Source organism: Azospirillum doebereinerae, from assembly GCF_003989665.1.
GTDB classification, from domain to species: domain Bacteria; phylum Pseudomonadota; class Alphaproteobacteria; order Azospirillales; family Azospirillaceae; genus Azospirillum; species Azospirillum doebereinerae.
Map to the genome: position 1 here is coordinate 1 of NZ_RZIJ01000022.1, position 107,625 is coordinate 107,625.

At 70.0% G+C, this 107,625-nt stretch carries 90 protein-coding genes; 53 read left to right on the plus strand and 37 right to left on the minus strand.

Annotation, left to right across the window (positions count from 1 at the left end):
• The 5 genes from EJ913_RS23210 to EJ913_RS23230 all read left to right on the plus strand — a co-directional run.
• Positions 1 to 566, plus strand: a 566-nt coding sequence (locus EJ913_RS23210; protein ID WP_483398296.1) for a phosphopyruvate hydratase family protein, incomplete at its 5' end; no start/stop codon positions are given.
• Positions 567 to 633: 67 nt separating this feature from the next.
• Positions 634 to 2,202 (plus strand): 2,3-bisphosphoglycerate-independent phosphoglycerate mutase, encoded by a 1,569-nt coding sequence (gpmI, locus tag EJ913_RS23215; protein WP_127002370.1) that lies wholly within the window; start codon positions 634 to 636, stop codon positions 2,200 to 2,202.
• Positions 2,203 to 2,436: 234 nt separating this feature from the next.
• Positions 2,437 to 3,879, plus strand: a complete 1,443-nt coding sequence (locus EJ913_RS23220; RefSeq protein ID WP_127002372.1) for a bifunctional enoyl-CoA hydratase/phosphate acetyltransferase — start codon at positions 2,437 to 2,439, stop codon at positions 3,877 to 3,879.
• Between the two features lie 12 nt (positions 3,880 to 3,891).
• On the plus strand, positions 3,892 to 5,112 hold the full coding sequence (locus EJ913_RS23225) for an acetate/propionate family kinase (protein WP_127002374.1): 1,221 nt from the start codon (positions 3,892 to 3,894) through the stop codon (positions 5,110 to 5,112).
• Between the two features lie 41 nt (positions 5,113 to 5,153).
• Entirely contained in the window at positions 5,154 to 5,729 is a 576-nt protein-coding gene (locus tag EJ913_RS23230) for a hypothetical protein (protein WP_127002376.1), read from the plus strand.
• Positions 5,730 to 5,750: 21 nt separating this feature from the next.
• Here the strand turns inward: EJ913_RS23230 and EJ913_RS23235 are convergent, their stop codons facing one another.
• The 3 genes from EJ913_RS23235 to EJ913_RS23245 form a co-directional block, all read right to left on the minus strand.
• The gene (locus EJ913_RS23235) at positions 5,751 to 6,830 is read right to left on the minus strand and encodes a LacI family DNA-binding transcriptional regulator (protein WP_127002377.1); all 1,080 of its coding nucleotides are present in this window, start codon (positions 6,828 to 6,830) and stop codon (positions 5,751 to 5,753) included.
• Positions 6,831 to 7,073: 243 nt separating this feature from the next.
• Positions 7,074 to 10,640 (minus strand): pyruvate:ferredoxin (flavodoxin) oxidoreductase, encoded by a 3,567-nt coding sequence (nifJ, locus tag EJ913_RS23240; protein ID WP_244939467.1) that lies wholly within the window; start codon positions 10,638 to 10,640, stop codon positions 7,074 to 7,076.
• A 382-nt stretch (positions 10,641 to 11,022) separates the two neighbouring features.
• Positions 11,023 to 11,772, minus strand: a complete 750-nt coding sequence (locus EJ913_RS23245) for a GntR family transcriptional regulator (protein WP_127002379.1) — start codon at positions 11,770 to 11,772, stop codon at positions 11,023 to 11,025.
• A 192-nt stretch (positions 11,773 to 11,964) separates the two neighbouring features.
• On the opposite strand from EJ913_RS23245, the gene EJ913_RS23250 reads away from it, so the two are divergent.
• From EJ913_RS23250 to EJ913_RS23290, 9 genes are all read left to right on the plus strand, one after another.
• Positions 11,965 to 12,399, plus strand: a complete 435-nt coding sequence (locus EJ913_RS23250; protein ID WP_127002381.1) for a methylglyoxal synthase — start codon at positions 11,965 to 11,967, stop codon at positions 12,397 to 12,399.
• Positions 12,400 to 12,561: 162 nt separating this feature from the next.
• Positions 12,562 to 13,965, plus strand: coding sequence for a glucuronate isomerase (gene uxaC, locus EJ913_RS23255; protein WP_127002383.1), 1,404 nt, complete (start codon positions 12,562 to 12,564; stop codon positions 13,963 to 13,965).
• A 76-nt stretch (positions 13,966 to 14,041) separates the two neighbouring features.
• Positions 14,042 to 15,565 carry a UxaA family hydrolase gene (locus tag EJ913_RS23260; RefSeq protein WP_127002385.1) on the plus strand — a complete coding sequence of 508 codons (1,524 nt, stop codon included), beginning with the start codon at positions 14,042 to 14,044 and terminating at the stop codon, positions 15,563 to 15,565.
• A 44-nt stretch (positions 15,566 to 15,609) separates the two neighbouring features.
• Positions 15,610 to 16,581 carry a DMT family transporter gene (locus EJ913_RS23265; RefSeq protein ID WP_127002387.1) on the plus strand — a complete coding sequence of 324 codons (972 nt, stop codon included), beginning with the start codon at positions 15,610 to 15,612 and terminating at the stop codon, positions 16,579 to 16,581.
• A gap of 37 nt (positions 16,582 to 16,618) precedes the next feature.
• Entirely contained in the window at positions 16,619 to 17,386 is a 768-nt protein-coding gene (locus EJ913_RS23270; RefSeq protein ID WP_127002389.1) for a GntR family transcriptional regulator, read from the plus strand.
• Between the two features lie 43 nt (positions 17,387 to 17,429).
• Entirely contained in the window at positions 17,430 to 18,083 is a 654-nt protein-coding gene (gene eda / locus EJ913_RS23275) for a bifunctional 4-hydroxy-2-oxoglutarate aldolase/2-dehydro-3-deoxy-phosphogluconate aldolase (protein WP_127002391.1), read from the plus strand.
• Positions 18,084 to 18,085: 2 nt separating this feature from the next.
• Positions 18,086 to 19,123: a Gfo/Idh/MocA family protein gene (locus EJ913_RS23280; protein WP_127002393.1), complete on the plus strand. Its 1,038-nt coding sequence runs from the start codon at positions 18,086 to 18,088 to the stop codon at positions 19,121 to 19,123.
• Positions 19,120 to 20,628: a tagaturonate reductase gene (locus EJ913_RS23285; protein WP_127002395.1), complete on the plus strand. Its 1,509-nt coding sequence runs from the start codon at positions 19,120 to 19,122 to the stop codon at positions 20,626 to 20,628. Before EJ913_RS23280 ends, EJ913_RS23285 begins: the two co-directional genes overlap by 4 nt.
• Positions 20,629 to 20,786: 158 nt before the next feature.
• Complete coding sequence (locus tag EJ913_RS23290) at positions 20,787 to 21,440, plus strand: DedA family protein (protein ID WP_127002524.1); 654 nt, start codon at positions 20,787 to 20,789, stop codon at positions 21,438 to 21,440.
• Between the two features lie 186 nt (positions 21,441 to 21,626).
• On the opposite strand, the gene EJ913_RS23295 is transcribed toward EJ913_RS23290, so the two are convergent.
• The 4 genes from EJ913_RS23295 to pyk all read right to left on the minus strand — a co-directional run bounded on the left by EJ913_RS23295 (position 21,627) and on the right by pyk (position 25,930).
• Positions 21,627 to 22,574 carry a DMT family transporter gene (locus EJ913_RS23295; RefSeq protein WP_244939468.1) on the minus strand — a complete coding sequence of 316 codons (948 nt, stop codon included), beginning with the start codon at positions 22,572 to 22,574 and terminating at the stop codon, positions 21,627 to 21,629.
• Positions 22,575 to 22,596: 22 nt separating this feature from the next.
• Complete coding sequence (locus EJ913_RS23300; RefSeq protein WP_127002397.1) at positions 22,597 to 23,490, minus strand: formate/nitrite transporter family protein; 894 nt, start codon at positions 23,488 to 23,490, stop codon at positions 22,597 to 22,599.
• A 52-nt stretch (positions 23,491 to 23,542) separates the two neighbouring features.
• Positions 23,543 to 24,322 carry a pyruvate formate-lyase-activating protein gene (gene pflA, locus EJ913_RS23305; protein ID WP_127002399.1) on the minus strand — a complete coding sequence of 260 codons (780 nt, stop codon included), beginning with the start codon at positions 24,320 to 24,322 and terminating at the stop codon, positions 23,543 to 23,545.
• A gap of 87 nt (positions 24,323 to 24,409) precedes the next feature.
• Positions 24,410 to 25,930 carry a pyruvate kinase gene (gene pyk, locus EJ913_RS23310; RefSeq protein ID WP_127002401.1) on the minus strand — a complete coding sequence of 507 codons (1,521 nt, stop codon included), beginning with the start codon at positions 25,928 to 25,930 and terminating at the stop codon, positions 24,410 to 24,412.
• A 494-nt stretch (positions 25,931 to 26,424) separates the two neighbouring features.
• On the opposite strand from pyk, the gene EJ913_RS23315 reads away from it, so the two are divergent.
• From EJ913_RS23315 to EJ913_RS23340, 6 genes are all read left to right on the plus strand, one after another.
• Positions 26,425 to 27,186, plus strand: coding sequence for a GntR family transcriptional regulator (locus EJ913_RS23315; protein WP_127002403.1), 762 nt, complete (start codon positions 26,425 to 26,427; stop codon positions 27,184 to 27,186).
• Between the two features lie 14 nt (positions 27,187 to 27,200).
• Positions 27,201 to 28,037, plus strand: coding sequence for a 5-dehydro-4-deoxy-D-glucuronate isomerase (gene kduI, locus EJ913_RS23320; RefSeq protein WP_127002405.1), 837 nt, complete (start codon positions 27,201 to 27,203; stop codon positions 28,035 to 28,037).
• Between the two features lie 29 nt (positions 28,038 to 28,066).
• Positions 28,067 to 28,831, plus strand: a complete 765-nt coding sequence (gene kduD / locus EJ913_RS23325) for a 2-dehydro-3-deoxy-D-gluconate 5-dehydrogenase KduD (protein WP_127002407.1) — start codon at positions 28,067 to 28,069, stop codon at positions 28,829 to 28,831.
• Positions 28,832 to 28,858: 27 nt separating this feature from the next.
• Positions 28,859 to 29,194: a cupin domain-containing protein gene (locus tag EJ913_RS23330; RefSeq protein WP_127002409.1), complete on the plus strand. Its 336-nt coding sequence runs from the start codon at positions 28,859 to 28,861 to the stop codon at positions 29,192 to 29,194.
• Positions 29,195 to 29,641: 447 nt separating this feature from the next.
• Positions 29,642 to 30,925, plus strand: a complete 1,284-nt coding sequence (locus EJ913_RS23335) for an MFS transporter (protein WP_127002411.1) — start codon at positions 29,642 to 29,644, stop codon at positions 30,923 to 30,925.
• A 318-nt stretch (positions 30,926 to 31,243) separates the two neighbouring features.
• Positions 31,244 to 33,346: a methyl-accepting chemotaxis protein gene (locus EJ913_RS23340; RefSeq protein ID WP_127002413.1), complete on the plus strand. Its 2,103-nt coding sequence runs from the start codon at positions 31,244 to 31,246 to the stop codon at positions 33,344 to 33,346.
• 217 nt (positions 33,347 to 33,563) lie between these two features.
• Here the strand turns inward: EJ913_RS23340 and EJ913_RS23345 are convergent, their stop codons facing one another.
• On the minus strand, positions 33,564 to 34,637 hold the full coding sequence (locus tag EJ913_RS23345) for an aldose epimerase family protein (protein ID WP_127002415.1): 1,074 nt from the start codon (positions 34,635 to 34,637) through the stop codon (positions 33,564 to 33,566).
• A gap of 558 nt (positions 34,638 to 35,195) precedes the next feature.
• Here EJ913_RS23345 and EJ913_RS31825 point away from each other — a divergent pair.
• The gene (locus tag EJ913_RS31825; protein ID WP_185909902.1) at positions 35,196 to 35,360 is read left to right on the plus strand and encodes a hypothetical protein; all 165 of its coding nucleotides are present in this window, start codon (positions 35,196 to 35,198) and stop codon (positions 35,358 to 35,360) included.
• Positions 35,361 to 35,463: 103 nt separating this feature from the next.
• On the opposite strand, the gene EJ913_RS23350 is transcribed toward EJ913_RS31825, so the two are convergent.
• Complete coding sequence (locus EJ913_RS23350) at positions 35,464 to 37,626, minus strand: malate synthase G (protein WP_127002417.1); 2,163 nt, start codon at positions 37,624 to 37,626, stop codon at positions 35,464 to 35,466.
• Positions 37,627 to 37,783: 157 nt separating this feature from the next.
• Positions 37,784 to 38,422, minus strand: a complete 639-nt coding sequence (locus tag EJ913_RS23355; protein ID WP_185909903.1) for an MSMEG_1061 family FMN-dependent PPOX-type flavoprotein — start codon at positions 38,420 to 38,422, stop codon at positions 37,784 to 37,786.
• An 85-nt stretch (positions 38,423 to 38,507) separates the two neighbouring features.
• Between EJ913_RS23355 and EJ913_RS23360 the strand changes: the two genes are divergently transcribed.
• Both EJ913_RS23360 and EJ913_RS23365 read left to right on the plus strand, forming a co-directional pair.
• The gene (locus EJ913_RS23360) at positions 38,508 to 39,173 is read left to right on the plus strand and encodes a TetR/AcrR family transcriptional regulator C-terminal domain-containing protein (RefSeq protein ID WP_127002421.1); all 666 of its coding nucleotides are present in this window, start codon (positions 38,508 to 38,510) and stop codon (positions 39,171 to 39,173) included.
• 31 nt (positions 39,174 to 39,204) lie between these two features.
• Positions 39,205 to 40,383: a glycosyltransferase family 4 protein gene (locus EJ913_RS23365; protein ID WP_185909904.1), complete on the plus strand. Its 1,179-nt coding sequence runs from the start codon at positions 39,205 to 39,207 to the stop codon at positions 40,381 to 40,383.
• A 165-nt stretch (positions 40,384 to 40,548) separates the two neighbouring features.
• Here the strand turns inward: EJ913_RS23365 and polA are convergent, their stop codons facing one another.
• The 3 genes from polA to EJ913_RS23380 all read right to left on the minus strand — a co-directional run bounded on the left by polA (position 40,549) and on the right by EJ913_RS23380 (position 45,241).
• Positions 40,549 to 43,464 (minus strand): DNA polymerase I, encoded by a 2,916-nt coding sequence (gene polA, locus EJ913_RS23370; protein WP_127002425.1) that lies wholly within the window; start codon positions 43,462 to 43,464, stop codon positions 40,549 to 40,551.
• A 118-nt stretch (positions 43,465 to 43,582) separates the two neighbouring features.
• The gene (locus EJ913_RS23375; RefSeq protein ID WP_127002427.1) at positions 43,583 to 44,329 is read right to left on the minus strand and encodes a response regulator transcription factor; all 747 of its coding nucleotides are present in this window, start codon (positions 44,327 to 44,329) and stop codon (positions 43,583 to 43,585) included.
• Positions 44,330 to 44,434: 105 nt separating this feature from the next.
• Positions 44,435 to 45,241: a substrate-binding periplasmic protein gene (locus EJ913_RS23380; protein ID WP_127002429.1), complete on the minus strand. Its 807-nt coding sequence runs from the start codon at positions 45,239 to 45,241 to the stop codon at positions 44,435 to 44,437.
• Between the two features lie 474 nt (positions 45,242 to 45,715).
• On the opposite strand from EJ913_RS23380, the gene EJ913_RS23385 reads away from it, so the two are divergent.
• From EJ913_RS23385 to EJ913_RS23405, 5 genes are read left to right on the plus strand one after another with little or no spacing between them, the layout of a single operon-like run.
• A complete protein-coding gene (locus EJ913_RS23385; RefSeq protein ID WP_127002431.1) occupies positions 45,716 to 47,368 on the plus strand; it encodes a SpoIIE family protein phosphatase in 1,653 nt (550 codons plus the stop codon).
• A 24-nt stretch (positions 47,369 to 47,392) separates the two neighbouring features.
• The gene (locus tag EJ913_RS23390; RefSeq protein ID WP_127002433.1) at positions 47,393 to 47,944 is read left to right on the plus strand and encodes a SiaB family protein kinase; all 552 of its coding nucleotides are present in this window, start codon (positions 47,393 to 47,395) and stop codon (positions 47,942 to 47,944) included.
• A gap of 18 nt (positions 47,945 to 47,962) precedes the next feature.
• Positions 47,963 to 48,337: a biofilm regulation phosphoprotein SiaC gene (siaC, locus tag EJ913_RS23395; protein ID WP_127002434.1), complete on the plus strand. Its 375-nt coding sequence runs from the start codon at positions 47,963 to 47,965 to the stop codon at positions 48,335 to 48,337.
• Positions 48,338 to 48,349: 12 nt separating this feature from the next.
• Positions 48,350 to 49,210, plus strand: a complete 861-nt coding sequence (locus EJ913_RS23400) for a sensor histidine kinase (protein ID WP_127002436.1) — start codon at positions 48,350 to 48,352, stop codon at positions 49,208 to 49,210.
• Positions 49,207 to 49,935, plus strand: coding sequence for a diguanylate cyclase (locus tag EJ913_RS23405; protein ID WP_127002438.1), 729 nt, complete (start codon positions 49,207 to 49,209; stop codon positions 49,933 to 49,935). Before EJ913_RS23400 ends, EJ913_RS23405 begins: the two co-directional genes overlap by 4 nt.
• A gap of 142 nt (positions 49,936 to 50,077) precedes the next feature.
• Here EJ913_RS23405 and EJ913_RS23410 read toward each other — a convergent pair whose 3' ends face one another.
• The 10 genes from EJ913_RS23410 to EJ913_RS23455 form a co-directional block, all read right to left on the minus strand.
• Positions 50,078 to 51,337 carry a DUF1501 domain-containing protein gene (locus EJ913_RS23410; protein ID WP_127002440.1) on the minus strand — a complete coding sequence of 420 codons (1,260 nt, stop codon included), beginning with the start codon at positions 51,335 to 51,337 and terminating at the stop codon, positions 50,078 to 50,080.
• 32 nt (positions 51,338 to 51,369) lie between these two features.
• Complete coding sequence (locus EJ913_RS23415; protein ID WP_244939469.1) at positions 51,370 to 52,941, minus strand: DUF1800 domain-containing protein; 1,572 nt, start codon at positions 52,939 to 52,941, stop codon at positions 51,370 to 51,372.
• Positions 52,942 to 53,003: 62 nt separating this feature from the next.
• On the minus strand, positions 53,004 to 54,584 hold the full coding sequence (locus tag EJ913_RS23420) for an ATP-binding response regulator (protein WP_244939470.1): 1,581 nt from the start codon (positions 54,582 to 54,584) through the stop codon (positions 53,004 to 53,006).
• Positions 54,585 to 54,736: 152 nt separating this feature from the next.
• Entirely contained in the window at positions 54,737 to 55,504 is a 768-nt protein-coding gene (locus EJ913_RS23425; protein ID WP_127002446.1) for a response regulator transcription factor, read from the minus strand.
• Positions 55,501 to 56,595, minus strand: a complete 1,095-nt coding sequence (cheB, locus tag EJ913_RS23430) for a chemotaxis-specific protein-glutamate methyltransferase CheB (RefSeq protein WP_127002448.1) — start codon at positions 56,593 to 56,595, stop codon at positions 55,501 to 55,503. Before cheB ends, EJ913_RS23425 begins: the two co-directional genes overlap by 4 nt.
• Positions 56,592 to 58,871, minus strand: a complete 2,280-nt coding sequence (locus tag EJ913_RS23435) for a hybrid sensor histidine kinase/response regulator (protein WP_127002450.1) — start codon at positions 58,869 to 58,871, stop codon at positions 56,592 to 56,594. The genes cheB and EJ913_RS23435 overlap by 4 nt, the downstream gene beginning before the upstream one ends.
• Positions 58,872 to 59,091: 220 nt before the next feature.
• On the minus strand, positions 59,092 to 60,780 hold the full coding sequence (locus tag EJ913_RS23440; RefSeq protein ID WP_127002452.1) for a methyl-accepting chemotaxis protein: 1,689 nt from the start codon (positions 60,778 to 60,780) through the stop codon (positions 59,092 to 59,094).
• Positions 60,781 to 60,794: 14 nt separating this feature from the next.
• Positions 60,795 to 61,397 (minus strand): chemotaxis protein CheW, encoded by a 603-nt coding sequence (locus EJ913_RS23445; protein ID WP_127002454.1) that lies wholly within the window; start codon positions 61,395 to 61,397, stop codon positions 60,795 to 60,797.
• Entirely contained in the window at positions 61,397 to 62,764 is a 1,368-nt protein-coding gene (locus tag EJ913_RS23450; RefSeq protein WP_244939471.1) for a CheR family methyltransferase, read from the minus strand. The genes EJ913_RS23445 and EJ913_RS23450 overlap by 1 nt, the downstream gene beginning before the upstream one ends.
• The gene (locus EJ913_RS23455) at positions 62,761 to 63,321 is read right to left on the minus strand and encodes a chemotaxis protein CheW (protein ID WP_238521915.1); all 561 of its coding nucleotides are present in this window, start codon (positions 63,319 to 63,321) and stop codon (positions 62,761 to 62,763) included. Before EJ913_RS23455 ends, EJ913_RS23450 begins: the two co-directional genes overlap by 4 nt.
• Before the next feature lie 307 nt (positions 63,322 to 63,628).
• Here EJ913_RS23455 and EJ913_RS31830 point away from each other — a divergent pair, with 307 nt between their 5' ends.
• Positions 63,629 to 63,796, plus strand: coding sequence for a hypothetical protein (locus tag EJ913_RS31830; RefSeq protein WP_185909905.1), 168 nt, complete (start codon positions 63,629 to 63,631; stop codon positions 63,794 to 63,796).
• Between the two features lie 48 nt (positions 63,797 to 63,844).
• A complete protein-coding gene (locus EJ913_RS23460) occupies positions 63,845 to 64,888 on the plus strand; it encodes a methyl-accepting chemotaxis protein (protein WP_127002460.1) in 1,044 nt (347 codons plus the stop codon).
• 39 nt (positions 64,889 to 64,927) lie between these two features.
• Here the strand turns inward: EJ913_RS23460 and EJ913_RS23470 are convergent, their stop codons facing one another.
• The gene (locus EJ913_RS23470; RefSeq protein ID WP_185909906.1) at positions 64,928 to 65,191 is read right to left on the minus strand and encodes a hypothetical protein; all 264 of its coding nucleotides are present in this window, start codon (positions 65,189 to 65,191) and stop codon (positions 64,928 to 64,930) included.
• Positions 65,192 to 65,285: 94 nt separating this feature from the next.
• Positions 65,286 to 65,690: a DUF1636 domain-containing protein gene (locus tag EJ913_RS23475; RefSeq protein WP_127002462.1), complete on the minus strand. Its 405-nt coding sequence runs from the start codon at positions 65,688 to 65,690 to the stop codon at positions 65,286 to 65,288.
• Between the two features lie 373 nt (positions 65,691 to 66,063).
• Here EJ913_RS23475 and EJ913_RS23480 point away from each other — a divergent pair, with 373 nt between their 5' ends.
• A complete protein-coding gene (locus EJ913_RS23480; protein ID WP_127002464.1) occupies positions 66,064 to 69,519 on the plus strand; it encodes a hybrid sensor histidine kinase/response regulator in 3,456 nt (1,151 codons plus the stop codon).
• A gap of 4 nt (positions 69,520 to 69,523) precedes the next feature.
• On the plus strand, positions 69,524 to 70,462 hold the full coding sequence (locus EJ913_RS23485; protein WP_127002466.1) for a response regulator transcription factor: 939 nt from the start codon (positions 69,524 to 69,526) through the stop codon (positions 70,460 to 70,462).
• Between the two features lie 8 nt (positions 70,463 to 70,470).
• On the opposite strand, the gene EJ913_RS23490 is transcribed toward EJ913_RS23485, so the two are convergent.
• The 4 genes from EJ913_RS23490 to EJ913_RS23505 form a co-directional block, all read right to left on the minus strand.
• Positions 70,471 to 70,923, minus strand: coding sequence for a MaoC family dehydratase (locus EJ913_RS23490; protein ID WP_127002468.1), 453 nt, complete (start codon positions 70,921 to 70,923; stop codon positions 70,471 to 70,473).
• Positions 70,924 to 70,952: 29 nt separating this feature from the next.
• A complete protein-coding gene (locus tag EJ913_RS23495; RefSeq protein ID WP_127002470.1) occupies positions 70,953 to 72,254 on the minus strand; it encodes a hemolysin family protein in 1,302 nt (433 codons plus the stop codon).
• Between the two features lie 25 nt (positions 72,255 to 72,279).
• Positions 72,280 to 72,939, minus strand: a complete 660-nt coding sequence (locus tag EJ913_RS23500; RefSeq protein ID WP_127002472.1) for an exopolysaccharide biosynthesis protein — start codon at positions 72,937 to 72,939, stop codon at positions 72,280 to 72,282.
• 222 nt (positions 72,940 to 73,161) lie between these two features.
• Positions 73,162 to 73,596 carry a response regulator gene (locus EJ913_RS23505; RefSeq protein WP_127002474.1) on the minus strand — a complete coding sequence of 145 codons (435 nt, stop codon included), beginning with the start codon at positions 73,594 to 73,596 and terminating at the stop codon, positions 73,162 to 73,164.
• 223 nt (positions 73,597 to 73,819) lie between these two features.
• On the opposite strand from EJ913_RS23505, the gene EJ913_RS23510 reads away from it, so the two are divergent.
• Both EJ913_RS23510 and EJ913_RS23515 read left to right on the plus strand, forming a co-directional pair.
• On the plus strand, positions 73,820 to 75,958 hold the full coding sequence (locus tag EJ913_RS23510) for an ATP-binding protein (RefSeq protein WP_244939472.1): 2,139 nt from the start codon (positions 73,820 to 73,822) through the stop codon (positions 75,956 to 75,958).
• Between the two features lie 58 nt (positions 75,959 to 76,016).
• Positions 76,017 to 76,616 (plus strand): transcriptional regulator, encoded by a 600-nt coding sequence (locus EJ913_RS23515; protein WP_127002476.1) that lies wholly within the window; start codon positions 76,017 to 76,019, stop codon positions 76,614 to 76,616.
• Positions 76,617 to 76,621: 5 nt separating this feature from the next.
• Here EJ913_RS23515 and EJ913_RS23520 read toward each other — a convergent pair whose 3' ends face one another.
• A complete protein-coding gene (locus EJ913_RS23520) occupies positions 76,622 to 77,137 on the minus strand; it encodes a helix-turn-helix domain-containing protein (protein WP_127002478.1) in 516 nt (171 codons plus the stop codon).
• 505 nt (positions 77,138 to 77,642) lie between these two features.
• Between EJ913_RS23520 and fliF the strand changes: the two genes are divergently transcribed.
• The 10 genes from fliF to EJ913_RS23570 are packed head-to-tail and all read left to right on the plus strand — an operon-like array spanning position 77,643 to position 89,335.
• On the plus strand, positions 77,643 to 79,304 hold the full coding sequence (gene fliF, locus EJ913_RS23525; RefSeq protein ID WP_127002480.1) for a flagellar basal-body MS-ring/collar protein FliF: 1,662 nt from the start codon (positions 77,643 to 77,645) through the stop codon (positions 79,302 to 79,304).
• 41 nt (positions 79,305 to 79,345) lie between these two features.
• Positions 79,346 to 80,119 (plus strand): FliH/SctL family protein, encoded by a 774-nt coding sequence (locus EJ913_RS23530; RefSeq protein WP_127002482.1) that lies wholly within the window; start codon positions 79,346 to 79,348, stop codon positions 80,117 to 80,119.
• A 38-nt stretch (positions 80,120 to 80,157) separates the two neighbouring features.
• Positions 80,158 to 80,475, plus strand: coding sequence for a flagellar motor switch protein FliN (fliN, locus tag EJ913_RS23535; protein ID WP_127002484.1), 318 nt, complete (start codon positions 80,158 to 80,160; stop codon positions 80,473 to 80,475).
• The gene (locus tag EJ913_RS23540) at positions 80,475 to 81,380 is read left to right on the plus strand and encodes a motility protein A (protein WP_238521920.1); all 906 of its coding nucleotides are present in this window, start codon (positions 80,475 to 80,477) and stop codon (positions 81,378 to 81,380) included. The genes fliN and EJ913_RS23540 overlap by 1 nt, the downstream gene beginning before the upstream one ends.
• 4 nt (positions 81,381 to 81,384) lie before the next feature.
• Positions 81,385 to 82,917, plus strand: coding sequence for a sigma-54-dependent transcriptional regulator (locus EJ913_RS23545; RefSeq protein WP_127002486.1), 1,533 nt, complete (start codon positions 81,385 to 81,387; stop codon positions 82,915 to 82,917).
• A 41-nt stretch (positions 82,918 to 82,958) separates the two neighbouring features.
• Entirely contained in the window at positions 82,959 to 85,136 is a 2,178-nt protein-coding gene (gene flhA, locus EJ913_RS23550) for a flagellar biosynthesis protein FlhA (RefSeq protein ID WP_127002488.1), read from the plus strand.
• Between the two features lie 52 nt (positions 85,137 to 85,188).
• Positions 85,189 to 86,277: a flagellar biosynthesis protein FlhF gene (locus EJ913_RS23555; RefSeq protein WP_127002490.1), complete on the plus strand. Its 1,089-nt coding sequence runs from the start codon at positions 85,189 to 85,191 to the stop codon at positions 86,275 to 86,277.
• A complete protein-coding gene (locus tag EJ913_RS23560) occupies positions 86,274 to 87,071 on the plus strand; it encodes a MinD/ParA family protein (RefSeq protein WP_127002492.1) in 798 nt (265 codons plus the stop codon). Before EJ913_RS23555 ends, EJ913_RS23560 begins: the two co-directional genes overlap by 4 nt.
• A gap of 15 nt (positions 87,072 to 87,086) precedes the next feature.
• Positions 87,087 to 88,988: a hypothetical protein gene (locus tag EJ913_RS23565; protein ID WP_127002494.1), complete on the plus strand. Its 1,902-nt coding sequence runs from the start codon at positions 87,087 to 87,089 to the stop codon at positions 88,986 to 88,988.
• On the plus strand, positions 88,985 to 89,335 hold the full coding sequence (locus EJ913_RS23570; RefSeq protein ID WP_127002496.1) for a hypothetical protein: 351 nt from the start codon (positions 88,985 to 88,987) through the stop codon (positions 89,333 to 89,335). Before EJ913_RS23565 ends, EJ913_RS23570 begins: the two co-directional genes overlap by 4 nt.
• Positions 89,336 to 89,340: 5 nt before the next feature.
• On the opposite strand, the gene EJ913_RS23575 is transcribed toward EJ913_RS23570, so the two are convergent.
• Positions 89,341 to 89,823: an SRPBCC family protein gene (locus tag EJ913_RS23575; RefSeq protein WP_127002498.1), complete on the minus strand. Its 483-nt coding sequence runs from the start codon at positions 89,821 to 89,823 to the stop codon at positions 89,341 to 89,343.
• A gap of 155 nt (positions 89,824 to 89,978) precedes the next feature.
• On the opposite strand from EJ913_RS23575, the gene EJ913_RS23580 reads away from it, so the two are divergent.
• Positions 89,979 to 90,923, plus strand: a complete 945-nt coding sequence (locus tag EJ913_RS23580) for a hypothetical protein (protein WP_127002500.1) — start codon at positions 89,979 to 89,981, stop codon at positions 90,921 to 90,923.
• Between the two features lie 81 nt (positions 90,924 to 91,004).
• Here the strand turns inward: EJ913_RS23580 and cueR are convergent, their stop codons facing one another.
• Both cueR and EJ913_RS23590 read right to left on the minus strand, forming a co-directional pair.
• Complete coding sequence (gene cueR / locus EJ913_RS23585) at positions 91,005 to 91,421, minus strand: Cu(I)-responsive transcriptional regulator (RefSeq protein ID WP_274390105.1); 417 nt, start codon at positions 91,419 to 91,421, stop codon at positions 91,005 to 91,007.
• Positions 91,418 to 93,877: a heavy metal translocating P-type ATPase gene (locus EJ913_RS23590; protein WP_127002502.1), complete on the minus strand. Its 2,460-nt coding sequence runs from the start codon at positions 93,875 to 93,877 to the stop codon at positions 91,418 to 91,420. Before EJ913_RS23590 ends, cueR begins: the two co-directional genes overlap by 4 nt.
• Positions 93,878 to 94,018: 141 nt before the next feature.
• Between EJ913_RS23590 and EJ913_RS23595 the strand changes: the two genes are divergently transcribed.
• On the plus strand, positions 94,019 to 94,579 hold the full coding sequence (locus tag EJ913_RS23595; RefSeq protein ID WP_185909907.1) for a hypothetical protein: 561 nt from the start codon (positions 94,019 to 94,021) through the stop codon (positions 94,577 to 94,579).
• Positions 94,580 to 94,668: 89 nt separating this feature from the next.
• Entirely contained in the window at positions 94,669 to 95,292 is a 624-nt protein-coding gene (locus tag EJ913_RS23600) for a trimeric intracellular cation channel family protein (protein WP_127002504.1), read from the plus strand.
• Positions 95,293 to 95,721: 429 nt separating this feature from the next.
• On the opposite strand, the gene EJ913_RS23605 is transcribed toward EJ913_RS23600, so the two are convergent.
• A complete protein-coding gene (locus EJ913_RS23605) occupies positions 95,722 to 96,984 on the minus strand; it encodes an ABC transporter substrate-binding protein (RefSeq protein ID WP_127002506.1) in 1,263 nt (420 codons plus the stop codon).
• Between the two features lie 111 nt (positions 96,985 to 97,095).
• On the opposite strand from EJ913_RS23605, the gene EJ913_RS23610 reads away from it, so the two are divergent.
• Positions 97,096 to 98,568 (plus strand): tetratricopeptide repeat protein, encoded by a 1,473-nt coding sequence (locus tag EJ913_RS23610; RefSeq protein ID WP_127002508.1) that lies wholly within the window; start codon positions 97,096 to 97,098, stop codon positions 98,566 to 98,568.
• Here EJ913_RS23610 and EJ913_RS23615 read toward each other — a convergent pair.
• Positions 98,556 to 100,622, minus strand: a complete 2,067-nt coding sequence (locus tag EJ913_RS23615) for a methyl-accepting chemotaxis protein (protein ID WP_127002510.1) — start codon at positions 100,620 to 100,622, stop codon at positions 98,556 to 98,558. The genes EJ913_RS23610 and EJ913_RS23615 overlap by 13 nt on opposite strands.
• 299 nt (positions 100,623 to 100,921) lie before the next feature.
• Here EJ913_RS23615 and EJ913_RS23620 point away from each other — a divergent pair, with 299 nt between their 5' ends.
• Positions 100,922 to 101,686 (plus strand): metallophosphoesterase, encoded by a 765-nt coding sequence (locus EJ913_RS23620; protein ID WP_238522035.1) that lies wholly within the window; start codon positions 100,922 to 100,924, stop codon positions 101,684 to 101,686.
• Positions 101,687 to 101,705: 19 nt separating this feature from the next.
• On the opposite strand, the gene EJ913_RS23625 is transcribed toward EJ913_RS23620, so the two are convergent.
• Complete coding sequence (locus EJ913_RS23625; protein ID WP_127002512.1) at positions 101,706 to 102,425, minus strand: metallophosphoesterase family protein; 720 nt, start codon at positions 102,423 to 102,425, stop codon at positions 101,706 to 101,708.
• Positions 102,418 to 103,179, minus strand: a complete 762-nt coding sequence (locus tag EJ913_RS23630; RefSeq protein ID WP_127002514.1) for a nucleotidyltransferase family protein — start codon at positions 103,177 to 103,179, stop codon at positions 102,418 to 102,420. The genes EJ913_RS23625 and EJ913_RS23630 overlap by 8 nt, the downstream gene beginning before the upstream one ends.
• 209 nt (positions 103,180 to 103,388) lie before the next feature.
• Here EJ913_RS23630 and osmF point away from each other — a divergent pair, with 209 nt between their 5' ends.
• From osmF to EJ913_RS23655, 4 genes are all read left to right on the plus strand, one after another.
• Positions 103,389 to 104,327: a glycine betaine ABC transporter substrate-binding protein OsmF gene (gene osmF, locus EJ913_RS23635; protein ID WP_244939473.1), complete on the plus strand. Its 939-nt coding sequence runs from the start codon at positions 103,389 to 103,391 to the stop codon at positions 104,325 to 104,327.
• Between the two features lie 261 nt (positions 104,328 to 104,588).
• Positions 104,589 to 105,773: an ABC transporter permease gene (locus EJ913_RS23645; protein ID WP_127002516.1), complete on the plus strand. Its 1,185-nt coding sequence runs from the start codon at positions 104,589 to 104,591 to the stop codon at positions 105,771 to 105,773.
• A complete protein-coding gene (locus EJ913_RS23650; RefSeq protein WP_127002518.1) occupies positions 105,770 to 106,711 on the plus strand; it encodes an ABC transporter ATP-binding protein in 942 nt (313 codons plus the stop codon). The genes EJ913_RS23645 and EJ913_RS23650 overlap by 4 nt, the downstream gene beginning before the upstream one ends.
• 13 nt (positions 106,712 to 106,724) lie before the next feature.
• Complete coding sequence (locus EJ913_RS23655) at positions 106,725 to 107,483, plus strand: ABC transporter permease (protein ID WP_127002520.1); 759 nt, start codon at positions 106,725 to 106,727, stop codon at positions 107,481 to 107,483.
• The last annotated feature ends 142 nt before the right edge of the window (positions 107,484 to 107,625 follow it).

Below are 107,625 nucleotides of genomic sequence, written 5' to 3' on the forward strand. Positions count from 1 at the left end.
TGCTGGCCATCGACGCCGCCTCGACCGAGTTCTTCAAGAACGGCAAGTACGAGCTGGCCGGCGAGGGCAAGTCGCTGTCGCCTGAGCAGATGGTGTCCTACTGGTCCGATCTGGTCGGCCGCTACCCGATCGCCTCGATCGAGGACGGCATGTCCGAGGACGACTGGGAAGGCTGGAAGGCGCTGACCGACGCCATCGGCAAGAAGGTGCAGCTGGTCGGCGACGACCTATTCGTCACCAACCCGCTGCGTCTGGCCGACGGCATCAGGAAGGGCGTCGCCAACTCGATCCTGGTGAAGGTCAACCAGATCGGCACCCTGTCGGAGACGCTGGAAGCCGTCGACATGGCGCACAAGGCCGGCTACACCGCCGTGCTGTCGCACCGTTCGGGCGAGACCGAGGACAGCACCATCGCCGACCTCGCCGTCGCCACCAACTGCGGCCAGATCAAGACCGGCTCGCTCAGCCGTTCGGACCGTCTGGCCAAGTACAACCAGCTGATCCGCATCGAGGAGCAGCTCGGCGCCGCCGCCCGCTTCGCCGGTCGCGGCATCCTGAAGGCCTGAGCGCGGACGGAGCGGCGCGGTCCCAAGAGGCGCGCCGCTCCCCGCCATTTTTTCCGGAAAAACCGCCATGCCCATCGAGAACCGTGTTTCGCGGCCTGCCGTCCTGTGCGTGCTCGACGGCTGGGGCCACCGCGAGGAAACGGCGGACAACGCCGTCGCCCTGGCCGACACGCCGGTGTGGGACCGCCTGTGGTCGGGCGAGCCGACCGCCTTCCTGAACGCCAGCGAGGAGGAGGTCGGCCTGCCCAAGGGGCAGATGGGCAACTCCGAGGTCGGGCACATGAACCTGGGCGCCGGCCGGGTCGTCCGCCAGGATCTCGTCATGATCGACCACGCCATCGGCGAGGGCGAATTCGACCGCAACCCCGCGCTGGCCGGTCTGGTCGCGGCGCTGAGGACAAGCGGCGGCTGGTGCCACCTGATGGGGCTGGTGTCGCCGGGCGGCGTGCACGCGCACCAGGATCACATTCTCGCTCTCGCCGCCGCCCTGTCGCGGCAGGGCATTCCGGTCCGGCTGCACGCCTTCACCGACGGCCGCGACGTGCCGCCCAACAGCGCGCCCGGCCAGATGGCCCACCTGCTCGACGGCATCCGCTCCCTGCCCGACGTGGAGGTCGCCACGGTGACCGGCCGCTACTGGGTGATGGACCGCGACAGGCGTTGGGACCGCGTGGCGCGGGCCTACGCCGCCATGGCGCTGGGCCAGGGCGAACGGCGCGTCGCCGACCCGCTCCAGGCAATCGCCCAGAGCCACGCCGAGAGCGTGTTCGACGAGTTCATCGCGCCGATGGTGGTCAACGACTACGCCGGCATGGCGGACGGCGACGCCATCGTGATGGCGAATTTCCGCTCCGACCGCGCGCGCGAGCTCCTGACGGCCTTGCTGGCGCCGGAGTTCGACGGCTTCGACCGGGGCGCCCTGCCGCGCTTCGCCGCCGCCGTCGGCATGGTCGAGTATTCCAGCGACCTCAACCCGCTGATGACCTCGATCTTCCCGCCCAAGACCCTGACCAAGGTGCTGGGCGAGGTGGTGTCCGAGGCCGGGCTGAAGCAGCTGCGCATCGCCGAGACCGAGAAATACCCGCACGTCACCTTCTTCTTCAACGGCGGCGAGGAGCGCGTCTACCCCGGCGAGGACCGCATCCTGGTGCCGTCGCCCAAGGTCGCGACCTACGACCTCCAGCCGGAGATGTCGGCGGCGGAAGTCACCGACCGCGTCGTCGAGGCGCTGGACAGCGGCGTCTACGATCTGGTGGTGATCAACTACGCCAACCCCGACATGGTCGGGCACACCGGCATCCTGGAGGCCGCCATCACGGCCGTGCAAACGGTCGATTCCTGTCTCGGCCGGCTGGAGGCGGCGGTCCGGCGCCAGGGCGGCGTGATGCTGGTCACCGCCGACCACGGCAATTGCGAGCTGATGAAGGACCCGGCCAACGACGGGCCGCACACCGCCCACACCCTGGACAAGGTGCCGCTCGTGCTGGTCAACGGCCCGCCCGGCGCGCGTCTGGACAGCGGCCGCCTCGCCGACGTGGCCCCGACCCTGCTCGACCTGATGGGGCTGCCCCAGCCGTCCGAGATGACTGGCTCCACCCTGCTCGACCGCAACGCCCTGCGCAAGGCGGCGGAGTAGGCCGGTAGGCGCCTGGACGACCGGTCCCGAAGCCGGTCCCGGACCTTCGCACCTGCGGCATCTTGTCCGGAGCGGCCAACCGCCCCGGATCGTCCTTGCCGCAAAATCTGATATATTAGTATACTTACCCTCGAAAGCTCGTTTCCGGCCAGCGCCCCGAACAACGGCGCGGCCCTGGAAAAATCGACGGAAGCCGGCCGCAAGCCCTCGTCGTCCCACTCGGAGTGTTCCGCAATGCATGCCACCGGTGAACTCGCTGCCCACGACCCGCTGGCCGTGATCGACAACGTCACCTTCGACGAAATCCGGATCGGCCAGTCGGCGAGTCTCGCCCGTGAGCTGACCATCATGGACGTCGAGCTGTTCGCCGCCGTGTCGGGCAACATCAACCCGGCCCATCTCGACGCGAAATTCGCCGCCGACAGCCGCTTCCAGAAGGTCATCGGCCCCGGCATGTGGTCGGGTTCGCTCATTTCGGGCGTGCTCGGCTCGCATCTGCCGGGCGCCGGCAGCCTCTACGCCGGCCAGAACCTGCAGTTCCGCCGCCCGGTCGGGCTGGGCGACGTCATCACCGCGACGGTGACCGTCACCGGGAAGCGCGCCGACAAGAACATCGTCGTCTTCGACTGCGTCTGCACCAACCAGAACGGCGAGGTGGTCACCTCCGGCACCGCCGAGGTCATCGCGCCGACCCGCAAGGTCTCGCGCCCGGCGCATGAGCTGCCGCAGATCCAGATGATCCGCCACGACAAGCACGACGCGCTGCTGCGCAAATGCGACGGCCTGCCGCCGGTCCCCACCGCCGTCGCCCACCCCTGCGACGAGAGCGCCCTGCGCGGCGCCGTCGAGGCCGCTCAGGCCGGGCTGATCGACCCGATCCTGGTCGGTCCCGCCGCCAAGCTGCACGCGCTCGCCGCCGCCCACGGCCTGGACATCTCGCGCTACCGGATGGTCGACGCGCCGCACAGCCACGCCGCCGCACAGGCCGCCGTGGCGCTGGCCCGCTCCGGCGAGGCCGAAGCGGTGATGAAGGGCTCGCTGCACACCGACGAGCTGATGAGCGAGGTCGTCCGCAAGGAGACCGGGCTGCGCACCAACCGCCGGCTCAGCCACGTCTTCATCATGAACGTGCCCACATACCCGCGCGCCCTGCTGATCACCGACGCGGCGATCAACATCTACCCGACGCTGGAGGACAAGGTCCACATCGTCCAGAACGCCATCGACCTCGCCAAGGTGCTGGGCGTGGACGTGCCGCGCGTCGCCATCCTGTCGGCGGTCGAGACCCTGAACCCCAAGATCCCGACCACGCTGGAAGCCGCCGCGCTGTGCAAGATGGCCGACCGCGGCCAGATCAAGGGCGGCATCCTCGACGGCCCGCTCGCCTTCGACAACGCCATCTCCCTCGAAGCGGCGCGCACCAAGGGCATCAAGTCGGACGTCGCCGGCCGCCCCGACATCCTGCTGGTCCCCGACCTGGAGGCCGGCAACATGCTGGCCAAGCAGCTCTCCTTCCTGGCCAACGCCGACGCCGCCGGCATCGTGCTCGGCGCCCGCGTGCCGATCATCCTGACCAGCCGCGCCGACAACGTCCGCACCCGTCTGGCGTCCTGCGCCGTCGCCTCGCTGGTCGCCGCGTCGCGCCGCAGCAGCGTCGTCGCCTTGGCCGCCGAGTAAGGAGTTCGTTCCATGCAACAACGTGACGCCTACCTCATCGTCAACGCCGGCTCGTCCAGCCTGAAGTTCTCGATCTTCTGCGGCGGCAGCGGCAGCGACCTCAGCGCCATCGTCAACGGCCAGATCTCCGGCATCGGCACCGCCCCCCGCTTCGAGGCGAAGGACGCCGCGCGCCACGTCCTGGCCGACCGCAGCCTGGACGGGGTGGGGGTCGGCGCCGCCGACCGCGCCGCGATGCTGGGCTTCCTGCTCGGCTGGATCGCCGAGGAGTTGAAGGGCACGCGGCTGGTCGCCGCCGGCCACCGGGTCGTCCATGGCGGCACCCGTTTCGCCAAGCCGGTGCGGCTCACGCCCGCCGTGCTGGAGGAGCTGGAGGCGCTGATCCCGCTGGCTCCCCTGCACCAGCCGCACAACGTCGCCGCCATGCGGGCGCTGGCCGAGGTGTACCCGGCGCTGCCGCAGGTCGCCTGCTTCGACACCGCCTTCCACCAGAGCCAGCCCTGGCAATCGCAGACCTTCGCCCTGCCCCGCGCGCTGACGGCGGAGGGCATCCGCCGCTACGGCTTCCACGGCCTGTCCTACGAGTACATCGCCCAGCGCCTGCCGCAGATCGCGCCGGAGATGGCGGACGCCCGCGTCCTCGTCTGCCATCTCGGCAGCGGGTCGAGCCTGTGCGCCATGCGCGCGGGCAAGAGCGTCGACACCACCATGGGCTTCACCGCGCTGGACGGGCTGCCGATGGGCACGCGCAGCGGGGTGATCGACCCCGGTGTGCTGATCTACCTGATGCGCGAGAAGGGCATGGGCGCCGACGAACTGGAGGCGCTGCTGTACCACCAGTCGGGGCTGCTCGGCGTCTCGGGCCTGTCCAACGACATGCGCGCCCTGCTGGACAGCGAGAACCCGCACGCCGCCGAGGCGGTGGAGCTGTTCTGCTTCCAGGTCGCCAAGCAGGCGGCGGCGCTGGCCGCCTCGATGGGCGGGCTGGACGCGGTGGTGTTCACCGCCGGGGTCGGCGAGAACTCGGCGCCGGTGCGCACGCGGGTGGCGGAGAAGCTGTCCTGGCTCGGCGTCGCCGTCGATCCCGCCGCCAACCGGGCGCGGGCCGCGCGGATCTCCGCCGCCGAGAGCCGCATCCCCGTCTTCGTCATCCCGACCGACGAGGAGCGGATGATCGCCAGCCACACCCTGGGCGTCCTGGCGGAGTCCTCCTCCTCCATCAAGGCGGCGTAACGCCGTCGCGCACCACCACCCAGACCGAACCGAGGCCGATCATGAACGATCACGGCACCCTGAACGATCACGAGAGCCTGGGTTCGGTCCGCCTGCGCGCGCTGGAGAAGGGGCAGCGCCTCGGCCTCCCGCGCGAGTGGCTGCGGCGGCTTCCCGGCGACGAGCCGGCGCCCGGCGCCGGCCCGCTCCAGCGGCGCGGCATGGACCGCTTCCTGGCCTGGAAGCGCCAGGAGATGCTGGCCCGCCACGGCCGGATGAACGAGCTGTCCCCCGAACTCGTCGCCGAGGCGCTGGAGGAGGTGGCGACCTCCGACGGACCGCGCCGGGCGCGCGACGCCTCGGAACGCATCATGTTCGCGCTCGCCTGGCCCAAGCGCACGCCGGGGATGCGCGTTCACCTTCTCGCCGCTGCGGAGGATCTGCGGAACTGCCTGCGGGAGTCGCCGTCGATGCCGCTGTTCACCGACCTGCCGGGATACTGGCGCGCGACGCAGGACGCCGTGCTCCGCCTCGACGACACGGTCCGGCTGCGCGACGACTGCCCCTGGCCCTCCTTGCAGGCCCTGTTGCGGGACGCCGAGCACGCGGCGCGCCACATGCCCGAACCGGCCGCCTGACAGCCGCCGATCACGCCGCCGTCACGGCACGGCGGCCATGCCCGTGCTCTCCCGCACCACCAGTTCGCATTCCAGATGGTGCTGGAGCGACTTGACCGTCCCGCCGTCCAGCCTCAGCAGGATCTGGCTGGCGGTCAGCCGGCCGATGTCCCGCTGGGGCGGGCGGACCGTGGTCAGCGGCGGCAGGCAGGAGTTGCTGAAGGTCAGGTCGCCGAAGCCGATCACCGCCAACTCCTCCGGCACCCGGATTCCGCGCCGCTTCGCCTCGAACAGCACCCCCAGCGCCAAATTGTCGTTGGAACACACCACCCCGTCGATGTCGGGATGCACCGACAGCACCTCGTCGATCAGCCAGCAGCCCACCATGGTCGAGGCGGTGTCCGGCGCGGTGAAGGCAATCGGCTCGTGCAGGCCGCGCCGCCGCACCTCGTCCTCGTAACCGTCGGTGCGCTGGCGCACCCGCAAATCCTGATGCACGGCGGCGCCGATGTAGGCGACCTTGCGGTGCCCCTCGTCGTAGAGATGGCCGGTCTGGCGGCGCCCCACCTCGAAATGCGAGAAGCCGACGCTCATGTCGACCGCCTCCCCCTCGTGGGAGGGCATGTCCCACATCTCCACCACCGGCACGCGGGACGCGCGCAGCATGGCGCGTGCCTTGTCCGTGTGATGGAACCCCGTCACCACCATGGCCGTCGGCGACCACGCCAGAAAGGCGCCGATCAAATCCTGCTCCCGCTCGGGATCGAACTCGCTGACCCCCAGCAGGGTCTGGTAATGCGCTGCCTGGAAGGTGCTTTGCAGCGTGTTGTAGGTCTCGGCGTAGAAGGAATTCACGATCGACGGCAGGATGACGCCGATGGTGCGGCTGCGCGCCGCCGCCAGACTGCCGGCGACGAGGTTGGGCACGTAGCCCAGCTCGTCGATGACGGTGCGCACGCGCGCGGCCAGCTCGGGGGACACGGCGTCGGGACGGCGCAGGAACAGCGACACCGTGCTCGCGGACACGCCGGCGGCGGCGGCGACGTCGGTCATGGTCAGCCGTTGCGTGTCGCGGCGCGTCCGTTTTCCGGGCGTCCTGGTCTTCGGCGGCAACGTGCGCATTCCTCGATCTCTCCTTGCACTCAACAACTTAGAGCCAACGTTGGCTTAAGACAAACCCTGGAAGACGCGGCACAGGACATCGTTTGAAGCCCTCTCCCCCCCCGGGAGAGGGAGGGGACCCGCGAAGCGGGGAGGGTGAGGGGCTATCGGGCGTGGTACGCAATCCATGTTCCGATAGCCCCTCACCCTTCCCATGCTGTCGCATGGGCCCCTTCCCTCTCCCGGGACAGGAGAGGGAGGCAATCATCCGGCGTCCCCATCCGTGGACTCGGGCACCCCGGCGATTCGCTGATAGACGCCGTATCTCAGCCGGGCGTTCGCCTCGGCCATCCGCACCAGCGCCGCGTAACGCTCCGGGTCGTCCCGCTCCACCACCTTGAAACGCCCTTCCCCGGCCATGAAGGCGCCGAGCCGGCTGTCCGGCGCCTCGCTGTCCAACTCCAGCGCCGGCTTCCCCTCCCCAGTGCGGCGCGGATCGTAGCGGTAGAGCGGCCAATGCCCGCTGGAGACCGCCAGCTTCTGCTGCTTCAGCCCGTTCGACAGGTCGTAGCCATGCGCGATGCAATGGCTGTAGGCCAGCACCAGCGACGGACCCCGGTGGCTCTCCGCCTCCCGCAGGGCGGCCACGGTCTGCGCGTCGCGGGCGCCGAAGGCGGTGCGGGCGACGTAGACATGGCCGTAGGCCATGGCGATCAGCCCCAGATCCTTCTTGGCGGCCGCGCGCCCGGCGGTGGCGAACTTGGCCGAGGCGCCGATGGGCGTCGCCTTGGACTGCTGGCCGCCGGTGTTGGAATAGACCTCCGTGTCCATCACCAGCACGTTGACGTCGTAGCCCGACGACAGGACGTGATCGAGCCCGCCATAGCCGATGTCGTAGGCCCAGCCGTCGCCGCCGACGATCCACACGGTCTTGCGCACCAGATAGTCGCTCAGCCCGTCGAGCCGCCGCGCCAGCGGATCGGCCAGACCGGCGAGCGCCGGCCGCAGGGCGGCGACGCGGGCGCGCTGCGCCGCGATGCCGGCCTCGTCCCCCTGCTCGGCGGTGAGCAGCGCGTCGACCAGCCCCGGTTCGAGCCGGCCCGACAGCAGCCCCAGCAGGCCGCGCGCCTGCTCGGCCATCTGGTCGATGGCGATGCGCAGGCCGAGCCCGAACTCGGCGTTGTCCTCGAACAGCGAGTTGGCCCAGGCCGGCCCCCGCCCGTCGCCGTTGGTGGTGTAGGGCGTCGTCGGCAGATTGCCGCCGTAGATCGAGGAGCAGCCGGTGGCGTTGGCCATCACCATGCGGTCGCCGAACAGCTGGGTCAGCAGCTTGACGTAGGGCGTCTCGCCGCAGCCGGCGCAGGCGCCGGAGAACTCGAACAGCGGCTGGAGCAACTGCGTGTGCTTGACGGTCGGCGGGACCTTGTCGCGCGGCGCATCGGGCAGGGTCAGGAAGTAGTCGAAGGCCGCCTGTTCGTGGCGCAGCTCGCCGATGGGGCGCATCTCCAGCGCCTTGCGGGCGGGGTCGGCCTTGTCCCTGGCCATGCAGACGTCGACGCAGAGCGTGCAGCCGGTGCAGTCCTCGGGCGACACCTGGAGGCGATAGCGGGAATCCGGGAACTCCCGCCCCTTGTAGGCCACGGTGTTGAAGCCGTCCGGCGCCTCGGCCAGCGCGGCCTCGGGCACGACCTTGGCGCGGATGACGGCGTGCGGGCAGACCATCACGCATTTGTTGCACTGGATGCAGAGCCCGGCGTTCCAGGCCGGCACTTCGGCGGCGATGCTGCGCCGCTCATACTTGGCGGTGCCGACCGGCCAGCCGCCGTCCACCGGAAAGGCCGAGACCGGCAGCTTGTCGCCGTGGCCGCCGATGATCAGCGCGGTGACGCGCTTGACGAAGTCGGGCGCGCCGTCCGGCACCACCGGGGGACGGGCGTGGTCGGCGGTGACGCGGTCGGGCAGCGGGACGTGCCTCAGATGCGCCAGCGCCTGATCGACGGCGGCGAAGTTGCGGCGCACCGCCTCCTCGCTGCGCCGGCCGTAGGTCTTCTTGATCGCCGTCTTGATGTCGGCGATGGCGTCGGCCTCCAGCATCACCTTGGCGAGCGCGAAGAAGCAGGTCTGCATGATGGTGTTGATGCGGCGGCCCAGCCCGGCCGCGCGCGCCACCGCGCCCGCGTCCACGGCGTAGAGCGACACCCCCTTGTCGAGGCAGGCCTGCTGCACCTCGCGCGGCAGCCCGGCCCACACCTCGTCGGGCGTGCCCGGCGCGTTGATCAGCACGGTGGCGCCGGGGGCGGCCATCTCCACCACCTCCATGCGCTCCAGCAGCGGGGTGTGGTGGCAGGCGACGAACTGCGCCTGGTCGATCAGGTAGGGCGCGCGGATCGGGTCCTTGGAGAAACGCAGATGCGACACCGTCGTCGAGCCGGACTTGCGGCTGTCGTAGACGAAATACGCCTGCGCGTGGGCGCCGGTGCGGTTCTGGAGGATCTTGATCGAGTTCTTGTTGGCGCCCACCGTGCCGTCGGCGCCCAGCCCGAAGAAGACGGCGCGCGACACCTCCGTGCCCTCGATGCGGAAGGCCGGATCCCAGGGGATCGACAGGTGGGTGACGTCGTCGACGATGCCGACGGTGAAGCGCCGCTTTGGCCGGTCGCGGTCCAGCTGGTCGAAGACCGCCTTGGCCATGGCCGGCGTGAACTCCTTGGACGACAACCCGTAGCGGCCGCCGATCACCACCGGGTCGGCCTCCAGGCTGCCGGCGGCCCGCCCCTCCGCCAGCGCCGCGACGACGTCGAGATACAGCGGGTCGCCGACGGCGCCCGGCTCCTTGCTGCGGTCGAGCACGGCGATCCGCCGCACCGACGCCGGCAAGGCGGTGACGAAATCGGCGATGGCGAAGGGCCGGAACAGGCGGACGATCAGGCAACCCACCCGCTCGCCCCGTCCGGCCAGCACCCGCGCCGTCTCGGCGCAGGTCTCGGCGCCCGACCCCATGGCGACGACGACCCGCTCGGCCTGCGGATGGCCGACGTAATCGTAGAGGCGGTAGTGGCGGCCGGTGCGGACGGCGAGCTGGTCCATCATCCCCTGCACGATGCCGGGGCAGGCCTCGTAAAAGGGGTTGGCGGCCTCGCGCGCCTGGAAGAAGACGTCCGGGTTCTGGGCGGTGCCGCGCAGCACCGGGTGATCGGGGCTGAGCCCGCGCCGCCGGTGCGCGGCGACCGCGCCGTCGTCGAGCAGGGCGCGGAGGTCGTCGTCCGCCAGCGTCTCGACCCGGTTCACCTCGTGGGAGGTGCGGAACCCGTCGAAGAAATGCAGGAACGGCACCCGCGCCCGAAGCGTCGCCGCGTGGGCCACCAGCGCCAGGTCGTGCGCCTCCTGCACGCTGGCCGAGGCCAGCATGGCGAAGCCGGTCTGGCGGCAGGCCATCACGTCGGAATGGTCGCCGAAGATCGACAGCGCGTGGGTCGCGAGCGTGCGGGCGGTGACGTGCATGCAGAAGGGCGTCAGCTCCCCGGCGATCTTGTACATGTTGGGGATCATCAGCAGCAGGCCCTGCGACGCCGTGAAGGTCGTCGCCAGCGCGCCGGCCTGCAACGCGCCGTGCACGGCGCCGGCGGCGCCGCCTTCGGACTGCATCTCGACCACCCGGGGGACGGCCCCCCAGACGTTGGGCTTGCGGCGGACCGACCATTCCTCCGAAAGCTCCCCCATCGTCGAGGAAGGGGTGATCGGGTAGATGGCGATGACGTCGCTGGCCCGGTACGCGATGGAGGCGGCGGCTTCGTTGCCGTCCATGATCGCGATGTTCGGATCTTTCATCATGCTCGCTTGTCCTTCGTCGTGCCGGCTGGACCGGACGAAACCTGTGAGCGATCGGCGGTTGGCCCGGCGCAACGGGCGTGCAGGGGCGGTGTTCGATGGCCGGGCGATGGGCCGAAACTCGGCGGGGATCCGCGATGGGCGGGGTCTGCGGTGCGCGGCGCGGCTTCGTCGCCTCGAGGCTGATGGCAACTCATCGGTCACGGCGCCACCGCCCGATCGACGGTGCAAGCGGCACGCCAACTAATATATCACCGATTTCCCAAGCTTTTCCAGAGCACGCTGTGTCGCAGACCCGACAAAATTGCGGGCCGCTGTCGAACAATGGACAGGGTTTGGACGGAGAAGCTTCGGGGCGCCGTGACCGGACAGCCCCTGCCCCGCCCTACGCCACCGAGAAATACCGGGGGTTGGCCTTCTGGGCGTCGGCGATGGTGCTCTCCAGATCGTCGAGATGCGTGTTGAGCGCCTGGACCGCGGCGTCGGGATCCCCGGCGGCGATGGCGTCCACGATGGCCTTGTGCTCCGCCACCACCAGCCCCATGCGGCCGAGCACCGGCAGCGTCAGCCGGCGGTAGCGGTCGATCTGCACCTTGACCTGCTGGATGAGCGTCCAGAATCCCGGATAGCCGGCGACTTCGGCCAGCAGGGCGTGGAAGTCCTCGTCGGCCTGATGGAAGCCCTCATGATCGCCCGCCGTCTCGCGTTCGTGCTGCACCTCCAGGCAGACGCGCAGCCGGGCGATCTGGCTGCGGGTGGCGCGTTGCGCGGCGTAGCGGACCGAGGCCTCTTCCAGAACCCGGCGGATGGCGATGGATTCGGGCAGGGCGCCCAAGGGGATGCGCGAGACGAAGGTGCCGGACTGCGGGAAGATCTCGATCAGGCCTTCGTCGGCCAGCTTCAGGACGGCTTCGCGGACCGGCGTGCGGCTGACGCCGTAATCCTGGGCGATCACCTTCTCGGCGATGGCCTCCCCCGGCTTGCGCCGCAGCGCGAGGATGTCGTTGCGCAGGTCCCGGTAGATGCCGGCCGAGACCGTGGCGCCCCGCTGGACCGGACGGGCCACCGAGGCGACCGTGGAGCGCCGGCGGGACGGCGCGGTGTTGGCAACGGTCTCGTCGCTGTCCGGAACCATGGTCTGTAACGCCTTTGTCATCGCTGGAGGCCCGCCTATGCAATTCAACAATATACCGGCCGCTCCCGCCGAGCGTCAAACGCCATGGAAATCCACTTGTTGCGTGTGGGATGCGCAAAAATCAGCGCCGCTCCGACGAGAAATCTGATATATTAATATAGAGGAATCAGAGCCCACCCCGGATGGCCCGCCATGGAACGCAAACGCATCGCCCTCGTCGCGCACGACGCCCGGAAGGGCGACCTGATCACCTGGATCGGCGCGCACATCCAATTCCTCGCCGGCCACGCCTTCTGGGCCACCGGCACCACGGGAAGCCGGGTCAAGGGCGCGCATCCGGAACTGGACGTGACGCCGTTGAAGAGCGGGCCGCTCGGCGGCGACCAGCAGATCGGCGCCATGATCGCCGAGGGGCGGATCGACATGCTGATCTTCTTCGTCGATCCGATGACGGCGCAGCCGCACGACGTGGACGTGAAGGCGCTGACCCGTCTGGCGACCCTCTACAACATCCCGATGGCCTGCAACGAGGCCACCGCCGACATGCTGGTCGCCTCGCCCCTGTTCTCCAACGGCTACACGCCGCGCCCAACCGACTTCCGTGGCTACGAGGGGCGTGTCCTGTAACGCGGACCTGCGACATTTCGACGGATGCGATCGGAAACCTGCACAAAAGGTTTGCAAAACGGTCTGATATATTAATATATTCCACCACCGGACAGCTTCCTTTGGCGGTCGCACGAGAGGGCTCGCCCTCGTTCCGCAGACACTTCCCTTCGGAGACAGACGATGCTCCATCCTGACCGACTTTTCTCCAGCGATCCCACGCAGCGCGCCATCGCGCGCCGGCTCTACGCCGAGGTCCAGAACCTGCCGATCGTCAGCCCGCACGGGCACACCGATCCGTCCTGGTTCGCGCTGAACGAGGCGTTCCCCGACCCGGCCGCCCTGTTCGTCAAGCCCGACCATTACGCCTTCCGCATGCTCTACAGCCAGGGCGTGCCGATGGAGAGCCTGGGCGTGCCGCGCCGCGACGGCGGGGCGGTCGAGACCGATTCCCGCAAGATCTGGCGTCTGCTGGCCGAGCATTGGCACCTGTTCCCCGGCACGCCGACCCGCATGTGGCTGGAGCACGCCTTCGAGACCGCCTTCGGCGTCACCGAACGCCTGAGCCCGGCCACCGCCGACGGCATCTACGACCGGATCGAGGCCTGCCTGCGCACGCCGGAATTCCGGCCGCGCGCGCTGTTCGAGCGCTTCAACATCGAGGTGCTGGCGACCACCGAATCCCCGCTCGACCCGCTGGACCACCACAAGGCGATCCGCGAGAGCGGCTGGAAGGGGCGCGTCATCACCGCCTTCCGCCCCGACCCGGTCGTCGATCCGGAGTTCGAGGGCTTCCAGGCCAACGTCGCGACGCTGGGCGTCCTCACCGGCGAGGACACCACCAGCTGGAAGGGCTACCTCGCCGCCCTGGAAAACCGCCGCCGCTACTTCAAGGAAGTCGGTGGGGCGACCTCGACCGACCACGGCCACCCGACCGCCGTCACCGCCGATTTGTCGACGGCCGAGGCCGAGGCGCTGTTCGCCAAGGCGCTGCGCGGCACCGTCACCGCCGCCGAGGCCGAGCTGTTCCGCGGCCAGATGCTGACCGAGATGGCCCGCATGAGCCTGGAGGACGGGCTGGTCATGCAGATCCACCCCGGCAGCGTGCGCAACCACAACGCGCCGGTGTTCGAACGGTTCGGCCGCGACAAGGGCTGCGACATCCCGAGCGCGACCGAATACGTCCGCGCGCTGAAGCCCCTGCTCGACCGCTTCGGCAACGAGCGCGACCTGACCATCATCCTCTTCACCCTGGACGAGACCAGTTACAGCCGCGAACTGGCCCCGCTGGCCGGCCATTACCCGGCCCTGCGGCTGGGGCCGGCGTGGTGGTTCCACGACAGCCCGGAAGGGATGCGCCGTTTCCGCGAGATGACGACGGAGACCGCCGGCTTCTACAACACGGTCGGCTTCAACGACGACACCCGCGCCTTCTGCTCGATCCCGGCGCGGCACGACGTGGCCCGCCGCATCGATTGCGCCTTCCTCGCCCGTCTGGTCGCCGAGCACCGGGTCGACGAGGACGAGGCCGTCGAAGTGGCCACCGATCTCGCCTACCGCCTCGCCAAGAACGCCTACAAGCTGTAGGCGCCGCCGCATCCGGCCCCGTTTCCACGAGAAACGGGGCCGGGCGCCGGACAGCCAAGGGAAGGACGCACGCTCCATGGCATCGCTCATCATTCGGTTGCACCCCGCGGACAACGTCGTCGTCGCCGGCGCCGACCTGCCCCCCGGAACGGCGCTGCCCGGCACCGACATCCTGTGCCGCGCCGAGGTTCCGGCCGGGCACAAGGTCGCGGTGCAGGCCATCGCCGCCGGCGAGCCGGTCCGCAAGTACAACCAGGTCATCGGCTTCGCCACGACGGCCATCGAGCCGGGCGACCACGTCCACGTCCACAACATGGGCATGGGCGACAGCTTCGAGCGCGACCACGCCTTCGGCGTCGATTCCCACCCGACCGCCTTCGTTCCCGAGGCCGAGCGCGCCACCTTCCAGGGCATCGTCCGCGCCGACGGCCGCGTGGCGACCCGCAACTACATCGGCGTGATCACCTCGGTGAACTGCTCGGCCACCGCCGCGCGGATGATCGCCGACCAGTTCCGGGGCCCCGCGCTGGCCGACTACCCCAACATCGACGGCGTCGTCGCCCTGACCCACGGCTACGGCTGCGGCATGGGCAACCAGGGCGACGCCATCGACACGCTGCGCCGCACCATCGCCGGCTACGCCCGCCACCCGAACTTCGCCGCCGTGATCCTGCTGGGCCTCGGCTGCGAGGTGAACCAGATCGACCGGCTGGTCGAGGCCGAGGGGCTGGTGCCCGACGAGCGGCTGCACACCCTGTCGATCCAGGATCTGGGCGGCACCGCCTCGGCCGTGCGCGAGGGGGTGCGCCGCATCCAAGCGCTGCTGCCGGCGATCAACGACGTGAAGCGGCAGACCCTGCCGGCAAGCCACCTGACGCTGGCGCTGCAATGCGGCGGGTCGGACGGCTATTCGGGCATCACCGCCAACCCGGCGCTGGGCCACGCGGTCGATCTGCTGGTGCGCAACGGCGGCACCGCCGTGCTCAGCGAGACCCCGGAGGTCTACGGCGCCGAGCATCTGCTGACCCGCCGCGCGGTCAGCCGCGCGGTCGGCGAGAAGCTGGTCGAGCGCATCGGCTGGTGGGAGGAGTACACCACCCGCACCGGCGGCGAGATGAACAACAACCCGTCGCCCGGCAACAAGAAGGGCGGCCTGACCACCATCCTGGAGAAGTCGCTGGGCGCCGTCGCCAAGGCCGGCACGACCAATCTGGTCGAGGTGCTGCGCTACGCCGAGCCGATCAAGGGGCCGGGTCTGGTCTTCATGGACACGCCCGGCTACGACCCGGTGTCGGCGACCGGCCAAGTGGCCGGCGGCGCCAACGTGCTGTGCTTCACCACCGGGCGCGGTTCGGTCTTCGGGGCCAAGCCGACGCCCAGCCTGAAGCTGGCGACCAACACGCCGCTGTACCGGAAGATGACCGACGACATGGACATCGACTGCGGCACCATCGCCACCGGCGACGCCACCATCGAGGAGGTCGGGCAAGCGATCTTCCAGCTGGTCCTCGACACCGCGTCGGGCCGCAAGAGCAAGAGCGAGGAACTCGGCTTCGGGTCGGACGAGTTCACGCCCTGGCAGATGGGCGCCGTCATGTAACGGCGGTCCGCCCCCCGCCAGTCCTCCCAACCACGAGCGCAACCATGCCCACCCCCAGCAGCGCCATCGCCGACGACCTCACGGTCCATCCCGTCAAGGGATCCCGCAAGGACGACCCGGTGCGCGGCATCCTCCTGGTCGTGGTTGCGATGGCGTTCTTCTCCTGCTCGGACGCCACGGCGAAGTATCTGAACCTGACCCTGCCGGCCGTCGAGATCGGCTGGATGCGCTACGCCGTCTTCTCGGCCCTGATGCTGCCCCTGGTGCTGCGCGAGGGGACGGGCGTGGTCCGCACGCCCCGGCCGCTGCTGCAAATCCTGCGCGGCCTCGGCATGCTGGGATCGGCGCTGTTCTTCATCCTGGGCATGCGCTACCTGCCGATGGCGGAGGCGGCGGCGACCAGCTACGTGTCGCCGGTCTTCGTCACCGTGCTGTCGATCCTGTTCCTGGGCGAGAAGATCGGCCCCCGGCGCTGGGCGGCGGTGCTGGCCGGGCTGGCCGGCGTGCTGATCGTCATGCGGCCGGGCGGCGCCGCCTTCCAGCCGGCGGCGATCTTCCCGATCCTGTCGGCGATGAGCTGGGCCTGCGGCATCATCATCACCCGCAAGATGACGGGCCAGGAAAACCCGGCCACCACCCTGATCTGGAGCGCCCTGACCGGGCTGGTCGTGCTGACCGGACTGCTGCCGCTGGGGGGCGTGGTCCTGCCGACCGCGCAGGAGATCGGCTGGGGCGTGTTCATCGGCGTGATGTCGACCATCGCGCAATGGCTGCTCGTCCGTGCCTACCGCTACGGCGACGCGTCGGTGCTGGCCTCCTTCTCCTACATCCAGCTGATCTGGTCGGCGTCGCTGGGGTATCTCGTGTTCAGCGCCGTCCCCGACCGCTGGACCTTCGCCGGGTCCGCCGTGATCATCGCGAGCGGCCTCTACACGGTTCACCGGGAGCGCATCCGGAGACGGGAAAGCGCGGCCCGGACGGGGCAACCGGCCCCCAACGGACCGGCGGTTTCCTGACCCCTCAACCCCGGACGCAGCCAAGGAGCTGGAAGCCATGACATCCAGCGTGCAGACCAACGGATTCAGGGAAATCGCCGCCAAGGCCCTGCCCCGCGCCACCCAGCGCGGCGCGACCGCCGCGACGACGATCCACCAGGACCTGCGCACCGCGATCGTCTCGCTGCGGCGCAAGCCGGGCGAGCCCATCGCCGAGAAGCAGATCGCCCAGGATTACGGCGTCAGCCGCACCCCCGTGCGCGAGGCCATCCTGCGCCTGTGCGACGAGGGTCTGGTCGAGATCTTCCCGCAATCCGGCACCTTCGTTTCGCGCATCCCCTTGGGCGCCCTGCCCGAGGCCGCCGTCATCCGCAAATCCCTGGAGCGCACCACCGTGCGGCTCGCCGCCGAGCGCGCCACCCGCAGCCAGCTCGCCCAGCTGCACGCCTGCGTGGAGCTTCAGCACGAGGTCGATTCCGCCGGGGACCCCGACGGCTTCCACCAGGCCGACGAGGCGTTCCACGCGCTGATCGCCGAGATCAGCGGCTATCCCGGTTTCTGGGCCATCACCCAGCAGGTCAAGCTCCAGGTCGACCGCTGCCGCCGCCTGACCCTGCCGGTCGCCGGCCGGATGGCGACCGTGATCGCCGAGCACGAGCGCATCGTCGCGGCCATCGCCGACCACGACCCCGACCGGGCCGAGGCCAGCCTGACCTCCCATCTCGACAACCTCGCCATCACCATCGACGACGTCAGCCACGCCACCCCTCTGTTCTTCTCGGGCACCTTCGGGACCCCGCCGGACAAGAGCCGCGACGAGGCCTGAGCGCCGCCCGAACATCAGGCCCGAACATCAGGACGTGACCATCATGACCCTGCCCCTTCTCGAACCCACCCTGTCCGGTCCGCGCGTCGTTCCGGTGCTCGTGCTCGACGACCCCGAGGACGCCGTCTCGCTGGCCAAGGCGCTGGTCGCCGGCGGCCTGACGACCCTGGAGGTGACGCTGCGCACGCCCAAGGCGCTCGCCTGCGCCGAGGCCATCGCCGCCAAGGTGCCCGACGCCCTCGTCGGCCTCGGCACGCTGGTCCGGCCCGAGCAGTTCGCCCAGGCCCGCGACGCCGGCGCCCGCTTCCTGGTCAGCCCCGGCCTGACCGACACGCTGGCGCAGGCGGCCAAGGCCACCGGCCTGCCCTATCTGCCGGGCATCGCCACGGTGTCGGAGGCGCTGATCGCCTGGGAGCACGGCTTCCGCGAGCTGAAGTTCTTCCCGGCCATGCTGAACGGCGGCGTTCCGGCGCTCAAGGGCATGGCGCCGCTGATCCCGGAGGTGCGCTTCTGCCCGACCGGCGGCATCAAGGCCGAGAACCTGCGCGACTTCCTGGCGCTGCCCAACGTCTTCACCGTGGGCGGCACCTGGCTGACCCCCGCCGACGCCGTCAAGGAGCGCCGCTGGGCCGACATCGAGCGGCTGGCCCGCGAGGCTTCCGCCCTGGCCGGCTCCCCCTTGGCCGGGCAGGCCTGACCGTGCGCCGCCGCGTCGGCGTCATCGGGCTGGGCATGGCGGCGACGCCGCACGCCCAGAGCCTGTCGGACCTGTCCGGGCGCGTCGCGGTGGCCGGCGGTTACAGCCCGTCCGCCGACCGGCGCGCCGCCTTCGCGGCCCGCTTCGGTCTGCCGGTGGTGGAACGGGCCGAGGACCTGCTCGACGACCCGACTGTGTCGGCGATCCTGCTGCTGACGCCGCCCGACACCCACGCGGCGCTGGTCGCCCGCTGCGCCGAAGCCGGTAAGCACGTGCTGCTGGAAAAGCCGCTGGACGCGACGCCGGACGGTGCCCGCGCGGTGGTGGACGTCATGGAGCGCGCCGGGCTGACGCTCGGCGTCGTGCTCCAGCACCGCTTCCGCGCCTCGGCCGAAAAGCTGGCGGCGCTGCTGCGGGACGGCGCGCTCGGCGCGCCGCTGTCGGCGGCGGTCGTCGTCCGCTGGTGGCGCGACGCCGCCTATTACGCCCAGCCCGGACGCGGCATGAAGGCGCGCGACGGCGGCGGCGTGCTGCTGACCCAGGCCATCCACACGCTGGACCTGTTCGTCAGCCTGCTCGGCCTGCCGCGCGACGTCGTCGGCTTCGCCCGCACCAGCGGGCTGCGGCCGATCGACACCGAGGACGTGGTGGCGGCGGCCCTGCGCTACGACACCGGGCTGCTCGCCACGGTGGACGCCACCACCACCGCCTTTCCCGGATTCCCCGAGCGCATCGAGATCGCCGGCACCGCCGGTTCCGCCGTCCTGTCCGGCGACCGGCTGGAGGTGCGGCTGCACTCCGGCGCGGTGATCGACGCCGGGGGGACGGACGGCACACTCGGCGGCGGCGCCGACCCCATGGCCTTCTCCAACCAGCATCACCGCGCCGTGCTGGCCGACTTCCTCGACGCGCTCGACGCCGGGCGCCCGCCGCGCGTCAGCGGCCGGGAAGCGCTCAAGGTGCACGCGCTCATCGACGCCCTGCTGCGCGCCGCCGAAACCGGCGCGCCAACCACTCTGCCCAAGGACCTCCTGTCATGACCCGACTGACCCGCGAACGGCTCGCCTCCGGCGCCCTCGCCGTGACGCACACCCCCGGCGCCCCGGTTCTCCCCGTCACCATCCTCCAGATCGGCGACGGCAACTTCCTGCGCGGCTTCGTCGACTGGATGGTGGACGTCGCCAACGGCCAGGGGCTGAGCAAGGCCGGCGTCGCGCTGGCCCAGCCGCTCGACCAGGGAATCGCCGGCCTGCTGAAGGCGCAGGAGGGCCTCTACACCGTGCTGCTGCGCGGCATCGAGCAGGGCCGCGAGGTCGAGACCCGGCGCGTGGTGAGCTGCGTGTCCGACACCCTCAACCCGCACGCCGACTGGGACCGCATGCTGGGCCACGCCACGGCGCCGGCCCTGCGCTTCCTGGTCTCCAACACCACCGAGGCCGGCATCGCCGACGTCGAGGAGCCCTACACGCCGGGCGCCTGCCAGACCAGCTTCCCGGCCAAGGTCGCGGCGCTGCTGCACGCCCGCTACCAGGCGCTGGGCGGCGGCGCGGAAAGCGGCCTCGTCCTGCTGCCCTGCGAGCTGATCGAGGCGAACGGCGCCAACCTCAAGCGCATCGTGCTGGAGCACGCCCGCCGCTGGGGGCTGGAGCCCGGCTTCGCCGTCTGGGTCGAACAGCACAACCACTTCCTGAACACGCTGGTCGACCGCATCGTCCCCGGCTACCCGCGCGACGAGGCGGCGGCGCTCTTCGCCAAATGGGGCTACGAGGACACGCTGGCCGTCGCCGGCGAGCCCTTCCACGTCTGGGTCATCGAAGGCCCGGCCGCGCTGGCCGAGGAGCTTCCGCTGCACAAGGCCGGCCTCAACGTGGTGTGGACCGACGACCTGCAACCCTACCGCACCCGCAAGGTGCGCATCCTGAACGGCGCCCACACCGCCAGCGCGCTGGCCGCCTACGGCGCCGGGCTGGACACCGTCAAGTCGATGATGGACGACGAGACGGTCTCCGCCTACCTCAACACGGTGATGTTCGACGAAATCGTTCCCTTCGTGCCGCTGCCCGAGGACGAGCGCCAGCAATACGCCGCGACCATCATGGAGCGCTTTGGCAACCCCTACATCCGGCACGAGCTGATCTCGATCACGCTGAATTCGGTGTCGAAGTGGAAGGTCCGCGTCCTGCCCAGCCTGAAGGACCACGTCGCCCGCTTCGGCGAGGCGCCGAGCGGCCTGTCCTTCTCGCTGGCCGCCCTGCTGCGCTTCTACCGCGGCGAGACCGTCGGCGCTGAGTGTGTCGGCTCGCGCGACGCCGGCACCTACCCGATCAAGGACAGCGCCGAGGCGCTCGCCACGCTGGGCGCCGCCTGGGCCGCCCATGGCGGCGATCCCAAGGCGCTGGTCGAGGCGGTGCTCGCCGACGCCCGGCTGTGGGGCGAAGATCTGACCCGCATCCCCGGCTTGGCGCATTGGACCGCCCATCACCTGGACGCCATCCTGACGCAGGGCATGCGCGCCGCCATGGCGGCGGTTCCGCGCAAGGCCTGACCCGCCGGGCGCGACGAGCCATGAACAGCGAAGCCTCCGGTGGTTCGGTCCACCGGAGGCTTCGCCGTTTTCACGGACGGGCTGTGTCCGAACGCCCGAATGGGGCATGATCCCGGCGCCCCCATGACATCCGATCCGAGAGCGTGTTCACCGTGCCGATGACATTTACGGACCTCGCCGCCCAAAGCCTCGCCACCCAGGGCACCGCCCTCGTCGGCTTCATCGAGGCGCACGCGGACTGGGCCGGAGCCATCCTCTTCCTGATCGCCTTCGCCGAGGGAGTGACCGTCGTCGGGCTGCTGATTCCGGGGGTCGTCGCGCTCACCGCGACCGGCGCGCTGGTGGCGGCGGGCGTTCTGGAGTTCTGGACGGTCTACGCCGCCATCGCGGGGGGCACCATTCTGGGGGACGCCACCTCCTACTGGCTGGGCCGGATCTTCGGCGAGCGCCTCTTCCGGCTGTGGCCGTTCAGCAAGCGTCCGGCGCTGCGCCAGCGCGGCGAGGCCTTCTTCCACCGGCACGGCGGCAAGAGCGTGTTCCTGGCGCGCTTCGTCGGCCCCCTGCGCGCTGTGGTCCCGACGGTCGCCGGCATGGTGGCGATGCCGCACCGGCAGTTCCAGACCTTCAACATCCTGTCGGCCGTGATCTGGGCGCCGCTTCTGATGTCGCCGGGTCACCTCGCCTGGACCGGCTACGACGCCAGCGGCCTAGGCGACCGCGCCGCACCGGCGGGACGCCTCGAACAAAGCCCGCCGAGGCCGTGCGGACTGGCCCCGCCCATCGCCGGCGCCCCGGCCGACGACCGTTGCTGATCCGGAGCCCGGACGCAAAATAGGCCACTGAGACTGGCTCAGTGGCCCGAGTTTTGGGAGGAAACGCACACATAACGGAATCATCGGATCGACCCGGATGACTCATGTCTGCCCGTTTGATATACTAGTATATTCAAAAAGACGCAAGCGTTCCGCGCGCCACTTCGGCAAAAACTTCGCTCGTCCTCAGCCCGTCCGCGCATCCGGCCGCGTCAGGCCGGCCTGAGCGACGGGCTGAACGATGGGCTGAACCGCTTCCGCCCGCCGCCGGGTCTCGCGGTAGAGGATCATCAGCCCGCTGGCGATGACGATGGCCGCCCCGACCAGCACCGGAACGCCCGGCCGGTCGTCCCACAGCAGCCAGCCGAACAGCGTCGCCCACAGGATTCCCGAATAGTTGAACGGGCTGACCACCACCGCCGGCGCCAGGACATAGGCCCGCGTCAGGAAATACTGCGCGCCGCCCCCGACCAGCCCCATCAGCGCCATCAGGCCGAAGCCGTGCAGCGACGGCGTCACCCAGGCGAAGGGCAGCGCCAGGGCGCTCAGGAGCGTCGAGAAGACGGTGAAGTAGAACACCGTCGTCACCGTCGCCTCGGTCCGGCCGAGCTGGCGGATGGCGATCATGGCGAAGGCGTAGGAGACGGCGGCGCCCACCCCGACCAACGCCCCGGTGTTGAACATGGCGCCGCCGGGCTGGACGATGATCAGCACGCCGACGAAGCCGACGGCGACGGCGCCCCAGCGATAGGGGCCGACCCGCTCGCCCAGGAGGGGCACCGACAGGATCGTCAGGAACAGCGGCGCCGAGAAGGACAGGGCGACCGCGTCCGCCAGAGGCATCAGGTGGTAGGACAGGAACAGCAGGATCATCGAGGTCAGTCCGATGATGGCCCGCCAGAAATGCCCGAACAGATGCTCGGTCCGCAGGGCCTTGGGGCCGCCGCCCAGCGCCAGCATCGCGGCGGCCGGGATCAGCGCGAAGGCGCTGCGGAAGAAGGCGACCTCGACCAGCGGGTAGTCCGCCGCCAGCAGCTTCGCCAGGGCGTTCATCACCGCGAAGAACAGGACCGACACCAGCATCGAGACGATGCCGCTGCGGACCCGGTCGGGGGAGGAGGAATCGGCCACCATCACGCAATCGCCTTCTTGACCGTCAGTGCCGCGCCAGCCGGCTCGGACGGCGGTAGATGAACCAATAGACGAAGCCGACCAGCACCGCGCCGCCGATCCAGTTGCCCAACGTCACCGCGCCCAGGTTCAGCAGGTAATGCCCGACCGGGATCGAGGGCGGCGCCCGGCCCAGATCGGCCCAGAAGCTGTCGGGGGCGAACCACTCGATCAGCAGGCCGAGTGGTACGAAATACATGTTGGCGACGCAGTGCTCGAAGCCGGCGGCGACGAAGGCGGTCACCGGGAAGACCATGGCGAGAATCTTGTCGCCGACGCTGCGCGCGCCCAGCGCCAGCCACACCGCCAGGCAGACCAGCACGTTGCACAGGATGCCCAGGATGAAGGCCTGCCCCACCGGCAGCCCGCTCTTCGCCGTGGCGAAATACAGCGCGGTGGCGCCGACCGCGCCGTGGCCGAAGGTGTATTGCCCGGACAGGAACACCAGCAGCGCGGTGCCGGCCGCCCCGACGAAGTTGCCGACCCAGACGATCGTCCAGACCCGCAGCATCTCGGTCGTCTTCAGGCGCCCGCTGGCCCACGCCATCACCATCAGCGCGTCGCCGGTGAACAGCTGCGCGCCGCCGATCAGCACCAGGATCAGGCCGAGCGAGAACACCAGCCCGCCGAGCAGCCGCATGACGCCGTAGGGCAGCATGCCCTCGGCCCCGGACATCGTCACGGTGGCGAACAGCCCGCCCAGCGCGATGAAGGCCCCGGCCAGCACCGCCAGGGCGAACAGGGTCGCTGTGTCGTAATGCGCCTTCTTGACGCCCAGATTCTCGGCGGCCAGCGCGATGGCGTCCGGCACCAGCGCGTCGAGCGTCACGCCGGACGCCGCCTCCGGCCCCGCCGGGTTTCTCATGTCGTGATGGTCCATGATCGTCTTCCCTTGGACGGGCGCCGCGTGCCGCGTGCCCGACCCCATGATCTCACGCGGCCCGCAGGCCCTGTGCACGAAAGATGCCGCGCACCCGCTCGGTCAGCGCCGCCGAGGGCGGTTCCGTGTCCGCCAGCGTGTAGGGCAGACCGAGCGTCCGCCATTTGTATTCGCCCATCTTGTGGAAGGGCAGCACGTCCACGCGTTCCACGACGCCCAGCCCGGCGGCGAACCCGGCTAGGCCCTCGATTTCCTTGAGGTCGTCGGTCAGCCCCGGCACCAGCACGTAGCGCAGCCAGATCGGCTTGCCGAGCAGCGAGAGCCGTTCGGCGAACTCCAGCGTCGGGCGCAGCGGCACATGGGCGAGCCTGCGGTGGGTGGCCTCCGAGAACGCCTTGATGTCGAGCAGGACCAGATCCACGTCGGCCAGCAGGAAATCGTCAGCGTGCGCGCCGAGAAAGCCCGAGGTGTCGAGCGCGGTGTGCAGCCCCAGCGCCTTGGCCCCGCGCAACACCGCCGCGCAGAATTCCGGCTGCACCATCGGCTCGCCGCCGCTGATCGTCACGCCGCCATGGCCGCGCTTGAGGAAATTGACGTAGGTGGCGATCTCCGACAGCACCTCGGTCGATTGCGTGGGCGTGCCGTCGTGCATGTGGCGGGTGTCGGGGTTGTGGCAGTACTGGCAGCGCAACGGGCAGCCCGCCAGGAACAGCACGTAGCGCAGACCGGGACCGTCCACGGTGCCGCCGGTCTCGACCGAGTGGACCCAGCCGCGCACCGACGGCGCTTCTCCGGACGGGTGTCCCGGCTGGTCCAGGAAGCGGCTGTTCATGGCAAACCTCTCAAGAAAAGCGCCGATGCCGCGCGGGCGGCATCGGCGTGCGCTCTGCCGCAGCGTGACGTCAAACAGCCTCGGCGGTCAATCGTCGCCGCCGGCCATGGCCGCGCGGGCGTAGCCCTGGGGCTCCTGCTCGCTGTCGTCGCGCGGACCGGCCGTCAGGCCGGGGCGCTCGACCCAGACGATGCGCAGGATGTTGGTCGAGCCCGGCATGCCGAACGGCACGCCGGCGGTGACGACGAGGCGCTGGCCGTCGTCCGCCAGCCCGTGGGCGTAGGCGATGCGCGCCGCCTTGTGGACCATGTCCGAGAAGTTCTGGACGTCCTCCGTCAGCACGCTGTGCACGCCGTAGGCCAGCACCAGCCGGCGCGACGCCGCGACGCTGGCGGTCAGGCAGAGGATCGGCACCTCCGGCCGCTCGCGCGCCGCGCGCAGGGTGGTGGAGCCGCTGGTCGTGTAGGTCACGATGGCCGCCGCGTGGATGGTGTGCGCCACCTGCCGCGCCGCCGCCGTGATGGCGTCGGACGCCGTCTCCTGCGGGTCGGAGTGCTGGGCGTCCATCATGGTGCGGTAGAGCGTGTCGTGCTCCACCCGGCGGGCGATGCGGTCCATGATCGACACCGCCTCGATCGGGTAGGCCCCGGACGCGGTCTCGGCCGACAGCATCACCGCGTCGGCGCCGTCGAAGATGGCGGTCGCCACGTCCGACGCTTCGGCCCGCGTCGGCGCCGGGGCGGAGATCATCGATTCCAGCATCTGCGTGGCGACGATCACCGGCTTGCCGGCCAGCCGCGCCTGACGGACGATGCGCTTCTGGATCGAGGGCACGTCCTCGGGCGGCATTTCCACGCCGAGATCGCCGCGCGCCACCATGACACCGTCCGACAGCTCGACGATGCGCTCCAGATGCTGGATGGCCTGCGGCTTCTCCAGCTTCGACAGCAGGGCGGCGCGGCCGTCGATCAGCTTGCGCGCCTCGGCCACGTCTTCCGGACGCTGCACGAAGGACAGCGCGACCCAGTCCACCCCCTGGTCCAGGGCGAAGACGAGGTCGGCGCAATCCTTGGGCGTCAGCGGCGACAGCGGCAGGACCACGTCCGGCACGTTGACGCCCTTGCGGTCGGACAGCCGCGTCCCTGACACCACCACCGTGTCGGCGTGGGTCGCATCGCAGGCGATCACGCGCAGGCGGACCTTGCCGTCGTCCAGCAGCAGGTCGGTGTTCGGCTCCAGCGCGGCGAAGATCTCCGGGTGGGGCATGCCGACGCGGGTGGCGTCGCCCGGCTCGGTCGAGAGGTCGAGGCGGAAGCTCTGCCCCGCCGTCAGCTCGATCGGGCCGTTGGCGAATTTGCCCAGGCGCAGCTTCGGCCCCTGCAGATCGGCCATGATGGCGATGGGGCGGCCGGTCTCGCGCTCCAGCTCGCGGATGGCGCGCACCCGTTCGCCGTGATCCTCGTGGGAGCCGTGGCTGAAGTTCAGGCGGAAGACGTCCACGCCGGTCTCGAACAGCGACCGGATCATGGCGGGAGAGGAGGAGGACGGACCCAGCGTGGCGACGATCTTCGTCTGCCGGAAGCGGCGGATCGGGGTTCCCGTGGTCATATCGAAGCAAGCTCCGCAAGAAGAAGGTTGGTGCGTTGGCCGCAAGGGGCGTGCATCGTCAGGATCGTGACCGCCGCGCCCCGTGGGCGCCGCGCGTTCGGGCGCCGGAAGCATCGGCGTCCGGGTTCACCGGACGGCAACGGGCCCGGCCGTTCCGAACCGCCCCACCGGTCATGGAAAGAAAAATCGTGTGAGTGCCTGCCGCCCGAGCGCCAGCCTCATCTGACCTTTAAAATACTAGTATATTAGATTGGAAGGCAAGCCCATTCGGCTCATACCGCGCTATGCGGTCATTATGTCGCATCGCAGGGTGGCTGAGGGCGTTTTGCCCGTCTCACCGAAGGGCAGGACCCTGAACAATGCGTCCATTCCATTGAAAAACCTCGACGGATGACGACTTTCGGCTTGCTCAATGTACTAGTATATTAGTATGCTCTGGCAAGGATGAACTGACGTCGCCACAGCAACGGCGACGTCCGCAACCGGGTGCATCCATGATTCCCTCCACCGCCCACGCGCCGTCCACCGTCCGTCGTCCCCCGCGCACGGCCCAGGCGGCTCCCCGCACGCCCTCGCGCGCCGCCACCGCGACGGCCAGCATCTACCGGGAACTGCGCGCCGACATCGTCGGGATGCACCGCAAACCCGGCGAGCCCATCGTGGAACGGCTGATCGCCGAGACCTACGGCGTCAGCCGCACCCCGGTCCGCGAGGCGCTGCTGCGTCTGGCCGACGACGGTCTGGTCGAGATCTTCCCGCAATCGGGCACCTTCGTCGCGCGCATCCCGCTGGACGCCCTGCCCGAGGCCATCGTCATCCGCACGGCGCTGGAAGGCGCCGCCGTCCGCTACGCCGCGCAACGCGCCACCGGCAGCCAGATCGCCGCGCTGCGCGCCAATCTGGTGTTGCAGCGGGAAAGCGAGGCGGCCGAGGATCTGAACGGCTTCCACGAGGCCGACGAGCGGTTCCACGCCCTGATCGCCGAGATCGCCGGCTTCCCCGGCCTGTGGGGCTTCGCCCAGCAGGTGAAGGTCCATGTCGACCGCTACCGCCGCCTGACCCTGCCGGAACCGGGCCGCATCGGCCATGTGATCGACGAGCACGCGGCGGTCGTCGACGCCATCGCCGACCGCGACGCCACCCGCGCCGAACGGTGCATGGCGGAGCACATCGACGGCCTGCTGACCGCCATTCCGCACGCCCAGGGGTCCAACCCCTTCTTCTTCACCGGTTCGCCGGTCGCCAAGACCTTATAATAAGGATACCAGCCATGAAGATCACCGTTCGCCACCCCTCCCATCCGGACGCGGTCCGCGGCTTCGACACCGAGGCGCTGCGCGAGCATTTCCTGGTGCCGACCCTCTTCGAGGCCGACGACATCCTCCTGACCTACAGCCACGTCGACCGCTTCGTGGTCGGCGGCGCCATGCCGGTGGCGGGTCCGCTGACGCTGGAGGCGCCCAAGGAGATCGGCTCCCCCACCTTCCTCAAGCGCCGCGAGTTGGGCGTCGTCAACGTCGGCGGCCCCGGCCGCGTGATCGTGGACGGCGCGGTGTTCACCCTGGACCACCGCGACGCCCTCTACGTCGCCATGGGCAGCGAGGACGTGCGGTTCGAGAGCCTGGACCGCAAGGAGCCGGCCAAGTTCTACCTGAACAGCACCCCCGCCCACGCCCGCTTCGAGACCATGAAGATCTCGCTCGGCATGGCCCGCCAAGTGCATCTGGGCGACCCGTCGCAGTCGAACGAGCGCATCATCTACCAGATGATCCACCCCGACGTCTGCCAGACCGCGCAGCTCGTGCTGGGCATGACGGTGCTCAAGCCGAACAACATGTGGAACACGATGCCGTGCCACACGCATGACCGGCGCTGCGAGGTGTACTTCTACTTCGATCTGGCCGAGCCGGCGCGCGCCTTCCACTTCATGGGCGAGCCGAGCCAGACCCGCCACATCGTGATGGCCAACGAGCAGGCGGTGATCTCGCCGCCCTGGTCGATCCACTCCGGCGTCGGCACGCGCAACTACACCTTCATCTGGTCCATGGGCGGCGACAACCAGGACTTCACCGACATGGACATGGTTCCCATGGAAGCCCTGCGCTGAACCGTCCCGCCGCCAAGAAAGACACGACCATGACGAACGCACATTCCTTCGATCTGTCGGGCAAGGTGGCGCTGGTCACCGGCGCCAACACCGGCATCGGCCAGGGCATCGCGCTGGCGCTGGCCCAGGCCGGGGCGGACATCGCGGCGGCCGACATCGTGCCGTTGGACGAGACCAAGGGCCTCGTCGAGGCGACCGGCCGCAGGTTCCACGCGATCAAGGCCGACCTGACCAGCATCGCCCCGCTCCAGGGCCTGGTCGACGAGACGGTCGCCACGCTGGGCGGGCTGGACATCCTGGTCAACAACGCCGGGCTGATCCGCCGGGCGGATTCGGTGGACTTCACCGAGGCCGACTGGGATCTGGTGATGAACATCAACATCAAGTCGGTGTTCTTCCTGTGCCAAGCCTTCGGCCGCTACGCCATCGGCGCCGGGCGCAAGGGCAAGATCATCAACATCGCCTCGATGCTGTCCTTCCAGGGCGGCATCCGCGTCCCCTCCTACACCGCGTCCAAGAGCGGCGTCGCCGGCGTCACCCGGCTGCTGGCCTGCGAATGGGCCGGCAAGGGCATCAACGTCAACGCCATCGCGCCGGGCTACGTGGCGACCAACAACACCGCCGCGCTGCGCGCCGACGAATCCCGCAGCGCCGAGATTCTCGGCCGCATCCCGGCCGGGCGCTGGAGCGTGCCGTCGGACATCGGCGGTCCGGCGGTGTTCCTGGCGTCGGAGGCCTCCGACTACGTCCACGGCACCATCCTGCCGGTCGACGGCGGCTGGCTGGCCCGCTGATCCACGCGTAAGGAACGGAGGACAAGCATGGCTACCGACGTGTTCGTGAAGGACGCCACCGTCGATTGGCAGGATCTGGGCGCCGGGGTGCGCCGCAAGATCCTGGGCTACAACGACGCGATGATGATGGTGCGGGTCGAGTTCGAGACCGGCGCCATCGGCCCCCTGCACAGCCACCCGCACGTCCAGTGCGCCGTGGTCGAGAAGGGCGCCTTCGACGTGACCATCGATGGACGCACCCAGCGTCTCGCCACGGGCGACGGCTACATCGTGCCGCCCAACGTGGTCCATGGCGTCGTCGCCCTGGAGCCGGGCGTCCTGCTCGACGTCTTCACGCCGATCCGCGAGGATTTCCTGGCCTGACGGGATCCCCACGACGGATTTGAAAAAGGGCCGCGCCGGGCAATCCGGCGCGGCCCTTTTTGCATCAATCGCTCGAAGCCGTTCGGCGCGGGGTTGCGGCCTTGAGAAGGTCGCCCCAACTTCCCCTCGATTTCTGCAACAGAGTCAAAGCTCAAGTCTTTGCTGCACTGCGGAAAGAACTCGCCCCCCGGACTTCCTCCTCTTCATGCTGCACTTGCGAAGAAACCCTGTCGCGACCGATCCACGCATGCGGCATTTTGGCAAAGCCCACCCTGTCGCCGGAATCACGCTTGCCATCCAAAGTGATATATTAATATAACTACTTACGAGCGAGGCTCCGCATCCTGATCAAGGGCGTGAGACACCATCGCGGCATTCACCGAAAGCCCGCATCGGGCCTGTAGGCCGGCACCGTTGCCCTGTCCACGACAGGCAAGCGAGGAAGACATGAAGAAGATCCGTGGTTTGCGGTGGCAGATCCTTGCCCTGATGATGTTGGGGACCATAGTCAACTACATCGATCGCAACACGCTTGGCATCCTGGCTCCCCAGCTCAAGGAACAGCTTCACTTCACGACCGAACAGTACTCCTACGTCGTCAGCGCGTTCCAGCTCTGCTACAGCCTGATGCAACCGGTGGCTGGGTACATCACCGACCTGATCGGCCTCAAATTCGGCTACGCCATGTTCGCCATGGTCTGGGGCCTCGCCGCCGCCATGCACGCGCTGGCCGGCGGCTGGCAGTCGATGGCCTTCTTCCGTGGGCTTCTCGGCGTCAGCGAAGCCGCCGCCATGCCGTCGGGCGTCAAGACCTCGACCCTGTGGTTCCCGGCCAAGGAGCGTTCGATCGCCACGGGCTGGTTCAACACCGGCAGCTCCGTCGGCGCCATGGTCGCCCCGCCGCTGGTGATCTGGCTGTCGGTCACCTACGACTGGCGCGTCGCGTTCATCGTCACCGGTCTGCTCGGCGTCGGCATGTCCCTGCTGTGGCTGGCGCTGTACCGCAACCCGGAAAACCATCCCCGCCTGACGCCCGAGGAGCACGACTACATCCTGGAAGGCCGTGGGCAGGTCCAGCTTCCCAAGCCGTCGATGAAGCGGGTTCTGGCCAAGCGCAAGTTCTGGGGCATCGCCGCCGCCCGTTTCCTGACCGAGCCGGCGTGGCAGACCTTCAGCTTCTGGATCCCGCTGTACATGGTCTCCACCCGCGGCATGGACATCAAGCAGTTCGCCCTGTTCGCCTGGCTGCCCTTCCTGTTCGGCGATCTGGGTTGCGTGCTGAGCGGCTACCTGTCCCCGTTCTTCGCCAAGCGCTTCAAGATGACGCTGGTCAACTCCCGCATCGCCGGCATCGGCATCGGCGCGGTGTGCATGATCGGCCCGGCCCTGATCGGCCTTAGCAGCAGCCCGATCACCGCGATCTTCCTGTTCTCGCTGGGCGCCTTCGCCCACCAGATGCTCTCCAGCCTGCTCTACGCCCTGGTCACCGACTCCTTCGACAAGCAGGACGTCGCCACGGCGACCGGCTTCGGCGGCATGGCCGGCTATCTCGGCGGCATGATCTTCTCCCTGATCATCGGCCAGTTGGCGAGCACCATCGGTTACGAGCCGCTCTTCGCCTGCCTGACGGTCTTCGACCTGACCGCCTTCGCCGTCGTCGCCCTGGTGCTGGGCCAATGGGGCAAGAACGCTCCCCCCGCCATCCGCAGCGACCTCGCCAGCGCCGACTGACGCCGGCGCCGACCGCAACGTTCCGCGCCCCCAGGCTTCACGCCCGGGGGCGTTTTTTTGCGTCCGATTCCGCCGTTGCCGGAAATACAGAAGCCCCCGGAATCATCGTATTATTTTTAAAACAATCGGGATTTTCGGCGACTATTTTAAATTGAAACGCCATTCATGACGCGAATATTGCGCATTTGATTCACGTCAATGAAAAATCTTCGGCCGAGCTTAAGCTGACGTATCTTTGCCGCTTCAATCCGGAGTCCGCCTCACGAACCGATGCGGACTCTGTCGGCCGGCATGCCCCCAAAAGACCAGAACCGCATCATGACGAACATCCTCGAACGGCTTTCGATCCGCGCGACGCTCGGGTTGGTGATCGCTGCCCTGGGTTTGCTGCTGATCGCCACCAGCACGCACACCCTGATCGACGTCGTCCAGCGAACGCGCAGCGTCAGCCAGGTCGCGACCCTCAGCGCCACGAGCCGCGACCTGCTCCGGACCCTGCTGGCCGTCCGGCTGGAGCGTGGGGTGTTGAGCCCGGCGCTGGGTGCGGATCAGGCGATCCGGGAAACCGATGAACAGGACGTCGCCGCCAACCGCCGCACCGCCGAAACCGGTTACGAGGCGATCGCCTCGGTGTTGAACGGCCTGGACATGCCGGGTTCCCGCGCGGCGGCGGACCGCTTGCGCTCCGCCCATGACGCGCTGGTCGCCGTCCGCGCGCGGGCGGACAGTGCGGCGCGCCAACCCAAGGCCGCCCGCGATCCGGCCGTGCTGGACGACTGGGCGAAAGCCCCACAGGCTTATCTCGACGCCTTGACGACCACGACCGATCGGCTCGACGCCTCGCTGAAGCTCGTCGATCCGGTCGTCGACCACATGCTGACCATCAAGCGCGCGGGCTGGAGCACCCGGCTGAACGCCGGGGCCATGGCGCTGCGGATTCAAACCGCCCTGGCCACCGGCCAGGCCTGGACGCCGGCCGACGCGCTGGCCGTCGCCGAGCTGAACGGCCGGGCGGTCCACGCCTGGTCGATGGTGGAGGAGACCGTTTCCCGCTCCGACACCCCGCCGTCCATCGTCGAGGCGGTCCGGAGGGCCAAGGTCAATTTCGAGGGGCCGCTCGTCGAGCAGCGCAAAGCCATCCTCGCCGCCCTTGCCGACGGCCGCAAGCCGGCGGTCGAGATCGCCACGCTGCGGCAGCAGGACACCGCCAGCCAGGGCACCATCGTCGATGCCGCCCACGCCGCCGTGGAAGAGATGGTCGTCCGCTCCGAACGCGAGTTGGCCGGCGCCAGCCGCGACGCCGCCGTCGCCGGCCTGCTGGTGCTGGCCGCCATCGCCCTGACCGTCATCGGCTTCCTCGTCGCGCAGAAGCGGGTCAGCGGCCCGATCCGCGCGATGACCGACGCCATGCGCCGGCTGGCGGAGCGCGACATGGCCACCGCCATCCCCGGCCTCGGCCGCGGCGACGAGATCGGCGGCATGGCCGCCGCCGTGACCGTCTTCCGCGACAGCATGCTCACCGCCGACCGGCTGGCCGCCGAACAGGCCGCCGAGCGCGCCGCCAAGGAAGCGCGGACCGCCCATCTGGAAGCGCTGATGCACGCGTTCGACGCCAAGGCGATGGGCATCGTCGAAACCGTGGCGTCGGCCGCGACCCAGATGCAGGGCGCCGCCGGCGCTCTGTCGACCACCGCCGCCCACGCCAGCGAACAGGCGACCGCCGTCGCCGCCGCGTCCGAGCAGGCGACGGTCAACGTGCAGACCGTCGCGTCGGCGACCGAGCAGTTGTCGGCCTCCATCCTGGAGATCGGCCGCCAAGTCGCCGCGTCCACCCGGATCTCCGGGCAGGCGGTGAGCCAGGCGGAACGGACGAACGCCACCATGCAGGTCCTGGTCGAGGCCGCCCAGGAGATCGGCCATGTCATGGAAATGATCAACTCCATCGCCGGCCAGACCAACCTGCTGGCCCTGAACGCGACCATCGAGGCCGCCCGCGCGGGCGAGGCCGGCAAGGGCTTCGCCGTCGTCGCGTCGGAGGTCAAGGCCCTGGCGGCCCAGACCGCGCGCGCCACCGACGAGATCCAGGCCAAGGTGAAGGAGATCCGGTCGGCGACCGGCGGCGCCCAGAGCGCCATCCAGGGGATCGGCCTGACCATCGCCCAGATCAGCGAGATCACAACGGCCATCGCCGCCGCGATCGAGGAGCAGGGCGCGGCGACCGGCGACATCGCCGGCAACGTGGTTCAAGCTGCGCGCGGCACGGGGGAGGTGTCGTCGAACATCGCCGGCGTCAACCAGGCCGTCTCGGAAACCGGCGCCGCCGCCGCCCAGGTTCTCGAAGCCGCCAGCAGCTTGGCGCAGGAAGCCGAAACGCTGCGGGGGGAGGTGGCGACCTTCATCACCTCAGTCCGCGCGGCGTGAAGGACGAAGGCGCCGGTGGCCAGCGGCCTGCGGCCTGCGGCGCCCTGCCACATACACCGCACGTCAAAACTGATATACTAATATTATGTCTCGTGGGTTCACGGGTGGCATTCCGTGAAACTGGAGGCGTCTCTCCTGTTAAGACTTGGGCCGCTGAGGGGATGCTCAGCGGCCCATTTTTTCGCGCTCCCGGTCTATCTGCCGAGGCCGAGGCCCCTCAGGCGACGCCGAAGCCGTAGACGATCCGGCCCGTGCGCCACTGCCCGACGTTCAGCACCGTCGAGGGGAAGCTCGGGATGTTGACGGCGTTCGGGAAATGCGAGGGCTCCAGGCAGAAGCCACTGTGCTTGGTGTACAGGGTGCCGCCCTTGCCCACGTCGCGCGGCGCCTTTCCTTCCAGGAAATTGCCGGTGTAGACCTGAAGCCCCGGTTCGGTCGAGCGGACCTCCAGCGTGCGGCCGCTGCCCGGATGGACGACGCGGGCGTGCAGCCCCAGGACGCCGGCCGGCTTGTCCACCACATAATGCAGATCGTAGCCGTTGCCGAGCTTCAGCATCGGATCGTCGGCGTCGATGCGCGCGCCGAACGCCGTCGGCGTGCGGAAATCGTGCGGCGTGCCGGTGACGTCCACCGTGTCGCCGGTCGGCACCGCCGTGTCGCCGAGCGCCAGATAGCGGCTTCCGTTGACCGTGGCGACGTGGTCGAGGATGGAGGCGCCGCCGTCGCCCGACAGGTTGAAGAAGGTGTGGTCGGTGAAGTTGACGACGGTGGTCTTGTCGGCCGCGACGGCCGTCCAGGACAGGGTCAGCGCGTTGTCGTCATCCACCGTGTAGACCAGACGGACCGGCAGGGTGCCAGGGAAGCCCTCCTCCCCGTCCTGAAAGACGTAGGTCAGTTCCAGGCTGGACTCGTCGAGCTGGCGGGCGTCGAAGACACGGAAGCGGGAGCCACGCTTGCCGCCGTGCAGCGTGTTGGGCGGGCTGTTGATCTCGGTCCGCTGTTCGACGCCGTCCAGCGTGAAGCGGCCCTGGTCGATGCGCCCGCAATAGCGCCCGATGAACGAGCCCATGGAGGCTTGGCCGTTCATCACCTGGTCGATGCTGTCGTACCCCTGCACCACGTCACCGAGCGCGCCGTCGCGGTCGGGAACCAGGATCTGCTCGATCTTCGCACCGTAATTGGTGATCCGCACCACCATGCCGTTGCGGTTGCGCAGGGTGAACAGCGCCACCGGCTTGCCGTCGACGGTGGTGCGGAAATTCTCAGGCTTGAGGTCATGGGTGGTCGGCATGGTTCGGGGCATCCCTGTCGTGGTGGAGGGTTCAGAAAAATCCGACGAGCATCAGCCCCAGCATCAACACAACACGCAGGAGCAGCGCCGTCTCAAGAGGATCCGAGCTCACGGTTTGGTCCTCGGTGAATCGGTCTCAAATTATAATACTAGTATATAAGATGGAAGCGTGACTCTCATCGCAATGCGGCGGCGGTATTGGACAGTTTGCCGCAGCGCTGAATGCTTCCAGGGATTTTGACAGGCGTGCCCCGCACTCACTCAATCACGTGAATTATTTCCAAGACACTCACGATCATCTCCGCCTTTTTCTCAGAGATGCATCAAAGAAACTCCGATAGCAGCGCTGCGAAACATCTTTAAGAGCGCTACGATATATTGTCTACATCTGCACATTATCGAGCAATATCGCTTTGACGCAGTGCAACATGCTTATGCAAGCCATGCGCATTGAACGCGTCAATTTCAAACACGCCCCTGCCATCATTGCTTTGCCGATGACGCGGGTGTTTCAGAAAAGCGCCCGATCGTCGAAACCGACAGCAGGAGCACGACACCATGAAAAAGCGCCATTCCTTCGCCCGCGTGATCGTGGCCAGCAGCTTTGCGCTGATCGCGCTGATCACCGCCGCCAGCGCGACCGTGTCCATCGACGCGACGCCCGCCCCCGTCGGGATCGACCGCGCCAGCGTGCTCGACAGCCAGCTGTTCCTGTTCAACTGAGCGTCGCAGCGGGGCGCCACCGGGAGCCGTCGCCGGCTTCCGACACGAAAAAGCCCCCGTTCCGGGTGGAACAGGGGCCTTTCCGGAAAACGCGTCGTACGCCTTACGCCGAGGCCGCCGCCTTGGCCTCGCGGCGGCGAGCGTGGAGGACCGGCTCGGTGTAGCCGTTGGGCTGGATGCGGCCCTTGAACACGAGGTCGCAGGCCGCCTGGAAGGCGATGCTGCTCTCGAAGTTCCCGTCCATCGGACGGTAGAGCGGGTCGCCCGCGTTCTGCTTGTCCACCACGGCGGCCATGCGCTTCATGACCTCCATCACCTGCGGCTCGGTGCAGACGCCGTGGTGCAGCCAGTTGGCGATGTGCTGGCTGGAGATGCGCAGCGTCGCGCGGTCCTCCATCAGCCCGACGTCGTGGATGTCCGGCACCTTGGAGCAGCCGACGCCCTGGTCGATCCAGCGCACGACGTAGCCCAGGATGCCCTGCGCGTTGTTCTCCAGCTCCTGCCGGATCTCGTCCTCCGACCAGTTCGGGCGGTCGGCGAGCGGCAGGGTCAGGATGTCGGACAGGGCGGCGGCCTTGCGGTTGGCGATCTGCTCCTGCACCGAGGCGACGTTGACGGCGTGGTAGTGGGTGGCGTGCAGCACGGCGGCGGTCGGCGACGGCACCCAGGCGGTGTTGGCGCCGGCCTTCGGGTGGCCGATCTTGGCGACCAGCATGTCGGCCATCAGGTCGGGCATCGCCCACATGCCCTTGCCGATCTGCGCGCGGCCCTTCAGACCCGCCTTCAGGCCGACGTCGACGTTGTTGTCCTCATAGGCCGAAATCCACTTGGTGGCCTTCATCGCCGCCTTGCGGACGACCGGGCCGGCCTCCATCGAGGTGTGGATCTCGTCGCCGGTGCGGTCGAGGAAGCCGGTGTTGATGAACACCACCCGGTCCTTGGCGGCGCGGATGCATTCCTTGAGGTTGACGGTGGTGCGCCGCTCCTCGTCCATGATGCCGACCTTGAGGGTGTTGCGGGTCATCCCCAGCAGATCCTCGACGCGGCCGAACAGCTCGTCGGTGAAGGCGACCTCGTCCGGCCCGTGCATCTTCGGCTTCACGATGTAGACCGAGCCGGCGCGGCTGTTGCGCAGGGGGCCGGTGCCCTTGAGGTCGTGCAGCGCGATCAGCGACGTGAACACGCCGTCGAGGATGCCTTCCGGCGCCTCGCTGCCGTCCGACAGCTTGACCGCGTCGTTGGTCATCAGATGGCCGACGTTGCGGACCAGCAGCAGGCTGCGGCCGTGCAGGGTCAGCGTGCCGGTCGCGGTGGTGTAGACGCGGTCGGGGCTCAGCGTGCGGACGACGGTCTTGGAACCCTTGGCGAAGCTCGCCTCCAGCGTGCCCTTCATCAGGCCCAGCCAGTTGCGGTAGGCGCCGACCTTGTCCTCGGCGTCCACGGCGGCGACGGAGTCCTCGCAGTCCTGGATGGTGGAGAGCGCGGCTTCCAGCACCACGTCGGCGACGCCGGCCGGATCGTCCTTGCCGATCAGATGGGTACGGTCGACGCGGATCTCGATGTGGGTGCCGTTCTGGACCAGCAGCACGGCGGTCGGCGCGGCGGCCTCGCCCTGCCAGCCGGCCAGCGCGGCGGCGTCCTTCAGCCCGACCTTGCGGCCGTCCTTCAGCGTCACGGTGAGCGCGCCGCCGTCCACCGCGTAGCCCGTGGCGTCGGAATGGCTGGCGTCGGCCAGCGGCACGGCGTCGTCGAGGAACTTGCGCGCCCAGGCGATGACCTGCGCGCCGCGCGCCGCGTCGTAGCCGGGGGCGGCCACGCCCGGAATGGCGTCGGTGCCGTAGAGCGCGTCGTACAGGCTGCCCCAGCGGGCGTTGGCCGCGTTCAGCGCGTAGCGGGCGTTGGTGATCGGCACCACCAGCTGCGGGCCGCCCAGCCGGGCGATCTCGTCGTCGACGTTGGCGGTGCCGATGGCGAAGTCCTCGCCCTCCGGAACCAGATAGCCGATCTCGCGCAGGAAGGACTCGTATTCGGCGGCGTCGAAGATCTGGCCGCGCCGGGCGGTGTGCCAGGAATCGATCTTCGCCTGGAGGGCGTCGCGCGTCTCCAGCAGGGCGCGGTTGCGCGGCGCCAGATCGTGCAGCAGCGTGTCGAGACCCGACCAGAACTGGCCGGCGTCGACGCCGGTGCCAGGCAGAGCCTCCTTCTCGATGAAGTCGTACAGGGTTTGGGCGATGTCCAGGCCGCCGCGGCGAATCCAGTTGCTCATCTTCTCGGTCCCATTCTCTTGCGCGCCCATTCTCTATGCGCGTCCGGTTCGCAGGCCCCTCTTTGTGAGCCTTTGCGCAAAGTTATTGCGTGAACCGGTTTGGGCGGTCAACAGAATGTCGCACCGCAAAAAGTATGAGACCCCCGGCCGAACGGCATCACACCTCCGACTCGCGGTAGAGCTGTTCGGACAAGGCCCGCTGGTAAAGCGCGTCGATCTGCTCAACCGACAGCTCCGCCATCCCCGACTGGTCCTTCGCCATCTGTCCGACCGAGGGCAGGTCGTTCGGCACGACCCAACCCTCGGGCTGCCACAGATGGGACCGGCGCAGCGCCTTGCCGCAGTGGAAGAAGGCCTCGCGCACCGCCAGCCGGATGGCGGCCTTGGGCGTCCGCCCCTCCTCCACCAGCAGGGCCAGCAGGGCGGGATCGGTGGTGACGGTCGCCGTTCCGTTGACCCGCAGGAACACGTCCTGTTCGGGCACCAGGAAGACCAGCCCGCAGGCGCCGTCCGAGGTCAGCAGGTTGACGATGGAGGACAGCTTGTTGTTGCCGGGCCAGTCGGGGATCGCCAGCTCGCGGCGGTCCACCGCGTGGACGAAGCCGGGACGCCCGCCGCGCGGCGAACAGTCCATGCCGGTCTCCGACGCGGTGGCGACGAAGACCAGCGGCGCTGCGGCAATGAAGCGCAGCCCGTGATCGTCGAGGAAGGGAAAGGTCATCTTCTGGATGCGCTCGGTCGGCATCGCGTAGAGCGCGCGCAACGCCTCGACGCTGTGAATCCGGTGGGGGTCCATGGGCAAGGCCGCTCCTTCGGCAAAAACTAACATCGTTAGATTTATCGAATATCGTTAGACTGTCAAGGATCGATGAGGGGGCAGGATGAAGGTGCAGAGACAGGACGTCCTCGACGCCGCGCTGGCGTTGCTGGACGAGGTGGGGATGGAGGGGCTGACCATGCGCCGGCTGGCCCAGGCGCTGGGGATCCAGGCGCCGTCGCTCTACTGGCATTTCCCCAGCAAGCAGGCGCTGCTCGACGCCATGGCCGACGCGATCCTGGCCGGGGTGGTTCTGCCCGACGATCCGGCGCTGCCGTGGGACGCCTGGGCGCGTCTCGTCGCGACCGAGTTCCGCCGCGCCCTGAAGGCCCGGCGCGACGGCGCGCGCGTCTACGCCGGGACCTTCCCGCTGCTGGACAACGTGCTGCGGGTCGGCGAGGCCGTGCTCGGCCGGCTGATCCTGGCTGGGGCGGACCGGAGGACCGCCGCTTACGCTCTCTTCACGGTCCAGTATTTCGTGATCGGCTTCACCATCGAGGAGCAGGCGCTGGCGCCCCATCCGGGCGGCGTCGACCTCGCCCAGCAGGCGGAGCGGATGACGGCGGAGCAGGCCGCGCGCTACCCCCACACGGCGTCGGTGCTGTCGATCGTCGTCGACGACGACCAGGACGCGCGATTCCGCTTCGGCCTCGACCGGGTGATCGACGGGTTGAAGGCCGTCATCCCGGCCGACCGTTGTCCGGCTGACGGGCCGCGCGGCCTGGGCTAGGATGGGGTCAACCAGAACGGCGGCGGGCGCGATGTCTCTTCAACCGGTCATCATCCAATGGGGCGTTTCAAGCTACAGCGGCTGGGGCGTGAACGGCCTCAACATCGCCCTGAACTGGATTCGGGACGACCTCTTCGCGCCGGTCTGCTCGATGCCGGTGCGGACAGAGGAGCTGGCGCTCTCCCCGCTGGAGTGGCAGAGGATGGGCGGCTTCCTGCGCAACTCCGCCGCCTTCTGCGAGCAGCTCGCCCCGCATCCCGAACAGGAGATCGGCGTGTCGATTCCGGTCCTGCGGGGGCTGGGGAACAATCTGGTGGGGAGCCGGTCGGTCGGGCGCACCGTGGTGACCGGCCAGCCGACCGTCGGCGTCTGCTATCTGGAGGACACCGCCCTCACCGACGAGGCGCGGGAGCGGGCCAAGGCCTGCACGGAGATCCTCGCCGGCTCGACCTTCGTCCGCAACACACTGGAAGGCGCCGGGATCGCATGCTCGCGCGTCGTGCTGCAGGGCGTCGATCCGACCCATTTCCACCCGGCCCCGCGCGCCGGCTGGTTCCGCGACCGCTTCACCGTGTTTTCCGGCGGCAAGCCCGAGACCCGCAAGGGCCAGGACCTCGTGCTGCTGGCCTTCCGGGCCTTCGCCCGGCGCCACCCCGACGCCCTGCTGCTGACCGCCTGGCACAGCCCCTGGCCGGCTTCCGCCCGCTCCCTCGACGCCAACCCGGCGCTGGCGCCCGTGGAGTTCCTGCCCGATGGGCGGTTCAACGCGGCGAAATGGGCGACGGACAACGGCGTCGCGGCGGATCAGGTCATCGACCTCGGCCATGTTCCGAACGCCGACATGGCGCGCATCCTGCGGGAGGCCGACGTCGGCCTGTTCCCGAACCGGGGCGAGGGCGGGACCAACCTCGTCGCCATGGAGTGCATGGCCTGCGGCGTGCCCACCGTGCTGTCGGCGAACACCGGGCATCTCGACCTGATCGGGGACGGCAACGTCTACCCCCTGACGCGGCAGCGGCCGGTGTTGGACCAGGGCTGCGACGGGTGGGGCGAGAGCGACGTCGAGGAGATCGTGGAGACCCTGGAAACCATCTGGGCCGGGCGCGAAGCGGCGGCGCGGGTCGGTGAGCGCGGCGCGACGTTCATGGCCGGGCTGACGTGGAAACGCTACGCCGCCGAGATCGCCGAGGTCATCCGGCAGCATCTTTGACGGACGGCCTGGGTCCTGGCTCCGCGTGCCCCCTCCCTAACCCTCCCCCGCTTCGCGGGAGAGGGGACTGCCGCCGCACGCCGACAAGCATCCGGCCCCCTCTCCCGCCAAAGGCGGGGGAGGGATGGGGAGGGGGAAAACGCAGCAGAAGCCCCCCTCCTCCGCTCAGTGCGCCTCTTCCCAGTTGTCGCCGATGCCGGCCTCGGCGACCAGCGGCACGCCGAGTTGGGCCGCGCCCTCCATCACGCCGCGCACCAGCGCCGCCGCTTGCTCGGCTTCCGCCTCCGGTACCTCGAACAGCAATTCGTCGTGCACCTGCAGCAGCATGCGGGCGTTGCTGCCGGCGGCGGCGAGCGCACCGGGCACGCGGATCATCGCCCGCTTCATGATGTCGGCGGCGGTGCCCTGGATCGGGGCGTTGATCGCCTGACGCTCCGCGAAGGAACGGCGGGCGGCGTTCTTGTCCTGGATGCCCGGCATGTAGCAGCGCCGGCCGAACAGCGTCACCACGTAGCCGTGCTGGCGGGCGAAGGCCTTGGTCGCCTCCATCCACACCTTCAGCTCGTGGAAGCGTTCCAGATACGCCTTGATGAAGGTGTTGGCCTCCCCCGGCGTGATGCCCAACTGGCGGCTGAGGCCGAAGCCGGAGATGCCGTAGATGATGCCGAAGTTGATCGCCTTGGCCTTGCGCCGGATGTCCGAGGTCATCTGGTCGAGCGGCACGCCGAACACTTGGGCCGCGGTCGCCGCGTGAATGTCCAACCCGTCGCGGAAGGCGTCCTTCAACGCCTTGATGTCGGCCATCTCGGCGACCAGACGCAGCTCGATCTGCGAATAGTCGATGCTCAGCAGCTTGTTGCCGGGAGCGGCCACGAAGGCGCGGCGAATCTTGCGACCCTCCTCGGTGCGGACCGGGATGTTCTGGAGGTTGGGGTCGGTCGAGGACAGCCGCCCGGTGTTGGTCGCCGCCAGCGAGAAGGCGGTGTGGACCCGGCCGGTGTCCTTCTCGATCTTCTGCTGGAGCGCGTCGGTGTAGGTGCTCTTGAGCTTGGCGAGCTGGCGCCAGTCCAGCACCCGCTGGGCGATGACGTGGCCCTGCTCCGCCAGATCCTCCAGCACGCCGGAATCGGTGGAATAGGCGCCGGTCTTGCCCTTCTTGCCGGTGCCGAGCTTCATCACGTCGAACAGCACCTCGCCCAGCTGCTTGGGCGAGCCGATGTTGAAGCTCTGCCCGGCGTGGCGGTGGACATCCTTCTCGACCTCGACGAGGCGGACGGCCAGATCCTGCGACAGCCGCGCCAGCGCCTCGCGGTCGAGGCGGACGCCCGCGCGCTCCATGTCGGCGACGACCGGCACCAGCGGGCGGTCGAGCGTTTCGTAGACCGTCACCATGCGCGCCTCGACCAGCCGGGGCTTCAGCAGGGTCCACAGCCGCAGGGTGATGTCGGCGTCCTCCGCCGCGTAGGCCAGCGCCTTGTCCAGCGGCACCTTGTCGAAGGTGATCTGGCTCTTGCCGGTGCCGCAGATCTCCTTGAAGGGGATCGGCGTGTAGGCGAGGTGCAGCTCCGCCAGCTCGTCCATGCCGTGGCCGTGGGCGCCGCCCTCCAGCGCGTAGGAGATCAGCATGCTGTCGTCGATGGGCGACACCGCGACGCCGTTGCGCGCGAAGAGCTGGTGGTCGAACTTGAAGTTGTGCCCGATCTTGAGGATCGCCGGATCCTCCAGCACGCCCTTCAACGCCGCCATCACCTCGGCGACCGGGATCTGCGCGGGCGGCGGCGGCGCGTCGAAATCGAGCTGCCCGGCCGCCGCCGCGCCCGCGCCATGGGCGAGCGGGATGTAGCAGGCGAGTCCCGGCTCCGTCGCCAGCGAGACGCCGACCAGCGTCGCGGTGGCCGGGGTCAGGCTGTCGGTCTCGGTGTCCACCGCCAGGATGCCGGTCGTCCGCGCCCGGTCGATCCAGACCCGCAGGGCGGCGAGGTCCTGGACCAGCTCGTAGCGCTTCTCGACGTCGCTCAGGGCGTGGGTGCGCGCGGCCGGGGCCTCCGCCGTGTCGCCGGTGGGGGACGGGGCGGCGGGGGACGGGGCGGCGCCGCCCGGCGCGGAACCGGAGGACGCCGCACCGGAGGAGGCCGAGCCGTCGGCGATGCGGCCGTCCCTCTGCATCTCCATCTCGACGCGGGCGACGATGCTGCGGAAGCCCTGGGCCTTGAGGAAGCCGATCAGCTTCTGGTGATCGGGCTCGCGGACGCGCAGATCCTCCAGCGGCCTGGGCGGCGGGGCGAAGGCGTCGAGCAGCACCAGCCGGCGGGAGATCCGCGCCTGCTCGGCGAACTCGATCAGCTTCTGCCGGCGGGCCGGCTGCTTGATCTTGTCGGCGTTGCTCAGCAGCCCTTCGAGGTCGCCGTACTCGGTGATGAGCTGGGCCGCCGTCTTGACGCCGATGCCGGGCACGCCCGGCACGTTGTCGACGCTGTCGCCGGCCAGCGCCTGCACGTCCACCACTTTGTCCGGCGCGACGCCGAACTTCTCGAACACCTCGTCGGGGCCGATGGCCTTGTTCTTCATCGGGTCGAACATGCCGATGCCGGGGCCGACCAGCTGCATCAGGTCCTTGTCCGACGAGACGATGGTCACCGCGCGGCCGGCGTCGCGCGCCAGACGGGCGTAGGTGGCGATCAGGTCGTCGGCCTCGTAGCCCTCCAGCTCCAGGCAGGGCAGGCAGAAGGCCTCCGTCGCCTCGCGGATCAGGGCGAACTGGGGCACCAGCTCCTCGGGCGGCGGCGGGCGGTGGGCCTTGTAGTCGGGATAGAACTCGTTGCGGAAGTTCAGCCGCTTGCTGTCGAAGACGACCGCCACCGCCTCGGCCTTGATGTCGGCCAGCAGCTTCAGCAGCATGTTGGAGAAGCCCATCACCGCGTTGACCGGCGTGCCGTCGGGCCGCGTCATCATCGGCAGCGCGTGGAAGGCCCGGAAGATGAAGCCCGAGCCGTCGACGAGGTACAGCCCGCTGCGGTCCGGGGCGGACGCGGCGGCGGTGTCGGGGGCGGCGGTTTCGGTCGTTCCGGTGGCGTCGGTCATCGTGCTCTCGTGTCCCATCCTTGCGGGCGCTACCATCGCCGAAGGCGCCCCGGGAGTCGAGAACGATGACCCCGCCGGGCCGTCGCCAAGGACCGGAAAGGACCGGAAACGGGCGGGATCAGCCCGGCCCGTCCTCCGCCGTCGTGGTGACGACCGCGCCGACGAAGGCGTAGCCGACGCCGTGCACCGCCTGGACCGGCAGCGGGCAGCCGGTGCGCTCCTCCACCTTGATCCGCAGCCGGCGGACCAGGGAATCGATGGAGCGGCTGTAGGGATCCCAGTCGCGCCCGGTCAGGGTGATGGAGATGTCCTGCCGGCTCACCGGCTCGCCGGGGGCGACCACCAGCAGCGACAGGAACTTGTACTCGGTGGCGGTCAGCGGCACCGCCGGCCCCTCGGGCGGCTGGATGCGCCATTCGACGTCGTCGAACTGCCAGCTCTTCTTGGCGTCGCCCGCCGCCGGGGCCGGGGCGGCGACCGGGGCGGCGGCCGGGCCGGCGCCCTTGTGCATGCGGCGGACCAGCGCCTTGATCTGGGCCTCGATCTCGCGGAAATCGACCGGCTTGACCAGATAGACGTCGGCGCCGAGTTCCAGCCCGATCACCCGGTCGATCAGCCCGGAACGCGCCGTCAGCATGATGATCGCCGCCTGCGACGCCGCGCGCACCCGCCGCGCCACCGAAAACCCGTCCTCGTCCGGCAGATTGACGTCCAAAACGATCACGTCGGCGCCGTCGACCTCCAGCAGGCCGTCGAGTTCGACGCCGCTGGCGGCGCCCCGCACCTCGAAACCACAGCGGTCCAGGTATTCGACCAGATCGTCCCGAAGGTCGGCTTCGTCCTCGACCACGATGATGCGGGCCACGGGATTCCCAATTCTCAGTTCCAGTCCGTCCGCAGCGATCTTAACCACCGCCGCCGCCCGCGCCAACCCTAACCACCCGTTTTCGCAACCTCGATTGTCATCGTCCTAACGATTCGACAGATACCGGTCACCTACGGTTGAATAATACCGCGAAACAAAATCGCGGTTGATGGCATCGACGCGACCGCTCTTTACCAAATCCGCGTAGCAACGGTCAAACTCTTCACGCAAGGCCGCCTCGCGGAACATCATCGTGTAGAGGGTCGGCGGGAAGATCGCGGTGAACACCACGTCCTGCTGGGGGTCGAAGGGAAGGCCGCCGTTCTTCGCCTTCTCTTGGAGTTGGCGGTTGTACTCCGCGAAGATCAGCCCGTCGGCCAGCACGGCGTCCACCCGGCCGGCGAAGAGCAGGTTGGAATGCACCATCTGGTCGGCGCGCTCGCGGAAGTCGGCGAAGCTCGGAATGGCCTCGCGCAGCCCCGGCAGCACGTCGGGCGCGCCGGAGAAGGTGATGACCCGCTTGCCCGCCAGATCGGCCAGCGACGCGACCGCCAGCCCGCCCGCCTTCAGCACCGAGGCGCCGTTCTGGTAGCGGATGTAGGGGGCCGAGCGCGAACCGGGCAGCGGCATGTCCGTCGGCACGGTGGCGACCGCGTCGACCGCCGCCCCGTCGCGGTAGTCGATCCAGTGGCGGCCGAAGGGGACGATCTTGAACTCCGCCTTGTGCCCACAGAGCGCCAGGGTCTCGCCGATGATCGACGCCTCGCGCCCGGTGCCATCCGAGGCGACCATCGGCGGCAGTTCCGGGACCAGGACCGTCACCGGCTTCGCCGAGGCCATGGAAACCTGCCCGGCAACGGCCAGCAGCGCCACCCCCAGAATGCCGAAAGCCCGACCGACGCGCGACGCCATCGCCCACCCCCGTTTTGTTGCAGCGCCGAAACGTTACCATGGAGGCGGACGGTCGCGTCCATAGGAATTGCCGCCCGTTCCGGCCTCTTCACGCCAGATCACTCGTTACATCTCGTCACAAACCGCGAATATTCGTCGCAGCCCGCCCCCGTTCGGGACCGTTCCCAAGCGGGTTTTCACAGTCGAGCTCTTTGGATGGGAAGGTTCTTGAAGGAAAATTCAAAGGAAACATGCTACCAAGGAAGGCGAAGGGTCAGAATGTCACAGGCCGGTTGCAGACATGCCAATTGACAGTATGCTACGGCTCCGGGCGACATTATTGATCGCGGCGGGGTCCGTGAAAAGCCTGCCGAAAACCGTGGGCCGGCGTTGAGCAGGCCCGAGGCGGAGGATCCAGGGGCGTCGTCGACCGGAGGCGGGGTCTCCCGGCGGAGCCCCGTGGCCGGGATCAGGGAACGGATCAGGAGAGCGTGGATGAGCGTCACCGGTTGGGACGACACCGAATCCTACGAGGCCCACCGCCCCGAATCGGACCGCCCGGCCACGCCGGAGCCCGGCGGCGCCGGAACGGCGGCGCGGCCCAAACGCGCCCCCTCGCTGCTGACCCGCGTCGTCCTGATGATCGCCGGCTGCACGCTGCTGGTCGGCGTGGTGTCGATGGGCGTGTCGGCAGTGCTGGTCGGCCGCCAGCAGCAGGACGCGCTGGTCCACCGGGCCGAACTGATCGCCACCCTCCAGGCCGGCGCGCTGGGCCAGGCGTTGTGGGAGTTCGACACCCGCGCGGTGGAGGAGATGTTCCGCGGCCTGCTGGCGCAGGATCCGGCCGTGCGCAGCGTGAAGGTGTGGGCGTCCAACGGGCGCCAGGGCACGCCGCTGGTGACGCTCGGCCGCCCGGCCGGCCGCTCCGCCGTTACCACGGTGGAGCGCACGGTGTCGATCACCGGCAGCGACGGCGAGCGCAGCTCGGTCGGCCTGCTGCGCCTGGACTATTCGATGGAGGAGGCGGAGAACGCCACCCTGACCGCGCTGGCCCCGATGGTGGGGCTGGTGTTCTTCTCCCTGCTCGCGGTCATCGGGATGATCAGCATCCTGCTGAACCGGCTGGTGCTGGCGCCGCTGGCCCGGCTGACCCGCTCGGCCGGCGCCATCGCGACCGGCGACTACACGATCCGGCTGCGCAACAGCCGTAGCGATGAGATCGGCCAGCTGACCACCGCCTTCAACCATATGGCGGAAACGGTCCACGACTACACGGAGACCCTCGAGCAGCGCGTCAACGAGCGCACCGAGGAACTGCGCCAGTCCAACGAGCAGCTGGGCGTGGTCAACCGTCAGGTGATGGACAGCATCCAATACGCCAGCCTGCTGCAATCGGCGATCCTGCCCGACGAGCGGGCGATGGCGCGGCGGCTGGACGACGTCTTCGCCCTGTGGCGGCCGCGCGACGTGGTCGGCGGCGATTTCCACGTCTTCCGCGAACTGGGGAGCGATCCGGACGGCGATTTCCTGATCGGCGTCGTCGACTGCTCCGGCCACGGGGTTCCGGGCGCCTTCATGACCATGATGGTCAACGCGGTGCTCGACCATGTGGTGTCGGAGAACGGGACCGGCGACCCGGCGGCGATCCTGGGCGGGCTGAACCGCATGGTCCGCGCCGCCCTGGCGCGCGGCCGTGAGAACCCTCGCTTCGACAACGGGCTGGACATCGGGCTGTGCTTGGTCCGGCCGGGGGCCGGGGAGCTGGTCTTCTCCGGCGGGCGGATCGGCCTCCACGTCGTCGATCCGGCCGGCACGGTGCGCGAGATCAAGGGCGACGCCCAGAGCCTGGGCTACCGCCGGTCCCGCATCGACCACGCCTTCACCAGCCACACGGTTCCGCTGGCGGCCGGGGCCGCGTTCTACCTGACGACCGACGGCTTCCTCGACCAGGCGGGGGGGCCGCGCGGTTTCGGCTTCGGCAACCGCCGCTTCGATGCCATGCTGCTGGAGCAGCAGGGCAAGCCGATGGCCGAGCGCAAGGCCGCCTTCGCCCGGACGCTGGCCGACTACCAGGGCGGCCACGCCCAGCGCGACGACATCACCCTGCTGGGCTTCGCGGTCGCTTCCGCGTCCCCGGCCCATCCCTAAGACAAGTCAGGCCATGGCGGTACGATGAAAGGCACAGACCTCTTCAATCTCCAGGAGCTTCTGTCCCGACAGAAGCTTCTGATCTGTTTCAGCGGTCCCTTCAGCCACAGCGTCATCGAAGAGCTGGGCAAGGCCGTGCGCAACCACCTCGAGAACGAGCAGATCGAGAAGTCGTCGATCATGGACGTCTTCTCGGTCTACGTGGAGCAGGCGCAGAACGTCCGCAACTACACCGCCTCGCGCGAGGCGCTGGGGCGGCCGATCCCGGCCAACAGCGGCATCGTGGTGATCGCCAAGGACGGCGACCACTACGTCGTCAGCTCCGGCAATCTGGTGGAGGCCGAGGACGTGCCCGGCCTGTCGGCGTCGCTGGAAAAGCTGCGCGGCCTGGACAAGGCCGGGCTGAAGGCCGCCTACAAGGAGCAGACGCGCAAGCCCCGCGACTCCATGGGCGCCGGTTCCGGCGCCGGGCTCGGCCTGATCGACATGGCGCGCAAGGCCACCCGGCCGCTGGAGTATTCGGTCCGGGCCGTAGACAGCCGGTATTATTTCTTCAGCCTGGAAGTCCAGATATAAGGACGCGGAAACAAAACGATGGACAGTTTGCGGATCGAGGCGACCTCCTGCTCGCCTTTCATCGAGTTCGACGGCACGACCGGCGCCTTGCGGATCGAGGGGGAGTCCTACCCGGAGAACTCCTTCGATTTCTACGCCCCCGTCTTCACCTGGCTTGAGGATTTCCTGAAGGATCCGGCGCCCGCCGTGGTGCTCGACATCGGCCTCAGCTACCTCAACACCAGCAGCATCAAGTGCCTGATCGACGTCTTGGAGATGCTGGACACCGCGCACGGCGCCGGGCGCGACGTGGCGGTGCGCTGGCACTACGACCGCGACAACGACCGCGCGCTCGACATGGCGGAGGAGTTCAAGGAAGACGTGACCCTGCCCTTCGACATCCTGGCCCGTTGAGGAGGGTCCGCGATGCGGTCGCAAGATGATGACGATCTGCGCCTTTGGGTCCAGCGGCTGGCCGAGGATCCGGCCAACGCCGGCAACCCGCTGCTGGCGGAATTCCAGGAGCTTGCCGCCCGTCACGGGAAGCTGCTGCGCCAGTTCCGCAAGATCGCCAAGATCAGCGACCGGCTCCAGACCGAGACCAAGGAGATGGCCCAGCAGCAGCGCCAGTTCGTCCTGATGGTCAGCCACGAGTTCCGCACCCCGCTGGCCATCATCGACAGCGCCTCGCAGATGCTGGAGATCGAGCCGCAGCTGCCGGTGTCGGCGCCGCCGCGCGTCCGCAAGATCCGCAACGCGGTGCGGCGCATGCTGCACCTGATGGACCGCTGCCTCGCCGACGACCGGCTGGACAGCACCGCCGTGTCGGCCAAGGGCAAGTTCGACCTCGCCGCCCTGCTGGCGGAGCTGATGGCGGAGCGCGGCGTCGCCACCCCCAACCACTCCTTCGAGACCGCCGGCTGCGAGCGGTCGGTCAGCGTTCCGGGCGACCGCGACCTGCTGGCCGTCGTCTTCTCCAACCTCGTCGAGAACGCGGTCAAATACTCGCCGGGCGGCGGGCATGTCCGGCTCGGCCTGTCGCGGGAAAACGATCTGGCCCTGGTCCGGGTCGAGGACGAGGGGATCGGCGTCAACGCCACCGACCGTCCCCGCATCTTCGACAAGTATTTCCGCGCCTCGAACGCGGCGGGAACGGCGGGGGCCGGGCTCGGCCTGCACCTCGCCCGCCGGATCGTCGAGGCCCATGGCGGCAGCATCGCGGTGGCGAGCGAGCCCGACCACGGCTCGGTCTTCACCGTGCGGCTGCCGGTGGAGCGCGCGGGATGAGACGGTGGACGGCGCGTCCCGGAACGGTGGGGATGATCGTGCAGGAGCAGAAGATCGAGAGCTGGATCCAGCGCCTGTCGGAGACGGAGGGCTACGACGCCCACCCGCTGATGGACGAGTTCCGCGCGCTGGCCAAGGAGCACCTGAAGCTGATGCGGCAGCTGACCAAGATCGCCAAGATCAGCGACCGCATGCAGACCGACACGCGCCAGATGGCGCAGACCCTCCACGCCGCCTCGCAGACCGACCCGCTGACCGAGCTGCCCAACCGCCGCCACATGATCGAGCGGCTGGAGTCGGAGCTGGGCCGGATCGCCCGCCACGGCGGCGGCTTCGCCCTGATCATGCTCGACATCGACCATTTCAAGGCGATCAACGACGAATTCGGCCACGCGGTCGGCGATCTGGCCCTGGTCGAGACGGCCCGGCTGCTGCGCCAGAACCTGCGCGGCCACGACCTCTGCGCCCGCTGGGGCGGCGAGGAGTTCCTGATCCTGCTGACCCAGACCGACCAGGAGCAGGCGCAGGTGGTCGCGGAAAAGCTGCGGCGGCTGGTCGCCGGCCACCGCATGCCGCACCGGGAGCACGACATCCGCCTGACGGCGAGCCTCGGCGTCGCCGCGCACCGGCCGGGCTGGTCGGCCGACGCCTGCATCCAGGCCGCCGACGACGCGCTCTACGCCGCCAAACGCGCCGGGCGCGACCGCTGGGCGGCGGTGGGGTGAGATGCGGCCCCGTTTGCCCCCTCCCTAGCCCTCCCCCGCTTCGCGGGAGAGGGAACTCCGCCGAACACCGACAAGAATCCTGCCCCCTCTCCCGCCGAAGGCGGGGGAGGGATGGGGAGGGGGCACTCGTGATTGGACCTCATCAGCCCAACAGCCCCAACCGCCCGCCCTCGAAGCCCGGAAAGACCGAAGCGCCGACCAGTTCGGCCAGCACGGCCCGGTAATCGGTGGTCACCGCCAGATCGACCCCGCGATCGAGCTGGTGGCTCGCCAGCCCCGGCCAGCGCCCGACCATCCGCCCGCCGGCCACGCCGCCGCCCAGCACCAGCATCGCGCCGCCATGGCCGTGGTCGGTGCCCTGGCTCTTGTTGCCGCGCAGCCGCCGGCCGAACTCGCTGAGCACCACCACCGTCACCCGCGTCTCGAAGCGGTTGAGGTCGGCGTGGAACGCCGCCAGCGCCTGCGACAGCTGTCGCACGCCCTTGGCGAAACGGCCCGGCTGGTTCTCGTGCGTGTCCCAGCCGCCGACGTCGACCCAGGCCAGCCGCAGCCCGATCTCCATCTTCACCAGCCGCGCCACGGTTTGCAGCCCCCGCCCCGCCTCGCCGTCGTCGTAGACGGCGCCCGCCTCCGGCGCGTAGGGCTCGACCTTGCCGTCGGGCAACCGGGGCAGCCGCGAATCGACGGCGGACAGCCCCGCCAAGGCCGCCCGCCCGGCCCGCGCGTAGGCGCCCTCCCCGCTCTGGTGCAAGGCGGCCAGCACCCGCGCCGTCGGGTCGCCGCCCGGCGGGGCCAGCCCCTGGCGGAGGTCGGCGACCGCCAGCGCCGCCGCGTCCCCCGCCAGCGCCGCCGGCGTGTTGGGCGCCGTGGCGACGGCGGGCACGGCCCCTTCCGCCCCAGGATGAGCCAGCCAGCGGGCGGCCCAGCCGGTGCCGATCCGGTTCAGCCCGGCCTCGTCGCCGACGCCGCGCTCCATCAGATCCTGCGCCACGAAGTGGCTGCGCGTGCCGTCCGACAGGCCCGACGCGTGGACGACGGCGAGGCGGCGCCCGTTGTAAAGATCGGCCAAGGGCGCCGCCTCCGGGTGCAGGCGGAAGTCGATGCCGGGAGCCAGCGTCTGGTCGAGCCGGAGGCCCGCCCCCGCCCCGTCCGTCCGCACCCGCAACTCGGGCACGCGGGCGGCCAGATAGTCGGGATCGTCGGCCGGCGCCACGAGGCTGAGCGTGTCGGCCCCGCCGCGCAGGAACACCACCACCAGCGTTTCCGTTGCCGGAACGGCCGGACTGGCGACGGGCGCCGCCGCGTAGGCGACATGGCGGAGTCCGGGCACCGCGACCAGCCCGGCGGCGAGCCCGCCCTGCAAAAGAACACGGCGGGTGACGGCGTGCGGTCCATGGGACATCGGCTGGGGCCTCCCCTTCCACTCAACAGGTCTCAGCGCTCGTTGAAGCGCGGCGCCATCGCGGCGTAGGCGGCGATGCGGCGCAGCTTGGCGTCGCCGTCCCGGCTGCCCGGCACCAGCCGCGCCGCCGGGTCGAGCGCCATCCCGGCGAGGATCGCCCGGCTCGTCCCCTCCTCCGGTTCGGCGCCGTGCAGGGCGCGCTGCCAGCCCTCCACCGCCTCCCGCGCGGTGACCGGGCCGGAAAAGAGGACGGCGTTGTCCAGCGCGCCGCTTCCCCAGCGGTTCTCCGCCAGCCCCAGGATCAGCGACCAGCGGCGGCGCATGGCGGCGGCGCCGAGCCACGCCTCCATCCGGTCGGGATGGCCGGTCGGGGCCGGGCAGCCGAACAGCTTCTGGCCGCTGCCGTCCAGCTCGCCGATCAAACCGTTGGTGGCGGTCAGGTCGATGGCGGCGGCGCGCGCGAAGGACGCCACCAGCTCCAGCGGCCGCTTCACCTTGGCCGCGCGGATTTCCGCGAACTCCGGCGAGAGCGCGATAAAGCGGACGACGCGGGCGATCTGGTCGGGCTTGCGGCGGTTCTCGGTCCACACCGCCGCCACCGCGCGGACGAGGCGCTCGGGCGGGTCGTCGGCCAGCAGCCGCACGCACAGCTTGCGGCACAGATGCAGCGCCGTCGCCGGGTGGTCGGCGGCCAGATCGAGCACCCGCCGCCCGTCCGCCAGCGGCGCCTGGAAGGGGTCGAACTCCTCGGCCAGCACCCGCTTCTGGTACTGGTCGTGCCAGCCCTCCACATAGGCGAAGCGTCCGGTCGCCGGAAGCCGCTGCTCGCCGCCCAGCCCGGCACCGTCCTCCACCGTCCAGCCGGTGAAGGCGCGGGCGGCCTCGTAGACGTCCTGGTCGATGTAGCCGGACGGCCGCCCCGCCGTCGCGCCCGGCACCTCGCGCCATTTGTTGTAGAGCGCGTTCAGATAGGCGTCGCGGCCCAGCGTGTGGAGTTCGAACAGCTCGCGGGCGTAGTTCTCGTTGGCGCTGCCGGCGCGCGACGAGCGGTTGTTCAGGTAGACCAGCATGGCGGCGCTTTGCCCCACCGCCTCCAAGAACTCCCGGAAATTGCCCAGCGCGTGGCGGCGGATCACGTCGCGGTCATAGGCCGGAAGCGAAGCCGACACCGCCTGTTCCCCGGCGAAGACGTTGAAGTGGTTGTGCCAGAAATCGGCCATCACCGCGCGCAGCTGCCACCGGCTGTGGACCGCGCGGATCAGGGTCGCGGCGGTCACCTCCAGCCGGGGAAACTGCCGTTCCGGCCCGGCGAAGGGGCGCTTGCCGTCGGACAGCGGCCACAGCGCGTCGATCGGCTTGCCCAGGCTGGCGAGCGGCCGCGTCTCCTCCACCGCCGCCCAGGACTCGCCCGCGTCGTATTTGATGCGCAGGCGGCAGGCGTCCAGCGCGGCCCGCGCGCCGTCGTCGTCATGGTCGTCGTGGGGAGACAGTTGCTCGTCGAGCCAGCGCTCGAACCCGTCGCGCCGCAGCGCCTCGGCGTCACCCGGCCGGGGGCCGAAGGCCAAGCGGTTCAGGGCAAGGGCGGGAAACGCGGCATCCCTCATGACGGCATCCATGGGCAAGGCGGCCAAGCCCCCCATGATGCGCCGGCCGGAGAAAAACGCTGTTACTTTTTGGAGTCATCCCGGCTGCGGATGGTGTGGCGCAGCTCTTCCAGGACCCGCCGCAGCTCGCCCGGATGCAGCGGCTTGTGCAGGAAGGCGCAGCCGCGCCGCTGGCCCTCCAGCAGGGCGTCGGGCGCCGTCTCGCCGGTCAGCACCACCGCCGGGATCGTCGTCCGGAACAGCTTGCGCACCCGGTCGATCACGTCGAAGCCCGACACCTTGCCCGGAAGCCGCAGGTCGGTCAGGATCACGTCCGGCGGCCCGTCCAGCCCGTCGACCGCGACGAAGACCTCGCGCATGTCGGCGGCCGACACGAAGTCGCAGCCCCAGGATTCCAGCGTCAGCAGCAGGCCGGACAGCACCATGCTGTCGTCGTCCACCACCAGCAGCTTCATGCCGTCCAGCGGGATCTCGTCGGCCTCCGCGCCGGAGAAACCGGGCGACTCGGAATCGGCGACCACCGACTCCGGTTCCACCCGCTCCACCGTCACGGCGAAGACCGAGCCGCGCCCGGCCCGCGACTGCACCTCGACCGGCGCGTGCAGCAGCACCGACAGCCGGCGGACGATGGCCAGCCCGAGGCCGAGGCCCCGCGTCGGATCGCGGCTGGGGTTGGTCAGCTGGTGGAACTCGTCGAAGATCACGTCCTGCTTGTCGGGCGGGATGCCGAAGCCGGTGTCCCACACCTCGATCCGCCAGCGCCCGTTGCGCTGGCGGGCGCTCAACAGGATGCCGCCCTGCTGGGTGTAGCGGATGGCGTTGGCCAGCAGGTTCCGCACGATGCGGCCCAGCAGGACCGGGTCGCTGCGGGTCGTCGCCTTGGGAACGCGGACGCGCAGCCGCAGGCCCTTCTCCTCCGCCTGCGGGCGGAACTCCTCGGCCAGCGAGTTCAGCAGCGCGTCGAGCGCCACCGTCTGGACGTCGGCCTCGACCGTGCCGGCGTCCAGCGTCGAGATGTCGAGCAGCGCGTTCAGCAGCCGCTCGCCCGCCGTCATGGCGTTGCCCAGCATGCCGGTCGTGCGCATCGCCCGCGCGTTGCCCTCCACCTGCGTGTTCAGCGCGTCGAGGAACAGGCGCATCGCCTGGAAGGGCTGGCGCAGGTCGTGGCTGGCCGAGGCCAGGAAGCGCGAGCGCGCCGCCGTGGCGCGCTCCACCTCGGCCCGCATGGTCGCGGTCCTCTGTTCGATGGCGTCGTCCAGCGTCGCCGTCGCCAGCGCCCCGATCACCGCGCCGTCCACCGTCAGCGGCACCGCGCGCAGGCTCATGGCCGCCATCGGGGCGAGCCGCAGGGTGGCGAACGCGGGCCGTCCCTCCCCGTTGTCGTAGAGGGGACGCAGCGCCTGCGCCAGCCCGGCCCAGCCGCCCGGAAACAGGGCCGGACCGGTTTCGTCCCGCGCCGCCGCGCGCGGCTTTCCCAACAGCGAGGCCAGCGCCTCGTTGCAACGCAACGCCGCCATGTCCGGCGCCCCGACGATCAGCAAGGAGGGGATCGGACTCGACGCGCACAGCCGCCGGGCGTTGTCGAGGCAATCCCGATAACGCTGGTCGGTCGTGGGGATGGGTGTTTCCGAAGAACGGAGCATCGCGTCACAATCTCTTGAGATCAGTGTCTCGGGATATGGCTGCAAACAGACCGCCATGATGGGACCTTATCCGTCTTCGGAACATTCCAAAAGTCGACGGATAATAATAAGTCCTGATCACGCGCGAAATCGCACGTTGGGGCTATCTCCTCCTATGCGGAAGGTGCGGGTTTCGGAAGTCGCAGAAGATGATCCTCGACGAAGTATTTCCGCCGCAGCAGGGCCATCAGGCGCACTTTCAGCACGTCCATCGTCTGCGCCTTGCCGACGAAATCGTCGGCCCCGGCGTTCAGGCTGATGGCGAGCTGCTCCTCGTCGTCCTGGCTGGTCAGGATGACGATCTGGAAGAACAGCCCGCGCCGGCGGCGGAAGCGGTCGAAGCGCTGGCACAGCTGGGTGCCGCTGGTCCCCGGCATGACGAGGTCGAGGATCACGCAGTCCAGCCCCCCGCCCGACAGGGCGGCGACCGCCTCGTCGGCGTTGCGGGCGGCGGTGACCTGGCTGCCCTCCAGCTCCAGCTCGGAGCGCAGGAACTCGCGGTAGGTGGCGCTGTCGTCCACGATCAGGATGCGCGCGCGGCGGAAGATGTCGGCGGTGGTCGGTGCGGCGTTTCGCCGCTCCAGGAAGCCGACCGCCTCCTCCACCACCGCCTGCGGGTCGGACAGGTCGCGCTGCCCCTCCCCGCGCCCCAGCACGATGATCGCGGCGGGGCCGCGCGCGTGCAGTTCGGCCAGACCGGCGGCGCCCACCGTCTCGGCCTCCATGATCAGCAGATCCGGCGGCTGCCGCTCCATCTCGGCCAGGGCCGGGGCCAGGCCCTCGACGCTGGCGGTCTCGAACCCGCGCTCCTCCAGCAGCAGCTTCAGCAGCAGCCCCTGGGTCTGCGAGGCCATGACAACGAGGGTGCGAAGTCCGTTCATGACATCATCTTATCGTCGGAGGTCAATTGCAGCAGGCGGGGGGCCACCTGATCGAGCGGCAGTTCCTCGACGGCGCCGCCGAGTTTCACCGCCGTGCCGGGCATGCTGTGGATGACGGCGGTCGAGGCGTGCTCGGCGATGGTGTAGGCGCCGGCCCGGCGCATGTCCACCAGCCCGCGCGCGCCGTCCTCCCCCATGCCGGTCAGCAGCACGCCGATGGCGGCGGAGCCGTAGGCGACGGCCATCGAGCGGAACAGCTCCTCGCCGGACGGGCGCTGGCCGCAGACCAGCCCGTCGCCGGTCAGGTGGACGACGCCGTTCACGAGCGTCAGGTGCTGGTTGCCGGGGGCGACGTAGACATGGCCGGGGCGCGGGATGGCGCCGTGCTCGGCCAGCAGCACCGGCAGCGGGCTGACCGTGCCAAGCCAGGACGCGAAGCCCGCCATGAACGGCGCGCCCATGTGCTGGACCAGGAAGACCGGCAGCGGGAAATCGGTGGGAAGCTCCTTCAGCAGCTTGGACAGCGCCGCCGGGCCGCCAGTGGAGGCCACCAGCCCCAGCGCGCGGAACCGCCGCCGCCGCCCCTCCAGGGCCGGATCGGGCGCGCCCGCCGCGACGGCCTCGGCGCCCTCGCCCCGGCCCGGCCGGAGGGCGGCCCGGGCGGTGGTGCGGTGGCGGATGACCTTGACCTGGCTCATGATGACGAGCTGGGTGCAGAGGTGGTGCGCGACCGTCTGGTAATCGGCCCGCGCGACGCTGCCCGGCTTCTCCACCACCGCCAGCGCCCCGGCCTGGAGCGCGCGCATGGGAATGTCGAGGTCGCGCACGTCGGACGCCACCACCACGATGGGAACCGGGTGCTGGCGCATGATGCGGCTGGTCACCTCGAAGCCGTCGATGCCCGGCAGCCGGATGTCGAGCGACACCACGTCGGGCGCCGCGCGCTCGATCATGCGCAAGGCCTGCTCGCCCGACGAGGCGACCCCGGCCACCTCCAGGCGCGGGTCGGCGCCGATGAGGTGGGCGAGGAGCTGCTGGATGACCGGCGAATCCTCGACCACCAGCACGCGGATGCGGCGCGGCGCGGTCACAGCAGCCGCCGGATGCCGGCCAGAAGCTCGTTCTGGTCGAAACGGGTCTTGACGATGTAGGCGTCGGCGCCCAGCCGCAGGCCGCGCTCGCGGTCCTCGTCGCTGGAGCGCGAGGTGACCAGGATGACGGGTGTCTCCGCCAGCCGCTTGTCCGCCTTGACCGCCTGCAACAGGGCGAATCCATCCATGCGCGGCATTTCGACGTCGCTGATGATCAGGCCGACCTCCATTCCCCCGGACAGGCGATCCAGGGCCTCGCGCCCGTCCACGCACAGCGTCACCCGATAACCATGGGCTTCGAGGATGCTCTTTTCCAGCGTGCGCGTGGTGATGCTGTCGTCCACCACGAGAATGTGGGCGCGGGCCGGGGCCGCCTCCTCGGGCGGCCGGGCGGCGGCGGGCAGCGCGCTGCCCGGCAGCGGCATCAGGCCCGGCACGTTCAGCACCAGGCAGGGGCCGCCGTCGTCGAGCAGCACGGTGCCGAGGTAGCGCGCCGGGTCGAGCCCGGTCTCCTCCGCCGCCGTCACCACCGCCTCGCGCGTCGTGACGAAGCGGTCCACCGCCAGCGCCAGCCGGCGGTCGGCCGAGCGCACCACCAGCAGCGACAGCCGCTTGGCCGCCGAGGGCAGGACCGGCGCCTCCAGCCCCAGCAGCGCCGCCAGCGAGGTGACGGGGACGTCCTCCTCCTCCAGCCGGATCATCGGGGTGCCGACCCCGGCGAACAGCGTGTCCGACAGGGTGCGGCGCAGCCGGACCACGTCGGCCGACGGCAGCGCCAGGATCTGGTCCTGCACCCCGACGAAGACCAGACGCTGGCTCAGCAGGCTCAGCGGCACCTCGATGGTGACGGCGGTGCCGCCGCCCGGCCGCTCGGCGATGGCGAGGTTGCCCTGCAGCCGCTCCACCTCCGACCGCGCGATGGCGAGGCCCATGCCGCGCCCGGCCAGCTCGGTGGTGCGGGTGGCGGTGGAGAAGCCGGGGTGGAACAGGAACTCGACCAGCCGTTCCAGCGGCGCGTCGGCCGCCTCCTCGGGCGGCAGCAGGTCGCGCTCGACCGCCCGGCGGGCGATGGCGGCGCGGTTCAGCCCGCGCCCGTCGTCCTCGATGCGCAGGCGCAGCCGGGCGCCGTCGACCGACGCCGCGATCAGGACGCGGGCGGCCGGGCGCTTGCCCAGCGCCATCCGCTCGGCCGGCGATTCGATGCCGTGGCTGATGGCGTTGCGGGCGATGTGCAGGATGGGGTCCTTCAGCCGTTGCAGGACGGCGCGGTCGGCCTCGACCTCCATCCCCCGGATGTCGACCTCGACCTCCTTGCCCTCGCTGCGGCTGATGTCGCGGATCATGCGCCCCAGACCGCCGAGCTGATTCTCCGCCGGCAGCATGCGCAGCCGCCGCATGTCCTCCTGGAAGCCACCGCCCCAGCGCCGCATCGACCACAGCAGCCGGTCGTGGCTGCGGTGCGCCCGGTCGAGCGCGCCGCCCAGGATGCGGAAGCGCTGCTCGAACGCCGCCGCCGGACCGGGACCGCGCGCGTCGCCCTGGTCGCCGGTCAGCACGGCGGCCTGGCTCAACTGGGCGCGCAGATGGCGCCACGAGCGCTCCAGCGCCCGCCATTCCTGGCGCATCAGGCGCAGCTCCTCGCCCAGGCCCGCCTGCGCCTCGATCTCCGGCAGCAGGGCCGAGGCGGTGTCGGACAGGCGCTCCAGCCCCTGCGCCGCGATGCGGACGAGGGTGGGCGAATCGAGGTCGCCCGCGCGCTCCTGCGCGCGTTCCGGCACGCCGCGTTCCGGGACACGCTCCGGGGGGCGTCCTGGCGGACGTTCCGGGAGACGTTCGGGCGCGCGCTCCGGCTCGCGGACGGCGCGGCGGGGCGGCGGCGGGGGGGCGGCGATGGCGACGCGCTCCCCGGCGATGCGTTCGAGGTCGGTCGTCACCCCGGCGAGTTCGATCTCCGCCCCGCCCTGCGCCGACCACGCGACCACGTCCTCGATGGCGTCGAGCGCCCGCCGCACCACCGACATGGTGGCGGCGTCGAGCACCGCCTCGCCGCGCTGCACGGCGATGAAGGCTGCCTCCAGCCGGTGCGAGAGGCTTTCCACCTCCGGCAGGTCGACGGCGCGGGCGGCGCCCTTCAGGCTGTGGGCACGACGGTGGATCTCGACGAGATCGGGTGGCGCGCCGGTCGCCTCGACGTCGCGCAGGGCGGCGCGGATCGCCGTCAGGTGATCCTTGTGCTCCAGCTCGAAGGCGGCCAGCAGGCGTTGGCGGATGTCCATCAGCAGTCCATCACAGGCGGTAAGCACGCAGCCTGTAGCCCCTCTCCCCTTGCGGGAGAGGGGTTGGGGTGAGGGGTCGCAAATCTCGTCTTTTCCGACTCCGGCGAACACCCCTCATCCCAACCCGCGAATCCATCGAACGCCTCTGGCGTCCTCCGGAATTCGCCCCGCAAGGGGAGAAGGGCTCTCTCGGGAAGCCGGTCCAATCCGTCCATCCCCGTCACACCCGGTAGTTCCGCACGGCCTCGACCAGCCCCTGGCCGAGGTTGTTCAGGTTGGCCGCCGCGCCTTCGAGCTGCCGGGTGCCGGCCGCCGTCTGGCTGCTCGCCTCGCGGATGTTCTGCAGCGCCTGGATCACCTGCTCCAGGCCGATCTGCTGCTGGTTGGTGCCGGCGACGATCTGCTGGAAGGCCAGCACGCTCTCCTGGATGTTCTCCGCCATCGTGCGGATGGTCGACTGGGTGCTGTCGGTCTGGCGCTTGCCAGCGGCGACGCGCTTGACCGCCTCCTCCGTCAGCATCACCGAGGCGTTGATGCCGTGCTGGATCTCGCTGAGGTTGGAGCGGACCTGGGCGGTCGCCTCCTTCGACTGGTCGGCGAGGCTCTTGATCTCGCCGGCCACGATGGAGAAGGTCCGGCCGTGCTCGCCGGCCGCCGCCGCCTCGATGGCGGCGTTCAGCGCCAGCAGGTGGCAGCGCTCGGCGATGTCGTTCACCGTCACGATGATCTCGCCGATGGCCTGGGTGCGCTCGGACAGCATGACGATGTTCTCGGCCACCGCCTCCGCCTGCTCGCGGATGGCGTCCATCGCCTGGATGGTGTCGTCGACCGCCTTCAGCCCCGAATGGCTGGAGACCGCCACCGACTGCGCGCCATGCGCCACGTCCTGGGCGCGGCGGTTGATCTGCGCGCCGGATTCCGTGATCTCCGACAGGGTCGCCGTGGTCTGCTCCACCGCCGCCAGCTGCTCCGACACGCTGGCCGACTGCTGCTGGGTCGAGGCGCGGATCTGGGCGGTGGCGGCGTGGACGCTCTCGGCGGTCTGGCGGGTGGTGCCGGCCATCGACTTCAGCCGCCCGGCCATCTCGTTCAGATGCTCGCCGAGGATGGCCAGCTCGTCGCGCCCGGCGATGGTCACCGAATTGGTCAGGTCGCCATGCCCGACCTTGGTGACGAAGTCGATCGCCTTGCCGAGCCGCTTGGTGATCGAGCCGCCGATCAGGTAGGCGACCAGCACCGCGATCAGGAACACCGACACCAGCGCGATGACCGACGCCTGGACGGCCGCGTTGTAGATGCTGCGGATCTCCTCGCGACCGGCCTCGGTCAGCCGGTCGATGACCGCCTGCGACTGCTCGATCCGGGCCTCCATGTTCTTGCGCAGCTCCTCCACCCGCGCGCGGTGCTGGAGCGCCTCGGTCACCTGGTTGCGTTCCAGCAGGCCGTAGATGAGGCGCGCCTCGTCGCCGACCATGGCGATGGCGCGCCCCATCTCGTTGGCGGCGCTGTCCAGCTCGACCCAGCGGCGGCGGCGGCTGTCGATGGAGGAAATGGTGGAGCGCTCGGCCACCATCGCCTTCAGCTTGCCCAGCGTGTCGCGCAGCCGGGCGCCGATCTCCTCGTAGCGCTGGCGCTGCGGCACCATCAGCGCCGGGATGTCGGCGGCCCGCCCCTCGGCGTTGGCGATGGCGACGGCGTTCAGCGCCGTCTCGCGGATGCTGCGCAGCTCGGCCTGGAGGGTGCCGATGGTGGTCACCTGCTCGGCGGCGTCGGTGTCGTAGCTCGACACCGCCATGATGACGCCCAGCGCGTCGGAGAAGCGGGCCATCTGGAACAGCGCCAGCATGGCCGACAGCACACAGATCAAGCCGAAGCCCAGGACCAGCTTGTGCGCGACTTTCAAGTTCATTCCACTCTCCGGCCCTAGGCCTTCACGAAGTCGAGAAGCGCCGTCATGTCGAGGATCGCCGTGCGGTCCCCGGTGATGGTCTTGATGAAGGCCCCGGCTTCCGGCGGGGCCTCCTGGCGGGGCGGGTCGATGTCGGCCGCCCGTTCCACACTCCCCACCCGCAGGGCGGCCGGACGCCCGGCGCCGGTGCGCAGGATGACGGCGTAGCCGCCGTCCTCGCCCTCCTGCGGCAGGGGCAGCGAGGCCGCGCCGCACAGCCGGTCGACGTCGAACAGCCGCATCACCTTGCCGCCCACCGCGATGACGCCCAGCATGGCCGGCGAGACCCCCGGCACGCGGGCCAGGCGCGGCAACGGCACGATGTGGGTCAGATGGCGCAGCTCCAGCCCGTAGAGCGTCGCCGCCCCGCGCGCCAGCAGCAGGGGCACCAGCGGGCGGGCCTGGCCCGCCGTGTCCGGGCGCTCCGCCAGCTCCTCGGCGCGGCGGTGCAGGATGGCGTCGGCCCAGGGGCCGCGTCCGGAAAAGGCCTCGTCCATCGCGGTGCTCTGCCGCGCCACCCGGTCGCGCACCACGTCCCAGTCGACGTCCACGCGCGGCTTCGCGATGCGGTCCCCCATCACGCCTCCTCACCCGACAGCCACAGATCCAGCATGCCGCACAGCTCCCGCACGGTCAGGCCGCCGCCCTGGGCGACCGGCTCGTCGTCGGGCCGTCCGGCCATGGCGTCGCGGGCGTTGCGGAAATGGCGCTGCGCCGGCCCCAGCCGGCCGCGCCGCCAATAGGCCAGCGCCAGATGATAGTCAGCCAGAACGAAGCCGGAGTCCAGGTAGAGCGCCCGCTTGAACGCCGCCACCGGATCGCCGACGCCCAGTTCCTCCTCCAGCAGGCCGAGCTGGTAATGGGCGGTGGGGTCGAGCCGGTTGGCCTCGATGCGGGCGAGGCAGACCTCCAGCGGCGAGGACTGCTCGGTCGCCGGCACGACCGCTTTCGGCGGCACCGGCGGCGGCGCGGCGGCCGGGACGGCGGCTGGGCGCGGGGCGGGCTTGGCCGGGACCGGGGCTGCCGCACGGGGGGGATCGACCGGCGGCAGCCACGCGCGGACCGGCGGCGGTGCCGGCTGCGGCGTCAGTTCCGCCTGCTTGCGGTACAGCGTCGCACCCGGCACCGAGACCGGCGTGAACAGCTCGTTCAACTGCTGGCCGGCCTCGGCGTGGCCGACCACCAGCCAGCCGCCGTCGGACAGCGCCTTGTGCAGGTCGCCGATCAGCCGGTGCCGCGTCATCTCGTCGAAATAGATCATGACGTTGCGGCACAGGATGATGTCGAACAGCCCGATCCCGTGCGGGTAGGAGGGAATCGCCCCTTCCACCAGGTTGAACGGCATGAAGCTCGTCCATTGCCGGTATTTCGGCTTCACCGACCACATCCGGTCGCGCCGGTCGAAGCAGGCGTCGAGCGTTTCCGGCGACAGGCCGCGCACCGCCCAGTCGCCGTACACCCCGCGCCGCGCCTGTTCGAGGAAGGCGTCGTTGATGTCGGTGCCGACGATGTGGACCTGCCAGCCGTCGAGCTGCTCGGCGAAGTGCTGCTTGAGCAGGATTTCCAGCGTGTAGGCTTCCGGCCCGATGGAGCAGCCGGCGCTCCAGATCCGCAGCAGGCGGGTCTTCTGGTTGCGCCGCAGGCATTCGGGGATCGCCACCGCCCGCAGCGCGTCGAACTGCTCGATGTAGCGGAAGAAGAAGGTCTCGCCGACCGTCAGCTCGTTGATCAGCCCCTGGTACTCGGCGCCACCCGGCCCCTCGGCCTCCAGCGCCGCGAGGTAGCCGCCGGCCGTCGTCACCCGCCCGAAGGGCAGGCGGCGGTTGATGCGCTCGGCGAAGGCGGCGTCCTTGTCGGCGTAATAGGCGAGCCCGGTGGCCGCGATCACCATCGCCTTCAGCCGGGGAAAGGCGGGATCGCGCTGGATCGTCTCGATGGGGGTCACGGGGCGCTGTCCTCCGGCGGAACCGCGTCCACGGACCATTGGTTGAGGCGCCGCTCCTCCGCGTCGCGGAAGGCGTCGAGCAGCCGCCCCTCCGCCGCGCTCAGCAGCCGGCCGGGGTCGAGCAGGGCGACGGTTCCGCCGGGTCCGGCGGCCGGATCGGCGAAGCCCGCGATGGCGCAACCGTTGAAGGACAACGCCGCCTCGGCCGGCAGCATGGCGTCCACCGGCACGGCCACATCGCCGTGGATGCGGTCCGCCAGCAGCGCCAGCGGGCGCCCCTGCCACGTCACCAGCATCAGCGGCGCGTAGAGCCCGGCCCCCTCCCCGCCGTCGAGGTCGAGAAGCGCCGACAGCCGCAGGACCGGAACGATCTCGCCGTGGTAGCGGAACACGCCCTCCACCGGCGGCGGGGCGGTCGGCAGCCGGTCGAGCTTGGGCAGGGGCAGGAACCGGCGCACGGAGTCCATCGGCAACGCCAGCGCACGGCCGGCGACCGAGAAGACAACGCAGCGCGACACCAGGGGCGCAGAGGCGGAGAGCGTGGCGAGTGGCGACATCCGTCCGTCGGTGTGTTGGGATCCGGCCGGGAACATGCCCCATCGCGACCAGGATGCGAACTACGCCAAAGGTTTGCGCCATAAGTCCTATGCCGTCGCCCGCACCGCTGCCGTCAAGGTCAAGCTCCAAAACGAACAATAGAATGCATTTTATGCAAATTGCTTCATGTCGCCGCAAGCGCGCAATCGAACGGAAAAGCGGGGTAACTTTTTCGCGCCAATTTTCGGTAACTATTTGGAAAGAAAATCGGCATCACAGTTGTTGCGTCGCAGCATCGACACCCTGACGTCTCTTTGGGAGGCCGCGATGACGATCGAGGACGCAACGGTGGCGGACAGCGCGGCGCGGTTGCTGTTCGCCCGCTACAGCCGGCAATCCCCGCGCTGGCAGGGCCTGTCCTGGGAATGCCTGCGCGAGGACACCCGCCGCCTGTTTCGCCGCGAGGCGGAGTGGGGACGACCGACGCAAGGCTGAGGACGCAGGACGGACGGTTTTCTCGCATCTCGGACGGGGGACACACCCATGAGCAAGCCAAGCACAAGCAACCCGGGCAACAACCTGTTCGACCTGTCGCGCGGCGTTCTCGAGGTGGCTTCCCAGAAAGTCACCCGGATCGAGGACATCACCCGCCGCATGAAGATGCTGGCGATGAACGCGCTGATCGAGGCGGCCCGCGCGGGCGACGACGGGCGCGGCTTCGCCGTGGTGGCGAACGAGGTCTCGGAGATCTCGACCCAGGTGAACGGCATCACCAAGGAGCTGCGGTCGGAGATCGTCGCCCGTGTCGACCACCTGACCACCACCGGCAGCGCCATGGTGCAGGAGATGCACGGCAAGCGGCTGGCCGACCTGTCCCTCAACATGATCGAGATCATCGACCGGAACCTTTACGAGCGGTCCTGCGACGTGCGCTGGTGGGCGACCGACAGCGCGGTGGTCGATTGCGCCGTCTCCCCCACCGAGGAGGCCCGCCGTTACGCCTCCCGCCGTCTGGGCGTGATCCTGGAATCCTACACCGTCTACCTCGACCTGTGGATCGCCGACGCCGGCGGCAAGATCATCGCCAACGGGCGTCCCGACCGCTACCGTTACGCCGTCGGCGCCAGCGTCGCCGACGAGCCTTGGTTCCGTCAGGCGATGGCGACGCGGGACGGCGGGGAGTTCACGGTGGGCGACGTGGCCCGCAACAACAAGCTGGACGACCGCGTGGTGGCGACCTACGCCACGGCGATCCGCCAGGGCGGCGAGGCCAACGGCGCACCGGTCGGCGTGCTCGGCATCTTCTTCGACTGGGAGCCGCAGGCGGCCGCCGTGGTCCAGGGCGTGCGGCTGGAGGAGAGCGAGCGCGAGCGCACCCGCTGCCTGCTGCTCGACGCCCGCCACCGGGTCATCGCCTCGTCGGACGGGCGCGGCATCCTGACGGAAAGCTTGGCCCTGAAGAAGGGGGCCGGGACCATGGGCCACTACACCGACGCGCAGGGCCGGCTGACGGGCTACGCGCTGACGCCGGGCTACGAGACCTACAAGGGGTTGGGCTGGTACGGGGCCATTGTCCAGAAACCCTGAAGGCCAGAAACCCTGAGGGCCGGAAACCCTGACGCGTCCTCAGTGCCGGACGGTCATGGCGTGGCCGTCGAACAGGCCGGCGCGCGCGCCGGCGTCGCGGCGGCCGACGGCCTCGATCAGGTCGCGGACCTCGTCCGTCAGCTCGTCGGCGTCCCAGCCATGGGCGTCGGCGCCGGCCACCACCAGCAGGCGCAGCGTGGTGCGCAGCAGCTCACCGGACTCCCAGCCCTGTGCGCGCTCGGTCTCGCGCATGGTCTGGAGCAGCGACGTCGCGAAGGCCAGGACATCCCGTTCGACGTTCATGGGGCGAGCTCCGCTTATTGGTTCGTGCGACCAACAATAATCCGGGGCGGCACCCGCCTGTCAAACGGAACTTTTTGGCGGTGCGGCATAGGCCCTAGGTCTTGGTCCCGGTCTCATCCTCCGCTGCCTCCAGCGGAGGCATGCGGGAGACGAAACGACCTTTGACGCCCTGGGGCCATTGCTTGAACGGAACGATTCCGTCGGTGGTGGCGGCGTAGGCCCGCAGATAGGCCGTCAGGGTTTCCACCGACGCGTCGTCGGGGGGCAGGTCGCCCAGCACGTAGCTCATCCGCCCGGCGGAGCGCACGGCGACGGCGCAGGCGCGGCGGCAGCTCATCAGGCAGCGCATGGGGCGGAGCCGCACCCGGGCGGCCAGTTCCGAATCCCCGGCCAGCGCGCGCTCCATCCGCTCGACCAGCACCGCGCCGGCGCGCGGCAGCGCCTCGGGCGGGTCGTCGGGCAGGCGGCAGGTTTCGCAGACGATAAGCTCGACGGGCATGGAACCGCTTCCGGAACGGGAGTCGCGGCACCGCCGTGGCGCCTCGGGCCGCCCAGTGCTAACGGCCCGCCCCCGCCGCTGTCAACCCGGCCCCTGGCAGAGCAAATGGAAGAGCCCCTCTCCCCTTGCGGGAGAGGGGTTGGGGTGAGGGGACGCAAACTTTCCGCCTGCGGCGGAATACCCCTCATCCCAACCCTTCTCCCGCAAGGGGAGAAGGGCTCTTCCAAAAGCCGAACGCTCTTTGCACCGTTCCCAACCCTCAACGGCCCTGCCCCCACAGCCCAATCCATGAATGGTTCGGCTTGCCAACGGCGCGCAAACTCCCGACGATGCGCCCCGGCGACCAACAGAACGGACGGGCCGACGGGCGGGCATGAGCGCAAGGCAGAGAATCGTTCGCGAACGCCGGCAGTACAACCAGCTCGCCGCCGACCAGACGCTGGAGGACTACGCGCTCCGCTACACCGCCGAGCGGGCGCGCCACTGGACGGCGGCGCGGGTCGCCAACACGGCGCTGGGCGCCATCTCCTTCCTCGCCTGCGAGGCCATCGGCGCGGCGGTGACGCTGACCTACGGCTTCGCCAACGCCATGGCGGCGATCCTGGCGGTCGGAATCCTCAACATCCTGGTCGGGCTGCCGATCACCCACCACGCGGCCCGGGCCGGGGTGGACATCGACCTGCTGGCGCGCGGCGCTGGCTTCGGCTATCTGGGCTCGACCATCACCTCGCTGGTCTACGCCTCCTTCACCTTCATCCTGTTCGCCATCGAGGCCAGCATCATGTCGGCCGGGCTGCAGCTGGTGCTGGGAATCCCGGCCTCGGTCGCCCACGTCATCAGCTCGCTGGCGGTGATCCCCATCGCGGTCTACGGCATCCGCGTCATCAGCCGGTTGCAGGTGGCGACCCAGCCGGTCTGGATCCTCCTCCAATGCCTGCCGCTGGCCACGGTGGCGCTGCTCGACCGCGCGACGCTGGCGGAGTGGATGGCGATTCCCGGCAGCATGGGCGCGCCGGACGGCGGGCTGGCGCTGCTGCCCTTCGGCATGGCGGCCTCGGTGCTGCTGTCGCTGCTGCCGCAGATCGGCGAGCAGGTCGACTACCTGCGCTTCCTGCCGCCCCAGGCGAAGATCGGCCGGGCGCGCTGGTGGACCGCGATGCTGGCCGGCGGCCCCGGCTGGGTGCTGATCGGCAGCCTGAAGCTGGTGGCCGGCTCGCTGCTCGCCTTCCTGGCGATGAGGCACGGGCTGTCGGCCGAAGAGGCGGCGCAGCCGACGCGGATGTACCATCTGGCCTTCCTCGACCTGTTCGGGTCGCCCGGCCTCGCCCTGGCGCTGACCGGGATCTTCGTGGTCGTCTGCCAGCTCAAGATCAACGTGACCAACGCCTACGCGGGCTCCATCGCGTGGTCGAACTTCTTCTCGCGCCTGACCCGCAGCCACCCCGGCCGCGTCGTCTGGCTGGTGTTCAACGTGCTGCTGGCGCTGCTGCTGATGGAGATCGGCATCCTCGGCGTCATCGAGAGCATCCTCGGCCTCTACGCCAACGTCGCGGTCGGCTGGCTGGGGGCGGTCGCCGCCGACCTCGCCATCAACAAGCGGCTGGGATTCAGCCCGCCCCACATCGAGTTCAAGCGCGCCCATCTCTACGACATCAACCCGGTCGGCGTCGGCGCCATGGGGCTGTCGGTGCTGTGCTCCACCACCGCCTTCTTCGGGCTGCTGGGACCGGTGGCCCAGGCGCTGGCCCCCTTCCTCGGGCTGGCGGTCGCCGTCACCGCCGCCCCGCTGATCGCCTGGAGGACTCAAGGTCGCTACTACCTCGCCCGCTCCCCCGCCGGGCTGCCGGAGGGCAAGGCCGAGATCCGCTGCTGCATCTGCGAGAATCTGTTCGAGCGCCCCGACATGGCCCATTGCCCGGCCTACGACGCGCCGATCTGCTCGCTGTGCTGCACGCTGGAAGCGCGCTGCCACGATTTGTGCAAGAAGGACAGCCGCTTCGCCGACCAGATCGCGCGCTTCCTGCAAGGGATCCTGCCCGGCCGGATGGGCGCCGGGGTCCACACCCGCACCGGTCATTTCGTCGGCGTGATGACCCTGTTCACCCTGGTGCTGGGCGGCGTGCTGCTGGTCATCGACTTCCAGTACGCCAACGCCGAGGAGGCCCAGCGCGCGGCCATCCACACGGCGCTGTTCGCCGTCTTCGTCTGCCTGTTCATCGTGTCGGGCGTCGCCGCCTGGCTGCTGGTGCTGGCCCATGAGAGCCGCCGCAAGGCGGAGGAGGAGACCGGCCGCCAGACCGCCATGCTGATGGACGAGATCGCCGCCCACGAGCGCACCGACGCCGCCCTGCAAAAGGCCAAGGAGGTCGCCGAGGCCGCCAACGCCGCCAAGAGCCGCTACATCATCGGCGTCAGCCACGAGATCCGCGCGCCGCTGAACGCGATCTCCGGCTACGCCCAGCTGATGGAGCGCAACGCCACCGAGCGCCCGCAGGACGCCGTCCGCGTCATCCGCCGCAGCGCCGAGCATCTGTCGAACCTGATCGACGGGCTGCTCGACATCTCGAAGATCGAATCCGGCTTGCGCCGCCTCAGCCGCGACAAGATCCAGCTCATCGAGTTCCTCGACCAGCTCGCCGACATGTTCCGCATCCAGGCCGCCGCCAAGGGGCTGGAGTTCCGCTACGCCCGCGTGCCGCATCTGCCGGTCTACGTCCACACCGACAGCAAGATTCTGCGCCAGATCCTGATCAACCTGCTGTCCAACGCGGTGAAGTACACCGAGACCGGCCACGTCACCCTGACGGTGCGCTACCGCAGCCAGACCGCCGAGCTGGAGATCGCCGACACCGGCATCGGCATCCGCCCGGAGGACATCGACCGCGTGTTCGAACCCTTCGAGCGCGGGCACGGCAGCGCCGTGCGGGCGGTGGCCGGCACCGGGCTGGGGCTGACCATCACCCGGCTGCTCACCCGCATCATGGGCGGCGACATCGCGGTGCGCAGCGTGCTGGGCCAGGGCAGCGCCTTCACCGTGCGGCTGCTGCTGTCCGAGGCGATGCACAAGCCGGGCGAACCGGCCGAGCGGCGCGCCGTCAGCGGCTACGCCGGGCCGCCGATCACCGTGCTGATGGCCGACGACGACCGCGACCATCTGGCGCTGATGACCGACATCCTGCGCCCGCTGGGCTTCGTCCTGTTCACCGCGTCGGACGCGGCGAGCTGCCTGGCGCTGGCGGCGCAGTGCAAGCCGGACCTCGCGATGCTGGACATCTCCATGCCGGGCGAGAGCGGTTGGGACGTGGCCGAATCGCTGCGCCGGATGTTCGAGGACCGCATCCGCATCCTGATGGTCTCGGCCAACGCCTACGAGGCGCAGGGGCCGGGCGACGGCCGGGCGCCGCACGACGCCTTCGTCGCCAAGCCCATCGAGATCCACGCCCTGCTCGACCGCATCCAGGCGCTGACCGGGCTGGAATGGATCCACGCCGCCGACCCGCCGCCAGCGCCCTCCCCCGAGCCCTCGATTGCTCCGGCCACGGTTCCGCCCGCCCCTCCCCCGCCGCCGGCCGCGTCCCTGGAGCCCGCCCCGCCGAAATCGGCGCTGCGGCACATCGACGACCTGCGCCAACTGGGCCGGATCGGTTACATTCGGGGGATCGAAGCCAAGCTGCGCGAGATCGAGGCGGAGGACGCGGACGCCCTCCCCTTCGTCGAGCGGCTGCGCGCCCTGCTGCGCGCCTTCGACCTGAAAGGCTACATGAGGGCGCTGGACGGGGTCGCGAGCGCCACGCTCCCAGGCGATGGAACCCCGAGCGATGGGATCTGAGACGATGAAACGCCGCGACATGATCCTGGTGGTGGACGACAACCCCGACACGCTGGGATTCCTGACAGAGGCCATCGAGCGCGCCGACCTGACGGTGCTGGTCGCGGTGGACGGCGAGAGCGCGCTGGAGCTGCTGGGCCAGATCACCCCCGACCTGATCCTGATGGACGCCGTGATGCCGGGGCTCGACGGCTTCGAGACCTGCCGGCGGCTCAAGCAGGTCCCCCACCTGTCGCACCTGCCCGTCGTCTTCATGACCGGCCTCAGCGAGACCGAGCATGTGGTGCGCGGGCTGGAGGCCGGCGGGGTCGACTACGTCACCAAGCCCATCGTGGTGGACGAGCTGATCGCCCGCATCCGCGTCCACCTGAACAACGCGCGGGTGTCCTACGCCGCCCGCGCGGCGCTGGACGCCACCGGCCGCTTCCTGCTGGCGACCGACGGCGAGGGGCGGCTCCTGTGGTGCACCCCGCAGGCCGAGCGGCTGCTGACCGGCCTGCTGCCCGGCGCCGACGGGCGGACCCCGCCGCTGGCCGCGACGCTGGCCGAGGGGTTGACCCGCCTGCGCCAGACCCCGCCCGTGGCCAGCGCCGGGGTGGGCGAGGTGTTCCCGCTGGAGATCCCGGACGGCGACGGGGTCCGCCGGCTGGATTTCTCCTACCTCAGCCCGGCCAACCCCGACGAATACCTCTACCGCCTCAGCGAACCCACCGCCGGCCGGCAGGAGGCCATCCTGCGCGACGCGCTGGGCCTGACCGCGCGCGAGGCGGAGGTGCTGCTGTGGATCGCCAACGGCAAGGCGAACCGCGACATCGGCGAGATCCTCGGCATCAGCCCGCGCACCGTGAACAAGCACCTGGAGCAGGTCTTCGCCAAGCTGGGCGTGGAGAACCGCGCCTCGGCGGCGGCGCTGGCGATCCGCGCGCTGGCCGCGCGGGGGTAACCTGCCGCCTACACCGCCACCGACCGGGTCGCGATGATGTGGCTCATGACGCAGGTCATCACCGTCTCGCCGCGCTGGTTCACCGTGGCGTAGGCCAGCCGCACGGTTCCCCGGTCGCCGCGCCGCGACGCCCTGGTCTCGGCGACCTCGGCGCGCACGCGGATGGTGTCGCCGGGGCGCACCGGCGCCAGCCAGCGCAGCTCGTCCATGCCCGACCCGCCCAGGCTGGTCCCGGTGATGACCCCGGTGTCGCGCAGCAAGCGGAAGGTCAGCGACAGGGTGTGGAAGCCGCTGGCGATCAGCCCCTGGAACGGCCCGTCCGCCGCCGCGACCACGTCGATGTGGAAGGGCTGCGGGTCGAAGCGCTGGGCGAAATCCATGATCTGGCTGTCGGTCAGGGTCGCCCCCTCCGACTCGATCACGTCGCCGACGCGGAAATCCTCGAAGTAACGTCCGGTCATGCTCGGAGTCCTTTTCCCTGGGGTCGTCCTCAGCCTTCCGACAGCTCCGGATTCAGCTGGATCAGCACCTTGTCGATGCGGCGGCCGTCCATATCGACGACCTCGAAGCGGACGCCGTTCCAATGGAAATGCTCCGCCGCCGTCGGCACATGGCCGAAGCGGTCGAGCAGGAAGCCGGCCAGCGTGTGGAAGTCGCCCTCGCCCTTCATGTTCTTCATGCCGACCAGCGCCTCGACCTCCTCGATCGGGGTCATGCCGTCGACCAGCCAGCTTCCGTCCTCGCGCTGGACGGCCGAGGCGTCGCCCTCGTGGCCGTGCTCGGGCAACTCGCCGGCGATGGCCTCCAGGATGTCGGTCATCGTCACGATGCCCTCGACGCTGCCGTACTCGTCCACCACCACCGCCATGTGGACGCTGGCCTGCTTGAACAGGTCGAGCAGCCGCAGGACCGGGGTGCCGTCATGGACCACCAGCGGCTCCGACAGGGCGGAGCGCAGGTCGAAGGGCAGCCCGTTCAGCGACTGGTCGAGCAGCGCCTTGGCCGAGACGATGCCCTGCAGCTCGTCCACGTCGCCGCTGCACACCGGAAAGCGCGAATAGCCGCTGTCGCGGATCTCGCGCCCGACCGCCTCGGCCAGGTCGCCGACGTCCAGCCAGATCAGGTCCGGGCGCGGCGTCATGATCGACCGCACGCTGCGGTCGGCCAGATGCAGCACGCCCTCGATCATCTGGCGTTCCGCCGGATCGAACACGCCGGTCTGGGTGCCTTCCTTGATGAGGGTCTTGACCTCCTCCTCCGTCACCGTCTGCTCGCGGCTGGTCGGAACGCGCAGCAGCCTCAGCATGGTGTCGGTGGACACGCCGAGCAGCCAGACGACCGGGGCGGCGATGCGCGACAGCGCGCGCATCGGGCCGGCGACGAAGGCGGCGATGCGCTCGGCGTCGACCAGCGCCACCCGCTTGGGCACCAGCTCGCCGATGATCAGCGACAGGTAGGTGATCGCCGCGACGACCAGCGCGAAGGCCGCCGGCTGCCCGTAGGGCGCGATCCACGGCACCTCGTTGAGAAGCCCGCCGAAGCGTTCGGCCAGCGTGGCGCCGCCATAGGCGCCGGCGACGATGCCGGTGACGCTGATGCCGACCTGGACGGTGGACAGGAAGCGGCTCGGATCCTCGGACAGCTCCAGCGCGGCGCGGGCGCCCCTTCCCCCCTTGCCCTCGGCCATCTGCTGGAGCCGGGCGCGGCGCGCCGACACCAGCGCCATTTCCGACATGGCGAAAAAGGCGTTGAGCAGAACAAGCAGGAAGATGACCAGCAATTCCCAGATCATGGCGTCATGCCCGAAGGGCGCTCCCTCAGCCGAAAAGTTGATGCCAGACCATGGTCGCGCCCTGCTCCAGACCCAGCAGGACGGCGGCCATGATGGCGATTGCGAGAAGACCGGCGATCAGGCCGGCGAGGACGAAGGCGCCGTCGCGCTCGATCAGCCCCAGCGCGATCAGCGCGATGGCGAAGGCGGGCGGCTGGTTGCCGAACACGATGGGCAGCGCCAGGATCACGGCCAGCACCACAACCGCCAGCCCCAGCAGCCGTTCCGCCGTGGGTCCGGCCAGTTGCGGCAGGCGTTCGCGCAGATGGCGCTCCACCCGCTCCGCCCAGGGCTTGGCCCGGCGCATCACCGACAGGAAGGCGTCGCGGTCGAGGGTCACCGCCGCCATGCGGCGCGGCAGCCAGGGGCCGGCCCGCCCGGCGGCCATCTGGGCGCCGATCAGGATCATCGGCACGCCCGTCGCGGTGGACAGGCCGGGCACCGGCAGGATGTTGGGAATCGACAGGATCAGCAGCAGCGCGCCGAAGGCGCGGTCGCCCAGCAGCGCCATGATGGCGCCCAGCGTGATGCGCGGGTCGTGGTCGCGCGTCAGGAACTCGTTCAGAAGGTCGGAAGCGCGCGCGCGGCCGGGGGGCCGGTCGGCACCGCCGGTGCCGGAGGACCCCGGAGGTCGATCTTTGCTCACGGCGATCCCCGGCGCCGCAAAGGCGGGCGGAGAGGACCGTGCGACGGAGAATGCGGACCCATGGACCTTTCGCGACGCAGCGGCAACGGGATCCCTTCTACAGGATGCCAGGGCCGGGCGCCAGCGCCGGTTGAGGTCATCGACCGTTTGGGTGATCTTTCGGATGATGGGGCGGGTCATCGGCCGGGCTGCCACCCGGCGGATGGCGGCGCCCGCAACGCGTCATCCCCGTTTCTGCATGGCGAATTCCAGCCGCTTGACCAGGTCGGCCTTCGACACCGGCTTCACCAGATAGCCGGAGACGCCGTAGGCGATGGCGCGCTTGACCACCTCGGCCTCGCGGTGGCTGGTCAGCACCACCACCGGCAGATCGGCCAGCGGGTTGCCGGTGGCCGTGCGCAGGGCGTGCAGCAGGTCCAGCCCGCCCATGCGCGGCATCTCCAGGTCGCAGATCGCGATGTCCACGTCCTCGCCGCTCTTGCGCAGGATGTCCAGGGCCTGGACGCCGTCGGCCGCCTCGAACACCACCCGCACCTTGATGTCGTGCAGCAGACGGGAGATCAGCTTGCGCGTGAAATCGTCGTCCTCGATCAGCAGCACGCCCAGATCGTGGACCGACCGGATCCGGCGGCCCTCGCCGCCCGCCTCGAACGCCATTCCGCCCCCCGCGCGATGTTGTGGCCACCGGAAAAGGGTGTCCGACCGTCCCGGTCTTGGCAAGGCATCCCTGCACCGGCATCGACAAAATGGCGTTTCCGGGAGGGGCCTCCGGGAAACCCCCACCACCCCAGGCAGTGGAAAAGCACCGGGCGACGGTGGCTTTCGCGACCGCGAGACCATATTCTGGGACACAGCCGCCACCGCACACAGGCCCGCACCCTTGTCCGATTTCTCCCCGACCGACGCGCGCGACGACGACCCCGCACCGGCCGCGCTGGCCGGCATGCTGGCCGCCGTGGTCGAATCGACGGGGGCCGGCATCGCGGTCGCCGACCCGACCCTGCCCGACACGCCGCTGGTCTACTGCAACCGGGCGTTCCTGGAGATGACCGGCTACGGCAGGGACGAGGTCATCGGCCGCAACGCCCGGTTCCTCCAGGATCCCGACACCGACCCGGCGGCGATGGCGGAGCTGCGGGCGGCGATGGCCGAGGGGCGCCCGGCCTCGGTCGAGCTGCTGAACCGCCGCAAGGACGGCGCGACCTTCTGGAACGCCCTGGTCCTGCGCCCGATCTTCGGACCGGACGGACGGGTGCGCTGGTTCGCCGGATCCTGCTCCGACGTCACGCGCAGCCACCGTTCCGAGCGCGAGCTGCGCGACGCCCAGGAGCAGCTGACCAAGCTCGCCGCCGAGACCTTCGCCTTGGCCGAGGATCTGGACCGTGCCCGCGAGGAGGCCGACGAGGCCCGCATCGTCGCCGAGAACGCCAGCCGGGCCAAATCCCGCTTCCTGGCGATGATGAGCCACGAGCTGCGCACGCCGATGACCGCCGTGATCGGCATGGGCGACCTGCTGATGGGCACCGACCTCAGCGACCAGCAGGCGACCCTCGTCAAGACCCTGCGCTCGTCGGCCGACACGCTGCTGAGCATCCTGAACGACGTGCTGGACTTCTCCAAGATCGAGGCGGGCCAGCTCAGGCTGGAGGCGATCGACTTCTCCCTGCACCGGCTGGTCGACGACGTGGTGCAGCTCTTCCTGGTCCGCGCCGCCGCCAAGGGGCTGACCCTGACCGCCTCGATCGCCGAGGACACGCCGCGCCATGTGCGCGGCGACCCGACCCGGCTGCGGCAGGTGCTGTTCAACCTGGTCTCCAACGCCATCAAGTTCACCGACCGGGGCGGCGTCGAGATCGCCGTCTGGTCGCCCGACTCCCCCGCCCCCGGCCCCACCGCTGGCGCCGATCCCGCGACCGGAGACGCGCTCCCCATCGCCCTGCGCTTCGAGGTGGAGGACAGCGGCATCGGCATGACCGAGGAGCAGCGCGCCCGCCTGTTCGGCGCCTTCGTCCAGGCCGACGTGTCGACCAGCCGGAAATACGGCGGAACCGGGCTGGGGCTGGCGATCTGCAAGCGGCTGGTCGAGGCGATGGGCGGCGACATCGCGGTGACCAGCTCCCCCGGCCGCGGCTCCCTCTTCCGCTTCACGATCCAGACCCTGCCGGCGGAAGCCTCGCCGATGGCCGAGCTGGCGGCCCGGCCGCCCGCCCCGGTCCCGCGCCACGAGGAGCCGCTGGCCGCGCCGGTGACGCTGCGCCTGCTGCTGGCTGAGGACAACGACATCAACCGCATGCTGATCACCGCCATGCTGACCCGCATCGGCCACCGCGTCGACGCGGTGGTGGACGGCCGGGCGGCGGTGGAGGCGGTGCGCGACTCCGACTACGACGTGATCCTGATGGACATGGAGATGCCGGTGCTCGACGGCCGTTCCGCCGCGCGGGCGATCCGCCGGATGATCGGACCGGCCTCCCGGATTCCCATCGTCGGCCTGTCCGCCGACGCCCTGCCGGAGCACCGCGACGGCCACCTCGCCGCCGGGCTCGACGCCTACCTGACCAAGCCGGTCGATTGGGAGCATCTGAACGCGGTCATCACCGATCTGGGGACCCGCCCGCGCGACGGCCGCCCGGTCCCCATCCCCAGCCGCCCGGCCCCGGAGAGCGAGGGCTTCGCCCGCCTGCCCCTGATCGACCGGATCAAGCAGGCCGAGCTGCGGCTGGCGCTGGGCGGGGAAAGCCTGGACGGCATGCTGCAGATGCTGCCGGACACCGCGCTGCGGGAACTGACGGCCATCCGCTCCGCCGTGCGGGGCGCCCGTCCGCACGAGGTCAAGCAGGCGGCGCACACGCTGGCCGGTCTGGCCGCGAATTTCGGGACGCCGCGCATGGCCGCCATCGCCCAGGCGATGAACGACCACCACACCGACTCCGAACGGATCGCGGCCCTGCTGCCGCTGCTGGAGGAGGCGGTGGAGGCAACCAGCCGTCTGGTGCGCAACCCGGACGGCGACGCCTGAGGCGGTGACCCGTTCGCCCACGTTGTTCCGCCCGCCGGGGATCTGCTAGAGGAAGGGCATGTCAAAACGCCGTGGCGGGTCGCCCCGCATTTCCCATCCCGACCAGTTCGACCTGCTCGACGTGCCCGAGGCGACGGCGGTCCTGCTGACCTATTCCGGCCGCACGGTCGATCTCGAACGGCCCGATTTCAGCCAGTTCGACATCGAGGACATCGCCCGGCCGCTGGCCTACCAGTGCCGGTTCGTCGGCAACACGCAACGTTTCTTCAGCGTGGCCCAGCACTGCGTCCTGGCCGCGAAGCTGGCGCCGGAGGGCTACGCCTATGACGCGCTGATGCACGACAGCGAGGAGGCCTTCACCGGCGACTGGCCGACGCCCTGGAAGGCCCGCATCGGCCGCGACGTCATCCATGCGGCGATCGATCCGATCAAGCGGGCCCTGGCCGAACGCTTCGGCTTCCGCCATCCGGAGCCGAAACCCGTCAAGATCGCCGACCAGCGGGCGCTGGCGACCGAACTGCGCGACCTGTGCGCGCCGCACCGCGTCAACTGGCGCGACCTGCCGGCGGCGGACGACACCCCCATCGAGCCGCTCGGCCCGGAGGAGGCGCTGGCCGACTTCCTCGCCCACTACCGGGCGCTCAGACCGGCGACCTGAAAAGCTCAGGCCTGGCTTGCCGTGCTCTGCGCGCCGCGCCGCCCGCGTCCGCGCCCGGTGGCGACCGGAACCGTGGTCGGCACGCCGGCCGCCTCGGCGGCTTCCGATTGCTCGGCGCAGCGTTCGGCCAGCTCGCGGATGGCCCCGCGCACCTGCGGGTCGCGGATGCTCTGGTAATAGCGCGCCAGCATCAGCGCCTCGCGCGAGCGCAAGGTGTTGTCGGAGTCGTCGCTGCGCACGACCTGCGCCTCGGCCTCCTCCGTCGCCGGACGGCTTTCCAGCCCCTCGAAGAAGACCGACACCGGCACCCGGAAGAACTGCCCGAGCTTGAACAGCCGGCTGGACGAGACTCGGTTGAAGCCCCGCTCGTACTTCTGCAACTGCTGGAAGGTGAGGCCCAACGCCGAGGCGACGTCGCTCTGGCTCAGCCCCGCCAGCATGCGCAATTCGCGCAAGCGCTGCCCGACGAAAACATCGACGTCGTTCAGCCCTTCCTTCTTTTCGCGGCCACGCTTTTTCATGGCGTTTCCCCTTCGGTTAAGTGGAAGCCTGCCGTCGCATCGGTCCTCGGAAGCAAGGGAAGCCATCCCATAGCCAATCGATTTGGTCAGGTGCGGGCATGGATTGCAACTCAGCTATGACACCGACTCCATGATGTCAACCGCGGCTGACACGTTTACTCCGTTTGGACGAGCGTATTTTGACGATATCTGGCCGATGGTCATGGCCGTTCTGTTGCATTCGTATGCGTTTGATCTCGCGTGCGGCACCAAGGACGGATTGCCCCTCCACCGCGTCACGCCCGTGACCCTGCGGTGACAGACCGGCAACATTTGTGGGACACTAGGCATATTTTGCCGGGCACTGGGCAAAAGCTGCCGCCGATTAACCGTCTCTTCATCAAGACGACGCAGCATGAGCCATTGATCCAAGACTCGGCGTGGAATTTGCAAAACATCCCTTCGCAATTGCGGAACGGATGGCTGGAGCAAGGATGCCGGGGCAGAACCCGATCGGGGACGGCGCGTGAACAACCTGTTGCAGACCCTGCGCAATCTCGGCCCCGCACGCCTCGCGGCGATCGGCGGCGTCGGCCTTTTGCTGATCGGATTCTTCATCTATCTGACCACGCGCCTCTCCAACCCGGAGATGGAGCTTCTCTACGCCGAACTTCAGCCGACCGAGGCCGCGGCCATCGCCAAGAGCCTGGAAGCGTCCAAGATCCCCTTCACGGTGGACAAGACCGGCACGAAGATCACCGTGCCCGCCGATCAGGTCGGCCCGGTCCGCATGAAGATGGCGGCGCAGGGGCTGCCGTCCGGCGGGTCGGTCGGCTACGAGCTGTTCGACAAGTCCGAAGGCTTCGGCGCCACCAGCTTCATGCAGAACATCAACCACCTGCGCGCGCTCGAAGGCGAGATGGCGCGCACGGTGCAGACCCTCAACGGCGTGCAGAACGCGCGCGTCCACCTCGTCCTGCCCAAGCGCGAGCTGTTCGCCCGCCAGCAGAACCCGGCCACCGCCAGCGTCTTCCTCAAGCTGCGCCCCGGCGCCCAGCTCTCTCGCGAGAACATCCAGGCGATCCAGCAGTTGATCGCCGCCTCGGTGCCGAACCTGGAGCCCGGCCGCATCTCCATCGTCGACGACAAGGGCAAGCTGCTGGCGCGCGGCACCGGCAGCGACACCCCCGACGCCATGATGGCCAACGCCGAGGAGAAGAAGCAGGCCTACGAGACGCGGCTGGCCCGCGTGGTCGAGGATCTGCTGGGCCGCACGCTGGGCTACGGCAAGGTCCGGGCGGAGATCTCGGCCGACCTCGACTTCGACCGCATCACCACCAACTCCGAGATCTTCGATCCGGAAAGCCAGGTCGTCCGCTCGACCCAGACGGTCAACGAATCCAACGACAGCAGCGACCGCGATCCGCTGGCCCCGGTCACCGTGGACCAGAACCTGCCGACCGCCCAGTCCGGCAACGGGTCCGGCCCGCTGTCCTCGACCAAGTCGAACCGCGCCGAAGAGACGATCAACTACGAGATCACCAAGACCGTCAAATCCCACGTCCGCGAATCCGGCCAGGTCCGCCGCCTGTCGGTCGCGGTGCTGGTCGACGGCACCTACCAGCTCTCCAAGGAGAATCCCCCCGCCTACCAGCCGCGCACCGAGCAGGAGATCGAGAGCATCAAGGCGCTCGTCCGCTCGGCCGTGGGGCTGGACCAGGTGCGCGGCGACACGCTGGAAGTCATCAACATGCGCTTCTGGTCGCCCGACGACGACGTCCAGAAGCCCGAGGAGCTGTTCATGGGCCTCGCCAAGGACGACGTGTTCCGCATCGCGGAGATGGTCGTGCTGGGCATCGTCGCCGTGCTCATCATCCTGCTGGTCATCCGCCCCCTGATTTCCCGCGCCTTCGAAAAGGCCGAGATGCAGGAGGAGGATGAGATGGATCGCCTGTTGACGGATCAGGCGGGCATGCCGGCCGCGCTCGCCGCGCCCACCGGCGCGCTGGCCCAGGATCTGGCGCTGGAGGCCGCCCAGGCCGACGAGGAACTGGAACAGATGATCGACATCAACCGCGTCGAGGGCCGCGTCCGTGCGTCCTCGCTGCGCAAAGTGGGCGAAATCGTCGACAAGCATCCGGAAGAGGCGGTCTCCATCCTGCGCAACTGGTTGTATCAGGAGACGTGAGACATGCACGCCGCCCGTCCTGATCCCCGGAGCCCCCGGCCATGAGCGTCCGCAAGTTCCTGTTCGACGAATCCTTCGACGTGGACGCCGTCCCGCGCATGACGCACGCCGGCGACGACGATTTCCTGCCGGAACCGGAGATCCAGCCCGAGCCCGAACCCGAATTGCCGCCCCCGCCCCCCGCGCCGACCTTCGGCGAGGCGGAGCTCGCGGCGGCGCGTGCCCAGGGCCACGCCGAGGGCTTCGCCGCCGGCAAGTCGGAGGGCACCTCGGCCGGCTACGGCAAGGGCTTCGGCGACGGGATGGTGTCCGGTCAGACCACCGGCTACGACCGCGCCAAGGCCGAGATCGAGGCGACCGTCAACGCCCGCATCGCCAACGCGCTGGACCAGCTCGGCAACGGGGTCGCCCATCTGCTGGCGCAGAGCGAGGCGGCCAACGCCATGCGCGGCGACCAGCCGGTTCACCTCGCCCTTGCCATCGTCCGCAAACTGATGCCCGAATGGGCGCGGCGCGGCGGCATGGTGGAGGTCGAGGGAATGGTCCGCGCCTGCCTGACCGACCTGATCGACGAGCCCCGGCTGATCGTGCGCGTCGCCGACGGCACCATGGATCTGGTGCGCGAGCATCTGGACGCGGTGGTCGCCTCGCGCGGCTTCGGGGCCAAGCTGATGGTGGTCGGCGATCCGACCATCGCGCCCGGCGGCTGCCGGATCGAATGGGCCGACGGCGGCATGGAACGCGACACCGCCCAGTTGATGTCCGAGATCGAGCAGCGCGCCGCGCGCCTGCTGGAGGCTCCGTCCGCCGTCTAAGGACGGACGCGGATGGAAACATGGAGGTTTGAGACCATATGCCGAGCGACAACTTTTCGCTGAACGATCTGAACGCCGGCGACGGCGACGATTACGGCAGCGCCGGCGTCGCCAAGGATCTGGAGGCCGTCTACGACATCCCGGTCCAGATCTCGGCCGTGCTGGGCAAATCGACCATGCAGGTGGCGCAGCTTCTCAAGCTGGGCCGCGGCGCGGTGGTGGAGCTGGACCGCAAGGTCGGCGAGGCCATCGACATCTACGTGAACAACCGGCTCGTCGCCCGCGGCGAGGTGGTGGTGGTGGAGGACCGGCTGGGCGTGACCATGACGGAAATCATCAAGTCGGACCGGGGCTGATGGCCAGCACCGACACGTCCGGCTCCCAAGGCGGCGCGCGGGGCAACCCGCGCGGCCGCCCGCCCTCCCCCGGCCCGACGGCGCCGGGGCGCAGCGTCCGGCTGCGCGGCGGGCTGGACGTGGCGACGCTGGTCGGGCTGGCGGCGGCGGCGGGGGTGATCCTGGTCGCCATCACGGCGGGGGGCAGTCTGCGCGCCTTCGTCGACCCGCCCTCGCTGATGATCGTGCTGGGCGGCACGCTGGCGGTGACGACGGCGTCCTTCTCGCTGGGCGACGTGGCGGTCGCCTGGAAGCACGCGGCCGCCGTGCTGATCCACCAGACGCTCGACCCCAAGGGCGTCGCCCGCCAGGTCCTGCTGCTGGCCGAGGCCGCGCGCCGCGCCGGGCCGGAGACCCTGAAGAACGTCCTGCCCGAGCTGCGCAGCGAACCCTTCCTGCACCGCAGCGTCACCCTGATCACCGAGGGTCTGCCGCCCGACGTGATCGAGCGCATGCTGGCCGGCCAGGTCGAGGCCTCGGCCGGCGTCCACGGCAAGAGCGCCGGCGTGCTGCGCCGCGCCTCGGAGGTCGCGCCGGCCATGGGCCTGATCGGCACGCTGGTGGGCCTCGTGCAGATGCTGGGCAGCCTGAACGACCCCTCGGCCATCGGCCCGGCCATGGCGCTGGCGCTGCTGACGACCTTCTACGGGGCGGTGCTCGGCAACGTCGTCCTCGCCCCGCTGGCCGCGAAGGTGGAGCGGGCGGCGGAGGACGACGCGCTGGTCAAGACCCTCTACACCATCGGCGCCGTTTCCATCGCGCGCCAAGAAAATCCGCGGCGTCTGGAGATGCTCCTGAACGCCGTTCTGCCGCCTGGAAAGCGGATCCAGTATTTCGACCGGGAAGCCCCGAGCGTGGGAGCGTAAGGCTATGCGTTTGCTGATCGTTGGAACGTTGGAAGGCTACATCACCGCCGCCGGCAAGATCGCCATGAAGCGCGGGGCCAAGGTGTCGCACACCGACAGCATCGAGGGGGCGCTGAACGCGCTGCGGGCCGCCGCCGGCGCCGATCTGGTGATGATCGACGTCAAGCTCGACATCGCCACCTTCATCGACAGCCTGAAGGCCGAACGGATCACCATCCCGGTGGTCGCCTGCGGCATCGGCACCGACGCCGCCGCCGCCGTGCGGGCGATCCGGGCCGGCGCCAAGGAATACCTGCCGCTGCCCCCCAACGCCGAGCTGATCGCCGCGGTGCTGGAGGCGGTGGCCGAGGAAAGCCACTCCATCGTCTGCTCCGATCCCGCGATGATCGCGACGCTGCGGCTGGCCGATCAGGTGGCGCCCAGCGACGCCTCGGTGATGATCACCGGCGAGAGCGGCACCGGCAAGGAGCTGATGGCCCGCTACATCCACCGCAAGAGCCGCCGCTCGGGCGAGCCCTTCGTCGCGGTGAACTGCGCCGCCATCCCGGAGAACCTGCTGGAATCGGAGCTGTTCGGCCACGAGAAGGGCGCCTTCACCGGTGCCGTGGCAAGGCGTCTCGGCAAGTTCGAGGAGGCCAACAACGGCACCCTCCTGCTCGACGAGTTGTCGGAGATGCACCCGCGCCTCCAGGCCAAGCTGCTGCGCGCGATCCAGGAGAAGGAGATCGACCGCATCGGCTCGGCCCAGCCGGTCAAGATCAACGTCCGCATCCTGGCGACCTCCAACCGCAACCTGGAGTCCGAGGTGCGGTCGGGCAACTTCCGCGAGGATCTGTACTTCCGCCTCAACGTCTTCGCGGTCGCCATCCCGGCGCTCCGCGAGCGCCCGGCCGACATCCCGATGATCGCCGAGCATTTCCTGAAGAAATACGCCGACGCCAACGGGCTGGGCGACAAGACCCTGACCGACGACGCGATGCTCATGCTGCGCGCCCACCACTGGCGCGGCAACGTGCGCGAGCTGGAAAACACCATGCACCGCGCCGTCCTGCTGTCGAGGGGCGAGGAGGTCGGGCCGGAAGCGATCATGCTGACCAGCCAGATGCTGGCCCCGGAGGGCGGCGGCCAATCCTCGATCCCGGCCAACTCGCCGGTCGCCAACCCCTTCGCCGGCCCCGGCGGCACGGTCCCGGCAGCGCCCTACGCCCCGCATCCGGGCGCCCAGCCGCCGCTGGTCGTCGCCCCGCCGACGGCCCTGCCGACCAGCTACGGGCCCAAGGGCACCAAGGGCGGCGCCCCCTATGGCGGGGGCGGCGGCACCACGACGCTCCAGGGGCTGATCGGCCGCACCGTGGCCGACGTCGAGCGCGACCTGATCCTGGAGACGCTGACCCATTGCCTGGGCAACCGCACCCACGCCGCCAACATCCTGGGCATCTCGATCCGCACGCTGCGCAACAAGCTCAAGCAGTACGGCGACGAGGGCAGCCCCGTCCCGGCGCCCGGCGAGGGCGGCGAGCAGCGGGCCTCGGCGTGACGACGGCTGATCGCGGCACCGGCTGAACGGCGGAACCACTCATGGCCCTGACGGAGCACAACCCAGGCGGCGGCCCGCGCGGCGGCGCGAGCGGCAACATGGCCGCCTTCGGCGAGATGTTCACCGTCATCAAGACGTCGCTGAAGCGCGGCGACGTGGTGATGGCGATCGGCATCCTGATCGTCGTCGTCGGGCTGATCATGCCGCTGCCGGCGGTCATGCTCGACCTGATGCTGGGCATGAACATCACCATCTCGATCCTGATCCTGATGGTGGTGCTGTTCATTGAGAAGCCGCTCCAGCTCTCGTCCTACCCGACGATCCTGCTGATCACGACGCTGCTGCGCCTGTCCTTGAACATGGCCTCCACGCGCCTGATCCTGACCCAGGGCCACGAGGGCACGTCGGCCGCCGGGCACGTCATCGAGGCCTTCGCCAGCCTGGTGATGGGCGGCGACTTCGTCATCGGCGTGATCATCTACGCCATTCTGACCATCGTGAACTTCAAGGTCATCACCGCCGGCTCGGGCCGCATCGCCGAAGTGGCGGCGCGCTTCACACTCGACGCCATGCCCGGCAAGCAGATGGCCATCGACGCCGACCTCTCGGCCGGCATGATCGACGAGGGCACCGCGCGCGCGCGCCGCAAGGAGCTGGAGGACGAAAGCGCCTTCTTCGGCTCGATGGACGGCGCGTCGAAGTTCGTGAAGGGCGACGCGGTCGCCGGCCTGATGATCATGTTCATCAACATCATCGGCGGCGTCACCATCGCGGTGCTGCGCCACGACATGCCGGTGCTGTCGGCGCTCGACACCTTCACCAAGCTGACCATCGGCGACGGTCTCGTCTCGCAGATCCCGGCGCTGGTCATCTCGATCTCCGCCGGCTTCCTGGTGTCGAAGGCCGGCATGGGCGGCTCGACCGACAAGGCGGTCGTCGGCCAGCTCACCGGCCACAGCCAGGCGCTGGCGCTGGCGGCGGGCGCCGTCGGCGTGCTGGCCCTGCTGCCCGGCATGCCGATGCTGACGCTGCTGCCGGTCGTCGCCATCGTCGGCGGCGCCGCCTGGTACCTGCCCCGGCTCCAGGCCAAGAAGGAGCAGGCCGAAGCCGAGGCGGCGGCGGCCGAGGCGGCGGCGTCGGGCCCGGGCGGCCTCGGCCCCAGCGGCGCCCAGATGGCCGACGAGCCGATCGCCACCGCGCTGGCCATCGACCTGATCCGGCTGGAGCTGGGCTACGGCCTGCTGTCGCTGATCAACCAGCCCCAGGCCGGCAGCCACCGGCTGACCGACCAGATCAAGGGGCTGCGCCGGCAGATCGCCGGCGAGGTCGGCTTCGTCATGCCCGCCGTCCGCATCCAGGACAACCTCCAGCTTCCGCCCAACACCTACATCATCCGCGTCAAGGAGATCGAGGCCGGGCGCGGCGACATCCGGCCCAACATGCTGCTGGTGATGGACCCGCGCGGCGACGCCATGAGCCTGCCCGGCGAGCAGACGGTGGAGCCGACCTTCGGCCTGCCCGCCATCTGGATCGAGCCCGGCTACCGCGAGGAGGCCTTGTTCAAGGGCTACACCGTGGTCGACCCCTCGACCGTGGTGACCACCCACCTGACCGAGCTGATCAAGGACAACATGCCCGAGCTGCTGTCCTTCACCGAGACGCAGAAGCTGCTGGACGAGACCGACAAGGAACACCAGAAGCTGATCGCCGATGTGGTGCCGAATCAGATCACTGTGGGCGGATTGCAACGGGTGTTGCAGAATCTCCTTGCCGAACGCGTCTCGATCCGGGATCTTCCAACGATCCTGGAAGGGATATCGGAGGCGGCCAGTCAGACGCGCAGCATCACCCAGATCACCGAGCATGTGCGGTCCCGCCTTGCCCGGCAGATTTGCGACACGAACACGAACGAGATGGGCTTCATCCCGCTCGTCACCCTGTCTCCCGACTGGGAGCAGGCGTTCGCGGAATCGCTGGTGGGGGATGGCGACGACCGGCAATTGACGATGGCCCCCTCCCGCCTGCAGCAGTTCATCACCTCCGTCCGTCAAACCTTCGAGCGACACGCCATGATGGGCGAGACCCCCGTCCTTCTGACCAGCCCGCTGATCCGGCCCTTCGTCCGCTCCATCGTCGAGCGGTTCCGGCCGGCGACCGTGGTGATGTCGCAGAACGAGATCCACCCCAAGGCGCGGATCAAGACGCTGGGGCAGATCTGACGATGCGCGCCCGCTTCCTCCTCCATCCGCCTGACCGTGGGAGGCCGCGCCGATGCGGCTGAAGTCCTTCCACGCCAAGAGCATGGCCGACGCCATGCGGATGGTCCGCCAGACGCTGGGCGACGACGCGATCATCGTCGCCACGCGCGAGGAGGAAGGCGGCGGCGTGCGCGTCACGGCGGCGGTGGAGGAGGAAGACCTCCTGATCGCGCAGGAGCGCGCCCGCCAGCCGGTCAAGCCCGCCGAACCCGAAATCGACGTCGGCGAGGTCGTGGCCGACGCCCTGCACCACCACGGCGTTCCGGCCGCCCTGGCCGAACAGCTGATCGACGCGGCCTCCGGGCTGGACACCGACGACGCCCGCCTCGCGCTCGGCTCGGCGCTCGATTCCATGTACACCTTCGCGCCGCTGCCCGACGGGCGCACGGCGGTCAAACCGCTGGTGCTGGTCGGCCCGCCCGGCGCGGGCAAGACGCTGATCGCCGCCAAGCTGGCCGCCCGCGCCGTCTTCAAGAAGCGCTCGGTCGGCGTCATCACCACCGACACGGTGCGCGCGGGCGGCGTCGACCAATTGGCCGCCTTCACCCGTCTGATGAAGCTCAAGCTGGCGACCGTCGAGGATCCCGACGCGCTGGCCGGCGCCTACGAGGTTCACCGCCGGACCGATCTGGTTCTGGTGGACACCGCCGGGCGCAACCCGTTCAATGACGACGACATGGACGACCTCCGCGCCCTGCTGTCGGCGGGCGACGTCGAGCCGGTCCTGGTCCTGCCCGCCGGGCTCGACGCCATGGAGGCCGCCGACATCGCGCTGGCCTTCAAGGCGCTGGGCGTCCGGCGCATGCTGGTGACGCGGCTGGACATGGCGCGGCGGCTGGGCAGCCTGCTCGCCATCGCCAGCCGGGCGCGCATGGCCTTCTGCGACGCCAGCGTCTCCTCCAAGGTGGCGGAGGGGCTGACGCCGCTCAACCCGCTGGTGCTCGCCCGCATGATGATCGCGCCGGGCGAGGCCGCCGAGGACAAGACTCCCCAGCCGGCGCCACGCGGCCAACCGGCCGCCAAACCCGCTGCGAAGACCGCCGCCAAGACCGCAACCAAGGCAAAAGCCGCCAGTTCCCCCTCGTCGAGGACCCTGCCATGACCGATCCGGTGTTCCCGGCCGCCCTAAAGAACGTTCGCCCGCTGCGCGGCGCCAACGTCATCGCCGTGGCCAGCGGAAAGGGCGGTGTCGGCAAGACGTGGTTTTCGATCACGCTCAGCCACGCCCTGACCAAGGCGGGGCTCAACACCCTGCTGTTCGACGGCGATCTCGGACTCGCCAACGTCGACATCCAGCTGGGCTTCTCGCCCCGCAACGACCTCGGCGCCGTCATCAACGGCGAGGTGACGCTGGCCAAGGCGGCCCAGCGCTTCCCCGACACCGGCTTCGACATCATCGCCGGACGCTCGGGCTCGGGCACGCTGGCGCAGTTGCCGAGCCAGCGGCTGTCCGGCCTGCGCAACGACCTGCTGGAGCTGGCCAAGAGCTACGACCGGGTGGTGATGGACATGGGCGCCGGCGTGGACCGCACGGTGCGCACCCTGTCCGGCCCGGCCGGGGTGACGCTGGTGGTGACGACCGACGAGCCGACCTCGCTGACCGACGCCTACGCCTTCATCAAGCTGACCCACGCCACCAACCCGGCGGCCGACCTGCGCATCGTCGTCAACATGGCGCAGACGGTGAAGGACGGCGAGCGGACCTACGGCACCATCCTGAAGGCCTGCCAGAACTTCCTGAAGTTCAAGCCGTCGCTGGCCGGCATCATCCGCCGCGACCTGAAGGTGCGCGACGCCATCCGCAACCAGACCCCGCTACTGACCCGCTCGCCCGCCAGCGACGCCGCCCGCGACGTCGAATCCATCGTGCAGCGGCTGCTCGCCAGCGCGAACTGACGGGGCGGCCGGGCGATGGGCGGCGTCCTCCCACCGGTCGCCCCGGCCGCGACGGCGCCCGCCACGGCCCCGGCCGCCGCCCCGGTCCCGGTCGGGGAGGCCACGGTGGTGGCGCTGCCGGACCGGCTCCAGGACCTCGCCCGCCCGGTGGTGCTGACCGGCACCGTGATCGGCCAGACGCCGGAAGGGCTGACGCGGATCCGCACCGCCGCCGGCGAGGTCCGGATCGACAGCCCGGTCCCGCTGCCGGCCGACAAGCCGGTCACGCTCCAAATCACGCCGGGCCAGATCACGCCGGGCCAGGCCATTCTGGATTCGGCCGGTCAAGCCGTTCCGGGACAGGCCCCGCCCCAGGCCAAGCCGACCGCGCTGATCCTGCTGCAAAGCCTGACCACGGCGACGCCGGGCGCCGCCACCGGCACCCAGCAACCCCCGGCCCCCGCCGCGCCCACGGGAAACGCCGGCACCCCCGCCGTCATTCTGCCGACGCCGGCCGCGCCCTCCCCCCCCACCCTGCCGATGCTGACGCCGGGCGTCGTCGTGCCGGCGCTGGTGCTGGCGGCGGCCACGACGACCAAGCCGATCCAGGTGCTGACGGCGGGCGGCCCGCCGCTGCCGACGCAGCCCTCCGCGCCGGGAAACCCGGCGGCGCAACCGCCCTCGGGAACCACTCCGGCCGCCGCTTCCGGAGCGCCCCCGGCGGCGGCCACGCCGTTGCCGCCAGGGGCCGGCGCCGCGCCGCTCGGCGGGGCGCCGATGCTCGACACGCCGGTCGAGATGGGCGGCGACGCGGCCCATCCCGGGGCCGAGACACCCACGCTCAAGCCCGCCAGCCCGTCCGCCAGCCCGGAGGTTCCCGACCTTCCGCGCGGGGCGACGCTGGCATTGCGGATCCTCACCGTCACCCCGCCTCCAGTCCAGCCCAAGCCGTCCGGCCAGCCCGACAACGGAACCGGCGGCGGAGCGGGACAGGGGCAGGGCTCCGGCGGACAGGCCCCGGCCACACCCCACCCACCCGCCGATGCGTTCGACGATTGGCCGGCCGACCTGTCGCCCGACACCCCGGTGCTGCGCGGCACGGTGGCCGGGACGACGCCGCAGGGCCAGCCGATCCTGGCGACCAAGCAGGGCATGCTCGCCCTGAACGTGCCGGCCAGCCTGCCGCAGGGCGCCAAGGTCACGGCGGCGCTGGCCGACCTCGCCCAGGCGACCCAGGCCGCCGCCCCCCTGCCGTCGGGCGAACTCGGCCCCTTGAGCGAGCGCGAATGGCCGGCGATGCGCCAGTTGATGGCGACTCTGGCGGCATCCGATCCGGCGCTGGCGCGCTCGATGCTGGCGACCATGCCGCAGCCCAACCGCAAGCTGACGGCGGCGCTGACCTTCTTCCTGTCGGCGATGCGCGGCGGCGACGCGCAGGGCTGGTTGGGGAACGACGCCAGCTCCGCCCTGGAAAAGGGCGGCCACGGCGACCTGCTGGCCCGGCTGGACCGGGAGTTCGAGGGGCTGAAGCGCGAGGCGGCCGAACCGATGCCCGGCGACTGGCGCCCCTACACCGTGCCGATGATGGACGCCAACGGCCCCCGCCCGATCAAGCTGCACGTCCACCCGCTGAAGGGCGACGAGGAAGGCGGCGAGGGCCGGGAAAAATCCAAGCCCGGCAGCCGTTTCCTGATCGACGTGGACCTCAGCCGCCTCGGGCCCATGCAGTTGGACGGGCTGGTGCGGCCCAACCATTTCGACCTGATCCTGCGCAGCCACGTCGCCCTGCCGCCGGAGCTTCGGGTGGAGCTGATCCAGGTCTTCGCCGACAGCGTCCGCGCGCTGGGCTACACCGGCGGCCTGTCCTTCCAGTCCGGGGCCAAGAGCTGGGTGAAGCTGACCCGCGCCGGAAAGGGCGCGCTGGGAGTGTCGGCGTGAGGCGCGAGCGGCTGACCACCGCCCCCTCCCCCGACAGCCGCCACGACTTCCTGGTGGAACTGCGCGGGGAGCCGGCGGCGGGCACCCGGCTGACGGTGCGGCTGGTGCCCGACCGGCTGGTGCTGGAGCCCGCGGGCTTCGCGGCCTACCTGACCGAACTGGACGGGACCGCCGGGCTGGAGGCGCTGGCGATGGCCGCGCTCGACGACCTGAACAACGAGCTGGTGCCGCGCTGGGTCGAGGTCGCGGCCGAGCGCGACGCGCCCCTGCCGCACCGCGTGGTGATCGAGGACCGTCAGCCGAACTGGGACAACCCGCGCCTGCTTGACCGGCTGCGCCCGCTCTGAGCGGCTCACCCCCGTTCCGGGAGCGTCGCGGCGAGTTCCGCCAACTGGTCGGCGCATTGCCCCCAGCCCTGGTGGAAGCCCATCGCCTCGTGCGCCTCGCGGTCGGCGACGGTCCAGTGGCGCACGCGGGCGGTGTAGCGGGTCTTGCCGTCCTCGTCCGCGAAGGTCACCACCATCGTCATGAACGGCTTTTCCGAGGGCTCCCACGCCGTGGTGTAGGCGTCGGTCACGACGATCCGCTCGTTCTCCACGACCTCCAGATAGACCCCGCCGCAAGGATACTCCTTGCCGTCCGGGTCGCGCATGACGATCCGGTTGCCGCCGCCGGGCCGGACGTCCATCTCGGCGACCGGAGTCGTCAGCGGCCGTGGCGCGAACCATTGCTTGAGCAATTCCGGTTCGGTCCAGGCACGGAACAGCGCGGAACGCGGCGCGTCGATCAGGCGGGTCAGGACGAGTTCGCGGTCATTGGCGGGAACGGCGGTCATTGGCGCTCTCCTCTGGGTGGTGAATCCTGAAGTCCGGAATGACAAATCCGCTTAATTTTTCCGTCATGGTAGACATTTATGATAAAATAAAATCAATTCAAGTATTCTAACGCGGGCAGCCATATTGCTGCGCAGCGAAATGGGCGAGGCAATTCATGAAGTTCACCGATCAAGTCAATTTGCGCGATTACGCAGGAACTCTTGGGATCAAGGGTAGCCCGTCCGCCGCCGTGTATCGCGACACATTGTATGTGATCTACAACGGAGCCGGCAACGACGGGTTGTATTTCATCACCTATAATGGGGAAAAGTGGTCCGAACAGACCAAGCTGGCCAGCGTGGTCAGCGGTGTCGGCATTGCCGAGAACAGCAGCCCGGCCGCCGTGGTGGTGCACGATCTGCTTTACGTCTTCTACAACGGTTCCGGCAATGACGGCACCTATTGCATCACCTACGACGGCAGCGAAGTCAAAGGCCCCGTGGCTATAAAAGGCCTTATCGGCTCCATGGGTTTCCTGGAAAAAACCAGCCCTGCGGCGACCGTTTACGGGAACCCGTATCTGTTCTGGGTCGGCTCCGGCAACGACGTCTACTACACCCTGCGGGATCATGGCACTTGGACAGGACAGACAAGGGTCAAGACGTCGGTCCCAGGCATGGGTGTCGCCAGCGGCACCAGCCCCTGCGCCATCGAGTACATGGCCAATTTCTATCTGTTCTATAATGGCGCCGGCAACGACGGTACATTCTACACCGTTCTGACCAATCAAGGCTGGCAGTCGCCGGTCGGGATCAAGGGGCAGATCGGGAACATGGGGTTCCGGGAAAACACCAGCCCAACGGCCTGCCTCAGCGGCGGCACGTACAAGTTGCTGGTGTTTTACGCCGGGTCCGGCAAGGACGGCATCTACGCCACCTCCTATGAGGGCACCAACAGCAAGAGCTGGACGAAACAGACGCATGTCGTCGGCCCGAGCGGGGTTGCCGCCGGCATCCTTGACGGCACCAGCCCCTGCGCCGTCACGTACCGGCAGACGCCGTACCTGTTCTGGAACGGCGCGGGCGATGACGGCATTTTCATGACGACGGTCGAAGCGTAGCCCCGCCAATCCCGTCCCGATCCGCCGAAGGCTCCCGTCTTCGGCGGATCCTGTCTCCAATCGGTGCCGGCCGCGGCAAACTCACCGTCCCGCCAAATCCCGCAGGATCGGGCAGTCCGGGCGGTCGTCGCCGTGGCAGGTGTCGGCCAGTTCGCGCAGCGTGTCGCGCATCGCCGCCAGTTCGGCGATCTTCGCCTCGAGTTCGCCGATGTGCTCCAGCGCCACGCGCTTGACCTCGGAGCTACACCGGCTGCGGTCCTGCCACAGCCCGACCAGACGCTGGATGCGCTCGATCCCGAAGCCCAGCGTGCGGGCGCGCTTGACGAAGCGCAGGACGTTCACCTCGGCCGGGGCGTAGACCCGGTAGCCCGACGCGGTGCGCCCGGCCGCCGGGATCAGCCCGATGGACTCGTAATAGCGGATCAGCTTGGCGTTGACGCCCGACGCCTTGGCCGCCTCGCCGATGGTCATGCCCGCCGCCACAACGTTCGCCCTCATCGCGCCCCTCCCTCCGGCGGCGCCCAGCCGCGCAGGGTCAGCGCGTTGAGCACGACGCTGACCGAGCTGAGCGCCATGGCGGCCCCCGCCAGCACCGGGCTGAGATGCCCGGACGCCGCCAGCGGGATGCCGATCACGTTGTAGGCGAAGGCCCAGAACAGCCCCTGGCGGATCTTGGCGTAGGTCCGCCGCGACACGTCGATGGATCCGGCCACCAGGGCCGGGTCGCCGCGCATCAGGGTGACGCCGGCGCTGTGCATCGCCACGTCGGTGCCGGTCGCCATGGCGATGCCGACATCCGCCGCCGCCAGGGCCGGCGCGTCGTTCACGCCGTCGCCGACCATGGCGACGCGGTTGCCCTCCGCCTTCAGCGTCGCCACCACGGCGGCCTTGTCGCCCGGCAGCACCTCGGCGAAGACCCGTTCGATGCCCAGCGCGGCGGCGACCGAACGCGCGGCGCCCCAGTTGTCGCCGGTCACCATCACCGGCTCGACGCCCTGGGCGGCCAGGGCACGCACCGCCGCCGCCGCGCCCGCCTTCACCGTGTCGCCGAAGGCGATCAGGCCGAGCAGGCGCGGCGCGGCCCCGGTCTCCACCGGCCCGGTCTCCACCAGCCAGGACAGCGTGCGCCCGCCGCCCTCCAGCGCCGCCGCCCGTTCGGCCAGCGACGCGTCGCGCAGCCCGGTGTCCGCCAGCGCACGGGCGTTGCCCAGCAGCAGCGCCCGCCCCTCGACGAGTCCCGACACGCCCCGCCCGGCCAGCGCCCGGAACGCCTCCGGTCGGCCCGGCGTCACTCCCGCCTCTTCGGCGCGGGCGCGGACGGCGCGACCCAGCGGGTGCTCGCTGCCCGCCTGGAGCCCGGCGGCCAACCGCAGCAGCACCGATTCGTCGGTGCCGGCGGCGGGGATCAGGTCGGTGACGCGCGGCTTGCCTTCGGTCAGCGTGCCGGTCTTGTCGAAGGCGACGGCGGTCAGGGCGTGGGCGTGCTCCAGGGCCTCGGCGTCCTTGATGAGGATGCCGTGGCGCGCCGCCGCCCCGGTCCCGACCATGATCGCGGTCGGCGTCGCCAGCCCCAGCGCGCAGGGGCAGGCGATGACCAGCACCGACACGGCGGTGACGATGGCGTGCTCCAGGTCGCCGTTGGCGATCCACCAGCCGGCCAGCGTCAGCGCCGCGACGACCAGCACCGCCGGCACGAAGACCGCGCTGACCTTGTCCACCAGCCGCTGGATCGGCGCCTTGGACGCCTGCGCGCCCTCCACCAGCCGGACGATGCGGGCCAGCGTGGTTTCGGTGCCGACCGCCGTGGTCTCCACCGCCAGCAGCCCGTCCACGCCGATGGACCCGCCGGTGACGCGGGCGCCGGGCTCCTTGTCCACCGGCAGGCTCTCGCCGGTCAGCATGGATTCGTCGACGCTGCCGGCGCCCTCGACGATCCGGCCGTCCACCGGGATGCGCTCGCCGGGGCGGACGACGACCACGTCGCCGACGCGCACCCGCTCGACCGGGATGTCGGTCTCCACCCCGTCGCGGCGCAGCCGGGCGGTGGCCGGGCGCAGATCCATCAACGCGCGGATCGCCGCCGCCGTCTGGCCCTTGGCGCGGGCCTCCAGCCACTTGCCGAACAGCACGAAGGCGATGAGCACCGCCGACGCCTCGAAATAGAGATGCGGCGCGTGGCCGGGATGCGCGGTCAGCATCAGGTAGAGGCTGAGCCCCCAGGCCGCCGAGGTGCCGAGCGCCACCAGCAGGTCCATGTTGCCGGCCCCCGCCCGAACCGCGTTCCAGCCGGCCCGGTAGAAGCGCGCGCCCAGCCAGAACTGCACGACGCTCGCCAGGATCAATTGCGCCCAGCCGGGAAGCATCCAGTCCAGCCCGGCCAGATCGCCGGCCATGCCGACGAGCAGGGGCAGCGACAGCGCCGCCGCGATCAGCGCGTGGTTGCGGTCGCGCAGGCTGCGTTCGGCGCGCGCGTCGGTCTCCGCCGTGGCGTTGCCGGCCTCGACCGGGGCGGCGCCGAAACCGGCGCGCTCCACCGCCTCGGCCAGCGCGGCGGCGTCGACGCTGCCGGCGAAGGCGACGACATGGGCGCGCTCCGTCGCCAGATTGACCGCCGCCGATTCGACCCCCGGCACCCGCCCCAGCGCCTTCTCCACCCGCCCGGCGCAGGAGGCGCAGGTCATGCCGGTCACCGACAGATCGAACTCCCGGCGCTCCGCCTGGAAGCCGGCGTTCTCGATGGCCTCGGCCGCCGCCCTGGCGTCGGGCGCGCCGGCGAAGGCGAGGCGTGCCCGCTCGGTCGCGAGGTTGACCGACACGGCGGTGACGCCCGGCACCCGTCCCAGCGCCTTCTCCACCCGCCGGACGCAGGAGGCGCAGGTCATGCCGGACACGCCGATGTCGAGTTCGGCGGGGCTCTGCGGAACGGATGCGGTCGTCGTGGACGCGGGCGTCATGCCGGCTCTCCTTCGGTTCGGTGCGGCACCCCCTGATATGGAGGTTCCAGCCATTGGAAGGTCAAGGGGTGAACGCGTTTCTGAACAAAGCGCCGCAGCCGCTGTTGATCCCCTGCCCTCCAACCAGCCGAGCGCCGATCCATGACCCGCCTGACCGTCGACGAGGCGCAAGCCCGCGTCTTCCGCTTCCTGACCCTGGACATGGTGGAGGAGCTGCGCGCGGTGGAGTACGAGACGCCGCCGCTGGCCGACTCGCCGTCGGCCGTGCCGCTGGCCGAGCTGCGGCGGGCGACGGTGGAATTCAGCCACGCGCCGGGCGCGCCGGACTGCATCTACCGCATCCGGGCCTTCGGCGATTCGCTGCTGATGCGGCTGCAACTGAACGTCCGGCGCTTCGTGGCGATCTATCAGGTGCCGGTGAAGGACCCCATCGACAGCAACACCATCGCCCCGCATTTCGAGCGCTGGGCCATCGGCGCCGGCCACGCCGGCTGGACCATCGGTTGGCGCGACGGCGCCGACCCCTGGGCGCCGGAACGGCGGACGGTGGAGACCTACTGCTACGCCATGCTGCCCGAGGATTTCCTGGACGATCCCCTGGGCCAGCTCTACTGGCGCACCGACCTGTTGCAGATGACCCGCGCCTTCATGCTGGAATCGCGGCGCATGGGGATCCGGCTGTCGGCGCCCGATCCGACCTGAGGATCCGACCGGAGGGATGCGGTTTCGCTTGGCGGGAGGGCGGCGGTTGTGCTCAGTCCTTGGGCAGACCGACCCTTGCGGACCCGACGATGCCCACCGACCCCACCACGCTTCTCACCGTCCTCGACCTGATCGGGGTCTTCGTCTTCGGCCTCAGCGGCGGAACGCTGGCGGTGCGGCGGCGGCTCGACATCTTCGGGGTGATGGTGCTGTCGCTGGCGGCGGCCTTGGCGGGCGGCGTGTTCCGCGACCTGCTGATCGGCGCGGTGCCGCCGGCCTCGCTGCACGACGACCGCTACCTGCTGGCCGCGCTGGCGGCGGGGTTGGCGGCCTTCTTCCTCCACCCGCAGATCAACCGGCTGGGCAAGCCGGTGATGGTGCTGGACGCGGCCGGGCTGGGGCTGTTCGCGGTGGCCGGCTGCGGCAAGGCTCTGGCCTATGGGCTGACGCCGCTGCCGGCCGCGCTGCTGGGGGTGCTGACCGCGTGTGGCGGCGGGGTGATGCGCGACCTGCTGGTCGCCGAGGTGCCGCGCGTGCTGCGCGAGGAGATCTACGCCATGGCGGCGCTGCTCGGCACGCTGGTGGTGATCGCCGGCCACGCCCTGGGCCTGCCGCCGGTGCCGGTCGCCGTCGCCGGGGCGCTGGCGGTGTTCGCCCTGCGCGTCGTCAGCGTGCTGCGCGGCTGGAGCGCGCCCCGCGCGCCGGGGAGTTGAAAGCGCCCTCTCCCGCCCCGGGAGAGGGAGGGGACCCGCGAAGCGGGGAGGGTGAGGGGCTAGCGGGCGTGGTGCTTGATCCCTGTTCCAATAGCCCCTCACCCTTCCCTCTCCCGGGGCGGGAGAGGGAGAACCCCCAAGGCCGGGAATTTGCCGAAACCCCCAACGCTCGGAAGCGTTTCCCCCTATCATGGCGCCCCCCTCCATCGCCCAGGGAGCCCCGCCATGCCCATCGAAACGCCCCTTCCTCCAGCCTCGGCTCGGCCGCCCAGTTCGGCGACGTGCGGCGCGATGGAACAGTGAACAGGCCTGGGAAACATGTTCCACGGCGTTTCAAACGTTCCAAACGTTCCATTCCCCGCCCTGCGGAGGCCGGGGGGCCGCCTTTGCCGAACGCGGTCCCCCGGCCCCCCAGGATGGAAAAGCTCCTTACGCCCGCTTGCCCCAGCCCGGCGCCGGGAACACCGGATCCAGCTCGGCCGAGCCCTTGGGCAGGACCACGGTCGGGCGCTGGTTGTGGTTCTGGATGCAGGCGGAGACCAGATCGGTGTTCTGCCCCTTCGCGTCGAACTTGATCGCCGGGCCGACCATCATCTTGTCGGTCAGGTTGGTCTCGCGCAGCGCCGCCAGCAGGCCGGCCGGCTCGGCCGAGCCGGCGCGCTTGAAGGCGTCGGCGGCGATCAGGATCGCCTCGAAGGTGAAGGCGACGTTGAAGGCGTAGCCCTCGAAGCGGTCGTTGGGGAACTGCTTCTTGAAGGCGGCCTCGACCTTCTTCGTCATCGCCGCCTTGGGGTCGTACCAGGGCAGGTTGGTCATGGCGAAGTCGGCGTATTTACCGAGCACCTTGTAGAACTGCTCGTCGTACAGGCCGGGCGAACCGGGGGAGACGATGCCCTTGGGCTCCCAGCGCTGCTTGACCATCTCGCGCACCAGCATGATGGCGTCGTTGGCCCGCGTGGTGACGATGGCGAGTTCGGCGCCGGTCGCCTTGGCCTTGGCCACCTCGACCGCCAGATCCTGCGCCTTCGGGTCGTAGGAGATCGACTCGATCAGCGTGAAGGGCATGTTCAGCGTGGGGAACAGGGCGTCGAGCGCCTGCTTGTTGGCCATGCCGAAGGTGTCGTTGGCGTGCAGGAACACCGCCGACTTGGGCGTCGTGCCGGTGGCGGCGAACAGATCCTTCATCAGCGCCAGCCCGTTCGACACCAGCATGGTGGAGGTCGGGAAGTTGCGGAAGACGGTCTTGAAGCCCTGCTCGGTCAGGCGGTCGGCGGCGGCGATGTTCATCACCAGCGGCACGCCGCGCTGCTCGCAGACTTGCGCGGCGGCGGCGGTCTGGCCGCTGTCGAAGGCGCCGACGATGACGTTGGCGCCGTCGTTGATCAGCTTCTCCGTGCGCGAGCGGGCGACGTCGACGTTCGATTCGGTGTCGGCCGACATGACCTCGACCTTGTAGCCCATCTCGGCCAGAACGGCCGGCGCGATCTCGGCGCCGCGCTGGCAGGCTTGGCCCGCCTGGGCCAGCAGGCCCGAGCGCGGCAGCAGGACGCCGACCTTCAGCGTGGTGTTCTGCGCGAAGGCGGGGGCCCGCCCGAAGGCGGCGAGCGCGCCGCCGGCCACGGCCGCCTGGCCCAGCTGACGGCGGGTAAGGGCGAATCCTCCGGTGGAACGGTTCTTATGATCGTTGGTCATGGGTCTGACGATGCCTTTGGGTGGAGCGTTTCGGTCCTGATGGCCGAAGATTTCACCGGAGCGGGCCGTTGTGTCAAAGTGGAATCGCAACAGCGGTTCGGAACGCAACACATGGCAAGCATCGGCGAGGCCCTGGCCTTGGCCCTCGACCACCTGAAGGCGGGACGGCACGCCCAGGCGGAAACCCTCTACGGCCGCATCCTCGACGCCGATCCCGGCAATCCCGAGGCGTTGCACCGGCTGGGCCTGCTGGCCGCGCTGCGCGGCGAGCACGACCGCGCCCTGCCCCTGCTCGCCCGCTCCGTCGAGATCGCCGAGGCGGCCGGCGCCCCCGATCCCGACGCGCTGTTCAACCTCGCCACGGTGCTCCACGTGCTGCTGCGGACGGAGGAAGCCATCGCCACCTACCGCCGCGCGGTGGCGCTGCGCCCCGACTTCCCCGACGCCGAATACCAGCTGAGCGAGGCGTTGCAGGGGATCGGTCGGATCGGCGAGGCGCTGGCGACGCTGGACGTCCTGCTGACCCGGCACCCCCACCACCCGAAGGGCTGGCGCCAGCACGGCGACATCGAGGCGGCGCTCGGGCGGCCCGGCGCGGCGGTCACCTTCTACGAAATGGCGCTGGCGCTCGACCCGGCCGACGACGCCTCGGCGGAGCGGCTGACGGCCCAGGCGGCGACCTTCCACGCCCGCCGCGCCGCGCTCGACGCAAGGCGGCCGGACGGGCGGCACGACCTGCGCGACACCACCTTCCTCATCCCCTTCCGCGCCGACAGCGAGGACCGCAAGCGCAACTTGCGCTGGATCGCGGCCTATCTGCTCAAGCACGCCGACACGACGGTCCTGATCGGCGAGGACAAGGACGGCCCGAGCGACGTTCCGGACGCTCTCGGCCCCGAACTGGCGGCGCGCTGCCGCCACCTGCATCTGACCGGCAACGACACGCCCTTCACCCACAAGGCCCATCTGCTCAACCGCATGGTGGAGGTGGCGGACACCCCCGTCGTCGCCCTGCACGACACCGACATCGTGGTCGATCCGGTGCAATACGTCCTGGCCCGCGACGCGGCGCGCGCGAAGGACGGCAAGGGCGGCCTGGTCTTCCCCTACAACGGGCTGTTCTTCTGGATCATGGGTCGGGAGGTCTTCCGCTTCGGCCACACCCTGTCGGCGGCGCCGTTGAACGCGGTGTGCAAGCACTTTCCCCTGATGCACAACAACTCGCCGGGCGGCGGGGCTTTCTTCGACCGCGCGCAGCTGCTGGCGGCCGGCGGCTACAACGAGAATTTCCTGTCCTGGGGCTACGAGGACGACGAGATCGTCGAGCGCTTCCACCGCCTCGGCCTGCCGGTGAAGCGCACCGCCGGGCCGCTCTACCACCTGGAGCACGCCCGGCCGGAGAACTCGACCGACCTCAACCCCTTCATCGACGCCAACCGGGCGGAGCTGGAGCGCATCCGCGCGATGGACGGCGCGGCGATCCGCGCCGACATCGCGGCGGGACGGCTGCGCCGCCCCCTGCTCTGCGCGCGCGACCTGCCGGCGCGGGAGCCCGGCGGCCCTCCCTCCGGTCAGGCCCGGTGAACGGCGGCGAAGAAACGGTCGACCTCGGCCGTCAGCGCCTTCGACCGTTCGGCGACGCCGCCCGCCGACGCCAGCACCTGGGAGGCGGCGGCCCCCGTCTCGGCGGCGGCGCCGCGAATGCTTCCGACCGTGTCGCTGACCTCGCGCGAGCCGTGGGCCGCCTGCTGGATGTTGCGGGCGATCTCCTCGGTCGCGGCGCCCTGCTGCTCGACGGCGGCGGCGATGCTGGCGGCGATGCGGCTGACCGTGGCGATGGTCGCGCCGATGCCGCGCATCGATCCGACCGTGCGCTCGGTCACCGAGCGGATCTCGTCCACCTGGGCGACGATCTCCTCGGTGGCGCCGGCGGTCTGGTTGGCGAGGTTCTTCACCTCCTGCGCCACCACCGCGAAGCCCCGGCCGGCCTCCCCCGCGCGGGCCGCCTCGATGGTCGCGTTCAGCGCCAGCAGGTTGGTCTGGGCGGCGATGGACTGGATCAGCGTCACCACGTCGCCGATCTTCTGGGCGCCCTGGGCCAGCGCCTCCACCGTCGCGTTGGTGCTTTCCACGTCGGCGACGGCCTCCCCGGCGATGCGCGCCGATTCGTCCACCTGCCGGCCGATGTCGCGGATCGAGGCCGACAACTGCTCGGTCGTCGCCGCGACGGTCTGGACGTTGCCGGAGGACTGCTCCGCCGTGGCGGCGACCGAGGCCGCCTGCCCGTTGGTGCGGTCGGCGATGGCCGACAGCGCCTCCGCCGTCGCCTTCAACTGCGTGGCGGCGGCGGCCATGTCGCCCGACAGCCCGCCGGCCTTGGATTCGAAGTCCCGCTGCAAGGCGGCGAGCGCCGCCGCGCGCTCCTCCCGCGCCTGCCAGTCGGCCTTTTGGGCAAGGTCGAGGTCGCGGGCCCGGATCAGCCCGGTCTTGAAGACGTCCACCGCCCGCGCCATCGTGCCCGTCTCGTCCTCGCGGTCGAGCGCCGGGATCGGGGTGGCGAGGTCGCCCTCGGCCAGACGCGCCATCGCCGTGGTCATCCCGGCCAGGGGCCGTGCGAGCCCGGCCCCGATGCCCCAGGCCACCGCCGTGCCGGCGGCGACGCAGCCCAGCCCGACCAGCGCCGCCAGCAGGCTCAGCCGGTTGGCGTCGGCCATGATGCTGGCCTGCGGCACCGCCACCACGAAGGACCACACCGCGTCCGTCCGCCCGAAACGGATCGGCGAGACCCGCAGGTAATGCGACCGCCCGGCCAGCACCGCCTCACCCTCGTAGATCCGGCCCTCCGTCGCCGCGCGCCGCGCCGCTTCGGGAAGGTCGTCGCCCGGCTGGGACAGGCGCCCGGCATCGGGGTGCGCGACGTAGCGGCCCGACGCCGACAGCACCGCGACGTAGCCGTCGCCGTAGGGCTTGGCCGAGCGCACCAAATCGGTCAGCCCGGCGAGCGACAGGTCGATGCCGGCGACGCCGATCACCCGGCCGCCGTCCAGCACCGGCATGGCGGCGCTGGTCATCAGCGCCTTGGTCAGGTCGTCGAGGTAGGGCTCGGTCACCACCTCCTTCCGCGCGGTGGCGGCGGCCTTGTAATACTCCTTGCCCTGAACCTCGGCGTAGCCGACGCCCTCGCTGTCGTCGGCGCGCGGGCCGTCGGCGGCGGGCAGCCACAGCAGGCTCATGCGGCCGGTGTTGGGCAGGCCGAGGATCTCGCCGTCCCGCGCGGTGAAGCCGGCGTCCTTGCCGTCGAAGCCGTTGTCGGCCATGTCGATCCACACCCCGGCATAGGCCGGGTTCGCGGCGGCCAGCCCCGCCAGATAGCGGTTGACCACCGTCCGGCGCGGCTCGCCCGTGCCGCGCTCCACCGCGACCAGCGAAGCGATGCCCCGCGCGCCGTCCACGGCGGCGGCGATGTCGGCCGCGACGCGGACCGCCTGATGCTCGGCGATCTCGGCGGCCAGCGCGATGGCCGATCCTTGCGCGGCCTCGCGCGACAGCCACACGGACACCCCGGTGATCGCCGTGGCGCCGGCCGCCAGCACCGCGACCACACCGACGACGATCTTGGTCCGCAGACGGACCTTCATCCAACCAGCCACAGCGCCTTACCCTGATGAATTGAACGGCAGCTCTACCATCACCCGGATAATCGTCCGCAGTAAATCTTCGATTGAGCGCTTGTGTCGCATGTTCAAAAAATAGAAGAAGTCATGTGACAAATCCGCAATGCTTGCTCATCGGCCGACGAGGACCAGCGGGGAGCGGCGTGGCCATGCACGGCGTGTTGCGCGCCATGTTGCGGCGCATTCGGATGCCCCCTTGAAGGTTCCCTGGGCCGAACCCCAATTCACGGACAGGCGGTGCGACAAACGGAGGAGAACCAAGCGTGCTGGGCTTCGCGCGACGACTGTGGTCCGACACCGAGACGGCGCCCGCGTCGGTGCCACGCGGCATGCGGGTCTACGCGGTGGGGGACGTCCATGGCCGGCTCGACCTGCTCGACCAGCTTCTGGGCCAGATCCTCCACGACGCCAGCACCGCGCCCGGCCTGCTGAAATACGTGGTGTTCCTCGGCGACTACGTGGATCGCGGGCCGGATTCGGCCGGCGTCATCGAGCGGCTGGCGAACGGCCTTCCGGGGGATCTGGGCGCGGTCTGCCTGCGCGGCAACCACGACGACACGATGCGGCTCTTCCTGGACGACGCCGGCGTCGGGCCGGGCTGGCTGACCTACGGCGGCGACGCCACGCTGGCCAGCTACGGCCTGCCCTCCCCGGCGCCCGACGGCCCGCCCGAGCACATGCTGGAGGCCCAGCGTTTGCTCAACGCCGCCCTGCCGCCGCACCACCGGGGGTTCCTGGCGGGCTTGCGCTGCCACCTGACCATCGGCGACTACCATTTCGTCCACGCCGGGGTGCGGCCGGGCGTGCCGCTCGACCGGCAGGAGGACGGCGACCGGATGTGGATCCGCAACGAGTTCCTGTCGTCGCGCCACGACCACGGCAAGGTGGTCGTCCACGGCCACACCATCGCCCCGGAGCCGGAGCTGCGCGCCAACCGCATCGGCATCGACACCGGCGCCTACGCCACCAACCGCCTGACCGCCCTGGTGCTGGAGGGGACGGACCGGCGCTTCCTCTGCACCGTCTGATCCCATCCCTCCTTCCTTCTCACACCGTGATCAGCGCGTAGGGACGGCCCCCCTCCTTCGGGATGGTTTGCGCCACGTTGTAGACCGGCGTGCCGCGCAGGGTGTGGCCGCTGAAGGTGCCGTGATGGGCGTGGCCGTGGGCGACCGCGCGGACGGTCTCGAAGCGGTCGATGGTTTCGGCCAACCGGGAGGAGCCCAGGAACGGGTAGATTTCCGTCGGCTCGCCCACCACCGTCGCGGCGATCGGGGCGTAGTGCAGCAGGACGAAGATGCGCTCCGTCTCCAGTTGGCGCAGCGCGCTTTCCAGCCGCATGGCCTCGCTCACCGATTCGTGGACGAACTGCTTGATCGCCGATTCCCCGAAGGAATCCAGCATCAGGCTGCCGAACCCGCCGCCGAAGCCCTTCACCCCGGCGAAGCCGACGCCCCGGATCTCCTGCGGCGCGCCGTCCACGAAGCGGACGCCGGCCTGCTCCAGGATGCGCTGGCTTTCCTCCACCAGCCCGCATTCGTAGTCATGGTTGCCGAGCACGGCGACCACCGGGATGCCGATGGCGCGCAGATCCTCGGCCAGGATTTCCGCCTCGCGCGGCTTGCCGTGGTTGGTCAGGTCGCCGCACAGCGCCAGCACGTCCGCCTTCCCGGCGATCTCGTGGAACAGCTCGCGGTAGGGGTGGGCGGAATTCTCCCCCACATGGATGTCGCCGATGGCGGCGACGGTCAGTGTCTCCTCAGCCATGCTTGGTCTCCTCCCCCACCACGTCGGCGAAGCCCCATTCGGTGACGTCGATCCGGTAATCCTCGCGCGAGAACAGGCGGCCCCGGCAGATCCGGGTCTGCGCCACCGGCAGCTTCGCACGCTCCGTCATGCGGTCGAGCAGCTCGTCCACCAGCCATTCGGGGATTCGGTCGCGCTCCGTCGGGTAGATGAAGCGGAAGTTCAGGGCGTGGATCAACAGGACCTCCCAATGCTGTTCCATGTGGGCCAGCAGCCGTTTCCAATCGATCCGGTCGTGCTGCTTCAAGATCAGGTGGGCCACGTCGGGGCCGTCGTATTTGTGGCGCATCTGCACGAAGGACTTCGAGAAGATCATCTCGGTCGGCGCGACCAGTTGCACGTCGGTGCCGCAGATCAGCGCGCGATGCTCCTCCTCGAACCAGCGGTCGGTGACCGGGTTGATCGCCGCGGCGGAGTTGAAGATCACGTCGAAGAAGAGATCGCCGTGCTTCACCTTGCCGATCCAGCGCTCGTCCTCGATCTCGGTTGCGAAGCCGTGACCCTGGAAATGGGCCAGGATGCGCGGGAAGTCGCCGCCCCGGCAGAAGACGTCGATGTCCTTGGTCGGCCGGGTGATGCCGGTGTAGGCGCTGACCGCATAGGTGCCGCCGAGCAGGAAGGGGATGCCGGATTCCACCATCAGCCGCATGCTCTGCGCGTAGAAGGCTTCGGCCTCGGGCGTGACGGTGGCGCTTCCCTGGCGGGCTTCGGTCATGGCGGTCTCCCTTTCTGCCTCGTTCGGCCTGTTCGCAAGCGTCAACAGGCGAAAACGGAAAACGGCCGATTCGGAGGAGGTGGTAATATCCCGGACAGGACAGACGGAAAGGGCGGGTTGCCGCGTCGGGGAATATTGACCATCCTCCGACCGACGCCGGCCGTCGTGGAGCCGGCGCCCTGGCCCGTGCGCGGCGGAGGAGACGAAGAATGATCGGAAAACCGACGATGCGGAGGATGCGGACCGTGGCCGCGCTGGCGCTGGGGCTGGTCCTGACGACGGGAAGCGCCGCCTGGGCCGCCGACGCGGTGCGCGTCGGTTCCAAGATCGACGCCGAGGGCGGTCTGCTCGGCACCATGATCGTCAAGGTGCTGGAGGCCAACGGCGTCCCCACCGAGAACAAGCTCCAGCTCGGCCCCACGAAGATCGTGCGCGGCGCCCTGCTCGCCGGCGAGATCGACCTATACCCGGAATACACCGGGAACGGCGCCTTCTTCTTCAACATCGACAGCGATCCGGTGTGGAAGAACGCCGGGGCCGGCTACGAGAAGGTCCGGCAACTCGACCTGGAGAAGAACGGCATCGTCTGGCTGAAGCCGGCGCCCGCCAACAACACCTGGGCCATCGCCGTGCGCAAGGACGTGGCGACCGCGAACAAGCTCGCCACCATGGAGGATTTCGCCAAGTGGGTCGGCGGCGGGGGCAAGGCGAAGATCGCCGCCTCGGCCGAATTCGTCGAGAGCCCGGCGGCGCTGCCCTCCTTCCAGGGGGTTTATGGCTTCGCCATGAAGCCGGACCAGATCCTGGTCTTGGCCGGCGGCGACACCGCCGCAACCATCCGCGCGGCGGCGGAGGGAACGTCGGGCGTCAACACCGCCATGGTCTACGGCACCGACGGCGCCATCGCCGCCCTCGATCTGGTGGTGATGCGCGACACCAAGGGCGCCCAGATGGTCTACGAGCCGGCCCCCGCGATCCGCGCCGCCGTGCTGGAGAAGAACCCGAAGATCCGCGAGGCGCTGGAGCCGGTCTTCGCCTCGCTCGACGCGGAGACTCTGCGCGGGCTGAACGCGAAGATCTCGGTGGAGGGCCAGGATCAAGCGCAAGTCGCCACCGCTTATCTGAAGGCAAAGGGCTTTTTGAAGTGAGAGCAGGGGCTACCGGAACGTCGGCATGCCGGCCGTAACAAATCTTTCTCTCCTGTCTCCCTCTCCCCCGCGGGGAGAGGGGCGGGGGGAGGGGGACGCGCCCCGACCGTCATCCGGCCGGGCCACCGGTTCCGCGTTCATAGCTTTTTGGAAAAACCGCCTTTCACCTCGAAGCCGGACGCCACGCGTCCCCCTCACCCCAACCCTCTCCCCGCGGGGGAGAAGGGATGAGAGCGCGTGTCAGGGGGAGGGCCGCAAGGCATGACCGCCCCCGCCCTCGTCCCCAATCGCGTGGCGCTGCTGTTGGCGTTGTTCCTGCTGGGCGCCGCCTTCGCCCTGCCCTTCCTGGGCTTCGCGCCCAACCGGCTGCTGTCGGGAAAGCCCATCCCGCTGGCCGCAGCGCTGGCAGCGCCCTGGGGCTGGGCGCTGCTGCTGCCCGGCGCGGTCCTGCTCGCCGCCCCATTCCTGCGTCCGTCGCGGGCGGCCCTGGCCGCCTCCGTCGCCGCCGGGGCGCTGTTCGCCGCCGGGCTGGTCGGACTGGCGGGGGAACACGCCGCGCGCCTCGCCGCCGACGCCTCGCCCGCCGCGCGCGCGTCGTTCGGATCCGGGTTCTGGGTGATGCTCGCCGCCGCGTTGCTGGCGATGGCCGACGCCATGCGGCGGCTCGGGCTGGGCGCGGCGGCTCGGCTGGCGGTCGGCGCGGCGGTGGCCGGGCTGATCGCGCTGGAGCTGGTGGCGGGTCGTCTCGATCAATTGTCGATCCTCAAGGAATACGCCAACCGGCGCGACGTGTTCGCCGACGCGCTGCTCCGGCACGGCGTGCTGGTGCTGGCGGCGCTGCTGCCGACGCTGCTCGTCGGCGTGCCGCTGGGGGTGCTGGCGCAGCGCTCGGCAAGGGTCGGCAGGCTGGTGTTCCCGGTGCTGAACATTGTCCAAACCATCCCGTCCATCGCCCTGTTCGGGCTGCTGATGGCGCCGCTGGCGGCGTTGGCCGCGCTGCTGCCGGGTTACGGCATCAGCGGGGTCGGGCCGGTCCCGGCGGTGATCGCGCTGACCGTCTATTCGCTGCTGCCCATCGTACGCAACACGGCGGTCGGGTTGGACGGCGTGCCGGACAGCGTGCGGCAGGCGGCGCGCGGCATGGGAATGACGCCGCGCCAGATCCTGCTGCGCGTCGAGGCGCCTCTCGCCCTGCCGGTCTTTCTGTCGGGCCTGCGGATCACACTGGTGCAGGCGGTCGGGCTGGCGGCGGTCGCGGCGCTGATCGGTGCCGGGGGTCTGGGATCCATCATGTTCCAGGGGCTGTTCGCCAACGCGCTGGATCTGGTGCTGCTGGGCGCCGTGCCGGTCATCCTGTTCGCCGTCGCCACCGACGCGCTGCTGACGGTCGCCATCGCGCTCGCCACACGGAGCACCGGATGGCCCACCGGAAGGAGCGCCGTATGATCGCGTTCGAGCGGGTAACGAAGCGCTTCGGCTCCTGGACCGCCGTGAACGACGTATCCCTGACCGTCGGGGAGGGCGAGTTCCTCGTCCTCATCGGCTCCTCGGGCTCGGGCAAGTCGACGCTGCTGCGGATGATGAACCGCCTGATCGTCCCGGAGTCCGGCAGCATCCGCGTCGAGGGCACCGACATCGCCGCCCTGCGCCCGGAGGAACTGCGCCGCCGCATGGGCTACGTGATCCAGTCGGTCGGGCTGTTCCCCCACTGGACGGTGGAGCGCAACATCGCGACGGTGCCCGTCCTGCTCGGCTGGCCCAAGGCGCGGGTGCGAGACCGGGTGACGGAACTGCTGGAGCTGTTGAACCTCGACCCCCGGCGCTTCCGCAGCGCCTACCCGCACCAACTGTCGGGGGGGCAGCAGCAGCGGGTCGGCGTCGCCCGCGCGCTGGCGGCGGAACCGCGCGTCCTGCTGATGGACGAGCCGTTCAGCGCGCTTGACCCGATCACGCGCGGCGCCCTGCAAGGCGAACTGGCGGCGATCCATCGCGACACGGGCACCACCGTCGTCTTCGTCACCCACGACATGGACGAGGCGTTGACGCTCGCCGACCGCATTGCGGTGATGGATCACGGCCGGCTGGTTCAGACCGCGACCCCGCTGGAGATCCTGACCCACCCGGCCGGCGACGTGGTGCGCGATCTGGTCGGGCGCGAGGATTGGGGGCTGAAGCGGCTGTCGGTCGAGACGGTCGGCCAGCGCGCGCGCCCGGAACCCACCATTCCCGGCGCGCCCTTCCCCAGTGCCGCCCCGCTGCACCGGGCCTTGTCGGAGATGGTAGCGCGCGGCACCGACCGCCTGCCGGTGATGGACGAGGGTGGACGGCCCGCCGGGGTGCTCCACCTCGCCGACCTCGTGCGCGGTCCGGCGACCAGCCCATGACGAGGGCGGTGCCATGACCGGGGTGGCGATGCGCCTGGGTCCGCTGACCGACCGGCTGACGCTGGGTCTGCTGGCGCTGGTGGCGCTGGTGCTCGGCATGCCGGCGCTCAAGCCGCTGTTCGCGGCGCTCTACCCATCGCTCGACCGCCCGCTCTACGAGGCCGAGACCTTCCTGACGCTGACCCTCGACCACATGGCCCTGGTCGGCCTGTCGAGCCTGATCGCGGTCACCGTCGGCGGCCTTGCCGGGGTGGCCGTCACACGGCCCTGGGGCGCTGAGTTTCGGAGCCTGCTGGAATCCGTGGCGACCATGGGCCAGACCTTCCCGCCGGTCGCCGTGCTGGCACTGGCGGTGCCGTCCATCGGCTTCGGCCCGCTGCCGGCACTGATCGCGCTGTCGCTCTACGCTCTGTTGCCGGTGGTGCGGAACACCATCGCCGGGCTGGAGGGCGTGCCGGACGCCGTCCGGGAATCGGCGCAGGGCCTCGGCATGGGCCCATGGGAGCGGCTGTTCCGGGTCGAACTGCCGCTGGCCGCGCCGGTGATCCTGGCCGGGGTGCGGACGGCGGTCATCGTCAACACCGGCACCGCCGCCATTGCCTCGACCGTTGGGGCGAAGACCCTGGGGTTGCCGATCATCGTCGGGCTGAACGGCTCCAACCAAGCTTACGTCATCCAGGGCGCGCTGATCGTCGGCGCATTGGCGCTGGTGCTGGACGCCGGCTTCGACCGGCTGACCGCTTGGACCACCCGCTGGAGACTTGGCGGATAGAAACGTCCGAGCAGCCCCCACGCGCAAGCTGTACGACCGATTGTCATCCTCTAGAGCATCGCGCCTGAAATCTGAATCGGCGGTTGCGCTTGGGCCGCTGACGTGATTCACCATTGTTGGAGGTGGATCATGGGGCGCAGCT

Coding starts and splice junctions, on each gene's coding strand:
- gpmI (WP_127002370.1), top strand. CDS start 634: ATGCCCATCGAGAACCGTGTTTCGCGGCCTGCCGTCCTGTGCGTGCTC.
- EJ913_RS23220 (WP_127002372.1), top strand. CDS start 2,437: ATGCATGCCACCGGTGAACTCGCTGCCCACGACCCGCTGGCCGTGATC.
- EJ913_RS23225 (WP_127002374.1), top strand. CDS start 3,892: ATGCAACAACGTGACGCCTACCTCATCGTCAACGCCGGCTCGTCCAGC.
- EJ913_RS23230 (WP_127002376.1), top strand. CDS start 5,154: ATGAACGATCACGGCACCCTGAACGATCACGAGAGCCTGGGTTCGGTC.
- EJ913_RS23235 (WP_127002377.1), bottom strand. CDS start 6,830: ATGCGCACGTTGCCGCCGAAGACCAGGACGCCCGGAAAACGGACGCGC.
- nifJ (WP_244939467.1), bottom strand. CDS start 10,640: ATGATGAAAGATCCGAACATCGCGATCATGGACGGCAACGAAGCCGCC.
- EJ913_RS23245 (WP_127002379.1), bottom strand. CDS start 11,772: ATGGTTCCGGACAGCGACGAGACCGTTGCCAACACCGCGCCGTCCCGC.
- EJ913_RS23250 (WP_127002381.1), top strand. CDS start 11,965: ATGGAACGCAAACGCATCGCCCTCGTCGCGCACGACGCCCGGAAGGGC.
- uxaC (WP_127002383.1), top strand. CDS start 12,562: ATGCTCCATCCTGACCGACTTTTCTCCAGCGATCCCACGCAGCGCGCC.
- EJ913_RS23260 (WP_127002385.1), top strand. CDS start 14,042: ATGGCATCGCTCATCATTCGGTTGCACCCCGCGGACAACGTCGTCGTC.
- EJ913_RS23265 (WP_127002387.1), top strand. CDS start 15,610: ATGCCCACCCCCAGCAGCGCCATCGCCGACGACCTCACGGTCCATCCC.
- EJ913_RS23270 (WP_127002389.1), top strand. CDS start 16,619: ATGACATCCAGCGTGCAGACCAACGGATTCAGGGAAATCGCCGCCAAG.
- eda (WP_127002391.1), top strand. CDS start 17,430: ATGACCCTGCCCCTTCTCGAACCCACCCTGTCCGGTCCGCGCGTCGTT.
- EJ913_RS23285 (WP_127002395.1), top strand. CDS start 19,120: ATGACCCGACTGACCCGCGAACGGCTCGCCTCCGGCGCCCTCGCCGTG.
- EJ913_RS23290 (WP_127002524.1), top strand. CDS start 20,787: ATGACATTTACGGACCTCGCCGCCCAAAGCCTCGCCACCCAGGGCACC.
- EJ913_RS23295 (WP_244939468.1), bottom strand. CDS start 22,574: ATGGTGGCCGATTCCTCCTCCCCCGACCGGGTCCGCAGCGGCATCGTC.
- EJ913_RS23300 (WP_127002397.1), bottom strand. CDS start 23,490: ATGGACCATCACGACATGAGAAACCCGGCGGGGCCGGAGGCGGCGTCC.
- pflA (WP_127002399.1), bottom strand. CDS start 24,322: ATGAACAGCCGCTTCCTGGACCAGCCGGGACACCCGTCCGGAGAAGCG.
- pyk (WP_127002401.1), bottom strand. CDS start 25,930: ATGACCACGGGAACCCCGATCCGCCGCTTCCGGCAGACGAAGATCGTC.
- EJ913_RS23315 (WP_127002403.1), top strand. CDS start 26,425: ATGATTCCCTCCACCGCCCACGCGCCGTCCACCGTCCGTCGTCCCCCG.
- kduI (WP_127002405.1), top strand. CDS start 27,201: ATGAAGATCACCGTTCGCCACCCCTCCCATCCGGACGCGGTCCGCGGC.
- kduD (WP_127002407.1), top strand. CDS start 28,067: ATGACGAACGCACATTCCTTCGATCTGTCGGGCAAGGTGGCGCTGGTC.
- EJ913_RS23330 (WP_127002409.1), top strand. CDS start 28,859: ATGGCTACCGACGTGTTCGTGAAGGACGCCACCGTCGATTGGCAGGAT.
- EJ913_RS23335 (WP_127002411.1), top strand. CDS start 29,642: ATGAAGAAGATCCGTGGTTTGCGGTGGCAGATCCTTGCCCTGATGATG.
- EJ913_RS23340 (WP_127002413.1), top strand. CDS start 31,244: ATGACGAACATCCTCGAACGGCTTTCGATCCGCGCGACGCTCGGGTTG.
- EJ913_RS23345 (WP_127002415.1), bottom strand. CDS start 34,637: ATGCCGACCACCCATGACCTCAAGCCTGAGAATTTCCGCACCACCGTC.
- EJ913_RS31825 (WP_185909902.1), top strand. CDS start 35,196: ATGAAAAAGCGCCATTCCTTCGCCCGCGTGATCGTGGCCAGCAGCTTT.
- EJ913_RS23350 (WP_127002417.1), bottom strand. CDS start 37,626: ATGAGCAACTGGATTCGCCGCGGCGGCCTGGACATCGCCCAAACCCTG.
- EJ913_RS23355 (WP_185909903.1), bottom strand. CDS start 38,422: ATGGACCCCCACCGGATTCACAGCGTCGAGGCGTTGCGCGCGCTCTAC.
- EJ913_RS23360 (WP_127002421.1), top strand. CDS start 38,508: ATGAAGGTGCAGAGACAGGACGTCCTCGACGCCGCGCTGGCGTTGCTG.
- EJ913_RS23365 (WP_185909904.1), top strand. CDS start 39,205: ATGTCTCTTCAACCGGTCATCATCCAATGGGGCGTTTCAAGCTACAGC.
- polA (WP_127002425.1), bottom strand. CDS start 43,464: ATGACCGACGCCACCGGAACGACCGAAACCGCCGCCCCCGACACCGCC.
- EJ913_RS23380 (WP_127002429.1), bottom strand. CDS start 45,241: ATGGCGTCGCGCGTCGGTCGGGCTTTCGGCATTCTGGGGGTGGCGCTG.
- EJ913_RS23385 (WP_127002431.1), top strand. CDS start 45,716: ATGAGCGTCACCGGTTGGGACGACACCGAATCCTACGAGGCCCACCGC.
- EJ913_RS23390 (WP_127002433.1), top strand. CDS start 47,393: ATGAAAGGCACAGACCTCTTCAATCTCCAGGAGCTTCTGTCCCGACAG.
- siaC (WP_127002434.1), top strand. CDS start 47,963: ATGGACAGTTTGCGGATCGAGGCGACCTCCTGCTCGCCTTTCATCGAG.
- EJ913_RS23400 (WP_127002436.1), top strand. CDS start 48,350: ATGCGGTCGCAAGATGATGACGATCTGCGCCTTTGGGTCCAGCGGCTG.
- EJ913_RS23405 (WP_127002438.1), top strand. CDS start 49,207: ATGAGACGGTGGACGGCGCGTCCCGGAACGGTGGGGATGATCGTGCAG.
- EJ913_RS23410 (WP_127002440.1), bottom strand. CDS start 51,337: ATGTCCCATGGACCGCACGCCGTCACCCGCCGTGTTCTTTTGCAGGGC.
- EJ913_RS23415 (WP_244939469.1), bottom strand. CDS start 52,941: ATGAGGGATGCCGCGTTTCCCGCCCTTGCCCTGAACCGCTTGGCCTTC.
- EJ913_RS23420 (WP_244939470.1), bottom strand. CDS start 54,584: ATGCTCCGTTCTTCGGAAACACCCATCCCCACGACCGACCAGCGTTAT.
- EJ913_RS23425 (WP_127002446.1), bottom strand. CDS start 55,504: ATGAACGGACTTCGCACCCTCGTTGTCATGGCCTCGCAGACCCAGGGG.
- EJ913_RS23435 (WP_127002450.1), bottom strand. CDS start 58,871: ATGGACATCCGCCAACGCCTGCTGGCCGCCTTCGAGCTGGAGCACAAG.
- EJ913_RS23440 (WP_127002452.1), bottom strand. CDS start 60,780: ATGAACTTGAAAGTCGCGCACAAGCTGGTCCTGGGCTTCGGCTTGATC.
- EJ913_RS23445 (WP_127002454.1), bottom strand. CDS start 61,397: ATGGGGGACCGCATCGCGAAGCCGCGCGTGGACGTCGACTGGGACGTG.
- EJ913_RS23455 (WP_238521915.1), bottom strand. CDS start 63,321: ATGTCGCCACTCGCCACGCTCTCCGCCTCTGCGCCCCTGGTGTCGCGC.
- EJ913_RS31830 (WP_185909905.1), top strand. CDS start 63,629: ATGACGATCGAGGACGCAACGGTGGCGGACAGCGCGGCGCGGTTGCTG.
- EJ913_RS23460 (WP_127002460.1), top strand. CDS start 63,845: ATGAGCAAGCCAAGCACAAGCAACCCGGGCAACAACCTGTTCGACCTG.
- EJ913_RS23470 (WP_185909906.1), bottom strand. CDS start 65,191: ATGAACGTCGAACGGGATGTCCTGGCCTTCGCGACGTCGCTGCTCCAG.
- EJ913_RS23475 (WP_127002462.1), bottom strand. CDS start 65,690: ATGCCCGTCGAGCTTATCGTCTGCGAAACCTGCCGCCTGCCCGACGAC.
- EJ913_RS23480 (WP_127002464.1), top strand. CDS start 66,064: ATGAGCGCAAGGCAGAGAATCGTTCGCGAACGCCGGCAGTACAACCAG.
- EJ913_RS23485 (WP_127002466.1), top strand. CDS start 69,524: ATGAAACGCCGCGACATGATCCTGGTGGTGGACGACAACCCCGACACG.
- EJ913_RS23490 (WP_127002468.1), bottom strand. CDS start 70,923: ATGACCGGACGTTACTTCGAGGATTTCCGCGTCGGCGACGTGATCGAG.
- EJ913_RS23495 (WP_127002470.1), bottom strand. CDS start 72,254: ATGATCTGGGAATTGCTGGTCATCTTCCTGCTTGTTCTGCTCAACGCC.
- EJ913_RS23505 (WP_127002474.1), bottom strand. CDS start 73,596: ATGGCGTTCGAGGCGGGCGGCGAGGGCCGCCGGATCCGGTCGGTCCAC.
- EJ913_RS23515 (WP_127002476.1), top strand. CDS start 76,017: ATGTCAAAACGCCGTGGCGGGTCGCCCCGCATTTCCCATCCCGACCAG.
- EJ913_RS23520 (WP_127002478.1), bottom strand. CDS start 77,137: ATGAAAAAGCGTGGCCGCGAAAAGAAGGAAGGGCTGAACGACGTCGAT.
- EJ913_RS23530 (WP_127002482.1), top strand. CDS start 79,346: ATGAGCGTCCGCAAGTTCCTGTTCGACGAATCCTTCGACGTGGACGCC.
- fliN (WP_127002484.1), top strand. CDS start 80,158: ATGCCGAGCGACAACTTTTCGCTGAACGATCTGAACGCCGGCGACGGC.
- EJ913_RS23540 (WP_238521920.1), top strand. CDS start 80,475: ATGGCCAGCACCGACACGTCCGGCTCCCAAGGCGGCGCGCGGGGCAAC.
- EJ913_RS23545 (WP_127002486.1), top strand. CDS start 81,385: ATGCGTTTGCTGATCGTTGGAACGTTGGAAGGCTACATCACCGCCGCC.
- flhA (WP_127002488.1), top strand. CDS start 82,959: ATGGCCCTGACGGAGCACAACCCAGGCGGCGGCCCGCGCGGCGGCGCG.
- EJ913_RS23555 (WP_127002490.1), top strand. CDS start 85,189: ATGCGGCTGAAGTCCTTCCACGCCAAGAGCATGGCCGACGCCATGCGG.
- EJ913_RS23560 (WP_127002492.1), top strand. CDS start 86,274: ATGACCGATCCGGTGTTCCCGGCCGCCCTAAAGAACGTTCGCCCGCTG.
- EJ913_RS23565 (WP_127002494.1), top strand. CDS start 87,087: ATGGGCGGCGTCCTCCCACCGGTCGCCCCGGCCGCGACGGCGCCCGCC.
- EJ913_RS23575 (WP_127002498.1), bottom strand. CDS start 89,823: ATGACCGCCGTTCCCGCCAATGACCGCGAACTCGTCCTGACCCGCCTG.
- EJ913_RS23580 (WP_127002500.1), top strand. CDS start 89,979: ATGAAGTTCACCGATCAAGTCAATTTGCGCGATTACGCAGGAACTCTT.
- cueR (WP_274390105.1), bottom strand. CDS start 91,421: ATGAGGGCGAACGTTGTGGCGGCGGGCATGACCATCGGCGAGGCGGCC.
- EJ913_RS23590 (WP_127002502.1), bottom strand. CDS start 93,877: ATGACGCCCGCGTCCACGACGACCGCATCCGTTCCGCAGAGCCCCGCC.
- EJ913_RS23595 (WP_185909907.1), top strand. CDS start 94,019: ATGACCCGCCTGACCGTCGACGAGGCGCAAGCCCGCGTCTTCCGCTTC.
- EJ913_RS23600 (WP_127002504.1), top strand. CDS start 94,669: ATGCCCACCGACCCCACCACGCTTCTCACCGTCCTCGACCTGATCGGG.
- EJ913_RS23605 (WP_127002506.1), bottom strand. CDS start 96,984: ATGACCAACGATCATAAGAACCGTTCCACCGGAGGATTCGCCCTTACC.
- EJ913_RS23610 (WP_127002508.1), top strand. CDS start 97,096: ATGGCAAGCATCGGCGAGGCCCTGGCCTTGGCCCTCGACCACCTGAAG.
- EJ913_RS23615 (WP_127002510.1), bottom strand. CDS start 100,622: ATGAAGGTCCGTCTGCGGACCAAGATCGTCGTCGGTGTGGTCGCGGTG.
- EJ913_RS23625 (WP_127002512.1), bottom strand. CDS start 102,425: ATGGCTGAGGAGACACTGACCGTCGCCGCCATCGGCGACATCCATGTG.
- EJ913_RS23630 (WP_127002514.1), bottom strand. CDS start 103,179: ATGACCGAAGCCCGCCAGGGAAGCGCCACCGTCACGCCCGAGGCCGAA.
- osmF (WP_244939473.1), top strand. CDS start 103,389: ATGATCGGAAAACCGACGATGCGGAGGATGCGGACCGTGGCCGCGCTG.
- EJ913_RS23645 (WP_127002516.1), top strand. CDS start 104,589: ATGACCGCCCCCGCCCTCGTCCCCAATCGCGTGGCGCTGCTGTTGGCG.
- EJ913_RS23650 (WP_127002518.1), top strand. CDS start 105,770: ATGATCGCGTTCGAGCGGGTAACGAAGCGCTTCGGCTCCTGGACCGCC.
- EJ913_RS23655 (WP_127002520.1), top strand. CDS start 106,725: ATGACCGGGGTGGCGATGCGCCTGGGTCCGCTGACCGACCGGCTGACG.